Annotated in this window: 82 protein-coding genes and 1 other RNA gene; 48 read left to right on the top strand and 35 right to left on the bottom strand. The window is 66.2% G+C overall.

The genetic code is table 11. The features are described 5' to 3' along the window. Nucleotides 1-477: 477 nt before the first annotated feature. Entirely contained in the window at nt 478-1,665 is a 1,188-nt protein-coding gene (locus H7U20_RS26540; protein ID WP_233411109.1) for a M29 family metallopeptidase, read from the bottom strand. A 299-nt stretch (nt 1,666-1,964) separates the two neighbouring features. Between H7U20_RS26540 and H7U20_RS26535 the strand changes: the two genes are divergently transcribed. The 7 genes from H7U20_RS26535 (at nt 1,965) to H7U20_RS26505 (ending at nt 12,044) form a co-directional block, all read left to right on the top strand. Next, on the top strand, nt 1,965-2,414 hold the full coding sequence (locus H7U20_RS26535; protein WP_199762145.1) for a hypothetical protein: 450 nt from the start codon (nt 1,965-1,967) through the stop codon (nt 2,412-2,414). Nucleotides 2,415-2,661: 247 nt separating this feature from the next. Next, the gene (locus tag H7U20_RS26530; protein ID WP_199762144.1) at nt 2,662-3,132 is read left to right on the top strand and encodes a cache domain-containing protein; all 471 of its coding nucleotides are present in this window, start codon (nt 2,662-2,664) and stop codon (nt 3,130-3,132) included. Nucleotides 3,133-3,314: 182 nt separating this feature from the next. Next, nucleotides 3,315-4,838 (top strand): hypothetical protein, encoded by a 1,524-nt coding sequence (locus H7U20_RS26525; RefSeq protein WP_199762143.1) that lies wholly within the window; start codon nt 3,315-3,317, stop codon nt 4,836-4,838. Then, complete coding sequence (locus tag H7U20_RS26520; protein ID WP_370593262.1) at nt 4,778-6,451, top strand: hypothetical protein; 1,674 nt, start codon at nt 4,778-4,780, stop codon at nt 6,449-6,451. Before H7U20_RS26525 ends, H7U20_RS26520 begins: the two co-directional genes overlap by 61 nt. Nucleotides 6,452-6,468: 17 nt before the next feature. Continuing rightward, entirely contained in the window at nt 6,469-7,002 is a 534-nt protein-coding gene (locus tag H7U20_RS26515; protein WP_199762142.1) for a hypothetical protein, read from the top strand. Between the two features lie 18 nt (nt 7,003-7,020). Further along, nucleotides 7,021-10,707 carry a tubulin-like doman-containing protein gene (locus tag H7U20_RS26510; RefSeq protein WP_199762141.1) on the top strand — a complete coding sequence of 1,229 codons (3,687 nt, stop codon included), beginning with the start codon at nt 7,021-7,023 and terminating at the stop codon, nt 10,705-10,707. Between the two features lie 341 nt (nt 10,708-11,048). Next, nucleotides 11,049-12,044, top strand: coding sequence for a hypothetical protein (locus tag H7U20_RS26505; protein WP_199762140.1), 996 nt, complete (start codon nt 11,049-11,051; stop codon nt 12,042-12,044). Between the two features lie 108 nt (nt 12,045-12,152). On the opposite strand, the gene H7U20_RS26500 is transcribed toward H7U20_RS26505, so the two are convergent. Next, nucleotides 12,153-12,797, bottom strand: coding sequence for a hypothetical protein (locus H7U20_RS26500; protein WP_199762139.1), 645 nt, complete (start codon nt 12,795-12,797; stop codon nt 12,153-12,155). Nucleotides 12,798-13,037: 240 nt separating this feature from the next. Here H7U20_RS26500 and H7U20_RS26495 point away from each other — a divergent pair, with 240 nt between their 5' ends. From H7U20_RS26495 to H7U20_RS26480, 4 genes are all read left to right on the top strand, one after another. After that, on the top strand, nt 13,038-13,985 hold the full coding sequence (locus H7U20_RS26495) for an ABC transporter ATP-binding protein (protein WP_199762138.1): 948 nt from the start codon (nt 13,038-13,040) through the stop codon (nt 13,983-13,985). Nucleotides 13,986-13,995: 10 nt separating this feature from the next. Next, the gene (locus tag H7U20_RS26490; RefSeq protein WP_199762137.1) at nt 13,996-17,583 is read left to right on the top strand and encodes a M1 family aminopeptidase; all 3,588 of its coding nucleotides are present in this window, start codon (nt 13,996-13,998) and stop codon (nt 17,581-17,583) included. A gap of 388 nt (nt 17,584-17,971) precedes the next feature. After that, on the top strand, nt 17,972-20,149 hold the full coding sequence (locus tag H7U20_RS26485) for a phosphocholine-specific phospholipase C (protein ID WP_199762136.1): 2,178 nt from the start codon (nt 17,972-17,974) through the stop codon (nt 20,147-20,149). Continuing rightward, nucleotides 20,127-20,849, top strand: coding sequence for a PEP-CTERM sorting domain-containing protein (locus tag H7U20_RS26480; protein WP_233411108.1), 723 nt, complete (start codon nt 20,127-20,129; stop codon nt 20,847-20,849). The genes H7U20_RS26485 and H7U20_RS26480 overlap by 23 nt, the downstream gene beginning before the upstream one ends. A 147-nt stretch (nt 20,850-20,996) precedes the next feature. On the opposite strand, the gene H7U20_RS26475 is transcribed toward H7U20_RS26480, so the two are convergent. From H7U20_RS26475 to H7U20_RS26460, 4 genes are all read right to left on the bottom strand, one after another. After that, on the bottom strand, nt 20,997-21,608 hold the full coding sequence (locus tag H7U20_RS26475; protein ID WP_199762135.1) for an RES family NAD+ phosphorylase: 612 nt from the start codon (nt 21,606-21,608) through the stop codon (nt 20,997-20,999). Between the two features lies 1 nt (nt 21,609). After that, nucleotides 21,610-22,335 (bottom strand): hypothetical protein, encoded by a 726-nt coding sequence (locus tag H7U20_RS26470; protein ID WP_199762134.1) that lies wholly within the window; start codon nt 22,333-22,335, stop codon nt 21,610-21,612. A 167-nt stretch (nt 22,336-22,502) separates the two neighbouring features. Further along, nucleotides 22,503-23,852, bottom strand: coding sequence for an aminopeptidase P N-terminal domain-containing protein (locus tag H7U20_RS26465; RefSeq protein WP_199762133.1), 1,350 nt, complete (start codon nt 23,850-23,852; stop codon nt 22,503-22,505). Further along, the gene (locus tag H7U20_RS26460) at nt 23,849-24,787 is read right to left on the bottom strand and encodes a DMT family transporter (protein WP_199762132.1); all 939 of its coding nucleotides are present in this window, start codon (nt 24,785-24,787) and stop codon (nt 23,849-23,851) included. Before H7U20_RS26460 ends, H7U20_RS26465 begins: the two co-directional genes overlap by 4 nt. A 96-nt stretch (nt 24,788-24,883) precedes the next feature. On the opposite strand from H7U20_RS26460, the gene H7U20_RS26455 reads away from it, so the two are divergent. Continuing rightward, complete coding sequence (locus tag H7U20_RS26455; RefSeq protein WP_199762131.1) at nt 24,884-25,768, top strand: LysR family transcriptional regulator; 885 nt, start codon at nt 24,884-24,886, stop codon at nt 25,766-25,768. A 39-nt stretch (nt 25,769-25,807) separates the two neighbouring features. Here H7U20_RS26455 and H7U20_RS26450 read toward each other — a convergent pair whose 3' ends face one another. Next, nucleotides 25,808-28,045 carry a molybdopterin-dependent oxidoreductase gene (locus tag H7U20_RS26450; RefSeq protein WP_199762130.1) on the bottom strand — a complete coding sequence of 746 codons (2,238 nt, stop codon included), beginning with the start codon at nt 28,043-28,045 and terminating at the stop codon, nt 25,808-25,810. 159 nt (nt 28,046-28,204) lie between these two features. Between H7U20_RS26450 and H7U20_RS26445 the strand changes: the two genes are divergently transcribed. Further along, a complete protein-coding gene (locus H7U20_RS26445) occupies nt 28,205-28,576 on the top strand; it encodes an apolipophorin (RefSeq protein ID WP_199762129.1) in 372 nt (123 codons plus the stop codon). Nucleotides 28,577-28,601: 25 nt separating this feature from the next. On the opposite strand, the gene H7U20_RS26440 is transcribed toward H7U20_RS26445, so the two are convergent. The 4 genes from H7U20_RS26440 to H7U20_RS26425 all read right to left on the bottom strand — a co-directional run bounded on the left by H7U20_RS26440 (nt 28,602) and on the right by H7U20_RS26425 (nt 35,458). Next, entirely contained in the window at nt 28,602-30,674 is a 2,073-nt protein-coding gene (locus H7U20_RS26440) for a GGDEF domain-containing protein (protein WP_370593261.1), read from the bottom strand. Nucleotides 30,675-30,928: 254 nt separating this feature from the next. After that, nucleotides 30,929-32,731 (bottom strand): ABC transporter ATP-binding protein, encoded by a 1,803-nt coding sequence (locus H7U20_RS26435; protein WP_199762128.1) that lies wholly within the window; start codon nt 32,729-32,731, stop codon nt 30,929-30,931. Then, complete coding sequence (locus tag H7U20_RS26430; RefSeq protein ID WP_199762127.1) at nt 32,721-34,472, bottom strand: ABC transporter transmembrane domain-containing protein; 1,752 nt, start codon at nt 34,470-34,472, stop codon at nt 32,721-32,723. Before H7U20_RS26430 ends, H7U20_RS26435 begins: the two co-directional genes overlap by 11 nt. A 260-nt stretch (nt 34,473-34,732) precedes the next feature. Continuing rightward, a complete protein-coding gene (locus H7U20_RS26425) occupies nt 34,733-35,458 on the bottom strand; it encodes a phasin family protein (RefSeq protein WP_199762126.1) in 726 nt (241 codons plus the stop codon). 134 nt (nt 35,459-35,592) lie between these two features. Here H7U20_RS26425 and H7U20_RS30565 point away from each other — a divergent pair, with 134 nt between their 5' ends. From H7U20_RS30565 to H7U20_RS26400, 5 genes are all read left to right on the top strand, one after another. Further along, on the top strand, nt 35,593-36,048 hold the full coding sequence (locus H7U20_RS30565; RefSeq protein WP_233411107.1) for a DUF2164 domain-containing protein: 456 nt from the start codon (nt 35,593-35,595) through the stop codon (nt 36,046-36,048). Between the two features lie 25 nt (nt 36,049-36,073). Further along, complete coding sequence (locus H7U20_RS26415; RefSeq protein ID WP_199762125.1) at nt 36,074-37,354, top strand: amidohydrolase family protein; 1,281 nt, start codon at nt 36,074-36,076, stop codon at nt 37,352-37,354. A gap of 43 nt (nt 37,355-37,397) precedes the next feature. Then, nucleotides 37,398-37,922, top strand: coding sequence for a GNAT family N-acetyltransferase (locus H7U20_RS26410; protein ID WP_199762124.1), 525 nt, complete (start codon nt 37,398-37,400; stop codon nt 37,920-37,922). Between the two features lie 233 nt (nt 37,923-38,155). Further along, a complete protein-coding gene (locus H7U20_RS26405) occupies nt 38,156-39,799 on the top strand; it encodes a methyl-accepting chemotaxis protein (RefSeq protein WP_199762123.1) in 1,644 nt (547 codons plus the stop codon). A 252-nt stretch (nt 39,800-40,051) separates the two neighbouring features. Next, nucleotides 40,052-41,194, top strand: a complete 1,143-nt coding sequence (locus H7U20_RS26400; protein WP_199762122.1) for an EAL domain-containing protein — start codon at nt 40,052-40,054, stop codon at nt 41,192-41,194. Here the strand turns inward: H7U20_RS26400 and H7U20_RS26395 are convergent. After that, a complete protein-coding gene (locus H7U20_RS26395; RefSeq protein WP_233411106.1) occupies nt 41,115-41,291 on the bottom strand; it encodes a cyclomaltodextrinase C-terminal domain-containing protein in 177 nt (58 codons plus the stop codon). The genes H7U20_RS26400 and H7U20_RS26395 overlap by 80 nt on opposite strands. An 809-nt stretch (nt 41,292-42,100) precedes the next feature. On the opposite strand from H7U20_RS26395, the gene H7U20_RS26390 reads away from it, so the two are divergent. Together H7U20_RS26390 and H7U20_RS26385 are read left to right on the top strand one after the other, a co-directional pair. Continuing rightward, nucleotides 42,101-44,824, top strand: a complete 2,724-nt coding sequence (locus H7U20_RS26390) for a TonB-dependent receptor (protein ID WP_199762120.1) — start codon at nt 42,101-42,103, stop codon at nt 44,822-44,824. A gap of 359 nt (nt 44,825-45,183) precedes the next feature. Continuing rightward, nucleotides 45,184-47,145 carry a M3 family metallopeptidase gene (locus tag H7U20_RS26385; RefSeq protein WP_199762119.1) on the top strand — a complete coding sequence of 654 codons (1,962 nt, stop codon included), beginning with the start codon at nt 45,184-45,186 and terminating at the stop codon, nt 47,143-47,145. Between the two features lie 100 nt (nt 47,146-47,245). Here H7U20_RS26385 and H7U20_RS26380 read toward each other — a convergent pair whose 3' ends face one another. After that, the gene (locus tag H7U20_RS26380; protein ID WP_199762118.1) at nt 47,246-49,090 is read right to left on the bottom strand and encodes a M2 family metallopeptidase; all 1,845 of its coding nucleotides are present in this window, start codon (nt 49,088-49,090) and stop codon (nt 47,246-47,248) included. 222 nt (nt 49,091-49,312) lie between these two features. After that, entirely contained in the window at nt 49,313-51,721 is a 2,409-nt protein-coding gene (locus H7U20_RS26375; protein WP_199762117.1) for a glycoside hydrolase family 31 protein, read from the bottom strand. A 197-nt stretch (nt 51,722-51,918) separates the two neighbouring features. Here H7U20_RS26375 and H7U20_RS26370 point away from each other — a divergent pair, with 197 nt between their 5' ends. The 3 genes from H7U20_RS26370 to H7U20_RS26360 all read left to right on the top strand — a co-directional run bounded on the left by H7U20_RS26370 (nt 51,919) and on the right by H7U20_RS26360 (nt 56,835). Continuing rightward, nucleotides 51,919-53,277, top strand: coding sequence for an MFS transporter (locus H7U20_RS26370; RefSeq protein WP_199762116.1), 1,359 nt, complete (start codon nt 51,919-51,921; stop codon nt 53,275-53,277). A 186-nt stretch (nt 53,278-53,463) separates the two neighbouring features. Next, entirely contained in the window at nt 53,464-55,095 is a 1,632-nt protein-coding gene (locus H7U20_RS26365) for an alpha-D-glucose phosphate-specific phosphoglucomutase (RefSeq protein ID WP_199762115.1), read from the top strand. 24 nt (nt 55,096-55,119) lie between these two features. Then, nucleotides 55,120-56,835 (top strand): alpha-amylase family glycosyl hydrolase, encoded by a 1,716-nt coding sequence (locus H7U20_RS26360; RefSeq protein WP_233411105.1) that lies wholly within the window; start codon nt 55,120-55,122, stop codon nt 56,833-56,835. A gap of 102 nt (nt 56,836-56,937) precedes the next feature. Here H7U20_RS26360 and H7U20_RS26355 read toward each other — a convergent pair whose 3' ends face one another. Beyond that, nucleotides 56,938-57,612: a PKD domain-containing protein gene (locus tag H7U20_RS26355; RefSeq protein ID WP_199762114.1), complete on the bottom strand. Its 675-nt coding sequence runs from the start codon at nt 57,610-57,612 to the stop codon at nt 56,938-56,940. A 72-nt stretch (nt 57,613-57,684) separates the two neighbouring features. Beyond that, nucleotides 57,685-60,447, bottom strand: a complete 2,763-nt coding sequence (locus tag H7U20_RS26350) for an alpha-1,6-glucosidase domain-containing protein (RefSeq protein WP_199762113.1) — start codon at nt 60,445-60,447, stop codon at nt 57,685-57,687. 312 nt (nt 60,448-60,759) lie between these two features. On the opposite strand from H7U20_RS26350, the gene H7U20_RS26345 reads away from it, so the two are divergent. From H7U20_RS26345 to rbsD, 7 genes are all read left to right on the top strand, one after another. Beyond that, a complete protein-coding gene (locus H7U20_RS26345) occupies nt 60,760-61,338 on the top strand; it encodes a DUF1003 domain-containing protein (protein ID WP_199762112.1) in 579 nt (192 codons plus the stop codon). Nucleotides 61,339-61,585: 247 nt separating this feature from the next. After that, entirely contained in the window at nt 61,586-62,533 is a 948-nt protein-coding gene (locus H7U20_RS26340) for a sugar ABC transporter substrate-binding protein (RefSeq protein WP_199762111.1), read from the top strand. A 149-nt stretch (nt 62,534-62,682) separates the two neighbouring features. Beyond that, nucleotides 62,683-64,251, top strand: coding sequence for a sugar ABC transporter ATP-binding protein (locus tag H7U20_RS26335; protein WP_199762110.1), 1,569 nt, complete (start codon nt 62,683-62,685; stop codon nt 64,249-64,251). A 14-nt stretch (nt 64,252-64,265) separates the two neighbouring features. Then, a complete protein-coding gene (locus H7U20_RS26330) occupies nt 64,266-65,228 on the top strand; it encodes an ABC transporter permease (RefSeq protein WP_199762109.1) in 963 nt (320 codons plus the stop codon). Between the two features lie 13 nt (nt 65,229-65,241). Then, entirely contained in the window at nt 65,242-66,261 is a 1,020-nt protein-coding gene (locus H7U20_RS26325) for a LacI family DNA-binding transcriptional regulator (RefSeq protein WP_199762108.1), read from the top strand. After that, entirely contained in the window at nt 66,258-67,166 is a 909-nt protein-coding gene (rbsK, locus tag H7U20_RS26320; RefSeq protein WP_199762107.1) for a ribokinase, read from the top strand. The genes H7U20_RS26325 and rbsK overlap by 4 nt, the downstream gene beginning before the upstream one ends. Further along, nucleotides 67,163-67,555, top strand: a complete 393-nt coding sequence (gene rbsD, locus H7U20_RS26315) for a D-ribose pyranase (protein WP_199762106.1) — start codon at nt 67,163-67,165, stop codon at nt 67,553-67,555. Before rbsK ends, rbsD begins: the two co-directional genes overlap by 4 nt. A gap of 100 nt (nt 67,556-67,655) precedes the next feature. On the opposite strand, the gene H7U20_RS26310 is transcribed toward rbsD, so the two are convergent. Next, nucleotides 67,656-69,191, bottom strand: coding sequence for a POT-type proton-dependent oligopeptide transporter (locus H7U20_RS26310; protein ID WP_199762105.1), 1,536 nt, complete (start codon nt 69,189-69,191; stop codon nt 67,656-67,658). Between the two features lie 337 nt (nt 69,192-69,528). Here H7U20_RS26310 and H7U20_RS26305 point away from each other — a divergent pair, with 337 nt between their 5' ends. Both H7U20_RS26305 and H7U20_RS26300 read left to right on the top strand, forming a co-directional pair. Further along, nucleotides 69,529-71,166 carry an alpha-amylase family glycosyl hydrolase gene (locus tag H7U20_RS26305; protein WP_370593260.1) on the top strand — a complete coding sequence of 546 codons (1,638 nt, stop codon included), beginning with the start codon at nt 69,529-69,531 and terminating at the stop codon, nt 71,164-71,166. Nucleotides 71,167-71,477: 311 nt separating this feature from the next. Further along, complete coding sequence (locus H7U20_RS26300) at nt 71,478-73,355, top strand: glucokinase (protein ID WP_199762104.1); 1,878 nt, start codon at nt 71,478-71,480, stop codon at nt 73,353-73,355. A gap of 141 nt (nt 73,356-73,496) precedes the next feature. Here the strand turns inward: H7U20_RS26300 and H7U20_RS26295 are convergent, their stop codons facing one another. Then, entirely contained in the window at nt 73,497-74,009 is a 513-nt protein-coding gene (locus H7U20_RS26295; RefSeq protein ID WP_199762103.1) for a GNAT family N-acetyltransferase, read from the bottom strand. Nucleotides 74,010-74,152: 143 nt separating this feature from the next. Here H7U20_RS26295 and H7U20_RS26290 point away from each other — a divergent pair, with 143 nt between their 5' ends. Together H7U20_RS26290 and H7U20_RS26285 are read left to right on the top strand one after the other, a co-directional pair. Next, a complete protein-coding gene (locus H7U20_RS26290; protein WP_199762102.1) occupies nt 74,153-74,668 on the top strand; it encodes a PadR family transcriptional regulator in 516 nt (171 codons plus the stop codon). Nucleotides 74,669-74,700: 32 nt separating this feature from the next. Further along, a complete protein-coding gene (locus H7U20_RS26285; RefSeq protein WP_199762101.1) occupies nt 74,701-75,942 on the top strand; it encodes an MFS transporter in 1,242 nt (413 codons plus the stop codon). A 306-nt stretch (nt 75,943-76,248) separates the two neighbouring features. Here the strand turns inward: H7U20_RS26285 and H7U20_RS26280 are convergent, their stop codons facing one another. Together H7U20_RS26280 and H7U20_RS26275 are read right to left on the bottom strand one after the other, a co-directional pair. Then, entirely contained in the window at nt 76,249-76,779 is a 531-nt protein-coding gene (locus H7U20_RS26280) for a hypothetical protein (RefSeq protein ID WP_233411104.1), read from the bottom strand. Between the two features lie 122 nt (nt 76,780-76,901). Beyond that, nucleotides 76,902-77,714 carry a class I SAM-dependent methyltransferase gene (locus H7U20_RS26275; protein ID WP_199762100.1) on the bottom strand — a complete coding sequence of 271 codons (813 nt, stop codon included), beginning with the start codon at nt 77,712-77,714 and terminating at the stop codon, nt 76,902-76,904. A 238-nt stretch (nt 77,715-77,952) separates the two neighbouring features. Here H7U20_RS26275 and H7U20_RS26270 point away from each other — a divergent pair, with 238 nt between their 5' ends. From H7U20_RS26270 to H7U20_RS26245, 6 genes are all read left to right on the top strand, one after another. Continuing rightward, nucleotides 77,953-79,014, top strand: a complete 1,062-nt coding sequence (locus H7U20_RS26270) for a 2-dehydro-3-deoxygalactonokinase (RefSeq protein WP_233411103.1) — start codon at nt 77,953-77,955, stop codon at nt 79,012-79,014. Between the two features lie 3 nt (nt 79,015-79,017). Beyond that, on the top strand, nt 79,018-79,656 hold the full coding sequence (locus H7U20_RS26265; protein WP_199762099.1) for a 2-dehydro-3-deoxy-6-phosphogalactonate aldolase: 639 nt from the start codon (nt 79,018-79,020) through the stop codon (nt 79,654-79,656). Between the two features lie 84 nt (nt 79,657-79,740). Further along, nucleotides 79,741-81,450: an L-arabinonate dehydratase gene (araD, locus tag H7U20_RS26260; protein ID WP_233411115.1), complete on the top strand. Its 1,710-nt coding sequence runs from the start codon at nt 79,741-79,743 to the stop codon at nt 81,448-81,450. A gap of 155 nt (nt 81,451-81,605) precedes the next feature. Continuing rightward, on the top strand, nt 81,606-82,514 hold the full coding sequence (locus H7U20_RS26255; protein ID WP_199762097.1) for an SMP-30/gluconolactonase/LRE family protein: 909 nt from the start codon (nt 81,606-81,608) through the stop codon (nt 82,512-82,514). Further along, a complete protein-coding gene (locus H7U20_RS26250; protein WP_199762096.1) occupies nt 82,511-83,458 on the top strand; it encodes a LysR substrate-binding domain-containing protein in 948 nt (315 codons plus the stop codon). Before H7U20_RS26255 ends, H7U20_RS26250 begins: the two co-directional genes overlap by 4 nt. 161 nt (nt 83,459-83,619) lie before the next feature. Next, the gene (locus H7U20_RS26245) at nt 83,620-84,129 is read left to right on the top strand and encodes an FxDxF family PEP-CTERM protein (protein ID WP_199762095.1); all 510 of its coding nucleotides are present in this window, start codon (nt 83,620-83,622) and stop codon (nt 84,127-84,129) included. On the opposite strand, the gene H7U20_RS31130 is transcribed toward H7U20_RS26245, so the two are convergent. Next, nucleotides 84,121-84,438 (bottom strand): transposase DNA-binding-containing protein, encoded by a 318-nt coding sequence (locus H7U20_RS31130; protein ID WP_199762094.1) that lies wholly within the window; start codon nt 84,436-84,438, stop codon nt 84,121-84,123. The genes H7U20_RS26245 and H7U20_RS31130 overlap by 9 nt on opposite strands. A gap of 144 nt (nt 84,439-84,582) precedes the next feature. Here H7U20_RS31130 and H7U20_RS26235 point away from each other — a divergent pair, with 144 nt between their 5' ends. Continuing rightward, nucleotides 84,583-84,810, top strand: a complete 228-nt coding sequence (locus H7U20_RS26235; protein WP_199762093.1) for a hypothetical protein — start codon at nt 84,583-84,585, stop codon at nt 84,808-84,810. Between the two features lie 130 nt (nt 84,811-84,940). Here H7U20_RS26235 and groL read toward each other — a convergent pair whose 3' ends face one another. After that, nucleotides 84,941-86,587: a chaperonin GroEL gene (groL, locus tag H7U20_RS26230; protein WP_199762092.1), complete on the bottom strand. Its 1,647-nt coding sequence runs from the start codon at nt 86,585-86,587 to the stop codon at nt 84,941-84,943. A gap of 56 nt (nt 86,588-86,643) precedes the next feature. Continuing rightward, entirely contained in the window at nt 86,644-86,934 is a 291-nt protein-coding gene (gene groES / locus H7U20_RS26225) for a co-chaperone GroES (RefSeq protein WP_008451606.1), read from the bottom strand. A gap of 378 nt (nt 86,935-87,312) precedes the next feature. On the opposite strand from groES, the gene H7U20_RS26220 reads away from it, so the two are divergent. From H7U20_RS26220 to H7U20_RS26205, 4 genes are all read left to right on the top strand, one after another. Beyond that, the gene (locus H7U20_RS26220) at nt 87,313-87,549 is read left to right on the top strand and encodes a hypothetical protein (RefSeq protein WP_199762091.1); all 237 of its coding nucleotides are present in this window, start codon (nt 87,313-87,315) and stop codon (nt 87,547-87,549) included. Beyond that, nucleotides 87,546-87,857 carry a cell division protein ZapA gene (locus tag H7U20_RS26215; protein WP_199762090.1) on the top strand — a complete coding sequence of 104 codons (312 nt, stop codon included), beginning with the start codon at nt 87,546-87,548 and terminating at the stop codon, nt 87,855-87,857. Before H7U20_RS26220 ends, H7U20_RS26215 begins: the two co-directional genes overlap by 4 nt. 45 nt (nt 87,858-87,902) lie before the next feature. Continuing rightward, nucleotides 87,903-88,082, top strand: a non-coding RNA gene (ssrS, locus tag H7U20_RS26210) — 6S RNA. Between the two features lie 91 nt (nt 88,083-88,173). Then, nucleotides 88,174-88,638 carry an EVE domain-containing protein gene (locus H7U20_RS26205; protein ID WP_199762089.1) on the top strand — a complete coding sequence of 155 codons (465 nt, stop codon included), beginning with the start codon at nt 88,174-88,176 and terminating at the stop codon, nt 88,636-88,638. Here H7U20_RS26205 and H7U20_RS26200 read toward each other — a convergent pair. Then, the gene (locus H7U20_RS26200) at nt 88,625-89,551 is read right to left on the bottom strand and encodes an antitoxin Xre/MbcA/ParS toxin-binding domain-containing protein (protein ID WP_199762088.1); all 927 of its coding nucleotides are present in this window, start codon (nt 89,549-89,551) and stop codon (nt 88,625-88,627) included. The genes H7U20_RS26205 and H7U20_RS26200 overlap by 14 nt on opposite strands. A 174-nt stretch (nt 89,552-89,725) precedes the next feature. Then, nucleotides 89,726-91,309, bottom strand: coding sequence for a methyl-accepting chemotaxis protein (locus H7U20_RS26195; RefSeq protein ID WP_199762087.1), 1,584 nt, complete (start codon nt 91,307-91,309; stop codon nt 89,726-89,728). A gap of 334 nt (nt 91,310-91,643) precedes the next feature. On the opposite strand from H7U20_RS26195, the gene H7U20_RS26190 reads away from it, so the two are divergent. After that, the gene (locus H7U20_RS26190; protein ID WP_199762086.1) at nt 91,644-92,447 is read left to right on the top strand and encodes a sulfite exporter TauE/SafE family protein; all 804 of its coding nucleotides are present in this window, start codon (nt 91,644-91,646) and stop codon (nt 92,445-92,447) included. Between the two features lie 131 nt (nt 92,448-92,578). Here the strand turns inward: H7U20_RS26190 and H7U20_RS26185 are convergent, their stop codons facing one another. From H7U20_RS26185 to H7U20_RS26175, 3 genes are read right to left on the bottom strand one after another with little or no spacing between them, the layout of a single operon-like run. Next, the gene (locus tag H7U20_RS26185; protein ID WP_370593259.1) at nt 92,579-93,493 is read right to left on the bottom strand and encodes a cupin-like domain-containing protein; all 915 of its coding nucleotides are present in this window, start codon (nt 93,491-93,493) and stop codon (nt 92,579-92,581) included. Continuing rightward, nucleotides 93,490-94,308, bottom strand: a complete 819-nt coding sequence (gene lgt, locus H7U20_RS26180; protein WP_199762085.1) for a prolipoprotein diacylglyceryl transferase — start codon at nt 94,306-94,308, stop codon at nt 93,490-93,492. Before lgt ends, H7U20_RS26185 begins: the two co-directional genes overlap by 4 nt. After that, nucleotides 94,302-95,204 (bottom strand): LysR family transcriptional regulator, encoded by a 903-nt coding sequence (locus H7U20_RS26175; protein WP_199762084.1) that lies wholly within the window; start codon nt 95,202-95,204, stop codon nt 94,302-94,304. The genes lgt and H7U20_RS26175 overlap by 7 nt, the downstream gene beginning before the upstream one ends. A 191-nt stretch (nt 95,205-95,395) precedes the next feature. Here H7U20_RS26175 and ilvD point away from each other — a divergent pair, with 191 nt between their 5' ends. Continuing rightward, nucleotides 95,396-97,258: a dihydroxy-acid dehydratase gene (gene ilvD / locus H7U20_RS26170; RefSeq protein WP_199762083.1), complete on the top strand. Its 1,863-nt coding sequence runs from the start codon at nt 95,396-95,398 to the stop codon at nt 97,256-97,258. Nucleotides 97,259-97,406: 148 nt separating this feature from the next. Here ilvD and H7U20_RS26165 read toward each other — a convergent pair whose 3' ends face one another. Then, nucleotides 97,407-97,631, bottom strand: a complete 225-nt coding sequence (locus H7U20_RS26165) for a TIGR04438 family Trp-rich protein (protein WP_199762082.1) — start codon at nt 97,629-97,631, stop codon at nt 97,407-97,409. A 170-nt stretch (nt 97,632-97,801) separates the two neighbouring features. On the opposite strand from H7U20_RS26165, the gene H7U20_RS26160 reads away from it, so the two are divergent. Continuing rightward, nucleotides 97,802-98,116: a c-type cytochrome gene (locus tag H7U20_RS26160; protein ID WP_199762081.1), complete on the top strand. Its 315-nt coding sequence runs from the start codon at nt 97,802-97,804 to the stop codon at nt 98,114-98,116. Between the two features lie 229 nt (nt 98,117-98,345). Here H7U20_RS26160 and H7U20_RS26155 read toward each other — a convergent pair whose 3' ends face one another. The 6 genes from H7U20_RS26155 to folD form a co-directional block, all read right to left on the bottom strand. Continuing rightward, a complete protein-coding gene (locus tag H7U20_RS26155; protein ID WP_199762080.1) occupies nt 98,346-99,488 on the bottom strand; it encodes a branched-chain amino acid ABC transporter substrate-binding protein in 1,143 nt (380 codons plus the stop codon). Nucleotides 99,489-99,694: 206 nt separating this feature from the next. Beyond that, the gene (locus H7U20_RS26150) at nt 99,695-100,141 is read right to left on the bottom strand and encodes a hypothetical protein (protein WP_199762079.1); all 447 of its coding nucleotides are present in this window, start codon (nt 100,139-100,141) and stop codon (nt 99,695-99,697) included. Further along, nucleotides 100,138-100,563 (bottom strand): DNA polymerase III subunit chi, encoded by a 426-nt coding sequence (locus H7U20_RS26145; protein ID WP_199762078.1) that lies wholly within the window; start codon nt 100,561-100,563, stop codon nt 100,138-100,140. Before H7U20_RS26145 ends, H7U20_RS26150 begins: the two co-directional genes overlap by 4 nt. A gap of 66 nt (nt 100,564-100,629) precedes the next feature. Continuing rightward, nucleotides 100,630-101,280 (bottom strand): glutaredoxin family protein, encoded by a 651-nt coding sequence (locus H7U20_RS26140; protein WP_199762077.1) that lies wholly within the window; start codon nt 101,278-101,280, stop codon nt 100,630-100,632. Nucleotides 101,281-101,321: 41 nt separating this feature from the next. Next, nucleotides 101,322-103,415 (bottom strand): M3 family metallopeptidase, encoded by a 2,094-nt coding sequence (locus H7U20_RS26135; RefSeq protein WP_199762076.1) that lies wholly within the window; start codon nt 103,413-103,415, stop codon nt 101,322-101,324. A 45-nt stretch (nt 103,416-103,460) separates the two neighbouring features. Beyond that, entirely contained in the window at nt 103,461-104,306 is an 846-nt protein-coding gene (gene folD / locus H7U20_RS26130) for a bifunctional methylenetetrahydrofolate dehydrogenase/methenyltetrahydrofolate cyclohydrolase FolD (protein WP_199762075.1), read from the bottom strand. Between the last annotated feature and the right edge of the window lie 95 nt (nt 104,307-104,401).

Here is a 104,401-nt window from a genome sequence, read left to right as displayed (position 1 = left end):
TCAGCATTGGGCAATCTGTCGCCCACCGTCTACGAACGGAAAATGGCAGCACGCCAACCTATCGTCGTGTCCGAAATTACTTGACCACAGCAGGTAATAGAGCGGATGGGGCGCCCTGACGAACCAGGGTTGCGAGAGGCATTGGTAGGGAGGCGATTCTTCCGGGTACGACAACTCTTGCACATACAAAGTGACATTTTTGTTCATGGTGGCCATGGCGCTATCCCTGTCGGTTGAGTGCGAAGGTCGTCATTGATGATTGCAAGCATCAAGCACTATAGGCAGCGCTGGCAAAGAGCAGATTGAGCGGACTCAATGGAATGAATGAGCCGGCTGCGCCTGATAGCGTCACGCCGGAGGAACCGCGCTGGTCAGGCGGGTTCTGAATGCACTGCGGTGGGGGAAGGGATTTACGCGAGATGCGCGCGAAATACGCGCCCGCCCCGCCCGTGCGGGGCGGGGGCAATTCGAAGCGGCTCAGGCGATCTGCCAGGCGCCGTCCTGGTAGATCCGCTCGTCGTCCAGATACACCGCCTCGGTGACGGCGAACACGTCGACGTGGTAGCGCGCGTCCTTGCGCTTGAACTGCGGCTTGGCGTAGACGCCGTGCTTGGCGCCCAGCGACAGGTGGATGCCGCACATGCGCTCGTAGGTGCCGATGTCGTCGACCAGCCGGCTGCGCGAGAACGCGCGGTTCATGCCGAAGCCCAGCTCGCGCAGCCAGACCTCGCCCTCGTGGGCGCGGATGATGGCCAGCATGTTGTCGAATTCCGGCGTGCTGTTCTCGGCGCCGGCGACGCGGCCTTGTTCGACGATCAGGGTGATCGGCGTGTCCGGCCGGTTGACGTGGAAGGAGGTGTCGCCGAAGACGAAGATGCGGACCCGGCCGTTGACCGCCTCCAGTTCGCGCGCCTCGGTGAACACCTCGCCCAGCGGGAACTGGCCGCCGATGTTGTTCATGCCGCTGTAGTCGCCGATGTTCAGCTTGGCCGACTCGAACGGCGAACCGAACACCAACTGCTCGCCGCCGCTGTCGACCCGGCCCGATTGGGCGCGGTCGATGCGCGCCTTCAGCGCGTGGCCGACGCCGCGGTAGTAGGCCGGGTCGTAGGCCAGCGAGTCGATGTAGTACTCGCCCTGCGCGCCCGGCATGCGCGCCAGGTGGACGTGCTCGATCACCTTCAGGCCGCGCTTGAACAGTTCGATGCGGATGCGGAAGGCCTCCAGCCGGAAGCTGGTCGACTGGATCAGCACCACCAGGTCGGCCGCCGCCATGGCGGCGAAGGCGGCCAGCACCGCCTCCGGCGTGACGCTGTCGAAGTCGATGAAGGTGGCGTTCGGCGCGGCGCGGCGGTAGGCCTCGGTCAGCGCCAGGTTCAGGTCGCAGCGGGTGTCGTAGACGATCAGCGCGGCCTGGCCGGGGCCGTGTTCGACGGCCATCGCCAGCAGGTCGGCGAGGTGGCGCGCGGCGCGCTCGACCTCGCTCTCGGCGATGGCGCCGTAGCGGCTGGCGGCGGGATGGTCGGAAGATTCGTCGGCAGATTCGTCGGCAGGGGCGGCGGTAGATTCGTCGGCTGATTCGGCGGCGGGGGCGGCGCTAGATTCGGCGGACGGCGCGGCGGCAAGGACGGTGGCGGCGGCGGCGGAGGGGGCGATGAGGCTCATGGGCGAATTCAAATTAGGGGCGAAAAAGGGCGGCGCGGCCGGCGGCGGGGCGGCGCCGGACCAGGCCGCCATTATACGGCCAGCAACAGCGGGTTCCCCTGACTGTGCTTTCTCCTTGTACAGGGCAGGGGTGCGATGTAGAATTCAGTGAAATATAGCCTAAGGGCAACTCGTGCCGCGCCGGAGGCTCGGCCGGCGCCTTGGACCAAGCAATTCCGCCGCGCGCCCACGCGGTCCCGTCGCCGGGGCTCGCTGTGCTGCGTTGACGTCAAAAAAACCGATAAGAATGGGATGCTTCGATGAGTTTAATGCTCGGACAGGATTTGCCACTGGGCCGGCCCGACGCTGACAGCAGCCGTTCGGCGCTGTTTGTGCCCAGCCAGAGCATCAAGGAAGACCTGCTGCAGACCATCAGGAAGGGCGCCGCCGTGGTCGGCTTCGGCAACCACGACCGCACGTTGACGATCTACTTCGAGAGCAACCGCTTCAACGATCCGGCCCTGGCCAGCTGGGCGCAAAAGGCGCGCAAGGCCTACGACCGCCTGGCCGAGAACCTGCCGACGGTGTCGAAGATGATCTGCGACCCGGAGAATTTCGAGCAGGTTGGCTACATCAACGGCAAGTCGATCAACATCCGCCGCATGCCGTCGCTGCTGCGCTGGCTGGAATACTCCGAGGCGCTGGAGACGGCACCGACCGAGGAGGTGGTGCTGTGGACACCGCCGCCGCCGCCGAAGAAGATCGGCTGAAGATCGGCTGAAATCCGGCTGAAATCCGGCTGAAATCCGGCCGTCCTGCGGCCGCCCGCGCGGCCGCCGGTCCCCGCCGCCGGCCGTTCGCGCCGGTGTTGTGTCCCAGAGTAATATTTTTCCAGGGAAATGAAATTCTCCCGTCCGCCATGCTAAGGTGGAACGCAGCGGCGCCCCGGGTGCCGCCTCGCGGCGACCACACGGTCAGCAGACCGGAACGCCCCATTTCACTTTGGAGACACGCATCATGAAAAACCTGTTTCGATTCCTCAGCCTGACCCTGTTCGCCCTGAGCCTGGGTGGCGGCGGCGCCATGGCGCAGGACGCGCCCAAGCGCGGCACCGCCGACGAGGCCGTGGCGATGGTCAAGAAGGCCGGCGCCTTCCTGCAAAAGAACGGCAAGGACAAGGCGATCGCCGCCTTCAACGATCCGAAGGGCGAGTTCATCGCCGGCGACCTGTACGTCTTCATGTTCGACAAGGACGGCGTGGCGCTGGCGCACGGCCAGAACGCCAAGATGGTCAACAAGAACCTGATGGAGCTGAGCGCCGGCGGCGTGTTCCCGATCAAGGAGTTCCTCAAGCTGGGCAACAGCCCGGCCGGCAAGGGCTGGGTCACCTACGTTTGGCCCAACTCGATCAGCAAGAAGCTGGAAGAGAAGAACACCTACGTCGAGAAGGTCAGCGACTACGTGATCGGCGTCGGCATCTACAAATAGTCCGCCCGCCACCGCGCCAGACGCCCCGCGAGCCGGGGCGTTTTTTTTGTCCCGTCCCCTTGGCCACTTGCGCTATTATTCGATGAGCAACTGCCGCCCGCCCCCGTGCGCAGCGACAGTGCCGGCACGAAAACTTTGTAATCATCCGACAACGACGGAGTGGCTCTGGATTGAGTAGCGACATGGCATATCGATGGGAAACGGCGGACAGCGTCTGGCTGGAACAGCAGGACGGCCAGTTTGAACTGAGCGACAGCAGGGATCTGGGACCGCTCGACTGGAGCGCGCAGGCGCCCGGCCGCCTGGCCGATCTGGCGCAGCTGCTCGGCGCCGCGCTCCCGGCCAGCTGCGCCCACGCCGCCATCTACCCCGAGGGCTTCGCCTTTTGTCCGCAGTGCGGCCAGGCCCTGCGCCAGGCCGCCCCGGCCGCTGCCGGCGCGCGCCGGCCGGCTTGGTGGGGCGCCAGCAGCAAGGCGCTGGCGGCCGCCGACGCGCCGCTGCCGCGCCATGTGCCGCATGGCTTGCCGATCACCGCGCTGCCGCTGGCCGCCAGCCTGGAGACGCGGCCGGCCGAGCCGGCCGTCGGCCAGGCCGAGCGCAAGCTGCCGACGCCGCCCAACGCGCTGTGCGTCTTCGCCGCCGCCCATTTCGGCTTCGCCGCGCCGCGCCTGCTGGCGCTGGCCTACAGCCGCAACGCGCTGCAGTACTGGGACCCGTTGGCGGCGCGCTGGTTGCTGCTGGCGCCGCAGCCGGACGCCGCCGATTTGTCGTTCACCCGTTCCGACTACGCCTGGCTGCCGCTTTCGTCGAGCGCCGCCGCGCCGGCGCGGCGCGGCGATGTCGCCGTGGTGCCGTCGGCGCAGGGCTTGCTGCGCCTGCGCATCAATCCGCTCAACGAAAGCTATGCCACCGAGCTGCTGCTGGCCGCCACCTTGGTCGCGGCGCCCGGCGCGCTGGGGCGGCAGATCGCCTGCCTGATCGAGGGGCCGGCCGGCGTGCGGCTGTGGAGCGCGCTGCCCGACGGCGGCGAGCCGGAGCTGCAGGACTGCGTCGGCGCCGCCGTGCCGTTGGAAGGTTGGTCACGTCCCTTCAGCTACGACGGCAAACTGATCTGGCTGCACGCCGAGGGCCACCTGGTCTGGTTGCCCGGCACCGATCCGCAGTGGCTGCCCTGGCCGCAGGGCTGGCAGCCGCGCCTGCAGTTCGGCGGCCCGGTGAAAAGCCGCCACGGCCTGCTGTGGCTGATCGGCCACGACGGCCATAGTTACTGCTTCCTCGAACTGGGCCGTCTCGGCGGACAAATCGAACGTATCGGCGGCGCCCGCCTCGGCTTCGGCACGCTGCTGTTCCGCCGTGGCCACCAAGTTAAGGACGAACCGTGGGAGCAGGAACACGTCGAGGACCAGACCAAGGGCGAGGCGCTGGTGCTGCCGCTGCTGGAGAACGTCAGCAGCACGCGCAGCCAGCCCTGCGGCCTGGTGCTGCGCATCGAGCACTATCCCGGCACGGCCGAGGCGGCGCTCGACGGCGACGTGCTGCCGCGCACCTTCATCGAATGGGTCGGCCAGCGCAACGTGATCCTCGACGAGGTGGCGCGGCTGACCAGGCCGGGCGACTGCGTGCCCTTCGTCTACGATGGCTGCCTGTGGCTGCACCATCCGAAGTGGAACGAGATACGCGGCTGGCATTTGAAGGCGGCGGCGTGACGCGCTCGCCGTTGGTCAACACACTGCCGCGCGCCGTCATCGGCACGCCGCCGCTTGCCGGCGTCGGCGTTGGCGTTGCTGTCGCTGTCGCGCCGGTGCGCCGGCACGGCTGGTCCGCGCTGGCCTTGCTGGCGGCGCTGGCGCCCGCCGCGCATGCCGCGTCGCCGGCGTCACCGGTGTCGCCAGTGTCAAGCTCCCACGTCTTCCTGGTGCAGAACTCCGGCTGGATGGACCCCTTCTACAGCGACCCCGCCTCGCAGTACAAGGCGCTGGTGGCCGAGGTGGTGCTGGCCGTCACCCAACCGGGCGACGCGCTGGTGCTGGCCGCCTTCAACCAGAGCTTGCCCGGCGCGCCGTCGCCGCGCGCGCTGCTGGCCACCAAGGTCGAGACGGAGGCGCCACGACGCCAAGTGACGCAGGCGCTGGCCGCGCTGCAGACGGCGCACAAGCCGGGCAGCGCCACGCTGGCCGACACCGACCTGGGCGAGGCCGTCGGCGCCGCCATCGACACGGCACTGGCGCGCCAGGCCGGCCTGGTCTGGCTGTTCACCAACAACAAGAACAGTCCGAACAACGACCAGGCCACGGCGCAGCGCAACCGCGAGTTCTACCAGCTGATCCACCACGGCGCGGCGATCCGCACCGCGCTGGCCTTTCCGTTGAAGATGCCGGTGCGGGCCGGCCGCTACAGCGCCAACGGTTTGATGGTCTACGTCTTCGCCATCCACGAGCAGGGCGCGCGCCAGCTCGACGCGCTGCTGCGCTCGGGCCGGCTGCAGCGCGTCATCACCGAGCCGCCGGCGCGCCTCAAACCGCTCGACCAGGACACCGTGCGGCTGGCCCCGGTCAAGGTCGACAACGCGCCCGGCGTGGCCTTCTCGATGACGCCGGACGGCTCGCTGCGCGCCGACATCGACGCCGGCGCCACCGCGCCACGCGCCAAGATCGCTTGGCGGCTGGAGAACGCGATTTATCCCTACACGATCAGCAGCGCCACGCTGGCGGCGCGCTCGCGCCTGGCCGGCGAGGACAAGCCGATTAGCCTGGGCCGCGACAGCGTGCGCGTGCTGGCGCCCGGCCAGGGCCAGCCGCTGTCGTCGGAGATGCAGCTGCCGGTGGCCCGCCTGCCGGGCAGCTGGTCGCTGGCGGCCTTCAAGTCGGCCGGCTCGGCCTATGTGCTGCCGGGCGAGATCGAGGTGAGCCTGGGCGAACAGAAGTTGGAGTTGTCGCAGGCCTTCCGCCAGCGCATGGCCACGTTGTTCCCCGGCGACCCGCTGCCCGACATTTTCACCCCGCCGAGCCAGGTGCAGGGCTCGCGCGCCGTGCTGCCGCTCGACGTGCGGGTCCACTTCGGCCTCGGTCCGCTGCTGGCGCTGGGCGGCGCCATGCTGGCGCTGCTGGCCGCCGTGGCGGCCACGGTGCTGGGCCTGACGCGCATGCGCAAGGTGGCGCTGACGGTCGAGGGCGAGCCGCGCACCATGCACAGCAAGGCGGGCATGCAGACACCGATTTTCGACCAGGCCGGCAACAAGGTGGCCGAGTTGCGCAGCACCCTATTCGGCCACACATTGACGCAGTTGCGCGACGGCGCGCAGGTGCGTTTGGGCCATTGAACACATCAGGAACAAACATGCAAAACACTCAGCAAGGCAGCACAGTGCAACCGATCCTTCTGGCGCAGGCCAACACCGACCCTGGCTTCAAGGTGCCCGGCGCCGGCGCGCCGGCCTCGGCTTCGGCCGCCGCGTCGGCCAGCAAGCCGCTCGACATCACCACGCCGGCGCCGGTTAATAACACCAGCAACACCAGCAACACCAGCAACACCAGCGGCGGCGGCATCGAGGTGGCGCCGGTGCAGGGCGCGCCCGCCACCGACACCTCGGCGCGCGACCAGTTGATCGCCGGCGCCGTTTTTCTGGTGCTGCTGCTGGTGTTCTTCCTCGCCCGCAACGCCTTCAGCAACCATCTGGTGCGCCGCCGCGTGGCGCCGTCCTCGGCCGACACCGCCGCTTGGCTGCTGTTCTGCGGCCTCGGTTTCGTCAGCGGCGCCGTCGTGCTGGCGGTGATGAACGCGAGTAAATTCCTCAGCGGCGCCATTACCGGCACCCTGCTGCTGCTCGGCGCGGCCGCCCTGGTCGGCGCCTGGCTGACCGGCCGCCGCTAACCTTTTCGAGAGACCGCCATGGCAGAATTCCCCAGCACCAGCAGCATCGTCGGCGGCGCCGACAAGAAGGCCGAATTGAAGGTCGATCTGCGGCCGACCCTGTTCATCGGCGCCGGCGGCACCGGCATGGAAGTGATGATGCGCATCCGCCGGCGCATCCTGTCGGCGGTGTGGAACCGCCACAATCCGACCCGCGTCGAATCGATCGGCCAGTTCCCGGTGGCGCGCTTCCTCCACTTCGACCTGGACAGCGGCGCCATCATCGACGAAGGCAAGTCGCAGCGCAGCGATCCCTGGTACGAGCTGGTCAAGTTGAGCGACGAGGAGCGCCTGGTCGAGCACATCGATCTGCAGCAGTACCACGAGTCCGACGACAGCCTGGCGCGCTTCCCGCTGATCGAGCAGTGGATGCCGTTGCGGCCGAAGAAGCTGCGCTCGCTGGGCATCGACCCGTCCAAGGGCGCCGGCCAGATCCGCGCGGTGGCGCGGCTCTACCTGTTCGACAAATATCCCAAACTGCGCGGCCGCATCAAGGGCGCGCTGAACTTCTTGAGCAGCAACGCCGGCAACGAGCGCAAGGAGAATTACCAGCGCCTCGGCCTGACGGTGGACACCTCCAAGTTCCGCATCGTCGTCATCGGTTCGAACGCCGGCGGCACCGGCGCCGGCAGCCTGATGGACCTGGGCTGGATCGCCAAGGCCATCGCCCGCCAGGAGGTGGCCGACAGCCAGGTCGACCTGGTGATGCTGATGCCGTCCGGTTACGCCAAGGCCAACAAGGAACGCACCGAGGCCAACGCCTACGCCACCATGATGGAGCTGGAGACGGCGATGCGCGACATGAACGCGCAGGTGCGCTGGGCCGAGCCGGACAGCCTGGTCGGCAAGGGCGCGCCGTTCGACGACGTCTACTTCGTCGACACCGCCAACCTGGCCAACAAGGCGACGCAGGACGTCAAGGATGTCTACCAGATGGTGGCCGACTCGCTGTTCGAGGATTTCGCCTCGGCCGACTTCGCCAACCGCAAGCGCTCGGTGGCGGTCAACCAGCAGCAGCACAAGCTGGGGCCGTTCAATCCGCGCGTGCCGGAGCAGCGCTTCGGCGACATGCGCCTGTCCTACTCGAAGGTCTACTCGGCCTTCGGCCAGGCCGTGCTGGACACCCAGCAAAGCCTGCGCGAGGACATCCGCGCCTACGAGCTGGCCGCCATGATGGTCAAGGCATTTTTCGGCATCGTCGGCACGGACGGCGCGCCGGCCCGCCGCGCCGGCGACCAGGAACGCGACATCTTCATGCGCGAGCAGATGGCGATGGCCGAGCATCCCTTCGACACCTTCCCCGATTTCAAGAAGGGCACGGTGGACGTCACGCCGTTCCAGGAATACGCGCTGACCGACCGCCTGTTGATGGACAAGGACGAGCGTTCGCTGCTGGAGCGGATCGAGAGCAAGGTGCAGCTGGAGATCGACCGCATCATGGGCGCGTATGAGATCAACGTCTGGCGCGAGAAGGTCGCCGAGCTGCTGCCGCAACTGGAGCGCGACGCCATCCGCGAGGCCGGCGCCACCGCCGAGACCAGCGAGGACCGCATCAAGCGCCACACCGCCGAACTGCTGCTGCGGTTGAAGGGACGCTGCCGCGAGCAGCTGTACGCGCTGCTGGACGACCGCAAGCAGGGCGGCCTGGAGTTCGTGCTGTCGCTGCTGGAGCAGATCAAGTCGCGCATCGCCCAGCGCGACCTGGCCTGCGCCGAGCGCAACGGCAAACGCTACCGCGACATGCGCGACGCGCTGCGCACCCGCCAAGTCGAGGAGTCGCTCAACAACCTGTCGCAGGCGGCCGGCAAAATGTTCGGCCGCGACGCCCAGGCGCGCGAGGTGATGAGCCACCTCAAGCGCGACATCGCCGATTACCTGCGCTTCCACTTGCTGGCGGTCGCCGCCGGCCAGGCGATGGAGGTGTTGCGCGCCATGTCCACCTGGCTGGGCGACGCCACCTCGGTCGACGAGCAGGGCCAGCCCGTGTGGAGCGGCATCGCCGGCGAGTTCCAGGAGGGCCGCCGCTGCGTCGAGGCGATGCTGGGCGCGGTCGACCAGCGCATCGACCAGCTGCGCGCCGACGCCCAGCACGAACACGCCACCTACATGAAGCTGGCCAGCGACACGCTGCCCGAACCGGTCAAGCTGACCGGCGACATCAGCAGCTGGAGCGAAGAGGTGCTGCTCGAATTCGGCGGCTCGGCGCGGCTGTTCCCGCAGCTGGGCGACGAGCGCCTGCGCGCCTCGCTGCTGCTCAAGTTGTTCCGCCGCGCGCAGACGCAGCTCAGCCGCGAGCAGGCGGTCGACGGCGTGCCGGTCGATCCGCTGCTCGAACGTCTGGCCGCCATGTCGGCGCCGGAGCGCCAACGCACCTTCAACGAATGGATCAAGAGCGCCATGCCGTGGGTGAACGCGCGCTTCTCGGCCGAGTTCACGCCCAAGGCCGACCAGTTCAAATGTTTCATCGGCGTCGGCGACGCCAACGCCTGGCGCAAGATGGAGGCCGAGATCAAGGCCGCCGTGCCGACCGGCTTCTTCCACGGCGACCTGGTCAGCATCGTCAACACCGGCATCGTCGGCAAGGCGGTTTGCTACATCGAGCTGTCCGGCTTCCCCATGACGGTGCTGCGCGGCCTGCCGACCTGGCGCACTTCCTACCAGATCGAGAACCCGAAGATCCCGACCCATTTGCACTTCGACTCGACCCGCTTCCGCCATCCGATCGCGCCGTCGATGGACGAGTTGAACCGCCTGGCCGACGACTACGAGTGGTTCCTGCAGGCGATCGCGCTGGGCGTGGTCAAGCGCAAGCCCGACCTGTCCGACCGCGAGGCCAGCTTCCAGCCGCGCGGCCAGTACTTGTTCGAAGTGGAGGCCGGCTCCGGCGAGTGGCTACAGATCGGCAACGAGTTCGCCATCCGCTCCAATGGCCTGCCGGCCTATTACCGCGAGCAGGTGGTGGCGGCGGTGCAGCACCGCCTGGCCCGCGCCGGCGCCAGCCAGCTGCTGCTGCTGGCGGCGTTGATGCGCCACTATCAGTTGAAGGTCTACCAGCCCAAGCTGGACGTCGACGAGACCGGCGCCGAGTTGCCCTCGCCGTCGCTGCCCAACATCACCGCCAAGCGCCTGTACGACGCCTGGCTGCGGCGCGCCCAGGGTTTGAATCCGGCGGTGTCGGCGCAGGCCGTCGAAACGGCGACGGCGCTGCTGTCGCAGTGGAGCGAGCAGGTGGTCGATTCGGCCAGCGACGCCTACAGCTGGGAGGTGCAGCAGACGGTGGACAAGCGCGTGCTCAAGCCCGAGTATCTGGTGAGCGAGACGCAGGCGGCCGGCGTGTTCGGCGGCGGCCGGGAGCCGGGGCCGTCGGCGTATGCGGCGGCGGCGGTGGAAACGGCGGCCCAGGCGATGCAGTACCATCAGCCGGTGGCCAAGCGGCCGGCCAGCTACAAGGTATTCCTCAACAAGGTGCAGCACGGGCCGTACTCGCTGGAGGAGATCGCCCAGCGCATCGTCCACGGCGAGATCGACGCCGGCACCAAGGTGTGGAACATGTTGTGGGTGCCGCGCGTGGACCAGTGGCGGGCCGCCGGTGACATGGCCGAGCTGAGCGCCCTGTTCGACGCGGTCATTCCCGACCCGGAAGACGACATTCCCGATCCGGAATAGAGCAAGGTGAAGAAGTGACTGAAGTGATTTATCGTTGTATCAACCAAGGCTGCGGCAAGGGCTTTCCGCGCGCGGTGGCGTTCTGCCCTTATTGCGGCACACGCCAGGCCGTCGAGGCGGTGCGCGCGCAGCCGGCCGTGCCGACACCTGCGCCGGCGCCGGCTCCGGCGCCTATTCCCGCGCCGGTGCCGGTTCCGCTCGCCGCGCCGATGGCTGCGCCCGCACCTACACCCGCACCCACACCCGCGCCCGCGCCGGTGCCATCCCCGGCGCCCGCGCCAACCCCGGCTCCGGCTCCGGCCCCGGCGGCCAGGCCAAAGGTCGACCTGGGAGCCAAGCCGATGCGCATTCCGCCCGCCGCCCCCGGTTCGGGCGAGCGCCGCGTCGGGCCGCCGCAGCGCAAGCCGATCGGCAAGGGCACCTGGCTGGCGGTGATGCTGGCGCTGGTGGGGATTTGGATCGTCGCCAAGCCGGCCGACCCGCACAAGAAGCTGGCGGCGCGCATCGAGGCGGCCACCACGCTGGCGGCGGCGTGCAAGCTGGACGACGCCCGCGCCGAGCTGGCCGCGCTCAAAGGCGCCAAGGCCAGCGCCAGCGAACTCAAACCGCTGCAGGACGCCATCTTCGGCGCGGCGTCCTCGTGCGAGAAGAAGCGCCTGCGCGGCAAGGCTTGGAGCGATGCCAGGCCGCAGATCGACGACGCCGTGCGCGCCGGCCAGCTGGACAAGGCCGCCGCCCGCCTGGCGGCCTTCCGCAAGAAGTGGGGCGACGACAGCGAGACGCACGAGCGCGAGGAGCGCATCGACGGCCAGCGCGTCACCCAGCTGCTCGACGAGGCGCAGGCCTGCCTGAATCGCGGCGACCGCGTCTGCCTGGAGGGCAAGCTGCTGGCGGCTGAAAAGCTGAAGCGGCCGGAAGCCGATGCCCGCATCAAGACGCTGCGCGACGCCTTGTCGCGACTGCTGGAGGCGACCTTGCTGGGTCAACCGTCGGCGCAGGAATCGACTCAGGCTGCCAACGCCGGCGTCAACGCGGCGGCGCTGAAGGCCGCCGCGCCGGTGCGCGCCGAGGCGCCCCATACGACCTTGCTGACGACATCGCCGGCGGTGGCGCAGAACGCGCAGACGGCGCGCCGCTTCCTCGCCGAGGCCGAGCGCGACATGGGCCAGAATAACTACAAGGCCGCGCTGGAGAAGGCCGACAAATGCCTGGCGCTGGCCGAAACCGGCAACCGCGACTGCCAGGCGCTGCGGCAAAAGGCCGAGCGTCTGCAACGCGAGCTGCAGCGCTGCATGGCCAGCGGCGCCGACTGGGTCGACGACCACTGCCAGCAATAGAGCCGAGCCGTCGGCCCGCCCCCCAGCCGGTGCGCGGGCAGGGCGCCGGCCGTTGCCGTCTCCGGCGCCGCTTGGCCGGCGCCAGCGCCAGCAAGGCCAGGCTGCTTGTCAGCCGCGCTGCGGCGGCGCCCGGCCCCAGCGGCGCGTCATCCACAGCGACAGCGCCGGCCAGGATAGCAGCATCGCCAGCAGCAGCGGCGCCGGCAGGGTGCCGAGGGTGTCGAGCGTGACGGTCAGGCCTTGGCGCACGCCGAACGTGGCCAGCGCCAGCAACAGCGCGCCTGTGGCGGCGTAGCAGATCCCGGCGAGCGGCCGCGCCAACCAGCCGGCGTGCGCCAGCGACAACAGCACACTCAACGATAGCGACAAGGACAACAGGGCGGCGCCGCTGGCCACGTGCATCGTCGTGCCCGGCATCGCAAGTTGTATGGTCAATGCGGTGAGCAGCAGGCCCCAGCTGCGCATGCTGCCGCGCATCGCCTCGGCGAACCAGGGGCGCCATAACAGGTCCGGCGTGCGCAGGCCGGCCAACATGGCGACGCCGCGCACCAGCGCCGCCACATGGGCGCGGCCGAACAGCGCCATCAAGACGCAGGCGCACAGCAGCAACAGCCTGATGCCGACGGCGCCGGTCTGCGGCGCCGCCGCGCTGACGGGCAGCAGGCAGGCCCAGTACACGCCGAGTATCGCCAGCAGCAGATTCAGCGTGCGGATTGTATGGACTGGATGGATTTCCATTTTTTTATCGTTCATGTGAATTACCGTAGCACTACTGTAGTACACGTGGCAAGGATCCGCCGCGCGCCAATCCGCCAGAAATCCGCCGCTCATTCCGAAAAAACCACCGCTTGTCGCAAAAATAATGCCAAATTCGCATGCCGGGCTAGAGTGTCGCCAGCGCGCGGTGTATCCGGTGTATTTCGCCGCGCCGACAAGGAACCGTCAACCAGGCGGTCGATCAGAGTGACCAGGAACCATTAGGGGAGTGCGCGCATGCTAACGATTCAACAGCTGAACAAGACCTACGCCAACGGCGTCAAGGCGATCAACAATGTAAGTCTGGAGATCCCGAACGGCATGTTCGGCCTGCTCGGCCCCAACGGCGCCGGCAAGTCTTCGCTGATGCGCACCATCGCCACCCTGCAGGAGCCGGACAGCGGCAGCATCCACTTCAACGGCGTCGACGTGTTGGCCGACAAGGAAGGCCTGCGCCGTCAGCTGGGCTATCTGCCGCAGGACTTCGGCGTCTATCCGAAGGTCAGCGCCGAGAAGCTGCTGCACCACTTCGCCGTGCTCAAGGGCCTGGCCGGTCGGGGCGAGCGCAAGGAGGCGGTCGAGGCGCTGCTGCAGCAGACCAACCTGTGGGAGGCGCGCAAGCGCGGCCTGGGCACCTATTCGGGCGGCATGCGCCAGCGCTTCGGCATCGCCCAGGCGCTGCTCGGCGCGCCGCGCCTGGTGATCGTCGACGAGCCGACCGCCGGCCTCGATCCGGACGAGCGCAACCGCTTCCTCAACCTGCTGGCCAAGATCGGCGAGCAGGTGGTGGTGATCCTGTCGACCCACATCGTCGACGACGTCACCGACCTGTGCCCGCGCATGGCGCTGATCGTCAAGGGCGAGGTGCTGATCCAGGGCGAGCCGCAGGCCGCCATCGACACGCTGAAGGGCCGCGTCTGGCGCCGCAGCGTGGCGGCCGAGCAGTTGGCCAGCTACCAGAGCCGTTTCAACGTGCTGTCGAGCCGTCTGGTCGGCGGCAAGCCGCAGATCAACGTCTACGCCGAGAGCCAGCCGGACGACGGCTTTGTCATGGTCGAGCCGGACCTGGAGGACGTCTACTTCCTGCAAGTGCGCCACGCCGCCACCGCAGCCGGCACCGGCCGCGCCGCCGCGCCGGCCGCCACACCGGCCGCCGCCACCGCCGCCGATCCAGTGTCGGTCTAAGGAGCGCGCCATGTGGAGGGAATTTTTCAAGTTTGATTTAGACTACCAGCTGCGCCAACCGCTGCTGTGGGTCTGCGCCCTGCTACTCGCCGCGATGGCCTTCGGCGCCAGCACCACCGACGCGATCCAGGTCGGCGGCGCCATCGGCAACGTCAACCGCAACGCGCCCACCGTGGTGGCGCAGATGTTGGGCAGCTTCAGCGTGCTCTCGCTGTTCATCGTCACCATCTTCATCGCCGGCGCCGTGCTGCGCGACAGTGAGGTCGGCATCTCCGACATGCTGTTCGCCACGCCGATGCGCAAGATCGACTACCTGTTCGGCCGCTTCGTCGCCGGCCTGGTGGCCTGCCTGCTGATCTTCGCGCTGATCGCCGTCGGCATGATGCTCGGCCCGCTGATGCCCTGGGTCGACCAGGCCCGCGTCGGCCCCTTCCCCGGTGCCGCCTACCTGTGGACCTTCGTCGTGCTGGTGCTGCCCAATCTGCTGTTCATCGGCGCGCTGCTGATGCTGCTGGCCGCCACCACCCGCTCGATGATGCTGGTCTACGTCGGCGTGCTGGCGCTGTTCGTGCTGTGGGCCGTGGCCGGTTCCTTCACGCGCGACATCAACAACGAATGGGTCGCCGTGCTGGTCGACCCCTTCGGCGTGCGCGCTTTCGGCCGCACGATCCGCTACTATTCCGCCGCCGAGTCCAACAGCGGCCTGCCCGCCCTGGGCGGCTACCTGCTGGCCAACCGCGCGCTGTGGAGCGGCGTCGCCTTGCTGATGTTCGGCGCCACGGTGGCGCTGTTCAAGCCGCAGCGCAGCGGCACCGGCCGCCGCCTGTTCGGCAAGGCCGCCGCCGTCGCGCCGTCCGCCGCACCGGCCATCGCCGCGCCGGGCCTGCTGCCACGGATCGAGCCGCGCTTCGGCGCGGCCACCGGCTGGGCGCAGTGCTGGCGCATCTTCTGCTTCGACGCCGGCGGCGTCTTCAAGAGCGTGCCCTTCATCGTGCTGCTGCTGCTCAGCGTGGCCAACCTGCTCGGCACCGCCGCCAATTCCGATGTGCAGTTCGGCACGGCGCTGTATCCGCTGACCTACCGCATGCTGCAGGTGATGCATAGCAGTTTCAGCTTCATGCTGATCATCGTCGTCACCTTCTACGCCGGCGAATTGATCTTCAAGGAACGCCAGGTCAAGATCGCCGACGTCAACGACGCCATGCCGGTGCCGAACTGGGCGCCGCTGCTGGCCAAGAGCCTGGCCATGGTCGGCGTGGTGCTGGGCTTCCTGCTGGCCGGCGTGCTGGCGGCGATGGCCTTCCAGCTGTTCAAGGGCGGCGCGCCGATCGAACCGCTGTTGTACCTGCAAGGCAGCCTGCTGAGCGCGACGCCCTTCATTTTGATGGGACTGATCGCCATCTGCCTGCAGGTGCTGACCAATAACAAGTTTATCGGCTACCTGCTGATGATCGTGCTGATGGTGGCGCAGATCGTCATGGGCGTGCTGCACTTCGACCACAACCTGTACTCCATCGGTTCGCTGCCGGCCAGCCCGTATTCGGACATGAACGGCTACGGCCACTTCCTCAAGGGCTGGTCCTGGTTCGCCCTGTACTGGAGCCTGTTCACACTGGCGCTGCTGATCGTCGCCCAGGTGTTCTGGGTGCGCGGCCTGTCGGTCGATTGGCGCGCCCGCATCCGCCTGGCCGCTGGCCGGCTGCGCGGCGGCTCCGGTGTGGCGCTGGCGTTCAGCCTGGCCGCCTTCGCCGCCACCGGCGGCTGGATCTTCTACAACACCAATGTGCTCAACCACTACCGCGCCTCCGACGCCTTGATGGATCTGCAGGCGCGCTACGAGAAGCGGTACCGTCAATACATCGACCTGCCGCAGCCGAAGATCACCGACGTGCGCGCCGAGGTCGACATCTACCCGGCCGAGCGGCGCGTCGCCGTGCGCGGCCACTACGTGTTGGAGAACAAGACCGCCGCGCCGCTCGACACCCTGCGCATCCAGGAGAATCCCGACGAGCAGACCCGTTGGGAGAATCTGCCGGCGCACCAGTTGACGCTGGACGACAAGGAGCTGGGCTTCAAGATCGTCAAGCTGGCGCAGCCGCTGGCGCCCGGCCAGCGGCTGGCGCTCGACTTCAGCGTCGACGTGCGCCGCACCGGCTTCACCAACAGCGGCGCGCCCGACACGCTGAACCTGAACGGCACCTTCTTCAACAACCAGGAGTTCTTCCCGCACTTCGGCTATGACCGGGGCCGCGAGCTGGTCGACCGCAACGAACGGCGCCAGCGCGGTCTGGGCGAACCGGAACGCATGCGCAAGCTGGAGGACACCGCCGCCTACGTCAACGCGGTCTTCGGCGGCGAGGCCGACTGGATCAACTTCGACACCACCATCTCGACCAGCGCCGAGCAGATCGCCATGGCGCCCGGCTATCTGCAAAAGAGCTGGGAGCGGGACGGCCGCCGCTATTTCCACTACAAGATGGACCAGCCGATGATGCCATTCTTCGCCTACCTGTCGGCCAAGTGGGAAGTGCGGAAGGGCGACTGGAAGGGCCTGCCGATCGAGATCTACTACGACAAGAAGCACGGCTACAACACCGGCCGCATGATCGAGTCGGTGCAGAAGTCGCTCGACTATTTCTCCGCCCAGTTCACGCCCTACCAGCACAAGCAAGTGCGCATCCTGGAGTTCCCGACCTACTCGCAGTTCGCCCAGTCGTTCGCCAACACCATCCCGTACTCGGAGGGCATAGGCTTCAGCGCCGACCTGCGCAACAAGGACGACATCGACTACGTGTTCTACGTCACCGCGCACGAGATGGCGCACCAGTGGTGGGGCCACCAGGTGGTGGGCGCCGAGGTGCAGGGTTCGACCATGCTGATGGAGTCGCTGGCGCAGTATTCGGCCATGATGGTGATGGAGAAGGAGTACGGCCGCGAGAAGCTGCGCCGCTTCCTGCGCTTCGAGCTGGACCGTTATCTGCGCGACCGGGGCGCCGAGAAGATCGAGGAGCTGCCGCTGTACAAGGTGGAGAACCAGCAGTACCTGCACTACCGCAAGGGCAGCCTGGTGTTCTACCGTTTGCGCGACGAGATCGGCGAGGCGCCGCTCAACCGCGCCTTGAAGCACTACCTGCAGGACAAGGGCTTCCAGCAGGCGCCGTTCACCACCACCAAGGAACTGCTGGCCTACATCCGCGCCGAGGCGCCGGCCGACAAGCAGGCGCTGATCACCGACCTGTTCGAGAAGATCGTCTTCTACGACAACCGGGTGGTCGAGGCCAAGGCGGTCAAGCGCGCCGACGGCCAGTGGGACGTGACGATGAAGCTGCATCTGGCCAAGATGGAGGCCGACGGCAAGGGCAAGGAGACGCCGCGCGCCTACGACGAGCCGGTCGAGATCGCCGTGTTCGCCCGCCCGGCCGGCGGCAAGGAGAAGGACGAGCGCGTGCTGTTCAGCGACAAGCGCCTGCTGGTGGGCGCCGAGCCGAGCGTCACCGTGACGGTCAAGGAGAAGCCCTTCGACGTCGGCGTCGACCCCTACAACAAGATGATCGACCGCGTCTCGCGCGACAACCGCAAGGAGGTCAGCTACGATTGACGGCCCGGGTTGGCGGGTCGGGCGTTTGCGCCCATTCCCCCGGCCCATGGCGAGAGCTTGGCGAGTGGGATATGAAACGCGGCCAGCCGGTCCGAAAGCGGCTGCAAGGCCACGGCCAGCTTGCCGACCCGCTCGGCCAAGGTGTGTTGGCGGCCGTCCGAATTCAGGCCGGCTGAAATCCGTCTGTTCCCATCCGGAGGCGCTTGGCCAGGATTGTTATCGAAATAAGTGAAGTGCTATCAATTGCATGCTATGTCATCAACATTTCATCGTTGTTACGTAAGCTGTTGCCTAGCATGACTTCAGTTTTCATGTTTCCCTGACAATCGACCTGGATCAATCAAATGCATATTTTCAAATTCGCGCACGCACGCACGCAGGTGCATGCATGAGCCGACGCGACTTCCTCCGCAAAATGGGCAAGTCGGCCGGCGCAAGTGCCGTGCTTGCGACCTTTCCACCGTCCATCCAAAAGGCGCTGGCGCTCCCCGCCAACCAGCGCACTCGTAGCCTGCAGGATGTTGAGCATATCGTCGTGCTGACGCAGGAGAACCGCAGTTTCGACCATTACTTTGGCACCCTGGAAGGGGTAAGGGGATTCGGTGATCCCTTTCCGATTCCGGTGATGGACCGGCAAAATCTCTTCAATCGCAAATCGGTCTTCGTGCAGCGCTCCGTCGGCGGCGCGCCGGTGCCTGGCCGGCCCAACTGGCCCCAGGGCAGCGCCATCGCGCCGTTCCGCCTCAACACGGTGCAGGACTTTCCGGTCATGCGCGTGGCCGGGACGCCACATGCCTGGCTCGACGCCCAGCTGGCGTGGGACCACGGACGGATGAATGACTGGTGCACGGTCAAGCAGAACCACGCGATGGGCTATTACGCCGACGCCGACATTCCCTTCCAGTTCGCGCTCGCGCGTGCCTTTACCATCTGCGACCACTATCACTGCGCCACCCAGACCGGTACCAACACAAACCGGCTGTTTCTGTTCAGCGGTCACAACGATCCCCTAGCTGCCGCGGGCGGCCCATCGACTGACAACAGCCACGACGACTTCAATCCGGACATGTCCACCGACTACTTGTGGACCACCTATCCGGAGCGACTCGAAGCGGCGGGTATCAGCTGGCAGGTTTACCAGAACATGGCGGACAACTTCACCGATAACTCGCTGGCGGGATTCCGTTCTTTCCGCAACGCGTGGTATCGCCGGCCGGGCTATTCGCAATCCCTGCGCAATCGCGGCACCACGACGCGTGACATCGACCTGCTCAAGGCCGACGTGCTTGCCAACCGCCTGCCGCAGGTCAGCTGGGTCGTCGCGACCGCCGAAGGCTCCGAGCACCCGGGTCCCTCAAGTCCCGCGTCGGGCGCCGACTACATCGCGCGCGTGCTGGACGCCCTGACCGCCAATCCTGAGAGCTGGAGCAAGACGGTCCTGATCATCAACTTCGACGAGAATGACGGCTTCTTCGACCACATGCCACCGCCGGCGGTCCCTGCGTACACGAGTTACGGCAGCAATCCGGCGCAGTCGCAGCTCGCCGGTGGTTCGACCGTCGACACGACCGGCGAGTACCATCACGTGCTCAACGGCGCCGATGCGCGTACGCACCATCGCCCCTACGGTCTCGGGCCGCGCGTTCCGATGTATGTCATCTCGCCGTGGACCAAGGGCGGCTGGGTGAATTCGCAGGTCTTCGACCACACATCGGTGGTGCGTTTCATCGAGGCGCGTTTCGGTGTGCGCGAGCCGCTTATCAGCCCATGGCGCCGTGCGGTGAGCGGCAACCTGTTGTCCTGCTTCGACTTCGCAACCCCGAACGACAACGGGTTCACGCAACTGCTGCCGGAAACGGCTGCGCGGCGTTCGATGGCGCTGAGCCTGCCAAACACCAAGGTGCCCGCAACGCCGACCAGCCTGACGGCACCCGTCCAGGCTGCCGGCGTGCGTCCGGCACGCGCTCTGCCCTACGAACTCCAGGTGCAGGCCCAGGTGCCGGTCGGAGGCGGCCAGGTGGAGCTCAGGTTCGACAACCTGGGCGAAGCCGGGGCGGTGTTTCATGTGTACGACCGCCTGGCGTTGGAGCAGGTGCCGCGCCGCTATACGGTCGAACCGGGCAAACAGCTCAAAGGCCGCTGGAACACCGCATCTGCCTACGATCTCTGGGTACTAGGACCGAACGGCTTTCATCGCCACGTCGTTGGCGACGTGCGCGGCGACGGCAACGCCGCATGGCCGGAAATCAGCCTGCGCGCCGAACGCAGCGCCGGCGAGCTGCTCATTGACCTGGTCAACAATGGCGCGCAGCCATGCACCTTCCTACTCACCGCCAACAAGTATTACGCGAGCAAGCCGTTGGAAGTGCGCGTCGTCGCACGCTCGAGGAGCGCCGTCCGGCTGCCCCTGGCATCGAGTTCCAACTGGTACGACTACAGCCTGCGTGTGGCTGGCTTGCCGGGCTGGTTGCGCCGCTTCGCCGGCCATCTGGAAAACGGCTTGCCGTCTATCAGTGACCCTGCGATGCGCGGGGCAGCGCAGCTTGACCAGTACCGCGTCATTTGATTTTTATAAGGAGCTTTTCATGAAGTGCAGATTTTTCCTTGCCGCGGCCTTGTTCGCCGTGGCGTGTAGTGGCAAGGCTGACGTCATCTACGGTCAGAACCTCATTGTCAACGGCGATGCCGAAGCAGGCGTGAGCGGCTGGACCGGCTACCCGGGTTACGGCATGGTCCAGTCGGTGGACTATGGCAACAACTGGGTGCTTCCCACCCAACCTGGCCCGCTCAATCGCGGATCGAAGATGTTCGCCGGCCTCGGGCAGTATGCTGTGGGCTCTCAGACCCTGGAGTTCGGCGTGCCGACGGCCCAGAACAGTTCCTATTACCTGAGCGGATGGCTCGGCGGCTGGGCCGCCCAGGGCGATAACGCACTGTTCTTTGTGCAGTTTCTCGATGCGGCGAACAATGCGATAGGAAACGCCGCGATCGGTCCCGTCACCCCGCAAGATCGCGGCAACCAGACCGGCCTGTATTACCGGGAGTCCATGGGAATCATGCCTGCCGGCACCAGCAAGCTGTCGTTCTGGCTGTCGATGGAGCGTCTCGCTTCGAACGACAACGATGGCTACGCGGATAACCTGTCCTTCATCGCGCGGGAGATTAGCAGCCCGATACCGGAACCGGGCATGGCGTCGATGTTCTTGCTGGGCTTGGGCATGTTGGTCGGGGCGCGCCGCCGCAATACGCGCCCGCATATGTCGTAATTGGGGTCGTACGACGTCGACCAGCAGCGCGAACGCCGTTGCTGCTGAGGTGTACTGTCAATAGCGGACACGCTTGTTTCAAGCCACCCGTGCTTGTTTGCTGAAATTTCGAGCAAACAACGCGGGTGCTACGTTGCCGAGGCGCGCCTAGATACCGACGATCCTAAATCCAGTCGCGGCGCTACTGTAGCCTTTCGTTTGGATCAGTATCGTATGCGAGCCACTTTGCAGTTTTGCCCTAACGCGGTCAAACAGGAGCACGGCCTTGCCGCTATTGTTGTGCCGGGACATATAGACGAATCCATCGAATTTCGCGGGGTTGTTGTACACGGCGAGCGACCATTTTTGCGCGATGTCGTAGTCGCATGTTCCGGCCAAGTCCGCATGTCCGTCGAGGCGTTTAAGAGTAGCGCCGGTGAGGTTCAGAAGCCGGAGGCTATCCCCTTCGAAACGATGCACATACATGCTGCTGAGGGTCGTGTTCGCGATTTCAAATACTCCGTTGAGCGGATCTCGGTCGTGCAGAATCGATTCGGCGATGGCCACGGCAAGTGTATAACCAAGATAGCAGGTGTCGAATTCGGGCGAGCCAACGAGGCAGCCGGGCGCATCGAAGCGGTTGGAGCCTGAATGGCCAAAGTGGGGCTCACCACTGGTGTAGGCGCTAATCCTATAGAGCTTGTCTGGCGAGAGGTAGGTGACGGGCTGCTTGTCTGTGGAAAGAACCGCTGGCGGCAAGCCGAGTGGTTTCGCCGTCAAGTTAGCGCCCCTTGAAACCGGAAGCGGCAGCCAGGACGCGCTGCAAGTCACCTTCTGCGATTGCTACAACCGGGCTGCGACCACCCAAAGAAGTCTTAGGGGTGATGAAAAACTCCCACTTGCTCGGGCCGGGCATATCACCCAAGGCCTGGGATACTCTCTCCAATTCGCGGCGTTCCGGCTTTTCGCTAGCAAAGAATGCCGGATACAGCTGTGCGTTCGATGGTCCTACGACGGAGAAAATGCGGAATTCCTTAACGGCCTTGCTCAACGCTTGGCGGCTAAATGCCAGACGCTGGCAAATATCTGATGACGTCAACAATAGACCATCATTCAGGTGCTTTAGCCTGGATAGTAGGCTCTGGCTATTGAGTACGGCGGTGAATTCGTCGTTGTCGCGATTGTCAGTGAGGCGTGATGCCTTCGTTGGGGAGGCGTAGCGCTCCAGCAAGCCTTTGACCTTGGTGCGCGGGATTTTTGGAAAATTCGTATCAAGACGCGCTACCGGGTTCACCGACATGTCTTTGTTGTCAATCGTGGCAGGTGGCGAGTCACGGAACTTGACAAGCACGTAACCGCCGCCGAGGTCGGCAGATCGTTCGACGTCGGCGGCTGAAAAAACGGCAGCCGTATTCGATGCAAATGATCTTCCAGCGCTAGCAGGCTGCCGGGGAGCGAGTTCTCTCCTCAATGTGGTGGGAACTTTTTTCATGTTTGGCGTAGACATGACGGACTCCAATCTAATTGAGAGAGTCTACACCGCCTATACTTCATGTCAACCGCGTCAACTACAAGGCCGCATCCGCACCGCCACGCCGGCCGGCCCGGCGTGGCCCGACAGCGGCTTGCGCGCGTCTCGTCGAGCATGGCGTTGAGGTTGGCGCCGAACGCGGTTTAGCGCGCCATGATGGCTTCGATCTCCGCCATCGTTTTCGGTACGTCACGGCTGAGCACCTCGCAGGCGCCGGCCGTTACCGCGACGTCGTCCTCCACCCGGATGCCGATGTTCCAGTACTGCTCCGGCACGTCCGCCGCCGGCCGGATGTAGATGCCGGGTTCCACTGTCAAGGTCATGCCCGGGCGCAGAATGCGCGCCGGCCGCCCGGCCGAGGCGATGCCGGCGGCGGTCTCGCGGTAGTCGCCGACATCGTGCACGTCCAGGCCCAGCCAGTGGCTGGTGCGGCACATGAAGAAGCGCCGGTAGTCGCCGTTGCCGACCACGTCGTCGATCGAGCCGGACTTGTGCTTGTCGAGCAGGCCGCTGTCCAGCATCCCCTGCGCCAGCACGCGCACCGCCGCGTCGTGCGGATCGGTGAAGCGCTTGCCGGCGCGGACCTGGGCGATGGCGGCCAGTTGCGCCGCCAGCACGATCTCGTACATGGTCCGCTGGGCGCTGGAATAGCGGCCGCCGACCGGGAAAGTGCGCGTGATGTCCGACGCGTAGCTGGCGTATTCGCAGCCGGCGTCGATCAGTAGCAGGTCGCCCTGGCGCAGCACCGTCGCGCCGGGATTGTGGTGCAGCACGCAGGTGTTCGCACCGGCGGCGACGATGGATGGATAGGCGGGCGCGTCGGCGCCGTGGCGGCGGAACTCGTGCAGCAGTTCCGCCTCGATCTGGTATTCGCTCACGCCGGGCCGCGCGAAGCGCATGGCGCGCAACTGCGCGCCGGCGGAGATCTGCGCCGCCCGCCGCATGCTGGCCAGTTCCTCCTCATCCTTCAGCAAACGCATTTCGTCCAACGGCGCGCGCACATCGTGCATGACCAGCGGCGGCGCGACACCGGAGCGGGCCTGTCCGCGCAGGCGGTTCAGCCACGACGCCACTTGCGCGTCCCAGCCGGCGTCGCGGCCGAAGCCGAAGTAGAGGGCCGGCGCGGCGGCCAGCAGCGCCGGCACGTGCTGCTCCAGCGCGGCGATGGGAAATGCCGCGTCGAAGCCGAAGCTGGCGCGCGCGCCTTCCGGGCCGTGGCGGAAGCCGTGCCATATCTCGCGCTCGGCATCCTTCTCGCGACAGAACAGGATGCTTTGCGCGGCCAGGCCCGGATCGGCGTCGGCCACCAGCACGATGACCGCGTCGAGTTCGGCGAAGCCGGACAGGTAGTAGAAGTAGCTGTCGTGGCGATAGGCGTATTCGACGTCGCCGTTGCGTATCAGCTCGCGCGCGGTCGGGATGATGGCGACGCCGCCGCCGTTGCCGCGCATGTGGGCGAGGAGTCTGGCGCGTCGTTTGGCAAATTGGTTCATGCGGTGTTCCTTTCATCGGGGGAAGAGGTGGGAGGGGCCGGCGCCAATCGCCAACGCCAGCCGAGATTGATGCCCAGGCCGGCCAGCGCGATCAGGCCCATGCCGGCGATCTGGAACCGGCCGGGCCGGTGGCCGTAGACCAGGAAATCGACGCCGACCGCCGCCGCCGGATAGACGAAGGTCAGCACGGCGATCGAGGCGAGGCCCATGGCGGGCAGGGCGCCGTAGATCAGCACGTAGGCGAGCGCCGTGGGGATCAAGCCGAGGCCGGCCATCCAGCCCCAACGCGCCGGGCCGATGCCGTCGGCCGGCAGGGTGACGAAGGCCGCCAGCGCGACCACGCCGACCAGGCAATGTGTCAGCGCGATCAAATGGGGCGGCATGCCGCGCATCGAGCGGGTGGTGACGGTCACGCCGGCGTAGGCCAGCGCCCCGCCCAGCGTGCAGGCGATGCCGATCGCATAGCCGTGCTGCGCCAACGGTGCACCGGGCGCCGCGCCGCAGGCCAGCACCAGGCCGCCGAAGCCGACGCCGATCCAGGCGAATTGCTGCGCCGTTATCCGCTCGCGCCACAGCAGCGCGCCGATGGCGATGACGAAGAAGGGCTGGACGTGGAACACCACGGTGGCGACGGTAATGCCGACGCGGCCGATGGCCTCGAAGAAGCTGACCCAGTTGAACACCATCAGGGCGCCGCTGAAGATCGCCAGCCGCATATTCCTGGCGCTGACATTGGCGCGCACGAACAGTCCGCGCCAGCAGCAAAACAAGGCCAGCGCCAGCGCGCCGAAGAGGCAGCGGAAGAAAGCGCAGCTGATGGAATCGAGTCCCAACTCGTGCACGAAAATGCCCAGCGTGGCCAGCATCAGCATGGCGGCGACATAGGCCAGGGTGGCGCTGCCGCTGCGCATGGCGGCGCCATTTGAGTTTGTCATGGGAGTGCTCCGATCAAGGATTTGAGCTATGATCGGTGTTTAGTTAATCTTATACAAACTGATTAAAATTAACTGATTCATTCGAATAAGCGAATCATGGAAAATCCCGAACTCAACCTTGGCCAGTTGCGTACCTTTGTCGCGGCGGCCGAACGTCTCAGCTTCATCGGCGCGGCCGAAGCCGTGCACCGCTCGCAGGCGGCGGTCAGCATGCAGATCATGAAGCTGGAGGCGGCGGTGGGGCAGCCGCTGTTCGAGCGGCACACCCGGCGCATCGCACTGACCCGCGCCGGCGACACCTTGCTCGCCCATGCGCGCCAGTTGCTGCGGCTGGAGCACGAGGCGCTGGCCGCGCTGCGCAAGCAGGCGGTGGTCGGCCGCGTGGTGCTGGGCGCGCCGGACGACTACGTGTCGTCGTTGCTGCCGCCGATACTGGAGCGCTTCGCCAGGATGTTCGGCCAGGTGGAGATCGAGCTGGTCTGCCTGCAAAGCGTGTTGCTGCAACCGATGCTGCGCAAGGGCGCGATCGATTTGGCCTTCGTCACGCGCGGCGCCGGTTTGGACGGCCAGTTTATCCGGCCCGAGCCGATGGTGTGGGTCGGCTCGCCGCGCCACGCCGTGTGGCACAAGACGCCGCTGCCCGTCGCGCTGTACGAGCAGGGCTGCGTCGCGCGTGAGCATGCCTTGGCGGCGTTGGAGAAAATGGGCCGGCCGTACTGCGCCACCTACAGCAGCCCCAGCCTGCTCGGCATCCTGGCCATGGTCGACGCCGGCCTGGCGGTGGCCGCGCTGGCCGAGTGCAGCGCGCCGCCGCACCTGGTCCGGCTGGGCAAGGCGGAGGGTTTTGCGCCCATCACGCCGCTGGAGATCGTGCTGATCAAGGGCCGGAAAAACAGCTCGCCGGCGGCCGAATGCCTGGCCAATGAAATCATGTTGACGCTGAGCGGGAATGGCGGCGCGTCGGTGGTGGCGCAGGACTGAACCGCAGCGCCGCCCGGATCGCATCCCCAGCGCGTCAACTCAGGCGCAAGGCCGCATCTGCACCGCCACGCCGGACAGCACGGCGTTGCCCGACAGCGGGTCGCGCAGCGTCTCGTCGAGCAGGGCATTGAGGTTGGCGCCGGGCCGCTCGGCGGCCACGCCCAGCTTCGCGCCGGGCAGGTCGTGGCCCCAGCCGTGCGGCAGGCTGACCACGCCGGGCATCATCTCCTCGCTCAGTTCGACCTGCGCTTCGATGCGCCGCGCGCCGTTGCTGATCTCGGCGCGCGCGCCGTCGGCCAGGCCGAGGCGCCGCGCGTCGTCCGGATGCAGTAGTGCGGTGCAGCGGAAGGCGCCCTTGGCCAGCACCGGGAGGTTGTGCATCCAGCTGTTGTTCGAGCGCAGCTGGCGGCGCCCGATGATGACCAGCGGCGGCACCGGCGCAGGCGCGGCCAGGTCGGCGGCGACGCGGGCCAGGTCGGCCAGCAGCACGGCCGGCGCCAGTTCGATCTTGCCCGACGGTGTGCGCAGCAGTTCGGGGATGCGCGGCGTCAGCGCGCCCAGGTCGATGCCGGACGGCGCCGCCTTGATTTTGGCCAGCGTCAGGCCGCCCGGCTTGGCGCCGAACTGGTCGCCGTAGGGGCCGCCGCGCAGGCCCAGGTCGAGCACCCGCTCGATGCCGCGCAGTGGCGCCAGCGCGGCCAGCACTTGCGGCGCGGCGGCGCCGGCCGTCTTGTCGAGCTCCTGTTCCAGCGCGGCCTGGTCGAGCGCCTCGATGTCGGCCTGCCAGCCGTGGCCCTGGACGATGGCGGTCAGGCGCAGCATGCTGTCCCACTCGTCGGGCTGGCCGGCCGGGCGCGCCAGCACGGGCGCGCTGTAGCGGGCGTGGTTGCGGTGCGAGAACTGGGTGAAGCTGACGTCGTAGTGGCCGTCCTCCAGCGGCGACACGCCGGGCAGGATGACGTCGGCGTGGCGCGAGGTTTCGTTCAGGTAGATGTCGAGGCTGAGCATGAAGTCGAGGCCGTCGAGCGCGGCGGCCAGGCGGGCGCCGTTGGGCGCCGACAGCACCGGGTTGGCGGCGATGGCGATCAGCGCCTTGACCTGGCCGGGGCCGGGCGTGTCGATCTCCTCGGACAGGCAGGTCAGCGGCAGTTCGCCGGCCACCTCGGGCGCGCCCGAAACGCGGCTGCGATAGCGCCCGCTGACCACGCCACGGCCGACGCCGGGCTTGCCGCGCGTGTTGGCGGCGAAGGCGGCGGCGCGCGGGAACATGGCGCCGCCCTCGGTGTCGAGATGGCCGCTGAGGATGTTGACGACGTCGATCAGCCACGAGCACAAGGTGCCGTACTGCTGGGTGCAGGTGCCGATGCGGCCGTACACGGCGGCCCGCTCGGTGCCGGCCAGCGTGCGCGCCAGCTCACGCATGGTGGTGGCGGCGATGCCGCAGCGCGCCGCCATTTTCTCCGGCGCGTAGGGCAGCAGGGCGGCGCGCAGCTCGTCGAGCCCGGCCAGATGCCCGGCCAGGCGGCCGGGCCGCAGCAGGCCCTCGTCGCACAGCGTGTGGGCCAGGCCGAGCAGGAAGAACACGTCGGCGCCGGGGCGGATGAAGTGGTGGGCGTCGGCCGCCTGCGCCGTCTCGGTGCGGCGCGGGTCGACCACGACGATCCGGCCGCCGCGCGCGCGCAGGGCCTTGGCCTTGCCGCGATAGTCGGGCACCGTCCACAGGCTGCCGTTCGAGACCATCGGATTGGCGCCGAGGATCAGCAGGAAGTCGCAGCGTTCGATGTCCGGCACCGGCACCGACAACCAAGTGCCGAACATCAGGCCGACCGACAGCATCTTCGGCACCTGGTCGACGCTGGAGGCCGAGTACATATTGCGCGTGCCGAGCGCGCGCGCCAGGCGGGGAAAGGCCAGCGACAGGCCCATCTTGTGCGACACCGGGTTGCCCAGCACGGTGGCGACGGCGTCGGCGCCGTCGCGCGCGATGATGGGCAGCAGGCGCCGTTCGATCTCGGCGTAGGCCTGCTCCCAGCTGGCCTCGACGAACACGCCGTCGCGCTTGATCAGCGGGGTACGCAGGCGGTCGCCGTCCTCGTGCAGCTCCTTCAACGCGACCGCCTTGGGGCAGAGGAAGCCGGCGCTGAAGACGTCGGCCTCGTCGCCGCGCACCCGCAGCACCCGCGCGCCGTCATGTTCGATGGTCAGGCCGCAGGCGGCCTCGCAGAAGGGGCAGATGCGCTGCGCGGTGCTGCTGGCGGCGACGGTGTGCTGGGTCATGGCCTGGCCTTATCAGAAAGTGAACGCTCGTTCTATTGTCGGGACTCGCCCGGCCGCTGTCAATCGACATTTTCCGTCTTGCCGTGCGGTTGTTGCGGGCGGCGGCGGTGTATGCTGTGGATGGAAAGTTATCGTCGTGCCAACCCATAGGAGAACACCATGCGCATCGTTCAACAAGCGTTTTTACCGGCGGCCCTGGCCGTCACCCTGGCCCTCGGCCTGGCCACCCTGGCCGGTTGCCAGAAGAAGGAGGACACGGTGGGCGCCGGTCCGGCCGAGCAGGCCGGCCGCAAGCTCGACCAGGCCACCGACAAGGCCGGCCATGAGTTGACCGAGGCGGCCAAGCAGGCCAACCAGCAGATCCAGGACGCCGCCAAGGAGACCAGCGACAAGATCAACAAGGCCACCGGCGCCGCCGGCGAGGAGATCAACAAGGCCACCGAGGCGGCCGGCAAGAAGCTCGAACAGGCCGGCGAGAAGCTGCAGACCAAGGCCCAGGACGCGCGCGGCAAGGACGCCGCGGACAAGTAGGCCAAGTCGGCCAACTCGGCCGGGCTCAGACGGTGGCGGTGTGCAGCGCCGCCGTCGGCGCCGCCGCCTCGTCCGGCGCCGGCTTGTCGGCCGGCGCGCTGTCCGGCGCGGCGCCGAGCACCACGTTCATGTCGACATAACCGGCGCGCCAGGCGCTCTCCAGGTCCTGCTCGACGGCCTCCATCGAGGTTTTCTCGAAGTTGTGGAAGCCGCGCACGCCGTAGGCGCGGTTGCGGCCGTGCGCCTTGGCCAGGTACAGCGCCATGTCGACCAGATTGACGGCGCGCTCCCACGACAGCGGGGCGCCGTCGGCGCCCGGCACCAGCGGGAAGGGGGCGAAGCCGATCGAGACGTTGACCGAGATGGCGCGCTCCTGGTAGACGATGGCCTGGGCCGAGATGTTGCTCAGGATGCGGCGCGCCACCTCGTCGATGCCGTGCCGCGGGATGGCCGGCAGGAAGGCGAGGAACTCCTCGCCGCCCCAGCGCACGATCATGTCGGTCTCGCGCAGGGCGATGCGCAGGTGCTCGGCGATCATCTTCAGCACGGCGTCGCCGGCGGCGTGGCCGTAGGTGTCGTTGACGTGCTTGAAGTGGTCGACGTCGAGCAGGAACAGGGCGCCGACGATGTCGTCGCCGTGGGCGTTGCGCAGCTCCGGCTGGTGCGCCGCCGGCAGGTGCTGGCTGCGCATGAAGTCCTGGAAGTGGCGCCGGTTGTACAGCGAGGTCAGTGGGTCGAGCGCGCTCTGCGCCTTCAGCTCCAGGTTCTTCACCTCCAGCTGGGCGTTGGCGTTGCGCACCTTGCGGTACAACAGGCCGACGATCACGGCGGCCAGCGCGAACACCACCGCCAGCAGCCACCAGACGCGCTGCTGCAGGCGGCGGTTGTCCAGCTCGGCGCCCTTGACCTGGTTCTCGCGGCTCAGCAGTTCGATCTGGCGCTGCTTCTTCTCCGTCTCGTACTTCTCCTGCAGTTCGAGCACGGCCTGCTGGCGCTCGCGCTCGAACAACTGGTTGGAGATGCCGCGTTCGCGGTGGTAGGCCTCGACGGCGCCGCGCAGGTCGCCGACGTTTTCGAGCGCCATGCCGTATTCGATCAGCACCATCTGCAGCTCGGGCTGGTTGTTGGCCCGCTCGTAGAAGGCCAGGCCGGCCTCGAAGCTGCGCTTGCCGTCGGCCACCCGGCCCATGCCCAGGTGGGACTGGCCGATGTTGATCAGGGCGGTGGCTTCGGTGGCCGAGTCCTTGCTCTGGCGCGAGACCTGCAGCGACTCGTTGGCGAATTGCAGGGCGCGCGGGTAGTCGCGCTCCTTCAGGTAGTTGTCCGACAGGTTGACCAGGGTGACGGCGATCATGCGCTGGGCGCCCAGCTTGCGTTCCAGCGCCAGGCCGTCCTGCAGCGCGCGCAGGGCGCGCTTGGTCTGGTGCGAGTCGATCGCCAGGCCGTACTCGGTGCTCTTGGCGGTGGCCAGGCGGCTGGGCGATTGCAGCTTGGCGGCCACCACGACCAGCTCGTCGAGCACGGCGAAGCCCTTGTCGTACTCCTTCATCTGGTTGTACAGCCGCGCCAGGGCGTTGAGCGCGGCGGCCAGCGGCACCAGGTCGTCGAGCGGGCGCGCCAGGTCGACCGCCTTCTGCATCTTGGCCAGCGCGGCCGGGAAGTTGCCCTGCTCGGCGAAGGCCTGGCCGGCGGCGAGCCGGGTCAGCACGCGCAGCGGCACGTCGTCGCCGGCCTGCGCCAGCCGGTCGGACTCGAAGGCCAGCAACCGGGCCGCCTTGACGTCGTTCATGGCGAACAGCACATAGGCCTTCGACAGCAGGCCCTTGGCCAGGATGGCGTCGTTGCGTTGCTGCCGGCCGAAGGCGATGACCTCGTCGGCCAGCGGCATGGCGGCCTCGTTCTGGCCCAGGCGCATGCGGGCGATGCTTAGCTGGCTGAGCAGCTCGGCGCGGGTGGCGGCCGTCTCGTTCGGCGCCTCGCCCTGCAGCTTGAGCAGGCGGGCCAGCGCCTGGTCCGGCGCGTAGCGGCTCTGCTCGCGGATCTCAAGCAGTTGCGTCTCGACCGCCGACTGCGCGCACACCAGCGCCGGCAGCAGCACGCATGCCGCCGCCAGCCGACGCAGTCCTAGTGATACCGAAGAATCCCGTATGCCTGCCAATGCGCCGCCCCTTGTCCCGCACTGCACAAATTTTGCGCAAAGTGTCTAGACAATTATATTCTTGTTGCAGGCGAGAAATCCCTCCGGGGCGGTTTTTTTTCCACAAAAAAGTCGATATAAATTATATTTTTTAACAACTATGTGGACGGCGCGATAATCTTGTGCGCCGGCCGCGCGGCCGGCGCCACAAGCTTTCAAGCCGCCAGTTGCTGCAGCAGGTAAAGCCGCTGGTACAGGCCGCCGTCGATGCGCATCAGCTGCTCGTGGCCGCCCGACTCGGCGATGCGGCCGTGGTTGAGCACGATGATGCGGTCGGCCGCGCGTATCGTCGACAGGCGGTGGGCGATGGCGATGATGGTGACGCGGCCGCGCAGCTCGTCGAGGGCGGTCTGGACGATCTGCTCGGTCTGGCTGTCGATGTGCGAGGTGGCCTCGTCGAGCAGCAGGATGCGCGGCCGGCCGGCCAGCGCGCGGGCGATGGCGATCAGCTGCTTCTGGCCGACCGACAGGCGCGAGCCGCCCTCGCCGAGCGGCGTGTCGTAACCCTGTTCGAGGGCGGCGATGAAGTCGTGGGCGTGGGCGGCGCGGGCCGCCGTCTCGATCTCGGCCTGGCCCAGGCCGCGGCCCATGTCGATGTTCTCGCGCGCCGAGGCGGCCAGCAGGAAGGGGTCTTGCGGCACCAGGCCGACGTCGGCGCGGAAGCGTTCGTTGGCGATGTCGGCCAGCGCCATGCCGTGCAGGGTGATGGCGCCGGCCGGCACCGGATAGAAGCGCAGCAGCAGCGACAGCAGGGTCGACTTGCCGCTGCCGGTGTGGCCGACGATGCCGCAGAAGTCGCCCTGGGCGATCTCCAGCGACAGGTCGTGCAGCACCGGATGGCCCTCCTGGTAGGCGAAGTCGAGGTGGCGGATGGCCACCGCCGGCAGGCCGGCGTCGGCGCCCGGCCGGGCGGCGCCGGGGTTGAGCGGCGCGGCGCGGCCGGCCAGGTGCTCGGCGGCGCCGGGCTCGTCGAGCAGGGCGGCGACGCGGGCGCTGGCCACCACCGACTGCTGCAGCTGGCTGAATTGCATGGTGATCTGGATCAGCGGCTCGATCACGCGGGCGATGTAGCTGATGAAGGCGTACAGCACGCCGACCTCGGTGGCGGTCATGTCGCGCTGGCCGAAGGCGAAGATCACCGCCGCCAGCAAGACGATGTTGAGCATGTCCAGCGCCGGCCGCAGCAGCCAGGCGTTGGCGCGCAGCTCGGCCATGCGGGCCTGGTAGTGCTGGCCGTTGGTGGCGGCGAAGCGGGCGGCGAAGCGGGCCTCGGCGTTGCTGGCCTGGAGCACGCTCATGCCGCCGATCGACTCGGCCATCTGGCCGTTGATGTCGCTGCGCAGGGCGCGGGCGCGGGTCACCGCCGGCGCGCTGAGGCGCTGGTACAGCCAGACGATGGCCAGCACCGCCGGCAGCAGGGCCAGCACGATGACCATCAAATGCCAGTCCAGCCAGGCCATCGCGCAGACCGTGCCGACCAGCACGATGGAGCTGTCGAGCATGGCGAACAGCACCTGCACGTACAGCGTCTTGACGGCCTCGGTGTCGTTGGTCACGCGCGACACCAGCTGGCCGGTGATGGCGCGGTCGAAGAAGGCCATCGGCAGGCGCAGCACGTGGTTGTAGACCTGCTCGCGCAGGCGCTGCACCGAGCGCATGGCCAGGCCGGACAGGCGCACCAGTTGCAGGTAGCGCAGGCCGCTGGCGATCCAGCCGCTGAGCAGCAGGCCGCCCAACAGCAGCGCCATGCGCGGCCAGTCGAGCTGGCGCGGCAGCAGGTGCTGGTCGATCAGCGCCTTGCCCATGATCGGGCCGGTGACTTCCAGCGCGGCCGCCAGCACCAGCCACAGCAAGGCCCAGTAGAGGTGGCGCAGGTCGGGCCGGGCGGCTTGGCGCAGCAGGTCGAAGGCCTGCCGGGTTTGCCGGCGCGGCGAGGTTTCGTCGGGTTTAGTCAGCATTCAGGCTGGCCTCCAGTTGTTGGTAGCGCCACTGGCTGGCGTACCAGCCGTCCCGCGCCAGCAGCGCTTCGTGGCTGCCGCTTTCGCTGACGCGGCCCTCGCGCAGCACGACGATCAGGTCGGCGCCGACCACCGCGCTGAGGCGATGGCTGGCGATGATGGCGCTGCGCCCCGGGCGGGCCTGGCGCAGTTGTTCGAGGTGGCGCAGGATCTGCGTCTCGGTGCCGGTGTCGACCGCCGACAGGGCGTCGTCGAGCAGCAGCAGGTCGTTGTCGGCCAGCAGGGCGCGGGCGATCGCCACGCGCTGGCGCTGGCCGCCGGACAGGGTGATGCCGCGCTCGCCGACGGCGGTCCGGTAGCCCTGCGGGAAGAGCAGGATGTCGTCGTGGATCGCCGCCAGGTCGGCGGCGCGCTCGATCTCGGCCTGGCTGGCGGCGGGCCGCGCCAGGGCGATGTTTTCGGCGATGCTGGCGGAGAACAGGAAGGATTCCTGCGGCACCCAGCTGATCGCCGCGCGCAGCGTCGCTAGGCGGTAGTCGGCCAGCGCGGCGCCGCTCCACAGCAGTTGGCCGGACTGCGGCGTCAACTGGCGCAGCAGCAGGCGCAGCAGGGTCGACTTGCCGCTGCCGGTGGGGCCGACCAGGCCCAGGGTCTGGCCCGGCCGCAGCGTCAGCGTGATGTCGCTCAGCGCCGCCACGCCCTGGCCGGGGTAGCGGTAGTCCAGCGCGCGCAGTTCGATGGCGCCGGGCGCCAGTTGTTCCAGCGTGCCGTGGTCGTCGATGGCCAGCGGCATCTCCAGCATCGGTTGCAGACGCGCCCAGGCGGCGCGGCCGCGTTCGATCAGCGACAGCACCCAGCCGGCGGCGAACATCGGCCAGATCAGCTGGCCCAGGTACATGGTGAAGCTGGTCAGCGCGCCGATGGTCAGCTGTTCCTGCCAGACCAGATAGCCGCCCAGGCCCAGCGTCAGCGCGCTGGCGGCGGTCAGGGTCAGGCCGACGGCCGGCTCGTAGGCCGCTTCCCACACCTGCGCGGTCAGGCTGGCCTTGGAGGCGTGGCCGGCCAGCTCGGCGAACTGGGCGCCGCTGCGCTGCTCCAGGCCGAGCGCGCGCAGGGTGCGCACGCCGGCCAGGGTTTCCTGCACGTGGTCGTTGAGGGCGCTGAAGCGCTTCAGCGAATCGGTCGAGGCGGTGTGGATGTGGCTGGAGATGCGCCAGAAGGCCAGGCCCATCAGCGGGAAGGGCAGCAGGGCGATCAGCGCCAGGCGCCAGTCGACGCCGAGCAGCATGACGCCGAGCACCATCAGCAGGGTCAGGGTGCCGTCGAAGCCGGCCAGCATCGCCTCGCCGGCGGCCATTTCGATGGCGTCGATGTCGTTGGTGGCCAGCGCCATCAGGTCGCCGGTGCGCTGGCGCTGGTAGAAGCCGGGACCTTGCCGCGCCAGCCGTTCGTACAGCCGGGTGCGCAGCGACACGCCGAGCTGGTAGGCGGCGGCGAACAGGGTCTGGCGCCAGCCGACGCGCAGCAGGTAGATGGCGACGCCGATCAGCAGCAATGTGCCGAGGTCGAGCAGCAGGGCGTCGGCGCCGAGGCGGTGCGCGGCCAGGCCGTCGATCATGGCGCCGACCTTGCGCGGCACCCAGACGCTGAGCGCGGCGACGCCGGCCAGCATGGCGCCGGCCAGCAGGTAGGCTCGGCTGTGTTGGCGCACGAAGCCGATAACCAGCCGGGAAAGACTCATGGCATATCCTCGCAAACGATGCCTGCCGGCGCGGTTGCGGCGGGCGTGAAGTTCGCTAGGATACAACAAGCGCACACATCGCGTAAAAACGCAAAACGGGCCGAGGCCCGTTTGCTTTTTTGTCATTGGCGGCGGCTTGGCGGCGCTCGGCCAAGGCGTGGGACCGGCGAACCCCAAGGACGAGAGCCGGGGTCGGACCCGCCGGGTCCGACCCCAGATTCATGCCCTTGGGGTTGGTCGAGCCGCGGGCGCGGACGCGCCTACTTCTTGCCGGCGGCCGGCTTGGCGGCGCTCTTGGCCAAGGCGGCCGGCTTGGCGTCGCTGACCGCCGGGGCGGCCGGTTTGGCGTCGCTCAGCACCGGGGCGGCTGGCTTGGCGGCGGCGAGTTTCGGCTGCGCTTCCTCGTAGTCGTCCTCTTCGTTGTCCTCTTCGTTGTCCTGGTCCAAGTTGTCTTCCAGCTTGGGTTCGGCTTTGGCTGCCGCCTCGACCCTCACTTCCGGCTTGGCCTCGACCTGGGCTTCGGCTTTCACCTCGGTCTTCACCTCGGCCTTGGCTTCCGGCGCCGGCGCGGCCTGTGCGTCGAACTTCGCTTCGGCCGTGGCAGTCGGCGCGGCGGCGGGCGCGGTCAGCGCGCCGCTCGGCAGCACCGGCGGGGTTTGTCTGATTTGCTGGCCGGCGCTTTGCAGCAGGATCGCCTGGGCGTCCGAGGCGATGCTGAACAACTGGCGGCTGTAGGCCAGCAGATTGTCCAGGCTGGGGGTTTGGCTGGCGCTCAGGCGAAAGAACTCCTGGCCATCCTTGGCGGTCAGCAGCTGTTGCGCGGCGCTGGAGGATTTTTCCACCGTCGCCTTGGTGGTGCTGAGATTCAGGGCGATGACCTTCTCGGCGCTTTCGACGGCCTTGCTGGCGAAGTTGTTGAGGAGGTTGAGCTGGGCTTCCAACTGCGATTTCGTGGCTGCGGAAAACTGTTCGGTGATCGAAAACATGGTTTCTCCTAAGACGATTAAAATGCTGGCTGGCGCCACATTCAGCGCCTTGAGGCGATGACGGCCATGGCGGCCAAATGCGGGCGAAGTATCTTTATGATGCGCTGCAATAAACTCATTCTAGCGGCGATTGAATGCCTTGGAAAGTTATTTTTTGTGCCATGCCAGGCACTCGATTCTCGCTTGCAAGCCTTGCTCGGCCGTGGCACAGTCCCTTGCGCGGCGGGATGGACGGCGGCAAATGTTGTCGCCATGCGACGATAGTTGCCGCCGGAATCATCGTTGAATTAATGCGCCGCAACATGAAGCCCAACAACATTACCCTGACAAATAGAGTAACCATGTCCATCAAACTCAAAAAAGAAGTCGAACAACGCCTGCTCGGCTCGATCCAACGCTATTGCGCCGCCAATCTCGACGAGGAGGTCGGCGAACTGAAGGCCAAGCTGCTGCTCGATTATTGTTTGCGCGAAATTGGTCCTTCTGTCTACAATCAAGCCATTCTCGATGCGCAAGCCGCGATGCAGGACAAGATCGCCGAAGTCGAAACAGTCTGTTACGAAACCGAATTCGCCTACTGGAAAAAGTAGCCGAGCGATCACTGGAGAGCCTGGGATGGATGTAGTCATTCGCAACGCCAACCTGGCGGACGGCCGCTGCGGCCTCGACATCGCCATCGCCGACGGCCGCATCGCCGCCATCGGCGTCGCGCTGCCGGTGCGCGGCGGGCGCGAGATCGACGCCGCCGGCGACCTGGTCACGGCGCCGTTCGTCGACGCCCACTTCCACATGGATGCCACGCTGAGCTACGGCCTGCCGCGCGTCAACCAGTCCGGCACCCTGCTCGAAGGCATCGCGCTGTGGGGCGAGTTGAAGCCCCAGTTGAGCCAGGACGCGCTGATCGGCCGCGCCTTGCAGTACTGCGACTGGGCGGTGGCGCGCGGCCTGCTGGCGATCCGCTCGCATGTCGACATCTGCGACGACCGCCTGCTGGCCGTCGAGGCCCTGCTTGAAGTCAAGCGCCGGGTCGCCCCCTATCTGGACCTGCAACTGGTGGCCTTCCCGCAGGACGGCCTGCTGCGCAGCCCGGGCGCGCTGGCCAATCTGCGGCGCGCCATCGACATGGGCGTCGAGGTGGTCGGCGGCATTCCGCACTTCGAACGGACCATGGCCGAGGGCGCCGAGTCGGTGCGCATCCTGTGCGAGTTCGCCGCCGAGCGGGGACTGCGCGTCGACATGCACTGCGACGAGTCGGACGACCCGCTGTCGCGCCACATCGAGACCCTGGCCTACCACAGCAACCGGCTGGGCCTGCACGGCCGCGTCACCGGCTCGCACCTGACGTCGATGCATTCGATGGACAACTACTACGTCAGCAAGCTGCTGCCGCTGATCCGCGAGGCCGGCGTGGCGGCGGTGGCCAATCCGCTCATCAACATCACCCTGCAGGGCCGCCACGACACCTATCCGAAGCGGCGCGGCATGACCCGCGTGCCCGAGCTGCTGGCCGCCGGCATCGACGTCGCCTTCGGCCACGACTGCGTGATGGACCCCTGGTACAGCCTGGGTTCGGGCGACATGCTGGAGGTGGCGCAGATGGGTCTGCACGTGGCGCAGATGACCGGCCAGCAGGCCATGCTCGACTGCTTCGCGGCCGTGACGACGACGCCGGCCCGCATCCTCGGCCTGGACGGCTACGGCGTCGCCGTCGGCTGCCACGCCGACCTGGTGCTGCTCGACGCCGCCGATCCGGTCGAGGCGATCCGCCTGCGCGCCGCGCGCCGCCTGGTGCTGCGCCGTGGCCGGGTGGTCAGCGAGGCGCCGCGCGCGGCCGCCACGCTGAGCCTGCCGGGCCGGCCGCCACAGGTCGACTTCCGCCTGCGGCGCGCCGATTGAGCCGCCTTCCCCCTTATTTCCCCTTACTCGCCGCCCTGTATCCATGCACATACTCGACACCGAACGACTGACCTTGCGCACCATCGAAGTGGACGACGCCGCCTTCTACCTGGAACTGGTCAACGACCCCAGCTGGCTGCGCTACATCGGCGACCGCAACCTGCACACCTTGGAGCAGTCGCGCGCCTACATCGAGCAGGTGCCCTGCGCCATGCAGCGCGAGCTGGGCCACTCGATGTATGTGATCGAACTGAGGGAGGGCGGCGCGGCGATCGGCATGTGCGGCCTGATCAAGCGCGACACCCTGCCCGACGTCGACATCGGCTACGCCATCCGGCCGGCCTGGTGGGGCCATGGCTACGCCTACGAGGCGGCCGCCGCCGTGCTGGCCTACGGCCGCGACCGGGTCGGCCTGAAGCGCCTGCTCGGCATCACCGATCCGGACAATGTCGTCTCCAACCGGCTGCTGCAAAAGCTCGGCCTGGCGCTGGTCGAAACGCCCATCTTGGGCGCGGAACAACGGCCGACCAATCTGTATCGCGTGGAATTCGGCGGCCTGTCGGCCTGAATGTTGCTTAGGTGGGAATTGGATAGATTTCCGTGCGGAAATTGCTGACTTTTTTTGTCCGCAAGCGCATGATGTTTCTCAAGTCGTTGTTTTTCATCGCTTTGTCCTGTCGCGCCCCTACGGTGCCCAAAAGACGCATGCACAAAGCCCGGTTCGACCGCCGCCCCAGAACGCGCAGCGGACAGTTCTGACCGCATTTTTTTCTCGAATGAATGCTGGAACAAGGGGATGTCATGCAACTCGCCAATCTTAAAATCGGCGTGCGTCTGGGGCTGCTGGGCGGCTTCTTTTTCGCCGCCCTGATGGTCGTCGCCGCCGGCGGCTGGAACGCGCTGAGCAACAGCAACGCGCGCAGCGCCGCCGCCATGGAGCGCACCGACCTGCTCGGCGACGCCGTCGACACGGCGCGCGGCGCCCAGGTCGAATTCAAGATCCAGGTGCAGGAGTGGAAGAACACCCTGTTGCGCGGCAACGACCCGGCCAACTTCGACAAATACTCGAAGGCCTTCGTCAAGACCGGCGAGAACACCCGCGGCGAGTTGCAGAAGCTGGCCGCCATCCTGGCCAAGCTGCAGTTGAGCACGCCGCTGGTGGACGAGGCGTTGCAGACCCAGGGCGCGCTGATGAGCAAGTACATGGAGGCGCTCAAACGCTACGACAGCGCCAACCCCGAGAGCGCCCACGTGGTCGATAACCTGGTCAAGGGCATGGACCGCGAGCCGACCAAGAAAATCGACGACATCGTCACCTTCATCAACAAGGAATCGCGCCGCGTCACCGTGGAGATGGGCGCGGCCAACGCCGCCGAGTACCGCAAGGCGACCGGCACCATGCTGATCACCGTGCTGCTGACCCTGGTGGTCGGCGCGGTGACGGTGGTCTGGTTGATCCGCAGCATCACCGTGCCGTTGAGCGCGGCGGTGGGCATGGCGCAGACGGTGGCCGCCGGCGACCTGCGCAGCGAGGTCAAGGCGAGCGGCCGCGACGAGATCGGCGACCTGCTGCGCGCCCTCAAACTCATGCAGGGCAACCTGGCCGATATCGTCGGCCGGGTCCGCCACGGCACCGACACCATCGCCACCGCCACCATCGAGATCGCCAGCGGCAACCTGGACCTGTCCTCGCGCACCGAGCAGCAGGCCAGCTCGCTGGAGGAGACCGCCGCCTCGATGATCGAGCTGACCACCACCGTCAAGCAGAACAACGAGAACGCCGAGCAGGCCTGCAAGCTGGCCGACACCGCCTCCAGCGTCGCGCTGCGCGGCGGCGAGGCGGTCGGCCAGATGGTGCAGACGATGGGCTCGATCAACGAGTCCTCGCGCAAGATCGTCGACATCATCAGCGTCATCGACGGCATCGCCTTCCAGACCAACATTCTGGCGCTCAACGCGGCGGTGGAGGCGGCCCGTGCCGGCGAGCAGGGCAGGGGCTTCGCGGTGGTCGCCTCCGAGGTGCGCAACCTGGCGCAGCGTTCGGCCGCCGCCGCCAAGGAGATCAAGGAACTGATCGGCGATTCGGTGCAGCGGGTCGAGGCCGGCAGCCGGCTGGTCGGCCAGGCCGGGCAGACGATGGACGAGGTGGTCAGCAGCGTGCAGCGGGTCACCGCCATCATCGGCGAGATTTCCATCGCCAGCGGCGAGCAGCGCGACGGCATCGAACAGATCAGCATCGCCATCAGCCAGATGGACAGCGTGACCCAGCAGAACGCCGCGCTGGTCGAGCAGGCGGCGGCGGCCGCCGACGCCTTGCAGCAGCAGGCCGCCAGCCTGGCCGAGGCGGTCAGCATCTTCAAGCTGCACGACCGCGACGGCGGCGCTGCGATAGCGCTGCACGGCCATGCGGCGGCGCGGCCCTTGAAGGCGCTGGCACGGGCCTGAGCGGCGGGGCTGCCGGCGTCGGCGCCGGCGGCCCCGCCGTGGAGATTTGCGTGTTCGACCGCTTGTCTGCGCCGAAGTTCAACGCCGCTGTGGTCGATTCGCGCGCCGATGCGGCATCGTTGAGCGCTCACAAACTGCTGAGTGAACACAGCGGCGACGGCCGAGCTATCGGCTACCATGCTTGCTCCTGCCCGGGTCCCTTGATCCCCGTCGACGTCACCGCGTGGCGGCTTGTCAGGATGAAAGGGAAGCATGCGACTCGCCGCCTTGATCAATCCCGCCATCGCCATCGCCGCGCTGATGCTCGTCGCGGCGGCCCGCTGGTCTGTGCTGTGCTGGTTGCTGAGACGGCGTGCCTACGTCGGGCGGCCGGCCGATCCGGCGCCGTTGCCGTTGCCGGATCAGGTGCCGGATCAGGTGCCGGATCAGGTGCCGCAATGCGGCGACCTGGCGCGCCACACCGCCACCGCCGCCGCCGCTGCCATGCCGGCGCCGCGCCCGTCCGCCGCCGAGCGTGCGCAGTCGCGCTGCGGCGTGAGGCGCGCCTTGGCGCGGCAGGAGTTCGCGCTGTGCTACCAGCCTGTGCTGGACTTGCGGCTGGGCCGCGTGGTCGGCGCCAGGGCGTTGCTGCGCTGGCACCATCCCGAGCGCGGCCTGTTGATGCCGGCCGAGTTCATCGACGAGCTGGAGCAAAGCGGGCAGACCTTGCCGGTCGGCGCTTGGGCACTGGCGAGCGCCGCCGCCCAGGCCGCGCGCTGGATCGAGCAGGGTTGCTCGCTGACGCTGTCGCTGCGCTTGTCGGCGCGCCAGTTCCACCAGCACGAGCTGGCGGCCGACTGCGCCGCGCTGCTGCGCCAGGCGGGGCTGCCGGCCTGCCACATCGAGCTGGAGGTCGGCGCCGCCATGCTGATCGACAAGCGGCAGGACTGCGAGGCGATCCTGCACCGGCTGCGCCGGCGCGGCATCGGTGTGGCCATCCGCGACGCCAGCGGCGGCCTGGGTCCGTTCAATTATCTGCGTCGCTTCGCCGCCGACGCGCTGTGGCTCGACGCCGCCGCTGTCGGCGGCATTTTCTGCGCCGGCGCGGCGCGGCCGGGCGCAGGCGCCGAGCAGGCCGAGGCGCCCTTGCGCGCCGCCATCGCCCTGGCCCATGCGCGGCAATGGCGGGTCGGCGCCGGCCCGGTGGCGACGCCGGCGCAATTGGCCCGGCTGGTGGCGCTGGGCTGCGACCTGGCCTATGGCGAGGCGGTCGCTGCCGCCATGCCGGCCGAGGCGCTGGACGCGCTGCTCCGCGCCGGCGACCCGGCCCGGCAGCTCAGGGTTGCAACTCCGGCACCGGCACCGAGCGCGGCGGCAGACGCGGCATGTCGCTCAGCGGATAGCGCTTGCCGCTGAGGACGCCGACGCCGGCGCCCATGCCGGCCAGCATCTCGGCGAAGCGCGCGGTCGGCAGCGCCGTCTCGTCTTGGTTCTGCTTGAAGGCCACCATCATCGGCATGTGCTAGAGGTGGCCGTCGGCGTTGTGCGTGCCGGCCTGCCAGTGCGCCACCACCGCCGTGTGCGGACTCCACTCCTCGTCCACCAGGTTCAGCCCGGGGTATTCCTGCATCCGGCATCGCCGTTGGCGAACGGCCGGGCATCAAACAGGTGGTTCTTGTTGGCCACCCGCGCCACGTCGACGATGCGCGGCCTGAGCGTGGCAGGCCAACAGCAGGGCGGCGGCGGGGAAGTTACTCATGGGGTCTCCCTTGTCATTATCTGGTAGCCGTACTACAAAACATATGACGCTTCCGGCTGTGGTGTGAAAGCGTCATTTTTTGTTGTTGTCGGAAAGAGTACTGTGAAAACAGTGGTTTATGAAAAATATGCCGGATTCCGCTGCAACGAAAATCTAGTGAAATTACATAATTATGTTGTTTTCGCTGGCAAATTCCCTTTGAAAAGCCCCTTGCCACCGCCTGAACTGGCATGGCGGGTCGTCGCCGGCCCGAATTGCATTGCGTGCTAGGCAATGTTTTACTGATTTATGTAGTTCTACTACAATCCCCGTATCGCTCTTCTGTAGCTGGAATACAACGAGCATGCTGCTCTTGCTCAGGGAGGGCGTTCGCCAGACACTAGCAAATCCGTAGGTAAACTGAACTTTGATTGACACACAATCTAGTTTTAGTACAAAATTCTTGCATAACGTCATGTAGAGCGTTGCATTTCCTTGGATCCCGTGTAGTTGAAGCGAGCTGCGCAAGCAGAGCGGCCGATGGTGGCGGGAATTATTTTGGTGTCGTTGTGAGGGGACATTTCATGAGTATTTTCGCAAACAAGCGCAATAGCGCAGCTTTTCAACTGAGTCCGGTCGCCGCAGGCTGCGCCGTGTTCGTCGCCGCCCTGGCCAATCCCGCGTACGCGCAAACCGCGCCGGCGGCCGAGGCCGCACCGATGGCCCGCGTCACCGTGGCCGGCATCCGTCGCGGCATCGAGGACGCCATCTCGGTGAAGAAGGACGCCACCTCCATCGTCGAGGCGATCTCCGCCGAGGACATCGGCAAACTGCCGGATGTCAGCATCGCCGAATCCATCGCCCGCCTGCCCGGCCTGGCCGCCCAGCGCGTCGCCGGCCGCGCCCAGGTCATCAGCGTGCGCGGCCTGTCGCCCGATTTCTCGACCACCTTGTTGAACGGCCGCGAGCAGGTCAGCACCGGCGACAACCGCAGCGTCGAGTTCGACCAGTACCCGTCCGAGCTGATGAGCGGCGTCACCGTCTACAAAACCCCGGACGCCGGCCTGATCGGCCAGGGCCTGTCCGGCACCATCGACATGCAGACCGTGCGTCCGCTGTCCTTCGCCGGCCGCACCATGTCGTTCAACGTGCGCGGCGAGAAGAACACGCTGGGCAGCATCGCCAACGCCAAGTCGACCGGCAACCGCTTCAGCGCCAGCTACATCGACCAGTTCGCCAACCGCACGATCGGTATCGCGCTCGGCTTCGCCCACCTGGAATCGCCGGTGCTGGACCAGGAGACCGGCATGTACGAACCGTGGAAGACCGACGCGCGTTCCGGCCTTCCGGCCGGCACCTACGCCGCCGACGGCATCAAGGCCGTGGCCAAGAGCGGCGTCACCAAGCGCGACGGCTTCATGGGCGTGCTGCAATACCGTCCGACCAAGCAGTGGACCAGCATCGTCGACGTCTACGCCTCCCAGTTCAAGAGCGAGGACACGGCCAACCAGCTGGAAATCAACCTGAGCGGCTGGAACGGCGGTTTCAAGCCCGTCCCGAACTACGTCAACCCGGTCGTCGTCGACGGCTCGCTGAACGGCGGCACGGCCACCAGCATCTACCCGCTGGTGCGCGGCATGTACAACAAGCGCAAGGACGAGATCCACGCCGCCGGCTGGAGCAACACCTTCAAGTTCGACAACTGGTCGCTGTTCGCCGACCTCAATTACTCGCACGCCAAGCGCGACGAGTTGAGCCTGGAGAACAACACCCAGCTCAACCCGCTGGGCGGCTCCGCCTTCCTCGACTCGGCCAAGCTGCAGTACGCCACCGGCGGCTATCCGAGCATCACCACCGGCCTGAACTACAGCGATCCGAAGAGCCTGCTCGTGCGCAACACCATCTACGGCTCCGGCTACGGCAAGGTGCCCCACGTCGAGGACGAGTTGACCGGCTTCAAGCTGGTGGCCAGCCTGCCCGTGCCCGAGATGTTCGACAAGGTCTTCTCCGGCGTCGACATCGGCTTCAACTACACCGACCGTTCGAAGAAGAAGCGCCAGCCGGAAGGCAACACCATACTCAATGGCGACCCGACCAGCATCTCCAGCGACCTGCAATACGCTCCGGTCGACCTGGGCTTCGCCGGCGTCGGCATGATCCCGGCGTGGAACGTGCCCGGCGTGGTGAACAAGTACATGAGCTTCAAACCGGTCGACGATCTGGACTACCTGATCACCAAGGCTTGGGACGTCAAGGAAAAGATCAGCACCAGCTTCGTCAAAGCCAACATCGAGGCCGAACTGGGCAACGTCAGCCTGCGCGGCAACGTCGGCGTGCAGGTGCAGCGCACCGAGCAGTCGTCGCAAGCGCGTTACCTGGACAAGTCGGCCCCGGTCGGCAGCCAGTTCAAGCCCATCGACGAAGGCAAGAGCTACACCGACGTGCTGCCTAGCATGAACCTGGCCTTCGGCTTCGACCACCAGCAGACCCTGCGCTTCGCCGTCGCCAAGCAACTGGCCCGTCCGCGTGTCGACCAGCTGCGTTCGGCTTTCGAGTTCGACATCGACAAGACCACCTTCAAGCCGAGCGCGACCGGCGGCAACGCCAAGCTGGACCCGTGGCGCGCCAACGCCTTCGACGTCTCGTATGAAAAATACTTCGACAAGAAGGCTTACTTCGCCGCCGCCGGTTTCTACAAGAAGCTGACCAGCTACATCTTCACCCAGGCCAAGGACTTCGACTTCTCGGCCTTCACCTCGGGCAGCATCGCCAAGCAGGTGATCGGCAACTACACCGCCCCGTACAACGGCCAGGGCGGCACCTTGAAGGGGATCGAGCTGTCCGGTTCGATGCCGCTGGACCTGCTGTCGAAATCGCTGAGCGGCTTCGGCGTGCAAGCCAGCGCCACCTTCAGCAGCAGCGACATCAAGATCAACGATCCGACCAGCAGCCTGGGCACCAACATCACGCTGCCGGGCTTGTCGAAGCGCGTCACCAACCTGACCGCCTACTATGAAAAAGATGGCTTCGAGACCCGCGTCAGCCAGCGCAAGCGTTCCGACTTCGTCGGCGAAATCGGCAACTTCACCAACGACCGCGCGCTGCGCTACGTGGTCGGCGAGAACGTCGTCGACTTCCAGGTCGGCTACACCTTCAACGAAGGCAGCATGAAGGGCCTCGGTCTGCTGCTGCAGGTCAACAACCTGAGCAACAGCGCCTACGAAACCTACACCGGCGTGCGCAGCCAGCAGCTGGAATACCAGAAGTATGGCCGCACCATCCTGATGGGCGCGAGCTACAAGTTCTAAGCCATTGCGGTAGTTGAAACGAAAAAACCCCGTCACGCGAGTGGCGGGGTTTTTTCGTTGGGGCGGCGCGCCGGCCTGCTTGCTGACGTAGCCGACGCCGAGCAGCACGTGGTCGACCCGCTGGATCAGCGAGTGCTTTTGTTCGACCGCGTAGCCGACGTACAGATAGGGTGTTTTCGTCACAATTTCCGTGCTTCCACACTCCCTTGCATGTAAGCTCCCGGTTTCGCCTATCGATCTGTCTCTAAAAACTTGTTTTAGGGCAGGGTGGCGAGCGGCGCCGCGGACTGCCGATTGCGCCGGCTTTTCATGTCGGCATATGGTTCCGGCTGCCCCTTTCACGAAACGAGAATCACCCCATGCCAAATCTGAATCACTTCATGTTGCAAGGACAGACTGCCCCGGCGCATCGTCGGCCAAGGAAAAGCGGTGTGCAGTTGGCCCTGGCCGCCGTGCTGTGGGCTTGCGGCGTTTCGGCGCCGGCCGGCGGGCTTGGCGCGTCGACCATGCCGGCGGCGCCCGCCTTGCGCTCATATGCGCTCGATTTGAGCCGCTATTTTTCTACGCCGGAGGCGCAGGCCGCCGACCTCGCGCAATGCGTGGCCGAGTCCGACGCTTTTCCCGCCGCGGTGTCCGCCGACCCTGCGGTGCTGGTCGAGCGCTTGCGTTCGGCGGAAGACTTGATGGCGCGCTTGCGGCGCCACATCGCCTATTTCAAGATCGAAGGCGCGCGCGATATTGAAGACCATGCCGCAAAAGTGAACGGCGGCAAGGCCATCCGGGCAAAAGACAAGGTGGACGACGCGGTGCGCGCGATGCTGTTGAGGCTGGGAAATGACGGCTTCGAGCGTGCCGTCGCGGCCCGCCCCGAGTTGCGGAAGTATGCGTATCTCGCCGAAAAGGCGGCGCGTGACAAGGCGCACGAACTGCCCAAAGCCGAACAATCCATCCTCGACGAGATGGAGGAACCGGCGGCGTCGGCCTTCTGGTCCATCTATCAACAAGCGCAGCGCAGCACCCCCTACGCCAAGATCGAGACCAAGCTCGGTGTCCAGGATGTCGGCATGGATGCGGCCAAGCTGTCGCTCAACCCCGACCGGGAGATTCGTCGTGCCGCTTGGCAGCAGCGTTGGCAAGGCCTGGCATCCCGTGCGGACGTGTATGCCGGCATTCTGCTTGGTGTGGTCAGGTTAAAAGATACCTCGGCCCGTCTCGCCAAGTTTCCCGACGCGCCCACGGCGGTCTATTTCAATCGCCATCTGAAGCGCGCCGACGTGGACCAAGCGTTGGAACAAGTGGCTCGGCATGCCGAGTTGCAGAAGCGCTTCCAGCGCCTGCGCGCGGCGCGTATTTCGCGTTTCTCAGGCATTTCCGACGTCCATTCCTGGGATCTGGAACTGGCCCCGCCCGGCTTGACGCCACCGCGTCTGACGCTGGACGAGACCCGTGCCATGGTGCCGGCCGCCCTGGCCCCGCTGGGCCGCGACTACGTGGCGCATTTTCAGGCCTTGCTCGATCCTGTCAACGCCCGCATGGATATCGCCAGCGAGGGCGGCAAGCGCGTCAACGACGGTTTTTCGATCTCCGCGGTCGGCGTTCCTTCGGGCTTGTTCATCCAAAAATACAATAGCGGCGCCACGGGAGACAGCCGGGTGGTGATCCACGAAGGCGGCCATGCCGTCCACGGTCAGCTGATGAACGAGGCCGGCGTATCGCAATTCTATTTGTCAGGGCCGAATTGGATGAGCGAAGCCTATCCGGCGATCAACGAAATCCTCATGTACGAGTATCTGGCGAAACAAAGCAAGGACCCGGCCGTGCGGGCCTTCTACCTGGAGGCGGGATTGCGCAATTTGATGTTCCAGATCTTTGGCTCGGCCCAAGAGGCAACTCTGGAACAAACGTTCTACGATGGTGTCATTGCGGGCAGCATCAAAAACGCGGCCGATTTCGATGCCGTCACGGCAAAAGTGTGGGAGCGCTACGAAATCTGGCCGACGATCGACCCGGAGTTGCGGCATGTTTGGATCACCCGTCGCCTGATGTTTCAAGATCCGCTGTACCTGGTCAACTATCTCTATTCCGGATTGATTGCCGCCAAGATGTTCGACATGCTGCAAGCCGATCCGCTTGACTTTCAACAGCGCCACGGCAAACTGCTGCGCACCGGCTTCAACGACGATCCGGCCAAGTTGCTCAAGGAATTTTTTGGCCGCGAGTTGAGCCAGCGCGAGTTGGTGGACGGTGCCGTCAATGTCTTGAGCAAGAAGCTGGACGAGCTGGAAATGCTGTATCGGCAACTTGAGGCCGCGGGCAAGTAAATGTTCTGCGGCATGCGCGCTCGCGCGCCGCCTTCGCCACGGATGGGGGGGGGGGGCGTGCCGGGCGCCCCCCCATCCCTTACTGCTTACTGCTTACTGCTTACTTCTTCTCAGCGGCGGCGAACTGGCGGTTCTGTTCGTCGAGCCAGGTTTTCAGCGGGGCGAAGTAGTCGAGCAGCGCGCCGCCGTCGATCTTCTCCTCGCCCGAGATCGCCTTGAGCGCCTCCGGCCACGGCTTGCTGGCACCCATCGCCAGCATCGCCTGCAGCTTCGCGCCGGCCTTGGCGTTGCCGTACACCGAGCAGCGGTGCAGCGGGCCGGTGTAGCCGGCTTCGCGGCACAGGGCGCGGTGGAACTGGAATTGCAACATGTCGGCCAGGAAGTAGCGCGCATACGGCACATCGGCGGCGACGTGGTACTTGGCGCCGGCGTCGAAGCCACCGGCCACCTGCGGCGCCGGCCGCTGCATGCCCATCATCTGCTCGCGCAGCTTCCACCAGCTGGCGTCGTAGTCGGCCGGCTTGGTCTTGCCGGAGTAGACGTCCCAGCGCCATTTGTCGACCGAGTAGGCGAACGGCAGGATCGCCACCTTGCTCAGCGCGCGGCGCAGCAACTGGCCCACTTCGGCGTCGGCGCCGCCGTTGTCGGCCTGGTTGGCGTCCATCAGGCCGACTTTTTGCAGGTAGTCCGGCGTGATCGACAGGGCGACGGTGTCGCCGATGGCCTCGTGGAAGCCGTCGTTGGCGCCGGTGCGGAACAGCAGCGGCTGCTTGTTGTAGCCGAGAAAGTAGTAGATGTGGCCCAGCTCGTGGTGGATGGTGGTGAAGTTCTCGGCGGTTGGCGTGATGCACATCTTGATGCGCACATCGTCCTTCTCGTCGATCGGCCAGGCCGAGGCGTGGCAAACCACGTCGCGGTCCTTCGGCTTGGTCAGCAGCGAACGCTCCCAGAAGGTTTCCGGCAGCTTCTGCATGCCCAGCGAGGTGTAGAAACGCTCGGCGTAGGCAGTCATCTCCTTGGCGCTGGTGCCGCGCGTTTCAAGCACCTTGCTCAGGTCGTAGTTGCTGGCGCCGCTGGCCGGTTTGAGGATGGGGTAGAGGTTGTCCCAGGTCTGGCTCCACATATTGCCGAACAGGTGGGCCGGGATCGGGCCGGTCGCCGGCACCACGTCCGCGCCGTAGGTCTGGCGCAGCTTGTGGCGCGTGTAGGTGTGCAGCGAGTCGTACAGCGGCTTGACTTGCTGCCACAGGCGTTCCATCTCGGCCTCGAAGGCTTCCGGCGGCATGTCGTACTGGGCGCGCCACATCAGGCCGGTGTCGGCGAAGCCCATTTGCTTGGCGCCCTTGTTGGACAAGGCGACGTACTCGGCGTAGCGGTCCTTGTAGGCGGGCGACTGGGCGTGCCAGCCGACCCACATCTCCTTCAGCTTGACCGGGTCGCGGCTCTCGGCCAGCACTTTTTCCATTTCGCCCAGCGCCAGGCAGGTGCCGAGCGTGCCGTCGGCGTTTTTCGGGCAGTACTTGCCCTTGCCGTAGGCGCCGGTCATGGCGGCCTGGATGGTGGTGTAGGCCTCGCGTTCCTTGGCGTCGGAGAACACCAGCGTTTGTTGCAGCAGCTTGAGCTTGCGCGCCGATTCGGGTTTCAGTTGCAGGCCGTTGTAGCGGCGCGCGGCGATCGCCACTTCGCCCGAGGCGGTCAGGAAGCGTTCGGCGAAGAAGGAGCTGATCGCCTCCGTGTCGTCGGTGATGAAGTTGGCGCCGACCCAGGCGCCACGGGCTTGTTCGTTGTTGAGTTTGTTGAGGCGCTGCTCGGCGTCGGCGAGGAAGCGCTCGGCTTCGGCGACGCTCGGCTTGCCTTTGACGGCGGCCGCGCTGGCCTGGACGGGACTGATGGCAACGCTTATGGCGGATGCCGCCAGCAATGCACTAAGAATTTTTGATGACACTGTTGTCTCCTGATGTGATCTGGCCACCGAATCGGGTGATTCGATGGCCAGTAATATACACCGTCAGAGCTTGCGTGTTGCTAAAATGCCTAGCTTGTTTGTGGCTGCGGGGATTTGGGCAAAACCCAGCGGCACAAGCTGGGGTCAGACCCCGCGGGTCTGACCCCGGTTCTTCGCAGCGGGGTTTGGCCGGCATCGCTGGCGTCTTGATGCCGCAGAAACTTAGCCGGCGTCGGCGCCGGCCAGGGTGATGACGACGGCGCTGGCGGCGCCGGCCTTGGCGGCCACGGTCACCGTCAGCAGGTGCCGCGCGGCATTCCAGCGGAAGGCGGCCGGCTTGCCGTCGAGCCGCACGGCGGCCGGCCTGGTGTCGATGTTGTGCACCAGCAGGGCGATGCTGCGCGGTTTGCCGGCGTACTGCTTGCCCAGCTCGCTGTCGACCTGGATCGCCAGCTGCTTGCCCTTGAATGCGCTGGCGAACTTCAGCAGCTCGTACTTGCCCTGCTCGTAGGCCTGCGGCGTGGCGCCGTCGTCGTCGTACAGCTTGCCGCTGCCGGCGGCGACGCTGCGGTCGTGGTAGTAGTGCAGCTGCAATTTGGCGGTGCTGTAGTCGCGCGTGGTTTGCACCGGTTCGACCATCGGCAGGAAGGCGCCGGCGCGGACGAAGACGGGGATGTGGTCGAGCGCCACCGGCACCACGGCGCTGATGCCGCCGTTGTAGCGGCGCCCGTTGTTAAAGTCGAACCAGGCGCTGCGCTTGGGCAGGTAGACTTCCTTGCGGCGCGCGCCGGGTTCGGTGATCGGCGCCACCAGCAGCTCGTTGCCCCACAGGTAGGCCGAGGCCAGCGTGCGCATCGCCTCGTTGTCCGGCTCCTCGTACAGCATGGGCCGCATCAGCGGCAGGCCCAGTTGGTTGTTGTCGAAGGCCAGGGTGTAGTTGTAGGGCAGCAGGCTGTAGCGCAGGCGCACGGCATCGCGCGCCAGGCGCTTGGTGGCGTCCTCGCGGAACACCGGCTCGGAGGCGACGTCGTCCTGCGCGTGCGGGCGGAAGATCGGCTGGAACACGCCGTATTGCAGCCAGCGCGTGTAGAGCTCGTCGTCGAGCATGGCGCCGGCGAAGCCGCCCAGGTCGGAGTGCATATAGCCGGCGCCCTGCATGCCCATCTGCAGCGCGATCTCCGGTTGCGACTGTAGGCCGCCCCAGCTGCGTTCGACGTCGCCCGACCAGGGGATCATGCCGAAGCGCTGCGAGCCGGAGTAGCCGGCACGCATCAAAATGAAGGGGCGCTGGCTTGGCAGGTCCTTGCGGTAGCCGTCGAAGATCAGCTTGGCCCACTCGTGGCCGTACAGATTGTGCACCTGGTCGGCCGTGCCCGTGGCGTGGCGCATGCCGGCCGGATGCACTTCCGGCTCGCCCAGGTCGCCCCACCAGCCGGCCACGCCCTGTTGTTGCAGGCCCTTGTAGATGTTCCAGAACCAGTCGCGGCCGGCCGGACTGAACACATCGATCAAGCCGGTGTTGCCGAAGTAGAAGTCGTAGGTCAAGGGCTTGCCGGCCGCGTCGGTGCCCAGCACTTTTTTATCGACCGCGTCCTGCCACTTCGCCGAGGTGGTCAGCACGAAGGGCTCGGTGATCAGGATGGTCTGCACGCCATCCGTCTGGAAGTCGGCGATCATCTTTTTGGCGGTGGGGAAGGTGTCCTGGTCGAAGGCCAGGTTGCCCATCGTGCCTTTGACTTCCTTGCCGAACCAGTACAGGTCGAAAATGATGGCGTCCACCGGCACCTGCTCGGCGCGGAACTTGGCGATGGTGGCGCGCGCCTCTTGCTCGCTGTGGTAGCCGAAGCGGCTGGCGAAGTTGCCGAAGGCCCAGCGCGGCGGCATCGGCTGCTTGCCGGTCAGGCTGGTGTAGTTGCCCACCACGTCCTGCCAGGTGTCGCCGGCGATCACCTGGTAGGTCTTGCGGCCGCCGATGGTCTCGTAGGCCAGGCTGTTGTTTTTCTTGCTGTCGAAGTCCAGCGTGCCGATCTGGCCGTTGTCGAAGTGCAGCGCGTACAACTTGGACGACATGGCCAGCGGCATGGTGTAGTTGAGCAGCTCGGAGCGGGTCGAGTAGCCGTAGTGGGCCTTGTTGTACAGCGTGAAGCGGTTGCCGCGCCGGTTCATGCCGACCGCCCGCGCGCCGGCGCCGTACAGCGCCTCGCTCTGGTCGAGGGCGAACTCGATGCTCTCGGTGGCGCCCAGTTTCCGGTAGCCGGCCTTCTCCGCCACCAGCGCCTTGCCCTTGTAGCTGTAGGCGATCTGGAAGGGTGACTTGGTGATCGTCACCACCAGGCCGGCGGTGGCGTACTCGATGCTGTCGGCATCCTGCTTGAAGCTGACGGCCGGCGCGGCCGGCGCCAGCACCACCGCGTGCGAGGCCGGCTCGAAGCGCTCGCCGCGCGGCACGAAGGAGGTCTCGACAATGCTGCTGGAATAGGGTTTGATCAGGTACAGGCCGTCGTTGGTGGTGATTTCCAGGCGGTCGGCGCGCTGCACCACGTCCTGCACGCTGCGGCCGGCGTTCTGGGCCGAGGCGAGGGGGCTGAAGGCGAGTGTGCAGGCGAGCGCGAGCAGGTGATTTCTTGTCATATTCAAAGGTCTCTATTTTTTGTTCTTTGACTACATTTGACTACACGGCGACAGGCCGCAAAGCCGCTAATTCGCTTTATTTTACTATGAAGTTGTTTCCATTGACACTCATGTTTGCGCGTGTTATTTTGCTACAAATTCTGTAGTTTTTGCTCAATCCGGCACCAAGTTCGGACACCTAATCGGGGACACGCGGCATGCAACCTTCATCCATCAAGCCCAGGCTGTCGTTCTGGCAGCTCTGGAACATGAGCTTTGGCTTTTTCGGCATCCAATTCGGCTTCGCGCTGCAAAACGCCAACACCAGCCGCATCTTCTCGACCCTGGGCGCCAACCAGGACGACCTGGCGCTGTGCTGGCTGGCCGCGCCCGTCACCGGCCTGCTGGTGCAACCGATCATCGGCTACCTGAGCGACAACACCTGGCACCCGTTCTGGGGCCGCCGCCGTCCCTTCTTCTTCATCGGCGCCATCCTCGCCTCGATCGCGCTGTTCCTGATGCCCAACTCCAGCATGCTGTGGATGGCCGTCGCCGTGCTGTGGCTGATGGACGCCGCGATCAACGTTTCGATGGAACCGTTCCGCGCCTTCGTCGGCGACAAGCTCGCCCCCGCGCAGCAGACCGCCGGCTTCGCCATGCAAACCTTCTTCATCGGCTGCGGCGGGGTGATCGCCTCGCTGCTGCCGACCTTCTTCGCCGACATCATGGGCGTGAGCAATGTGCCGCTCAACGGCGCCATCCCCGACACGGTGCGCTACTCCTTCTACTTCGGCGGCGCGGTGTTCCTGCTGTCGGTGATGTGGACGGTCTTCTCCTCGAAGGAAGCGCCGCCGGAAAACCTGGCCGCCTTCGAAGCCGAGCGGGCCAAGGCCAAAGCCAAGGGCCTGGGCCACGCGCTGCGCGAGATCCTCGGCGGCTTCGGCAAAATGCCCAAGACCATGGTGCAGCTGGCGGTGGTGCAGTTCTTCACCTGGATCGCCCTGTTCGCCATGTGGATCTACACCACCTCGGCCGTCGCCGACAATGTGTTCGGCACCGTCGACGCGCAGTCGGCCGCTTTCCAGGAGGCCGGCAACCGGGTCGGCGTGATGTTCGCGGTCTACGGCGGCGTGTCGGCGTTGGCCGCCTTCGTGCTGCCGGTCCTGGCCCGCATGAGCAGCCGCAAGTTGGTCCACATGAGCTGCCTGGTGATCGGCGGCCTGAGCCTGATCAGCGTCTTTATGATCCACAACATCAACTATCTGTACCTGCCGATGGTCGGCGTCGGCATCGCCTGGGCCAGCATTTTGACCATGCCGTACGCCATCCTGGCGGGCGCGCTGCCGGCCAAGCGCATGGGTTACTACATGGGCGTGTTCAACTTTTTCATCGTCATCCCGCAGATCGCCAGCGGCTTCCTGCTCGGCTACATCACCAAGAACTTCCTCGCCGGCCACGCCGTCATGACCCTGGTGCTGGGCGGCGTCTGCATGGTGCTGGCCGGCCTGCTGACCTTGTGGGTCAAGGACGATGCGGTGCCGGCGGAGAAGGCCGTGGCGGTCCAGGCCGCCGCCTGATTTCCGCGCCGCTCAGGCGCGCCGTGCGCGCCGCGCCGCCGATTTTGCGCGGCGTGGGTTAATATTGCTCCTGTGACAATGCATTCGTGCGCCATCTTCCCGCCCGGCAGGGTATAAGCATGGCGCGAATTGGCGGCCGCTGTCGGCCGCCGCTTTGTCGCGCCTGTTTATCCACGCGGAGCACATATGACGATATTGACGGTAGTAAGCACCCCCTTCCCAGGCCAGCGGCCCGGCACCTCCGGCCTGCGGAAAAAAGTAAGCGTGTTCCAGCAGCCCGGTTACCTTGAGAATTTCGTGCAAAGCGTGTTCGACACGCTCGGCGACTGCAGCGGCAAGACGCTGGTGCTGGGCGGCGATGGCCGCTTCCACAACCGCGCGGCGGCACTCATCATCCTGCGCATGGCGGCCGCGCACGGCTTCGCCAGGACGTTGGTGGGGCAGGGCGGCATTTTGTCGACGCCTGCGCTCAGCTGCGTGATCCGCAAGCACGGCGCGCTGGGCGGCATCGTGCTGTCGGCCAGCCACAACCCGGGCGGTCCGGACGGCGACTTCGGCATCAAGTACAACATCGGCAACGGCGGCCCGGCGCCGGAGCAGGTCACCGAGGCGATCTACCGCCACACCGAGAGCATCGCGCGCTACCGCATCAGCGACGGCGCCGACGTCAACCTGGACCGGCTCGGCGCCGACCGCATTGAGCAGATGCGGGTCGAGGTGATCGATCCGGTGGCCGATTACGCCAGCCTGATGCAGGACCTGTTCGACTTCGACGCCATCCGCGCCCTGTTCGCCGGCGGCTTCCGCATGTGCTTCGACGGCATGGGCGCCGTCTCCGGCCCCTACGCCCGCGCCATCCTGCAAGGCATGCTGGGGGCGCCGGCCGGCAGCATCATCAACGGCGTGCCGCTGGAGGACTTCGGCGGCCACCACCCCGACCCCAACCCGGTCAACGCGGCCGAGCTGATCGCCCTGATGGCCGGCGCCGACGCGCCCGACTTCGGCGCCGCCTCCGACGGCGACGGCGACCGCAACATGATCGTCGGCCGCCGCTTCGAGGTCACGCCGTCCGACAGCCTGGCGATCCTGGCCGCCAACGCTACGGTGGCGCCGGGCTACCGCGCCGGCTTGAAGGGCATCGCCCGCTCGATGCCGACCTCGCGCGCCGCCGACCGCGTCGCCGCCGCGCTGGGCGTGCCCTGCTACGAGACGCCGACCGGCTGGAAGTTCTTCGGCACCCTGCTCGACGCCGGCAAGGCCACGCTGTGCGGCGAAGAGAGCTACGGCACCGGCTCCGACCACATACGCGAAAAGGACGGCTTGTGGGCCGTGCTGTTCTGGCTCAATCTGCTGGCCGTCAGCGGCAAGCCGGTGCGCCAGCTGGTCGAGGAACACTGGAGCCGCTTCGGCCGCAACTACTACTCGCGCCACGACTACGAGGCGATCGACAGCGCCGCCGCCAACGAACTGATGACGCTGCTGCGCGCGCGCCTGGCCGGCCTGGCCGGGCAGACCTTGGGCGACTATATCGTCGACTTCGCCGACGACTTCGCCTACACCGACCCGGTCGACGGCGCCGTCTCGACCCAGCAAGGCGTGCGCGTGGTCATGCGCGACGGCTCGCGCGTGGTGTTCCGCCTGTCCGGCACCGGCACCGACGGCGCCACCCTGCGCGTCTACCTGGAGCGCTACGAGGCCGACCCGGCGCGGCACCACTTACCCACCCAGCAGGCGCTGGCCGGCCTGGTGGCCGTCGCCGAGCAGCTCGCCGGCATCGCCGCGCGCACCGGGCGCTCCAGCCCGAGCGTGATCACCTAACCCCCATCAACAGGAAGCAGACGCATGAAGCAGACTCCCCCCGCATTGACGATGACGAAGACGCTGGCACTGGCGCTGGCCTTGGCCGGCGCGACGCTGGCGCCGGCCCAAGCCGGCGGCGCTGTCAAAGCGCCGCCGGCGCGCGCCGCCGCCAAGCCATTCCTGTGGGAGAACGCGACCGTCTACTTCCTGCTGACCGACCGCTTCAACAACGCCAACCCGGCCAACGACCTGGCCTACGGCCGCAAGGCCGACGCCGCGCCGCAACGCGGCTACATGGGCGGCGACCTGGCCGGCATCACGGCGAAAATCCGCGACGGCTACTTCGACCGGCTCGGCGTCAACGTCATCTGGCTGACGCCGCCGGTCGAGCAGATCCACGCCGGCACCGACGAGGGCACCGGCCTGTCCTACGGCTTCCATGGCTACTGGGCGCGCGACTGGAGCAGCGTCGACGCCAACCTCGGCACCGAACAGGACATGCGCGACTTCGTCGCCAGCGCGCACGCCCACGGCATCCGCGTGCTGCTCGACGTGGTGATGAACCAGACCGGCCCGGTCACCGGGCAGGACCCGGTGTGGCCGGCCGACTGGGTGCGCACGGAGCCGCAATGCAGCTACAAGGACGTGGCGACGACGGTCGAATGCACGCTGGTGAAGAACCTGCCCGACGTGCGCACCGAGAGCGAGACGCCGGTGGCGCTGCCGCCGGCGCTGGTGGAGAAGTGGCGGGCCGAGGGACGCTACCAACGCGAAGTGGCCGAGCTGGACGCCTTCTTCGCCCGCACCGGTTATCCGCGCACGCCACGCTACCACCTGATCAAATGGCACACCGACTGGATCCGCAAGTACGGTGTCGACGGCTTCCGCGCCGACACCGTCAAGCACGTCGAGCCGGCCAGCTGGAAGGCGCTGAAGACGGTCGCCAGCGCCACCTACGAGGAATGGAAGCGGGCCAATCCGGGCAAGGTGCCGGCCGCGCAAGCCTTCTTCATGACGGCCGAGGCTTACGGCTACAACATCGCCGGCGGCCCGCTGTTCACCTACGACGGCGGCGAGCAGGTGAACTACTTCGACAACGGCTTCGACAGCATGATCAACTTCGGCCTGAAGTACGACGCACGGCAGGACTATGAAACGCTGTTCAGCAAATACTCGGGCTTGTTGCAGGGCGCCTTCAAGGGCCGCTCGGTGCTCAACTACCTGTCCTCGCACGACGACGAGCAGCCCTTCGACGCCGCGCGCAGCAAGCCTTTCGAGAGCGCCAACAAGCTGCTGCTGGCGCCCGGCGCGGCGCAGATCTACTACGGCGACGAGACGGCGCGCCGGCTCGACGTGGCCGACGCGTTGGGCGACGCCCGTCTGCGCTCCTACATGAATTGGGACGAGCTGGCGCGCAACGCCGCGCGCGACGGCTACCGCATCGCCGACGTGCAGCGCCACTGGGCCAAACTGGGCTTGTTCCGCCAGGCCCACGTGGCGGTCGGCGCCGGCGTGCACCAGCAGTTGCAGGCGCAGCCCTACGTGTTCAAACGGACCTATGAGCAGAACGGCATCAGCGACAAGGTGGTGGTGGCGCTCGACCTGCCGGCCGGCGAGGCCCACGTCATCGATCTGGGCGGCGTGTTCGCCGACGGCCAGCGGGTGCGCGACGGCTACTCCGGCGCGCGCGCCGTGGTCAGGCACGGCAAGGCGCGCTTCCCGGCCGGCTATTCGATCGTGCTGGTCGGCCGCGACTGAGCCGCAGGCGCGCGCCCAACCCAAGAGCGTGAACCTAGGGTCAGACCCCCCGGGGTCTGACCCTGGCAGTCCGCCTCTGGGTTCCGCGCAGACCCGGCGCGATCAGAATCCGACCGCGTAGGTCTGCTGCACGGTATGGCCGCCGCCCAGGCCCAGGTCTTCCTTGGCCGGATTGGCGAGGATGGTCTTCATCAGCTCCAGCGCCGTGTTGTTGGTGCAGGACGGCGCGCCGCCGAAGCCGCTGACCGTGCACAGGCGCACGGCCAGCGTGCTGTCGTACAGGCCGTAGCTGTCGGACTCGGAGCAACTGTTCGAATGGCTTTCGGTGTAGACCAGGCGGCGGTCGATGACGACCACGCGGCGACGGCTGCTGCATTGGTCGTTATCCCACAGCTTGACGAAGCTGGCCGCCGGCACGACGACGGTGAGGGCGACGGTCTGCGGCGCGCTGTACAGTTTATCGTCGTCGACCACCAGCGTGGCCGTGTAGCTGCCGGCGACGTCGACGATGAAGACCGGATTGCTCACCTTGGGATTGAGTAGCGTGGCATTGCTGCCGGCCGGTTTGATCAGCGTCCAGACGTAGTTGATCAGGTCGGAGTTGGCGTCGCTGCCGCTGCCGTCCAGCGTCACCTTGCTGCCGGCCTCCAGGGTTTGCGCCGGACCCACCTTGGCCACCGGCGCGACGTTGACCGGCGGCTGATACTCGCCGCCGCCACAGGCGGCCAGCGCCAGCGAAAGTGCCGGCAGGGCCAGCCAAGCTGCGGGAGATTTCATTGCTGTCCTTTGCGGAAATGAGCTGCCCAGTGTAGCGGACAGCTTGCCGAGGATAGACTCTAATATTGCCAATTAATCCACAAAAACAACAGCGCTGCGGGCCGGCACGGTGAAGCTGCCGCTGGCCGCGTCATAGCGCGCCGACTGCGCCGGACGCGGATCGGCGGCGCCGGCGCGGCTGTGCACCGGATGCAGGCGCCAGCCCTTGTGCGCCTGCGCCGGCACGCTGATGCGCTGCTCGTCCAGGCCGACGTTGATCAGGTAGGTGATGCCTTTGTAGCGCGCGCCGGGATAGCCGGCGCCGTCCAGGTGGGCGACGATCACCGTCGGCACCTGTTGCGGGCCGGTGTTGGAGAAGCTCAGGCGCCGCTGCACGTCGGCCGCGCTGCGCAGGCGGAACAGCGTGCTGCTGGCGCGGATCGCCAGCAGGTCGCGGAAGGCGTCGCGGGCGAAGGCGATGTCGGCCGGCGCCGGCTTGACGGCGGCATTGGCCAGCAGTGGGCGCAGCAGGGCGTAGTCCTTGCCGTTGTCGGCGGCCGGCGGCAGGCCGACGCCGTAGTAGTTGTCGCGGTAGCTCCAGTCCAGCCGGTTGAACCAGTCGCCCGATTCGAAGCTGTTGCGGTCGAGCGATTTGGAACGCAGGATATCGAAGCCGGCGTGGAAGTAGGCCACGCCCTGGCTGAAGGCGTTGATGGCGGCGGCGAGCATCTGCACGCGGGCGCGCTCGGCGCCGTTGGTGGCCAGCGGCAGCTTGAAGACGTTGATGTCGAACAGCGTCTGGTTGTCGTGGTTCTCGACGTAGTTGACCACCTCGCCCGGCGCGCTGGCGTAGCCGGCCGGCTGGCCGCCGTAGTCGATGTCCTGCAGCGCCTTGCTGGCGCCGTCGTGGGTGGTCAGGCGGTAGCCGCGCAGCGAGCCGGCCAGGCCGGCGCGCACCATGTCGGCGGCGTGCAGCAGTTCGCTGGCCGGCCGCTGGCCGGCGTGGGCATTGGGCGCGTAGACCAGGCCGTTGATGTAACCCTGTTTGCTGAACAGCTCCGCGCCGGAGTCGCCGGCGCCGCCGCCGCGCACGAAGTCGCGCGCGCGGTCGCTGAAGGTGCCGATGCCGCTGCCGTTGAGCGACAGCTGCGAGGCCTGCACGAAGCGGGCGCCGTCGGCCACCTCGCCGAAGTTCCAACCCTCGCCGATCAGGTTGACGTGGCGGCCGGTGTCGCGGTCCACGCGCGCCTGCAACTGCTCCATCGCCGCGCGCGGCTGGTGGCCCATCAGGTCGAAGCGGAAGGAGTCGATCTTGTACTGCCTGGCCCACAGCGCGGCCGAGTCGATCATCAGCTTGGCCATCATGCGGTGCTCGGTGGCGGTGTTGTCGCAGCAGGTCGAACGCTCGATGTCGCCCTTGGCGTCGAGGCGGTGGTAGTAGCCGGGCACGACGCGGTCGAGCACCGACTTCTCGTTCTGGCCGGCGATGTAGGTGTGGTTGTAGACCACGTCCATGCCGACCCGCAGGCCGGTGCGGTGCAACGCCTGCACCATCTGGCGGAACTCGACGATGCGGCGGGCACCGTCGGCCGGATCGCTGGCGTAACTGCCCTCGGGCGCGCTGTAGTGGTAGGGATCGTAGCCCCAGTTGTAGCAGTCGCGCGCCTGGCTGGCCGCCACCAGCGCCTGCTGGGCGTCGCTGTCGGCGGCGCCGCTTGGCGCCGGCGTCACGCAACCCTGTTCAGGCACGCTGCCGATGTCGTAGACCGGCAGCAGGTGGATGTCGGTCATGCCGGCGCGGCTCAGCGCGGCCAGGTGTTGCATGCCGTTCGAGCCGGCCTCGGTGAAGGCGGCGTACTTGCCGCGATGGGCCGCGCTGACCGTGCTGTCGTTGATCGAGAAGTCGCGCACGTGCAGCTCGTAGACCGTCATGTCGGGCTGGGCGGCGACCTTGCGCGGCAGCGGCGTGTTGTCCCAGCCGGGCGGCTTGAGTTTGGCCGAGTCGAGGTTGGCGATGTAACTGCGTTTGGAGTCGGTGGTCAGGCTGACCGAGTAGGGATCGGTCACCAGATTGCGCACCAAGCCGGTGTTGCGGGCGAAGACGTCGACGACGAACTGGTAGTAGTGGCCGGACAGGTCGGCGGGCGTGGCGGCCGACCAGATGCCGCTGGCCGAGTCGAAGCGCAGCGGCGTGATGGCGCTGGCCTTGCCTGAGCCGCTGGCGTAGGTGCAGACGGCGACCCGCTGCGCGGTCGGCGCCCACAGCTTGAAGGCGGTGCCGGCCTTGCCGACGCTGACGCCGAGATCGCCGGCCTTGGCGGCGGCCGCGTACAGGTCGTCGAGCGCGCCGGCGCTTTGCAGCGCGGTGGCGTCGCGCACGCTGCCGTCGGCCGCCTCCAGCACCAGCAGCAGCTGTTGGGTATGCAGCGCGCCCAGGCCGGCCAGCGCCTCGGCGGGCAGGGTCAGCGTGGCACCGCTGCCGATGAATTTGAAGCGCTGCGCGACATCGGCGGGCAGGGCGCCGTTGAAGGCAGTCAGTGCCAGCACGCCGTCGGCGCCGCTGACCGGCGCGCCGGCCGTGGCCTTGAGCTGGCCGCTGGCCGAGTAGTAGAGTTTGAAGCTGCCGGCGACGGCGGCGTCGGCGCCGGGCCAGCGCAGCAATTGGCGGTTGAGCCAGTAGCCGCGCGCGTCGCTGGCGCCGCTGGCCTGCAGCACGGTGGCGAAGGGGGCAGTGCAGCTGTCGAGGCCGGGCGCGCCGATGGCGGCGGCATGGGCGGCCGCGCCGCCGATTGCCAAGGTGCCGCCCAGCGACAGCGCGAGCGCGCTCCTCCATACTGCGTTTTCGTTCCCGGCCATAAGTCTCGTCTCCAATACGGTATTTTAGTAGTCAAGTTACATTTTTACGCAACAAGCCCTTTACAATGCGATATATAGTAATTCAAAACATGTAGTCTTCATACGAAATTCAACACCTCAATGGCTGGCGAGCGGCCGATCAGATCCGTAACGGCGGGATGCCGGGAGCAAGCCAAGTCCGAAAAAATCGTCAAGGAAGGCGATGCGCTTTGGAACTGTTCTATGCTGTAGACTGAGCCGCGCGCGACCTGTCGCAATGTCGTCCGCGTCCATTTTCCTTCCGCTGCGCCGCCCCCATTTTGGAACACTGCCATGAAATCCACGCCCCATCCTGCCGCGCCCGTCCCTGGCGCACCGGTCGATCATTTGCGTTTTCACCGCGCCCATGAACATCTGACACCCACCTTCGGCAGTGATCGCTTTGCCATGCGGGCGGAAGCGTTCGCGCGCTTTTTCGGCACCCCCATGTTCCTTGGTGCGCAAACGGTGATTGTGCTGCTGTGGATCGTCATCAATGTCAGCGGATTGGTGCACTTCGATTTATACCCTTTTATTTTGCTCAATCTCGCCTTCAGCCTGCAGGCGGCGTATGCGGCGCCGCTGATACTGTTGGCCCAAACACGTCAGGCTGAGCGCGATAAGGCGCGGACCGAGGCCGATGCCAAGCATCGCGAAGCGTTGGCCGTCATTGCCGCGCAAGATGCCAAGGATATGCTCACACTGCTGCATCAAAACACCGAGTTGACGGCGGTGACCAACGCGCTGGCGGCACGGATTGAAACGCTCACCGTGGAATTGCATCGCCATGTTTTGCAATTGGATAGCGTGGCTGGCGTGTCGCAACCGGCTCTTTTGGCAAACCACACGGCGGCGCGGGCGTCGGAAGGCTGAACAGGCTTCCCTGCATTTCAGTCGCAAAGTTAAGCGCCGCGCAGGCGCAATGGACGCTACCAACGTCCAGCTCATGTCGGCGCGGCCCGACCTCTTAAATAGCTTCCTCCTCCATTTCGAGACATAGTATTTTTTTCCCGCCGCCATGCTGCGGGCGAAAAACTGCGTTATGATTTCGATCGCGCAAACGTTTGCGCGCACCAAATTGCGTCTAAAAGATGCTTAATATCAATATATGGAGACACAGATGACTCGTCGCACCCAATTGAAACTGCTTGCATCCGCCGCCCTGATCTCTTTGTTGCCGTTCGCCGCCAACGCCGCCGATGCGGCCAAGCCGAAGGTGGCGCTGGTGATGAAATCGCTGGCCAACGAATTTTTCCTGACGATGGAAAACGGCGCCAAGGACCATCAGAAGGCCCACGCCGCGCAGTACGACCTGGTCGCCAACGGCATCAAGGACGAGCAGGACACCGCCGCCCAGATCAAGCTGGTCGAGCAGATGATCGTCTCCAAGGTCAACGCGCTGGTGATCGCGCCGGCCGACTCCAAGGCCTTGGTGCCTGTGCTGAAGAAGGCCGTCGACGCCGGCATTTTGGTGGTCAACATCGACAACAAGCTGGACGACGCGGCGCTCAAGGAGAAGGGCTTCCTGGTGCCCTTCGTCGGCCCGGACAACCGCAAGGGCGCCAAGCTGGTCGGCGACTTCCTCGGCAAGCAGCTGAAGAAGGGCGAACAGGTCGGCATCATCGAAGGCGTCTCGACCACCTTCAACGCGCAGCAACGCACGCTGGGCTATCAGGACGCCATGACGGCGGCCGGCGTCAAGGTGGTCGGCGTGCAGTCGGGCCAGTGGGAAATCGCCAGCGCCAACACGGTCGCCTCGGCCATGCTGAACGCGAATCCGAACATTACGGCTCTGCTGTGCGGTAACGACAACATGGCCATCGGCGCCATCTCGGCCATCCGCACCGCCGGCAAGGCGGGCAAGGTCAAGGTCATCGGCTACGACAACATCCAGGCCATCAAGCCGATGTTGAAGGACGGCCGCGTGTTGGCCACGGTCGACCAGTTCGGCTCGCAGCAGGCGGTGTTCGGCATCGAGACCCTGCTCAAGGCGCTGGCCGAGAAGAAGACCCAGGCCACCATGGGCGGCGTGATCGAGACCAAGGTCGCGCTGGTCACCAAGCCGTAAGAGCAATCTAAAAACCGTCGTTCCCGCGTAGGCGGGAACCTATACACCGCATCCTTTCCAGCGTGGCATGGGTTCCCGCATGCGCGGGAATGACAGATGCGCCCTTAAGTTCACGTTTCAAGTCCACCTGAGTCCAGCCGGAGCACGCCATGACCCACGCCCCCAGTCCCTTGTTGAGTCTCACCGACATCGGCAAGACCTATGTCGAACCGGTGCTCGGCGGCGTCGCTCTGCAACTGCACGCCGGCCAGGTGCTGGCGCTGACGGGCGAGAACGGCGCCGGCAAGAGCACGCTGTCGAAGATCATCTGCGGACTGGAGCCGGCCACCACCGGCGCCATGCTGCTCGACGGCCAGCCTTACCAGCCGGCCTCGCGCGGCGACGCCGAAAAACTCGGCATCCGCATGGTGATGCAGGAGCTGAATCTGCTGCCGACGCTGTCGGTGGCGGAGAACCTGTATTTGAACCAGCTGCCGCACCGCTTCGGCTGGATCGACCGCGCCCGCCTGGAGCGCGACGCGCGCGCGCTGATGGCGCAGGTCGGCCTTGATGCGATCGACCCGTGGACGCCGGTCGGCCAGCTCGGCATCGGCCATCAGCAGATGATCGAGATCGCCCGCAACCTGATCGGCGATTGCCGCCTGCTGGTGCTCGACGAGCCGACCGCCATGCTGACCCACCGCGAGGTGGAACTGCTGTTCGCCCAGATCGCCCGCTTGACGGCGCAGGGCGTGGCCATCATCTACATCTCGCATCGCCTGGAGGAACTCAAGCGCGTGGCCGACCGCATCGCCGTGCTGCGCGACGGTGAGCTGGTCTGCGACGACGACATCACCGACTACAGCAGCGCCGACCTGGTGCGGCTGATGGTCGGCCGCGCCGCCGACGCCGAGATCGACCTGAGCGGCCGCCGCATCGGCGCGCCGCTGCTGCGCCTGCGCGGCCTTGGGCGCACGGGCGTGGTGCAGCCGACCGATCTGGATGTGAAGGCCGGCGAAATCGTCGGCATCGCCGGCTTGATCGGCTCCGGCCGCACCGAGCTGCTGCGCCTGATCTTCGGCGCCGACCGCGCCGACAGCGGCCAGGTTTTCGCCGGCGACCTGGCCACGCCGGCCAACATCGATTCGCCGCAGGCGGCCGTGGCCGCCGGCATCGCCATGATCACAGAGGACCGCAAGGGCCAGGGCCTGCTGCTGACGCAATCGATCGCCGTCAACGCCAGCCTGGCGCGGCTGGACGGCGTCAGCCGCGCCGGCTGGCTCGACGGCGCCGCCGAGGCCGAGGTGGCCGAGCGCTACATCGAACAACTGGGCATCCGCAGCCGCAACGGCGGGCAGAAGGTGGCCGAGCTCTCCGGCGGCAACCAGCAGAAAGTCGTCATCGGCCGCTGGTTGTACCGCGACTGCGCGGTGATGTTGTTCGACGAGCCGACCCGTGGCATCGACATCGGCGCCAAGTTCGACATCTACAACGTGCTGGCCGACCTGGCGCGCCAGGGCAAGGGCCTGCTGATCGTCTCCAGCGACCTGCGCGAGCTGATGCTGATCTGCGACCGCATCGCGGTGATGAGCGCCGGCCGCATCGTCGACACCTTCGAGCGCGGCGCCTGGAGCCAGGACGCGCTGCTGGCCGCCGCCTTCAGCGGCTACCTGTCGCCCAATGGCGGCACCGACAACGACAACCATACCCACAAGGCCGCGCCCCTGGCCGCCGCCTGAATTTCGGACCTTACATGACCACTTCCTCCTTCCAACGCGGCGTCGTCGGCGGCGTCAAGACCTATGCCGGCCTGACCGGCGCGCTGCTCGCCATGTGCGTGCTGTTCGGCTTTGCCAGCGACCACTTCTTCACCCTCAGCACCCTGAGCACCCTGTCGAACGACATCCCCACCTTGGTGGTGATGGCGGTCGGCATGACCTTCGTGCTGATCATCGGCGGCATCGACTTGTCGGTCGGCTCGGTGATGGCGCTGGCCGCCTCCATCCTGTCGATGGCGGTGGTGCGCTGGGGTTGGCCGGTGTGGACCGCCAGCCTGCTCGGCGTGGCCTGCGCGGCGCTGTGCGGCGCCGCCACCGGCGCCATCTCGGTCGGTTGGCGCATCCCCTCGTTCATCGTCTCGCTCGGCGTGCTGGAGATCGCCCGCGGCATGGCCTACCAGGTCACCAACTCGCGCACCGAGTACATCGGTAGCGCCGTCGAGGCGATCAGCGCGCCGCTCGTCTTCGGCCTGTCGCCGGCCATTCTGGCCGCGCTGGCCATCGTCATCGCCGGCCAACTGGTGCTGACCCGCACCGTCATCGGCCGCCAGTGGATCGCCATCGGCACCAACGAGGAGGCGGTGCGCCTGTCCGGCATTGCGCCGCGTCCGCGCAAGGTGCTGGTGTACGCCATGATGGGCCTGTTGGCCGGCGTCGGCGCGCTGTTCCAGGTGTCGCGCCTGGAAGCGGCCGATCCCAACGGCGGCGTCGGCATGGAGCTGCAGGTGATCGCCGCCGTTGTCATCGGTGGCACCAGCCTGATGGGCGGGCGCGGCTCGGTCGTCAGCACTTTCATCGGCGTGTTGATCATCTCGGTGCTGGAGGCCGGCCTGGCCCAGGTCGGCGTCAGCGAGCCGATGAAGCGTATCATCACCGGCCTGGTGATCGTCGCCGCCGTGGTGCTCGACACCTACCGCCGGCGCGGCGAACGCGCTTAGGGAGGCGCTGGCGATGGCCACCATCAAGCAGGTCGCGCTGGAGGCCGGGGTGTCCTTCACCACGGTGTCGCATGTGCTCAACAACACCCGGCCGGTCAGCGCCGAGGCGCGCCAGCGCGTGCTGGCGGCCGCCGAGCGGCTGCATTACGTGCCCAGCGCGCTGGCGCGTTCGATGAAGAGCCGCACCACCGGCACTATCGGCCTGATCATCCCCAACAACACCAACCCCTACTTCTCCGAGGTGGCGCGCGGCATCGAGGACAGCTGCTACGCCGCCGGCTACAGCGTCATCCTGTGCAATTCGGATGACGACCCGGCCAAGCAGCGCGACTACGTCAACGTGCTGCTGTCGAAGCGCTGCGACGGTTTGATCCTGGCGGCGCTGTCGCAGACCGACGGCGAGCTGCTGCGCAAGATGAAGGTGCCGGCCGTTCTGCTCGACCGCGCGCCGAAGGAGATGGTGATCGACGTGGTCGGCGTCGACAACGAGGGCGGCGGTGCGCTCGCCGCCGCGCACCTGCTGGCGCAGGGCCGCCGCCGCATCGCCTGCATCGCCGGTCCGGCCGATATCGCCATTTCGACCCAGCGCATCGACGGCGTGCAGCGGGTGCTGGCCGCCGCCGGCGCCGCGCCGGCGCACTGTCGTCACGCCGACTTCACCAGCGCCGGCGGCTACCAGGCGGCGCAAGCCCTGTTGCGCCAGCCGGCCGCCGAGCGTCCCGACGCGCTGTTCTGCTGTAACGATTTGATGGCCATCGGCGCGCTGCGCGCGGCCGCCGAGGGTGGCCTGCGCGTGCCGCAGGAGCTGGCGGTGGTCGGCTTCGACGATATCGACCTGGCCAGCTTCGTCCATCCGCCGCTCACCAGCGTGGCGCAGAACAGCCGCGAGATGGGCCGCATCACCGCGCTATGCCTGCTGGCGCGCATCGCCGATCCGCTGCTGCCACCGCAGCGGCGCATCATCGCGCCACAATTACACGTGCGCGGCTCCAGCGCCGCGCCAACCACCGAAACAAGAGGAACCGCAACATGATCGTCGTCATCGGCAGTATCAATATGGACCTGGTGCTGGGCGTGCCGCGCATGCCCATGCCGGGCGAGACCATCAGCGGCGGCCCGTTCGCCACCATCGCCGGCGGCAAGGGCGCCAACCAGGCCGTGGCCTGCGCCCGTCTGGCGGCCGGCCGCGTGCCGGTGGCCATGATCGGCTGCGTCGGCGACGACGGCTTTGGCGACACCCTGCGCGCCGCCCTGCAGGACGAGGGCATCGACGACAGCCACGTCAGCACCATCGCCGCCACCGCCACCGGCGTCGCCTCCATCCTGGTCGACGCGGCGGGACAGAACAGCATCGTGCTGGCGGCCGGCGCCAACGCGCTGCTGTCGCCGGCCCACATCGACGCCGCCCGCGAGCTGATCGCGGCGGCCAGCATCGTCGTGCTGCAGCTGGAGGTGCCGTTGGCGACGGTCAGCCACGCCATCGCCCTGGCGCGCAGCCTGGGCAAGACGGTGCTGCTGAATCCGGCGCCGGCGCGCAGCCTGCCGGCCGAGCTGCTGGCGCAGGTCGACTATCTGGTGCCCAACGAGATCGAGGCGGCCATGCTGCTGGGCGCCAGCGCGCAGGGCGGCGCGGTCGCCGCCGCGCAGGCCGGACAGTTGCTGGCGCTGGGCTGCCGCCAAGTGCTGGTGACGCTGGGCGCCGAGGGCGTCTACGCGGCCGACGCGGCCGGCGGCCGGTACTACCCGGCGCGTCAGGTGAAGGCGATCGACAGCACCGCCGCCGGCGACACCTTCATCGGTGGTTTGGTGGCCGCCCTGGCCACCGGCGCCGCGCTGGAAGAAGCCATCGCGCTGGGCCAGCGCGCCGCCGCCATCAGCGTCACGCGCCGTGGCGCGCAGACCTCCATCCCCTATTTGCACGAACTGGACGCGGCATGAAGAAGACGCCCTTACTCAACATCGCCCTGTCGCAGTTGATCGCCTCGCTCGGCCATGGCGACATGGTGGTGATCGGCGACGCCGGCCTGCCGGTGCCGCCGGGCGTGCCGCTGATCGACCTGGCCTTGACGGCCGGCGTGCCGGGCTTTGTGCAGACGGTGGCGACGGTGTTCAGCGAGATGCAGGTAGAGCGCCATATCGTGGCGCAGGAGATGGCGCTGCGCAGCCCGGCGATCGCCGCCGCGCTGGACGCGTTGGCCCTGCCGCAGCGCGTCGGCGTGAGTCATGAGGAGTTCAAACAGATCAGCCGTGGCGCCCGCGCCATCGTGCGCACGGGCGAGCACACGCCGTACGCCAACGTGATCCTGGTGGCGGGCGTAGTTTTCTAGACGGCTCTTGCGGGACCGCGCCAAAAAAAATGCCGAACCCCAGGGTTCGGCATTTTTTATTTGCGGCCACGCGCCGCTGGCGGCCGGCGCGGGCGGGTGTTCAGCTGCAGCGCGGTACGACGGCGCGGTAGTTGTCGACCAGGCGATAGCTCTTGGCGTACCAGCCGAAGAAGGCGGCGGCGACCATCGCGAAGGCGGCGAAGAAGAACATCTGGAAGGAGATCACGCTCATGCCGGTCGAGGCGATGTAGGTGTTGACGGCATTGTTCTTGACGCTGGCGTTGGCGATCAGCACCCACAGGCTGCCGATGGTGGTGCCCAGATACCACAGGCTCATGATGGTGCCCTTCATCGAGGCGGGCGCCTGGCTGTAGGCGAACTCCAGGCCGGAGGCCGACACCAGCACCTCGCCGAAGGTCAGCAGCGCATACGGCAGGATCTGCCAGGCGATCGACATGCTGGTGCCGCCGTCCATGTAGACCTGGATGCCGCCGATGGCGATCCAGGCCAGCGAGCTGAAGGCGATGCCGACCGTCATGCGGCGCAGCGAGCTCGGCTCCCAGCCCAGGCGGCGCAGCAGCGGGAACAGCACCAGGTTGTTGAACGGGATCAGCAGCATCACCAGCGCCGGGTTGAGCGCCTGCATCTGCGCCGGCAGGAACCAGTCCGGCTTGTTCATGTCGTTGGCCTGGATGATCCAGGTCGAGGCCTTCTGGTCGAACAGCGACCAGAACGGCGTGGCCAGGGCGAACACGATCAGGATGCGCAGCACGGCGCGCACGCCTTCGACCGCCTCGTCCGGATGGGCGCCACGGGCGCGTTCCAGTTGCAGCGCGGTGCCCATGCCGCCGAAGGCCAGCAGCAGCACCACGGCGGTGCAGGCGGCGATGACGAAGCCCCATTGCGGCGACATGGCCAGCGAGCCGATGGCGCCGAGCAGGCCGACGCCGGCCATCACCAGGCCGGGGTTGCCTTGGCCGTCGCGCTTGGCCAGCAGGGCGGTGCGCGCCACGTTCAGCACGGAGTCGGGATTCGGCGGCGAAGGCGGCACGTGGACGTATTTCTTGTTGCCGAGCCAGAACACCATCGTCGCGATGAACATCAGGATGCCGGGGATGCCGAAGGCGACGGCGGGACCGTAGTCGCGCAGGAAGATCGGCATCAGCAGCGAGGCGAAGAAGGAGCCGAAGTTGATCATCCAATAGAAGGTGTCGAACACCACCTTGGCCTTGTTCTTGTTGGTCTGGTCGAACTGGTCGCCGACGAAGGAGACCACCAGCGGCTTGATGCCGCCGGAACCGAAGGCGATCAGGAACAGGCCGAAGTAGAAGCCCTTCAAATTGTCCTCGAAGATGGCCAGGCAGGCGTGGCCGGCCACGTAGACCAGACTCATCCAGAAGACGGTGTTGTACTTGCCGAAGAAACGGTCGGCCAGCCAGCCGCCCAGCAGCGGGAAGAAATACACGCCGATGACGAAGGTGTGGAAGACGTGCTTGGCCTCGCTCGGGCGGTCGCCCAGCGGGATGAACAGCAGCAAGGTGCTGATCAGGAAAGGCGTCAGGATGTTGCGCATGCCGTAGAAGCTGAAGCGTTCGCAGCCCTCGTTGGCGATGATGTACGGAATCTGTTTGGGCATCGGCCCGTTGCCCGTTTGTAACGTGTCCAGTGACATTTTGTGTCCCCTTATTTTTAACTGTTCGGGATGCTAAGTGGAACGGCAGGGCTTGGCAAGCGGGGAACGTTGATGAAAGGCGGCTCGGTGGGCCGGGATTGCGCGATATTTGTGTAGTTTGACTACTATTTTATCGTCGTTTCTTCCTTGTTCTATCTTGCAAGTATTTGATTGTAAAACATATTTTGCATTATTTCGGGAGCGTCGCGCGGATTGAAAAATTCATATCCATCATGTATATTCTCTACAAACACAATATCAGGCGAAATGCCTGCCCGCGCCGCCTCCACAGGACAACGATATGACGATGCCAACAACCCAGCCCTCCGACCAGTCCACCTGGTATCGCGACGCGATCATCTACCAGGTGTATCCGCGCAGCTTCCTCGACACCAACGGCGACGGCATCGGCGACCTGCCCGGCATCACCGCCAAGCTGGACTACATCGCCTCGCTGGGCGTCGACATCGTCTGGATCTCGCCCTACTTCAAGTCGCCGATGAAGGACTTCGGCTACGACGTGTCGGACTACTGCGACGTCGACCCGATGTTCGGCACGCTGGCCGACTTCGACCAGCTGATCGCCCGCGCCCACAGCCTGGGCCTGAAGATCATGATCGACCAGGTGATGTCGCACACCGCCGACGAGCACGCCTGGTTCAAGGAGAGCCGCGCCAGCCGCGACAATCCCAAGGCCGACTGGTACGTCTGGGCCGATCCCCTGCCGGACGGCAATCCGCCGAACAACTGGATGTCGGTCTTCGGCGGCTCGTCGTGGCAGTGGGACAGCCGGCGTCGGCAATACTATATGCACAATTTCCTGGTCAGCCAGCCGGACATGAATTTCCACAACCCCGAGGTGCAGCAAGCCCATCTGGACTGCCTGCGCTTCTGGCTGGAACGCGGCGTCGACGGCGTGCGCCTGGACGCCTGCAACTTCCACTTCCACGACCCCGAGCTGCGCAGCAATCCGCCGGCCGTCAACCGCGACACGGCCACCGTGTCCGACGTCAATCCCTACGGCATGCAGGCCCACGTCTACGACAAGAGCCGGCCGGAAAACCTGCCCTTCCTGAAAAAGCTGCGCAGCCTGCTCAACGAGTACGGCGCCGTGGCGATCGGTGAGGTCGGCGCCGACGATTCCTTGGCCGTGATGGCCGAGTACACCGCCGACGGCGACAAGCTGCACCTGGCCTACAGCTTCAACCTGCTGGTGCCGCAATGCTCGGCGCCGTACATCCGCACCCAGGTCGAGCAGTTCGAGGCGCGCGTCAAGGGCGGCTGGGCTTCCTGGTCGGTCGGCAACCACGACGTGCAGCGCGTCGCCAGCCGTTGGGGCGGCGCCGAGGCGCCGGTCGCCTTCGCCAAGATGATCCTGGCGATGCAGTTGTCGCTCAAAGGCACGCCCTGCTTGTACCAGGGCGACGAGCTGGCTTTCGGCGAGGCCGATGTGCCTTTCGAGTTGCTGCAAGATCCCTACGGCATCACCTTCTGGCCGGAGTTCAAGGGCCGCGACGGTTGCCGCACGCCGATCGCCTGGGACCATCAGGCGCCGGCCGGCGGCTTCACCAGCGGCAAGCCCTGGCTGCCGGTGGCCGCGCCGCACCTGGCCAAGGCCGCCTCGCTACAGGAAAAGGACCCGGAGTCGGCGCTGGCCTTCGCCCGCAAGATCATCGCCTGGCGCCGCCAGTTGCCGCAGCTGACGCGCGGCGAGATCGTCTTCTTCGACGCGCCCGAACCGCTGCTGGCCCTGCGCCGCGATTTGGCCGGCGAGCGCAGCATTGTCGCCGTGTTCAACCTAGGCGGCGCGGCGCACAGCATGCCGCTGCCGCAGGCGGCCGGCGCCGAGAAGATGAGCGGCTATGATCTGCCGGGCGAACTGGTCGACGGCGTGCTGCAACTGCCGGCCTTTGGCGCCTGGTTCGGCCTGCTCAAATAAGCTGCGCTTCTTTGGCGGCGGTTTGAATAAGGCGAACTTATCAAGCAAGCGGGTTGGTGACGCGGGCAAACCCCTGCGGCGCAAACCTGGGGTCGGACCCGCCGGGTCCGACCCCGGCTCTCGGACTTTGGGTTTTATATGCGTCACCGGCACCTTGGCGGACCGGCCGGGCGCCGCGATCACTGTTTGCGGCCAGTTCCTTCTTAAGCTCGCGTATTTCGGTTATCCTTGCCGCCTCGCGCGGGCTTACAATATTCCCAACAAGTATTCCCGACAACACCCGTTGCCCATCTGTTTAGACTGAATCGACGATGAAACAAGCTGAAGTGGACCAAAAACTCAATCGCACCGCCTTTGCCGACGGGCCGCGACTGCTGGCCGATATCGGCGCCACCCACGCCCGTTTCGCGCTGCAAACGGCACCGGGCGAGTTCCGCGCCGTGCGCGTGCTCAAGTGCGACGATTTCACCGGCATCGTGCCGCTATTGCGCTCCTATCTGGCCGACCACGCCGACATCACGCTGAACCACGCCGCCCTCGCGGTGGCCAATCCGGTGAGCGGCGACCAGGTGCGCATGACCAACCGCGACTGGGAATTTTCCACCGACGAGGTGCGCCGCGCCCTCGGCCTGCACACCCTGCTGGTGGTCAACGACTTCACCGCGCTGGCGATGTCGCTGCCGGGCCTGAAACCCGCCGACCTGATGCAGGTGGGCGGCGGCGCGCCGGCCAGCAACTCCGTCATCGGCGTGCTGGGGCCGGGCACCGGCCTGGGCGTGTCCGGCGTCATCCCCACCGTCGACGGCTTCGTCACCCTGGGCAGCGAAGGCGGCCACACCAACTTCGCGCCGGCCGACGAGCGCGAATATGCGATTTTGCAATACGCCTGGCAAACCTGGTCGCACGTCTCCACCGAGCGCCTGATCTCCGGCCCCGGCATGGAGATCATCTACCGCGCCATCGCCAAGCGCAACGGCCGCCAGGTGCGCGACCTGAGCTCGCAGGAAATCATGTCCGGCGCGCTGAGCGACAAGGACCCGCTGTGCCTGGAAGTGTTGGAATGCTTCTGCGCCATGTTGGGCGGCGCCAGCGCCAACCTGGCCGTCACCCTGGGCGCCTTCGGCGGCGTGTTCATCGGCGGCGGCATCGTGCCGCGCATGGGCGAATGGTTCGCATCGTCGCCGTTCCGCTCGCGCTTCGAGGCAAAAGGGCGCTTCACCAGTTATCTGTCGGAGATTCCAACCTACGTCATCACCACGCCGAATCCGGCTTTCTATGGCGTGGCGACGATTCTTTCCGAACACTTGCGCGGGCGCAGCGGCGCCAACACGCTGATGGAGCGCGTGCAACATCTGCAGCACGAGTTGACGCCGGCCGAGCAACGCGTCGCCAGCCTGGTGCTGGAGCAGCCGCGCCTGGTGCTCAACGAGCCGATCGCCGACATCGCCCGCATGGCCGAAGTCAGCCAGCCGACCGTGATCCGCTTCTGCCGCTCGCTCGGTTTCCTCGGCCTGGCCGATTTCAAATTGAAGTTCGCCAGCAGCCTGACCGGCGCGATTCCCGTGCGCCACAGCCAGGTGCGCATCAGCGACTCCACCCACGATCTGAGCGCCAAGGTGATCGACAACACCGTTTCGGCGATCCTGAAATTCCGCGACCAGCTGGACGTGCGCTCGCTCGACCGCGCCATCGCCCTGATCAGCAAATCGAAACGGGTCGAGTTCTACGCCATGGGCAATTCGCGCGTGGTGGCGCTGGACGGCCAGCACAAGTTCTTCCGTTTCCGCATCCCCACCTCGGTGTACGGCGACTCGCACCTGTTCACCCTGGCGGCCGAGTTGCTGACGGCGGGCGACGTGGTGATCGCCATCTCCAACTCGGGCAAGCTGCCCGAGCTGCTGCAGGCGGTCGACGCGGCGCGCGCGGCCGGCGCCGACGTCATCGCCATCACCAGCAGCAACTCGCCGCTGGCCAAGAAGGCCACGGTGTGCCTGGCGGTCGACCACAGCGAGGACAGCACCACTTTCCTGTCGATGATCTCGCGCATCCTGCAACTGCTGCTGATCGATATTTTGTCGGTCGGCATCTCGCTCGATGCGCAAAACTCCGAGCTGGTGTTGGAGCGCAAGGCCGGCAACGGTGTCGAGGCGGACAGCCGGCGCCTGTTGATTTCCCACCTCGACAGCTGAGCAATTCTTCGTCCGAGGGGCGGGCCGCTGCGCTGAGCTGCTTCAAAGGGGAGCCGGCCAGCCGCACAAGTCCACCCAAAGGCGCAGAGCCGGGGTCGGACCCCGAGGGGTCTGACCCCAGATTCACGGCCGTGGGTTTTCTCAACTGGGCGGCATTCCCGCCAGCAGCAGGAGCATCTGCTCGTCCCGTTGCGCATCCAGCGTTCCCTCCACCAATGTGAAGCCCAGCTTGGCGTACAAGGCGCGGGCCGCCGCATTGTCCATGTTGACCATCAAGGTCACCCGGCGCAGTTCCGGCAGCGCGCGCGCGTAGTCCAGCGCCGCTTCGATCAGTCCGCGCGCCACGCCGGCGCCGCGCGCCCGCGGCGCCACATACACGCCCCAGAGGTTGGCGCGGTCGTGCCGCACGGCGATCGGCTCACGCTTCAATCCGACCATCCCGACCAAGGTTTCGCCGTCCCAGGCGCCGAACATGCGCTGATGCGGCGTGTGCAGCAACCGTTGTTGCCGGTGGACCGGGGGCAGGGCGGCCTCTTCGGCGTAGCTGGTGCGGAAGGCTTCCGGCTTCTCCCGCATGCCGGCCAGGCGCAGGGCGTGGAAGGCGTCGACGTCGTCGACGAGCAGGGCGTGGAATTGCAGGGCGGACGGTTTCATGTGGGAAATTGTACAACATGCAAGTCGCCCTCTTGTATTGCGGCGTGCTCCGCCGACACATCCTTGTTACAAAAAGCTTCTTGAACTCTTCAAAAAACAGTTTAAGATATATCTTATTGCGATATATCTTAAGGAGTTTCCTCATGTTCCGTTTTCTGCACTCAAGCCATCGTTTCCACCACATGCATGGTCGCCACCACGGCGGCGGCGGGCGTGGTCCGAAAATGTTCGACGCCGGCGCCATGCGCTACATCGTGTTGCAACTGATCAGCGAAAAGCCGCGCCACGGCTATGAAATCATCAAGGAGCTGGAGCAGCGCGCCGGCGGCAGCTACACCCCCAGCCCGGGCGCCATCTACCCCTTGCTGTCGATGCTGCTCGACATGGGCCACGTTTCGGCCACGCCGGACGGCAACAAGAAGCTGCACACCATCACGCCCGAGGGCAGCATCTTCCTGGCCGAGAACCGCCAGTTCGTCGACGCCATCATGGCGCGCATGAACGAGCCGGCCGGCGGCCACGGCGACGTGCGCGGCAGCATGCATGCCTTGAAAGTGGCGGTGATCCAACAGGTGCGCGAGAACCAGCCGGACGAGGCCAAGCTGGCCCAGATCCAGGCGATTCTGCGCCGCGCCACCGTCGAGATCGAGCAGTTGTAAGCGCTCACTCACCAACCTTTTCCAATAATAATATGACCACTCTTCCCTTGTCCCCGGCGCGCGAGCGCATCCTGCTGTGGCTGCTCGCGCTGACCCAGTTCACCGTCGTCATGGACTTCATGGTGATGATGCCGCTGGCGCCGCAGTTGATGCGCGCCTTCAACATCGAAGCCAGCACCGTGTCCGGCGCCGTCTCCGTCTACGCCTGGTGCGCCGGCCTGTCCGGCCTGCTGGCTGCCACCTACATCGACCGTTTCTCGCGCAAGCGCCTGCTGCTGACGATGTTCTTCCTGTTCAACCTGTCCAACCTGGCATGCGCGCTGGCGCCGACCTTCCATCTGCTGGTGTGGTCGCGCGCCTTCGCCGGTTTGACCGGCGGCGTGCTGGCCTCCATCGTCATGGCCATCATCGGCGACCTGATCCCGCCGCAGCGGCGCGGCGCCGCCACCGGCATCGTGATGACCTCGTTCAGCATGGCGGCGGTGGCCGGCGTGCCGGTCGGCGTGGTGCTGGCGGCCAAGTTCGGTTGGCAGTCGCCGTTCTATTTGCTGGTGGTGTTCTCGCTGATCATCTGGGCGCTGGCCGCCCGCGTGCTGCCCAAGCTGGACGGCCACCTGAGCAAGCGCGTGCCGCTGTCCGAGGTGGTGCCCAACTTGATCGGCCTGTTCCGCGTGCCGCGCCACCTGAGCGCCTTCCTGCTGTCGGGCGTCAACATGCTGACCGGCATGCTGGTGATCCCCTTCATCTCGCCGGTGCTGGTCAACAATCTCGGCGTGCAGCCGGCCGAGATCACCTACGTCTACCTGGCCGGCGGTTGCGCCACCTTGTTCAGCTCGCGGCTGATCGGCGGCTGGGCCGACCGTGCCGGCAAGCATCAGGTGTACCGCTATATGGCCATGTTCTCGATTTTGCCGATGCTGTTCATGACGCACATGCCGCAGATGCCCTTGCTGGCGATCATACTGTTCTTCCCCTTCTTCATGACCTCCGTCGCCGGCCGCAACATCCCCCTGCAAGCGTTGATGACGACGATCCCCGAGCCGGCCAAGCGCGGCGCCTTCCTCAGCGCCAACTCCGCGCTGCAACAGCTGGGCAGCGGCGTCGGCGCCCTGATCGGCGGCATGGGCTTGCACAGCGACAGCAGCGGCCACATCATCGGCTACGGCAGCAACGGCTACATGGCCGCCGGCCTGACCTTATTCACGGTCTGGTGGGTGGGGCGGGTCAACGGCGCCGTGGGCGCACCTGCCCCGGCCGGCCGCCCGGCGGCCTGACAACCAACCCCAGTGGGGTCAGCCAGCGGGGGCAGAGCTAGCGGGGCCAGGAGCTAGCGGGGTCAGTGCCGACATTTGGACACGAGCTCAGCAGCCCAGCGGGGTCAGTGCCGACATTTGGACACCAGCTCAGCAGCAAAGTCGCAGGTCGGGCCCGCTTAGCTGTTTGCAATTGTCCGAATGTCGGCACTGACCCCGGGGCGCTGACCCGGGGCGGGCGGTCTGAAGCGTTGCTTGGAGAATGTAAAAGCAGCGCCGCGACGAAGGTCGGGGCGCTGCTTTTTTACGTCCGCTCGGGCGGCTTGCCTAGTGGCTCTGGCGCCAGCGGGCCAGGCTGATCGGCTCGTCGTTGACGATGTCTTCGACCAGGATTTCGTCGTCGCTGTCGGAGACCAGGAAGCTGTCGCGCCGCAGCGCGGCCTCGGCGCTGTTTTCGACGAAGCTGAACTGGTAGTAGCGCTTGCCCTTGATGCTGCGCTGCGCGCTGTCGTACTCGATCACGGCGCCGTGCACCTTGCCGCCGGATTCGCGCTCCAGTTGGGCCGACCAGGCGCGCAATTCAGGCAGCGCCATCAGCGCGGCGGCGGCCTGTTCCTTGTTGCGATGCTTGCTCGGCGCGGTGGCCTGGGGGCTGGCGTCGGCCGCTGCGGCCGGCGTTGGCACGGGCTGCGCCGCTGCCGGCTGCGATGCCACGCCGGCCATCTCGACCGGCGCGGGCAGGGCGGACACGGGTTTCAGGTAGGACAGGGCGCCACCCAAGGTGAGCACCAGCACGGCGGCCAGCGCCATCGCGGCCTTATCGGCGGCGGAATGTTTGTTCGAGCGGCGTTGCGCCATGACAGCTGCCTTGCAGTGGAATAGTAAGAGTCGGCCATACTAAACCAAAGAAATCCCGCCAGCAACAATTCCCCGGCGGGCGGCGCGCGCCGGCGTCGGGCGCGCAGCGCCCGATGCGGCGCTCAGCGGGCGGGTTTTTGCAGCAGGCAGGAAATATTGTGCGCCAGCAGCCCCGGGCCGACGCCGAGCCGGCGCGCCACCCATAGCAGCGGCCTGAGCTTGGCCGCCGGCGCGCCCATGCTCAGCCGCGAGCGGGCAAAGAAATTGTCGGGATGGGCGGTGTCGAGGTTGACATAGCCGGGGCCGAAGCCGTGCACCGCCCGCCAGGGCCACATGCCGCGTTGCAACGGTTTGCCCCACAGTCGGTCCAGCCAGCGTGGCAGGTAGTTGCTCAGCCACAGGGCGGAATGGGCCTCCTGCGGCCACAGGCGGTTGCTGGTGCCGGTCAGCAGGATCATGCCGCCGGGCGCCAGCACCCGGTCCAGCTCGCGCTGCACGGCGGCGATTTGCTCCGGCGCGACGTATTCGAGCACGCTGTTGCAGGCGATCAGCTGGAACTGGCCGTCGGCGAAGGGCAGCTGGCGCGAGTCGGGCACGTGGCGGAAGTCGATGTTGTCGATGCCGTAGCGCTCGGCGTTGAGCCGCGCCAGGCTGACCCACTCGTCGGAGATGTCGGTGGCGCTGACCCGCGCGCCCAGGTGGGAGAACAGGATCGCCGAGGCGCCGACGTTGCAGCCGAACTCCAGCACCGCCACGTCCTCCAGCTGCAGGGGCATGGCGTCGAGCACCAGCCGCAGGTGGTCCCATTCGTAGTCGACATAGCCGCCGACCCAGGGGTCGCGCGGCTTTAGGCCGAGTCGGTGCGCCTGCTCGTCGAAGGCCTGTTGTTTTTTTTGCGAGTTGACGATGGGGCGGGGCGGGCTGACGGTGTCCATGGTGGCTCCCTGACGGTGCTAGAACGGGCGATTGGCCTTTCACTATAGGGGGACGGCCGCGCCGCCGCTTGCGCGAGCGCAAGCTCAGCCGCGCCGCTTCGCATGGCTGATTCTTTTTGGTTATCACTTTTCAGAATTAATTCATTGGATTGTTATCTTTGGTTTTCATACTATCGTTGCCAGATTCCAAGTAGTTCCGTCCGGCGCATCTTCCGGCCACCACACCGCCTCCACCATCATGAACCACACATTACTCGGCATAGACTGGGGCACGAGCAACCGCCGCGCCTACCTGATCGACCGGCAGGGCAACTGCCTGGCGCGCCACGAGGACAACCAGGGCATGCTGGCCGCGCGCGGCCGCTTCGGCGCATCGCTGGCAGAATTGCTCGCCGCGATGGACATCGCCAGCGATGTGCCGCTGCTGTTGTCCGGCATGGTCGGCAGCGCCTCCGGCTGGCAGGAGGTGGCCTACGCCGACTGCGCGCTACCGCTGGAGCGCTTGCCCGCCCACTTGGCGCCGCTGGCCGATCCGGCCTGGGCCGGTCGCGGCCACATCGTGCCCGGCTATTGCTACCGCGCCGGCACTGGCGCCGTCGTCAACGTCGACGTCATGCGCGGCGAGGAGACCCAGTTGCTCGGCGCGGTCGCCCTCGGTCGCCGCGACGGCTGGCTGGTGCTGCCCGGCACCCACAGCAAATGGGTGCTGCTGCGCGACGGCGTGGTCGTCAGCATCGCAACCTACATGACCGGTGAGCTGTACGCGATGCTGGCCGGCGGCGGCACGCTGGCCGCGCTGATGGACGGTGACAGCGCCGAACCGCAAGCCTTCGCCGCCGGCCTGCGCCAGGCTGCGCTGCGCGAGCCGCTGTCCAACTCGCTGTTCCGCGTGCGTGCCCGCGTCGTCGCCGGCGTCATGCCGCAGGCGCAGGCGGCCGGCTTCGTCAGCGGCCTGCTGATCGGCGCCGAGTTCGTCGCCGCTACAACTGCCGCCGCCGCCACCGCCACTTCGACCGCAGCCGCCACCACCACCACCGCCACTTCGACCGCCGCCGCCGCCGCCACCGCCGCCGCCGCCGCTTCGACCGCCGCCGACTTCAACATCGACAAGACCGCCGCCGCCGACTCGCTATTCGCCACCGCCTTCCCCTCGGACCGTGCGCGCATCGACGTCATCGGCTCGCCGGCGCTGGCCCAGCGCTACGCCGCCGCCGCCGCCCATTTCGGCTTGTACTGCGCGGTGCTCGATCCGCACCAGGTCTACTGCGCCGCACTGTCCCGCTTTCTCAACCAGGCATAAACCATGATCCCCAGCGCTCCCGAACTTCCCCTGGTCGCCATCCTGCGCGGGCTGGCGCCGACCGAGGCGTTGGCCGTTGCCGACGTGTTGTACCAGGCCGGCTTCCGCACGCTCGAAGTGCCGCTGAACCGGCCCGGCGCGCTGGAATGCATCGCCCTGCTGGCGGCCAGCGCGCCGGCCGACACCTTGATCGGCGGCGGCACCATGCTCAGCGTGGCCGATGTCGAGGCGGTGTATGAGGCGGGCGGCCGCCTGCTGGTCTCGCCGAACTGCAATCCGGCGGTGATCCGCCGCGCCGTCGGGCTGGGCATGTACTGCGCGCCCGGCGTGGCCACGCCGACCGAGGCCTTCGCCGCGCTCGACGCCGGCGCCCACGCGCTCAAGCTGTTCCCGGCCGATATGCTCGGCCATGCCGGACTGAGAGCCTTCAAGAGCGTGATCCCGGCCAGCGTGCCGCTATGGCCGGTCGGCGGCATCACGCCCGACAACATGGCCGGCTGGGTCGGCGCCGGCGCCAGCGGCTTCGGCATCGGCGGCCAACTCTACACCCCGGGCGCCAGCCTGGATGCCTTGGCGCTCCGCGCCGCAGCCTACGTCGCGGCTTGGCGCCGGACGCAGGCCACCACGCAGCTTACCCAATAAGGATACCCAGACATGAGCAAGCACGAAGATGGCAACGGCAATGGCAACGGCAATGGCAACGACAATAACCCGGACGGCAAAAAAATGCGCCGCTCGCAGCACTGGTTCGGCGGCACCAGCAAGGACGCCTTCATCCACCGTTCGTGGATGAAAAACCAGGGCCTGCCCGACGACAGTTTCGACGGCCGTCCGGTGATCGGCATCTGCAACACCTGGTCCGAGCTGACCCCTTGCAATGCCCACTTCCGCCAGTTGGCCGAGAAGGTCAAGCAGGGCGTGCTGCAGGCCGGCGGCCTGCCGCTGGAGTTCCCGGCGATGTCGCTGGGCGAAACCAATATGCGGCCGACCGCGATGTTGTTCCGTAACCTGGCGGCGATGGAGGTCGAGGAGTCGATCCGCGCCCATCCGCTGGACGGTGTGATCCTGCTGGTCGGCTGCGACAAGACCACGCCGGCGCTGCTGATGGGCGCCGCCAGCGTCGATTTGCCGACGCTGGTGCTGTCGGGCGGGCCGATGCTCAACGGCCGGTATCGCGGCGAGACCATCGGCTCCGGCACCCACGTCTGGAAGTTCTCCGAGGCGGTGCGCGGCGGCCAGATGAGCCAAAACGAATTCATGAAGGCGGAGAGCTGCATGTCGCGCAGCGCCGGCCACTGCATGACCATGGGCACCGCCTCGACCATGGCCAGCATGGTCGAGGCGCTCGGCATCGCGCTGCCGGAGAACGCGGCGATCCCCGCCGTCGACTCGCGCCGCCACGCGCTGGCCGTGATGGCCGGCCGCCGCATCGTCGAGATGGTCGATGCCGACCTGCGCCCATCGGCGATCCTGACCCGCGCCGCCTTCGAGAACGCGATCCGCGCCAACGCCGCCATCGGCGGCTCCACCAACGCCGTGCTGCATTTGCTGGCCATCGCCGGCCGTGTCGGCGTCGATCTCAGTCTGGACGATTGGGACCGCCTGGGCCGCGAGGTGCCGACCATTCTCAACCTGATGCCGTCGGGCGAATTCCTGATGGAAGACTTCTACTACGCCGGCGGCCTGCCGGTGGTCCTGCGCCGCCTGGCCGAAGCCGGCCTGCTGCAGCGCGACGCGCTGACCGTCACCGGCCACACCGTGTGGGAGAACAACCGCGACGCCGAGTGCTTCAACGACGCGGTGATCCGGCCGCTGGACAAGCCGCTGCTGGCCAGCGGCGGCATCGCCGTCCTGCGCGGCAATCTGGCGCCGCTGGGCGCCGTCATCAAACCGTCGGCGGCGACGCCGGCGCTGTTGCAGCATACCGGCCGCGCCGTGGTGTTCGAGGACATCGAGCACTACAAGGCGCGGGTCGACGATCCAGCGCTCGACATCGACGCCGACTGCATCATGGTGCTGAAGAACTGCGGACCGAAGGGCTATCCCGGCATGGCCGAGGTGGGCAACATGGGCCTGCCGGCCAAGCTGCTGGCGGCCGGCGTAACCGACATGGTGCGCCTGTCCGACGCGCGCATGAGCGGCACCGCCTACGGCTCGGTGATCCTGCACGTGGCGCCCGAGGCGATGGCCGGCGGCCTGCTGGCGCTGGTGCGCGACGGCGACATGATCGAGGTCGACGTGGCCGGCCGCCGGCTCGAATTGCTGGTCGCCGAGGACGAGATCGCGCGCCGCCGCGCCGCCTGGGTGGCGCCGGTGGCGCCGAAGTCCGGCTACGCCAAGCTGTATTTCGACCACGTGCTGCAGGCCGACCAGGGCGTCGACCTCGACTTCCTGGTCGGCTGCCGTGGCGACGCCGTGCCGCGCGAGTCGCACTAGGCGCGCAGGCGTACCAGGCGTACCAGGCGCATGGTGGCAGGCTGCGTGGCGCTGGCCTGTGCGCCCGGCGCCGCCAACAGTGCGCTCTTCCTGGCTGCCCGGTATGGCCGTATGATGGGGGCAGGGGATTTCATTGTCGATATGGGGTGGATTGGATGGTTGAACTGGAAGCGGAATGCATTTGGGCGCTGGGCGCCGAACTGGGCGAGGCGCCGCTGTGGCTGGCCGAGAAGAAGCGGCTGTACCTGGTCGACCTCAAGGGCTGCCGCCTGCACGCGCTCGACCTTGGCGACGCCGGCAACGGCGCCCGCCACAGCTGGACGCTGCCCGAGTACATGTGCTGGCTGATCCCGCGCCGCGACGGCGACGGTTTCATGGCCGGCCTGCGCGATGGCATCGCCCACCTGTGGCTGGAGCCGGAGCTGCGCCTCGAATACGTGGCGCGGCCCTTCGACGCCGCCGCCGGCATCCGCCTGAACGACGCCAAGGCCGACGCCTCCGGCCATATCTGGGCCGGCTCGATGCACAACAGCGACTATACCCGCGCCGACGGCCAGTTGATCCGTCTCGACCACGACTTCAGCTGGCAGGTGCAGGCGGCCGGCTACCACATCTGCAACGGCCCGGCCTTCAACCGCGAGGGCACCACGCTGTACCACACCGACAGCCACCTGGGCCGCGTGCAAGCCTATCCGATCGACGTCCGTGGCGAATTGGGCGAGCCGGCGCTGTGGCGCCAGTTCGACCCTGCGGACGGCGAGGGTGGCCCGGACGGCATGACCGTCGACAGCGAGGGCTGCCTGTGGATCGCCCAGTGGGGCGGTGCGCGCGTCTGTCGCTACAGCGAGTCCGGCGAACTGCTGGCGACGGTGCATCTGCCGGTGCGCAATCCGGCCTCCTGCACCTTGGGCGGCACCGATTTGAAGACGCTGTACATCACCACCGCGCGCGAGGGCAACAGCGCCGAGCAGCTGGCCGCCACGCCTTTGGCCGGCGGCCTGTTCGCCGTGCGGGTCGAAGTGGCCGGCGTACCGGCGGCGCGCTTCGGCGCGTCGGCGCCATGAACCAGGCACCGCCACGGCGCGCACCGCAGACCCGCCTGAAGACGCGCCAGTTGCTGCTGCTGGTCGCGCTCGACGAGCAGCGCAACATCCACCGCGCCGCCGAGGACATGGCGATGACCCAGCCGGCCGCCTCCAAGCAGCTCAAGGAGCTGGAGGAGCTGCTCGACGTGCAGCTGTTCGAGCGCACCACGCGCGGCGTCGAGCCGACCATCTTCGGCGAGGCGATGATACGCCACGCCCGCATGGCGCTGGCCAACCTGTACAACGCCCACGACGACATCGCCGCGCTGAAGGCCGGCCTGGTCGGCCAGGTCAACGTCGGCGCCATCATCACGCCCAGCGTCAGCCTGCTGCCGGCCGCCGTGCTGAGTGTCAAGCAGCACTCGCCGCTGCTGCGCATCGGCATCCAGGTCGATATGAGCAACAGCCTGATCGAGCAGTTGCAGGCCGGCGCGCTGGACTTCATGATCGGCCGCCTGCTGGAGCGCCAGGACAAGGCCCAGTTCCACTACGAGGAGCTGGCCAGCGAACCGCTGTGCGTGGTGGCGCGCATCGGCCACCCGCTGCTCGGTGAACCGAATCTGGACCTGGCGCGCATCGCCGGCTACGGCTGGGTGCTGTCGCCGCCGGGCAGCGTGCTGCGCCACAAATTCGACATGATGTTCCGCCGCGTCGGCATCGAGCCGCCGGTCAACGTCATCGACACCAGCGAGCTGGCCGTCATCAGCGAGTTGTTGCGCCGTTCCGACCTGCTGCACGCCTTCCCGCGCGAGCTGGCGCACAGCTACGCGCGGCTCAAAGTGTTCGCCATCGTGCCGGTCGAGCTGCCCTGCCAGATGGATGCCTTCGGCATCATCACGCGGCAGAATCAGCTGCTTTCGCCCGGCGCCCGCATCCTGCTCGACGCCATCCGCAGCGTCGCCGCCGACATCTACCCGCGTTGACGCTGCGAATTTGCGCAACGAAGCCATGGCAGTTTTTTAATTTAAAAAAACAATAAAGCAACAATTGCAAAATTTTCCAAACAATGATAATGTTGGCAATATTGATAGGGAAACTATTGTTTATTTATATTTAGGCAGATTACTAACAGGAGATTGCTGCGATGAAATTGAAAGTTAAACAAATATTGCGCGGTGCCGCAGTGATAGCAGCACTTGCTTGGGCTGGGGTAGCTAGTGCCGCACCATACCAATTTACCCTTACCGGCAGTTATTCCGCGCAGTTTACATTGGATTCGTCACCGATATCCTATAATAAGCAAAATGGCTTAGCTTTTATCCTTGATGATGTGTCAGGAACATTTGACGGTGTGTTTTTGCCGAAAACTAATCTTTACTTCTGGAATTCAATTATATTCGGTGGATTTCTGATCAAGAATAACGGGGTGGATCTTGTAACTACCGATGGTCCACAACTCTTTACTGGTCTCGAGGAGGCACCGACATTTAAACTTGGGACCTTCGCCCTTACCGAGGGTGGCCAGGGCCCAGGACGCTATACCCTGACGATCAAGGATATATCCGCACCGGTGCCTGAGCCCGAAACCTACGCCATGTTGCTGGCTGGCATGGGCATAGTTGGTTTCGCTGCAAGACGCAGAAAATCAACTTAAGGGCGCATCGAATAAGCTTGAATTCGTCGTTCCGCATCGGCGGACCGCCGCGCAGGCGGGAACCCATGCTGCGCTAGACAAGATGCGACGTATAGGTTCCCGCTTACGCGAGAACGACGGATTTTTAGAGCTGTCTTTAAGCCGAAGTCCAGCAAGCGGCCGCCTGAGGGCGGCTTTTTTATTGGGCGAGGCGCGCTTTTCCGCTGTCATACTTTTCAGCAAAGTCCTCGCTCGCCGATTCAGGCGCGCATCGGCCAAGGCAAGCCGTCCGAACTCCCTATCAATCCATGCTGTCGATCTGATTGCCAATTGCGCCTCGCAAAAGGTAAGAGTAACGCGATCTTGCGAAAGTTGACAATGGCTAAAACAAGTTCTTGAATGCAAAGGAAATTATGGCGGAGTCAGGGCAACATTTCAAACTTGTGTATAACGAGCCTGGAGGTGGACTCCGTATTGTCGCAACTTAATTACGGCCCCGTGCCAGAGTATTGGGACGAGTCTATGTTGGATAGATTTTTGGGCTTGGAAATGGTCGAATATGAAGTGCTGACAGAATGGTTGCTGATGCTGGTAGAAAAGGGATTCGGCTATGAGGAGCTAACCATTGATCGTGCATTCGACACGGTGCTGCTCTTGCAGGAAGCAACGAGGAAACTCAGGCAATCCGCCAATGTGACATAGCGCAACGACGCGGGCGGTTGCCTTAGTCGTGACCAAACGGAAAAAGGGCCGGCTCCGCGAGGAACCGGCCCTTCTTGATTGGCTGGCTGGTGCGCGCCGCCTAAGCCGCGCGCGCCCGACCGGCCGGCAATTACATCATGCCGTCCATGCCGCCCATGCCGCCCATACCACCCATGCCGCCCATACCGCCAGCTGCCTTGTCTTCCGCGGCTTCGGCAACCATGCAGTCGGTGGTCAGCATCAGGCCGGCGATCGACGCTGCGTTTTGCAGTGCCGAACGGGTGACCTTGGCTGGATCCAGCACGCCCATTTCGACCATGTCGCCGTAGGTGCCGTTGGCGGCGTTGTAACCGTAGTTACCTTTGCCGGCCAGGACAGCCGCGACCACGACCGACGATTCTTCGCCGGCGTTTTGCACGATCATGCGCAGTGGCTCTTCCATGGCGCGCAGAACGATCTTGATACCTGCGTCCTGGTCCGGGTTGTCGCCTTTGACGGTGATGTTGGCACGTGCGCGCAGCAGGGCAACGCCGCCGCCAGGAACGATACCTTCTTCCACGGCAGCGCGGGTAGCGTGCAGTGCATCTTCAACGCGGGCTTTTTTCTCTTTCATTTCGACTTCGGTGGCTGCGCCAACCTTGATCACGGCAACGCCGCCGGCCAGTTTGGCCACGCGCTCTTGCAGTTTTTCACGGTCGTAGTCCGAGGTCGCTTCTTCGATTTGCACGCGCACTTGCTTGACGCGGGCTTCGATGTTGGCAGCTTGGCCGGCGCCGTCGATGACGATGGTGTTTTCTTTGCCGATTTCGATGCGCTTGGCCTGGCCCAGTTCTTCCAGGGTGATTTTTTCCAGGGTCATGCCGACTTCTTCAGCAACAACCTGGCCGCCGGTCAGAACAGCGATGTCTTCCAGCATGGCTTTGCGGCGGTCGCCGAAGCCCGGGGCCTTGACGGCGCAGGTTTTCAGGATGCCACGGATGTTGTTGACGACCAGGGTCGCCAGCGCTTCGCCTTCGATGTCCTCTGCGATGATCAGCAGTGGACGGCCGGCCTTGGCGACTTGTTCCAGTACCGGCAGCAGGTCACGGATGTTGGAGATTTTCTTGTCGCACAGCAGGACGAATGGATTGTCCAGGATCGCGACTTGCTTCTCTTGGTTGTTGATGAAGTAAGGCGACAGGTAGCCGCGGTCGAACTGCATACCTTCAACGATGTCGAGCTCGTCGTTCAGCGACTTGCCGTCTTCCACGGTGATGACGCCTTCTTTGCCGACTTTTTCCATCGCTTCAGCGATGCGCTCGCCGATCGAGTAGTCCGAGTTGGCCGAGATCGCGCCGACTTGGGCGATTTCTTTGGTGGTGGTGCAAGGACGGGCGATCTTGGCCAGCTCTTCGACGGTGGCGGCGACCGCCTTGTCGATGCCGCGCTTCAGGTCCATTGGGTTCATGCCGGCGGCAACGAACTTCATGCCTTCGCGCACGATGGCTTGGGCCAGCACGGTGGCGGTGGTGGTGCCGTCGCCGGCGTTGTCGCTGGTGCGGGAAGCAACTTCCTTGACCATCTGCGCACCCATGTTTTGCAGCTTGTCTTTCAGTTCGATCTCTTTGGCGACCGACACGCCGTCCTTGGTGACGGTCGGGGCGCCGAAGGAGCGCTCCAGCACCACGTTGCGGCCCTTAGGACCCAGGGTGACCTTGACCGCGTTGGCCAGGATGTTGACGCCTTCAACCATTTTGGCGCGCGCTGCGTCGCCGAAAATCACTTCTTTAGCTGCCATGTTGTTTCTCCAGAATTTTGTGGAATAGGGGATTGCTACGTCTTAGTAAAGAAGACTTACTTGACGACGATCGCCATGATGTCTTCTTCGCGCATGACCATCAGTTCCTGGCCGTCGACTTTGACGGTCTGGCCGGCGTATTTGCCGAACAGGACGCGGTCGCCTACTTTGACATCCAGCGGACGGACTTTGCCGTCTTCCAGAATCTTGCCATTGCCTACGGCGAGCACTTCGCCTTGGTCCGGTTTTTCAGCGGCTGCATCAGGGATGATCAGGCCGGACGCGGTTTTGGTTTCCTGGTCGAGACGTTTGACGATGACGCGATCGTTCAAAGGGCGAAGGTTCATACAAAACTCCTTTAGTTCAATGGTTGTAGTGCGTGTGAGTTCAAAGCCGGCGTGTGCCTGGCCCCGTCTTCAGTGTGGTTGCCACATCAACAATGTTGATACAGCCATAAAGAGTTGTTAGCACTCTCTACTAACGAGTGCCAATTATAGGGACGCTTATGCGGTATTTCAAGGCGCGTCCGCATTTATTTCATATCAACATGGTCGTTTGTCGGTTCGATGTCGCCGACTGTTGATATGCCGCAAACATGCGGCCGGCGCGGCTGCTAGGCCCGCTGCCGCGGCCGCCGGAGAAAATCTTGCCGCCGGCCCGGAAAAATGCGCCGCAAGCATGTGATTCGGTTGACGGGGCTTCGCTTGCCGCCCTATAGTGACGGGATGATTTCCGAATTCCAAGAACTATCCGCCAAAATCGACCAGCTGGCCGAGCTGACCCACTCCTTGCGCCGGGAGAATGGCCAATTGCGCCAGGCCAACGCCGCCCTGGTGAGGGACAACGTCGGCTATCAGGCCCGTCTGGGCGAGGCCGCCGCCCGCGTCGAGGCGCTGCTGGAGAATATCCCCGCGCTGGTGGCCGAATCCATGGCGTCGGCCGACCAGGAGGAGGCGCAATGATCCAGCTCGACATCGCCATCATGGGCCAGCCCTATCGCCTGGTCTGCAAGGCCGACGAGGAGAGGGCGCTGCGCGAGGCCGCCGCCTTCCTCGACAAGAAGATGTGCTCGATCCGCGACGCCGGCAAGGTCAAGGGCAACGACCGCATCGCCGTCATGGCGGCGCTCGGCATGGCGGCCGAATTCCTCTCGGTGAAAGCGCCGCAGGGACCGCTGTCCGAGCTCTCCATCCTTGAGGTGCAGCAGAAGATCAGCGCCATGCACAAGGTGCTCGACACGGCGCTGACGCCGCAAGAGGTCCTGTTTTAATTCGCAAAAGCTCTTCCCCTGATCGGGACAAAAGAGTAAACTTCGTCCACCCTGCAGTGTTCGCGATTGTCATATATTCCTTGAACCATTTATGTGCACCGGTTGCGGAATTTTGTTTGATGGGAGTGAGCGTCGCTAGTCCGACGAACCCGAAATTGAACTAACTGTGACCACCTTGAACCGTTTGGTTCGGGATGCCGGCATAGCGGCACAGGCGGGGTACTTATTCAAAAGAGCGGTTGCAACACCTCGGTGCGCAACCGTTTTTTTACGTCCGTTTGTTTGTCCGCCCTGTGCGCCGTCTGGAGGGAACCCGATGCAATATTGGTTGATGAAATCCGAGCCGGACGAGGTCAGCATCGACGACGTGCTGGCCGCGCCCAAGCACATCGTCTCCTGGTTCGGCGTGCGCAACTACCAGGCGCGCAACTTCATGCGCGACGCCATGCGGCCCGGCGACGGCGTGCTGTTCTACCACTCCAGTTGCGCCCAACCCGGCGTGGCCGGCCTGGCCGAGGTGGCCAGCGCCGCCTATCCCGACGCCACCCAGTTCGAGGCGGGCGGCAAATACCACGACCCCAAGGCAACGGCGGAACAGCCGCGCTGGAGCGCCGTCGACGTGCGCGCCTTGAAGAAGACGCGGCTGTTGCCGCTGGCCGAGATGCGCACCATTCCCGCACTGGAAGACATGGTGCTGCTGCAAAAGGGCAGCCGCCTGTCGATCACGCCGGTCAGCGCCGGCCAGTGGAACACCATCGTCAAGCTGCTCAACAAGGGGTGATGCAATTCAGAGCGATGTAACGCTCTATGTAATCGATGACCCGGGCTGCGCCTTCTTCGCTCTCCACCAGGGCGATCGGCGCCATGCCGCCAAGATGCGGATTTTCCTCCTCCATCCACTTGAATGCCTTGCTGCGGCCACCCCGGATCCGGGTCGCCAGCAGTAACACCTGCGCGAGCAGATCGGGGCGCGCATACCATGACTCCGGTTTGATGGTCGGCTTCTTGCCCAGGTCGATCACCCGCGGCAATTGTGACTCCGCCAGTTCCTTGTCTGTGATGTGCGAACGAAGCCAGTGGGCCAGCTTGGACAGTTCCGTGTTCGGCATCCGCACCTGTTGTTTCGCCGGCACGACCAAGCCGATGGTCGCGTTGGTGTGGGCACGTATCAATGCCAGCGCCGGCGCGATATCCGTGTCGTTGGTGACGATGACGACATGATCGACTTGCCCTGTGATCGCGTCGTGGTAGGCATGTAGCGCCAGGTTGACGTCGGATTGTTTCTCTTCCAGTTTCCACACGAGGATTTCCTGGCAATCGCGCGGCCATTTGTTTGGCACCGCCGCATCGACGATCTTGGCTTTGGACTCGATGAGGGAATAGTAGCCCTCGATCAACTCGATGCGGCCGGCGTACAGTTTGCGCAGGGCGGTATGGTAGCGGGCTTGCGAGGAAACAGAATCATGCGCCTTGGCGGCTTTCTCGAGAATCTTCGCACTGAAGAATTTGATGCCTAGCGGGAGCAAGGCGCTGGTCTTTCCGGGGGTCGTACTGGAGGGAAGGATATGCTGCTCAAACAGGGTGAGCAGATCGAGCCATTTGAAAGGCGTACCTTTCAGGCAGCCATAGTAGAGGTTGTAGCCGTCGATATACACCCGCGTGCGAAGCGGTGGCACTGTCGTCGCCCCTGCCATTGCATCTCCCGGAAATGAAAAAACCGGCTTGCGCCGGCTTTCCCCCCCACACCCCAGATGGTCAAGCCACACCGGCGTTGCGGATTAGTTGTTGGTCCCATTATACCCAAAAAAATCCATAATTGGCAGCCCAGGCCAACACGGGCAATATCGATGCGAGCGCGTCGGGGCGGCCTAGCCTTGCAGGCGTGCCCGCGCCGGCGCGCGTGGCGCGCCGCCCTCGTTGAGTTTGAACACGCTGACCACGTCGGCCAGCGCGGCCGCCTGCTCCTGCAACGAGGCCGCCGCCGCCGCCGCTTCTTCGACCAGCGAAGCGTTCTGCTGGGTCACTTCGTCCATTTGCGAGATGGCCTCGTTGACCTGCTCGATGCCCATGCTCTGCTCGGCGCTGGCGGTGGTGATCTCGCCCATGATGTCGGTGACGCGCTGGATGCTGTCGACCACCTCGCGCATGGTCGCGCCGGCCTTGCTCACCTGGGCGCTGCCGGCGTCGACCTTGCTGGTCGAGTCGTCGATCAGCGTCTTGATCTCGCGCGCGGCGGCGGCGCTGCGCTGGGCCAGGTTGCGCACCTCGCCGGCGACGACGGCGAAGCCGCGACCCTGCTCGCCGGCCCGGGCCGCCTCGACGGCCGCGTTCAAGGCCAGAATATTCGTCTGGAAGGCGATGCCGTCGATCACGCTGATGATGTCGCCGATCTTGCGCGCCGAGGCGTGGATGGCGGCCATGGTGTCGATCACCTCGGCCACGGCGGCGCCGCCGCCCTGCGCCACCGACGAGGCGGTCTGCGCCAGCGTGTTGGCCTGGCGCGCGTTGTCGGCGTTCTGCCGCACCGTCGAGGTCAGCTCCTCCATCGACGAGGCGGTCTGCTCCAGGCTGCTGGCCTGGTGTTCGGTGCGCGCCGACAAGTCCATATTGCCGGCGGCGATCTGGCTGCTGCCGCTGGCGATGTTGCCGGTGCCGTTGCGCACGTCGATGACGATGTGCCGCAGGCTGTCGTTCATCGTCTTCAGCGCCTGCAGCAGGCGGCCGGTCTCGTCGGCCGAGTCGACCGTGATGTCGCTGCGCAGGTCCTTGTTGGCGACGGCGACGGCGATGTCGACGGCGTGGTGCAGCGGCACGATGATGCCGCGCGTCAGCCACCAGGCGCAGGCCACGCCGGCCAGCAGCACCAGCACGCCGAAGCCGATCATGAAGTTGCGGCTGTGCTTGTAGACCGTGTTGATCTGGGCCGCCGTGGCGTCGATGCTGGTGCGCTGCATGTTGAGCAGGGTCTGCAACTGGCCCATGTACTGCTTGCCGGCCGGCACAAACTGCTGTTCCAGCAGCGTGTTGGCTTGCTCGGCCTGGCCCTCGGCCTTGAGCTTGCCGACGGCGTCGCGCACCGCCAGGTAGTTCTTGCGCGCCACCTTCATCTGCTCGAAGTGCTCCTTCTCCTCCGCCGTCTCCAGCAGCGCCTCGACCTTCTGTTGCAGCGCGTTGACATCGCGCGAGGAGTTGGCCACGTCCTCGGCGAAGAAGGCCACCAGCGACGGGTCGCTGCTCTTGGCCATGGCGCCGGTGCGCCGCACGCTGGTGTGGATCAGCGTGTACCAGTCGGCCACCATGCGCTCCTTGGCCAGCGGCTGCTGCATCATGTTCTGCGTGCCCTCGGCGACGGTCTGCAGGTTGCTGATGCCGATCACCGTCATGAGCGTCATCAAGGCCAGCAGCAGGGCGAAGCCGGCGGCGAGGCGGGTACCGATATTTAAATTCTTCATGATTGGGCGGCGCCGGCGAAGGCGCGAATAGGTGGGGAAATGACGGCGCACGCAATGCGTGACATCAACATTATCGCAAAAAATTCCACAAGGAAAGAAATAGTGGTGGCGGATCGACGATATGTTGCCATCTCGCCAATATGCGGCGCGCCGCCACGGCATGGTGTACCATCGAGCCAATATTGCCGCTCGTCACTGCGCGCGGCTGTCCGCCACCATTTCTATTTGTCCCCGCCATGCCCATATCCCCGCCGTCCGCCGCCGCACCGTCCGCCGCCGCCCTCTCACCCGGCCGGCGGGTCGCCGCGCCGGCCCGGCCGCCACGGGGCCGCTGATGGACTGGGGATTGGTGCTGGTGTTGCTGTCGATGGGCGCCTTCGGCGGTTTCTCGGCCGGTTTGCTGGGCATCGGTGGCGGCATGATCCTGGTGCCCTTCATCACCATGATCTTCAGCGCGCGCGGCTTCGCGCCCGAGGTGATCGTGCACATGGCCATCGCCACGTCGCTGGGCACGATCTTGTTCACCTCGATGTCCTCGGTGCGCGCCCACCATTTGCACGGCGCGGTGCGCTGGCGCATCGTCGCGCTGCTGTCGCCGGGAATCTTGCTCGGCTCGTGGATCGGGCCGTGGATAGGCAAGCAAATGTCGTCGACCGTGCTGGCCTTGTTCTTCGGCCTGTTCATTTCCTTTTCGGCGACCCAGATGCTGCTGGGGAAAAAAACCAGCGGCGGCCGCGAGCTGCCCGGCACCGCCGGCATGTTCGCCGCCGGCGGCCTGATCGGCCTGATCGCCGGACTGGTGGGGGCGGGCGGCGGCTTCATCTCCATCCCCTTCATGGGCTGGTGCAACGTGAAGATCCACAACGCCGTCGCCACCAGCGCCGCGCTCGGTTTCCCCATCGCGCTGGCCGGCACCTTGTCGAATATTTTCTACGGCTGGGACGTGGCCGACTTGCCGCCACACTCGCTGGGTTTCATCTACCTGCCGGCGTTGGCGGTGATCGCCAGCGCCAGCGTGGTCTTCGCCCCGCTCGGCGCGCGCACCGCGCACCGGCTGCCGGTGGCGACGCTGAAGAAGGTGTTCGCCGTCGTGCTGTATTGCCTGGCCGCGTATATGTTGTGGAAGGCTTTCCACTAGGCTGAGGCGCCGGCGGCTGCAAAAACCACCCACAGGCGGAAACCGGGGTCGGACCCGGCGGGTCCGACCCCGGCTCTCCGCCCTTGGGTGAATTTTTTCGTGGTTGGCGCCTTGACTCAAGGCCCGGATGGCTAGTCCGCCGGGCGTCGCAGCGAGGTGTCGCCGCCCAAGGCGAACGGCAGCGCCCTGGCCCAGCGATTGGAGGACAGCGAAAACGTCAGCGCGCGCACCTGGTGATACCAGCCGGCGGGCACGTACAGCAGATCGCCGGGATTGACGACGACTTCGAGCATCAACGCTTGGCGGGCGAGGGGGAACTTCTCGAAGTCCGGCGCCTCGGGGTCGAACGGCGAGCCGAACAGGATGGCGTTGGCCTCGCGCGGGTAGAGGAACTCGTGGTGGTGGGGCGGTGACAGGAAGATCCGTTTGCTGCCCCAAATCTGCGCAAAGATGTTGTCGTCGTAGTCGCAATGCAGCGGCGTCACCGTGCCGGCCGGGCCGAGCCAAAAGCGTGGCGGCCCCATCTTGTCGAAATAGTTGGGCCAGTGGCACAGGCGGTTCAATTCGCGCAATTCCAGATTGCCCAGATAGGGCGGCAGCTCGTGCCGGCCGGCGGCGACCAGCTCAAGATATTCCAGCATCGACATGTCCTGCATCGCCCGGTCGGTGGCGAAGGCGGTGTTGATGTAGTCGCCCACCCGCGCGCGCACGGGCAGGTGGCTGAAGTGCTCGCGCAGCGTCTGCGGCGTGAGGGCGGACAAGGGCCAACGCTGGACCAGTCCGCTCGTCAGGAAGGGCAGGCCGGCGGCGGCGCGGGCGCGGAAGGCCTTGGCGTCGAGCATGCCCAGCCGCGGCACGGCGGCGATCGGCGCGATGCCGCGGGCGACACGTTTGATCGCTTCGCGCATGTCGTCGATCGAGCTGACGCCGCGCACCAGCGCGTCCCTTTGCTCGCGCGCCATTTTTCTGGCGGCCACGGCCTCGGGCGAACTGCCCTCCGATTCCTGCCGGGTCGGCGGCAAGCGTGGCGTGTCGCGCGCGATCACGCCAACGCCCGCGCCGTGCGCGTGCCCTTGTCGCGATAGGCCCAGGCCAGCAGCAGCAACGCGCCGAGGATCATCGGCAGCGACAGGACTTGGCCCGACGAGATGGCGAAGCCGGCGAAGTCGACCTGCCAATCCGGCGTGCGGAAGTATTCGGTGAAGAAGCGCGCGCAGCCGTACAGCAAGGTGTACATGGCGCCGACGGCCAGCCGCGGCCGCTCCTTGCGCGCATACAGCCACAGCAGCACGAACACCAGCAGGCCGTCCACCAGCAACTGGTAGATCGGCGAGGGGTGGCGCGGCAGCGCGTCGACGTTGGGCCAGATCATCGCCCACGGCAGGCTGGCGTCGGCGACGCGGCCGGGCAGCTCGGCGTTGATGAAGTTGCCCAGGCGTCCGCAGGCGTAGCCCAGCGGCACCAGCGGGGCGATGAAGTCGTAGACGTCGAGCACGTTGCGGCCCGACTTGCGGGCCCAGAAGGCCATCGCCAGCATCACGCCGATGAAGCCGCCGTGGAAGGACATGCCGCCGTGCCAGACCTGCAGGATCTCCAGCGGATGGGCGAAGAAGTAGCCGGGGCGGTAGAACAGCACCTCGCCCAGCCGGCCGCCCAGCACCACGCCGAGCATGCCGTAGAACAGCATGTCGTCCAGGTCGACATTCTTCCAGCCCAGCGCGGCGATGTGCGGCTGGCGGATGCGCACCCGGCCCAGGGCGATGAACAGGGCGAAGGCCAGCACGTACATCAGGCCGTACCAGTGGATCTGCACCGGGCCCAGTGAAAGGGCGATCGGGTCGGGCATCGGGTGTATCAGCATTGTGTGTTCTTTCGTAATAATTCCAAAAAGCCTTGCAGGACCGGCGAGTCGTTGTCGCGGCGCCAGGCCAGCCCGGTCTCCACCTGTGGGGTGGGATCGGACAGCGAGCGGTATTCTACTCCGGGGCGCATCAGCTTCGACACCGATTGTGGCACAAGGGCGATGCCCATGCCGGCCGACACCAGGCTGACGATGGTCTGCATCTGGATCGCCTCCTGGCCGATGGGCGGCGTGACGCCGGCGGCGCGGAACACCGACAGGATGGCGTCGTGCAGGGCCGGCGAGATGGCGCGCGGGAAGATGATCAGCGGCAGCGGCGGCAGCGCGGCCAGCGCCACCGGCCCCGGCTGTTTCAGCGCTTCCAGCCCGCTCGGCGCCGCCAGCACCAGTGGTTCCTTGAGCACCGGCAGGTAGTCCAGCTCGACCCTGGCGCGGTCGGGCAGCGGCGGAATCAACAGGCCGGCGTCGACGCGGTGGTGCAGCAGGTGCTCCAGTTGCAGGTCGGAGGTGGCCTCCAGCAAGGTGATCTGCACTTGCGGATAGGCGCCCCGGTAGGCGCGCAGGAAGGGCGGCAAGACGCTGTAGTCGGCCGAGGAGACGAAGGCCAGGGTCAGCCGGCCGACCTCGCCGGCGGCGGCCCGCTGCACCAGTTGCGGCAGTGCCTGCGCCTGGGCCAGCAGGCGGCGCGCCTCCGGCAGCAGGGCGGCGCCGGCCGGCGTCAGCGCCACGCCACGGCGGTTGCGCTCGAACAGGGCGGCGCCGAGCAGCTCCTCCAGCGCCAGGATGGTTTGCGACAAGGGCGGCTGGGTCATGTGCAGGCGCAGCGCGGCCTTGCCGAAGTGCAGCTCCTCGGCGACGGTGACAAAGTAGCGCAGCTGGCGCAGTTCCAGGTTCATCGATATGTGTTTCTATTCAGATTGGCGGGTTCGATATCTTTTACGACTCACAGACAGGCAAATCATATATTTGACACCCGCCCCCGCGCAAGGCAATCTGGTGCTAATCGAGCCTAGTCCGCACTTATCCGCCACCATACCCGCCGACCCCGCCAGCCGCGCCGGGGCGCGCCCCTCCTGGAGACCGCATCATGCCGCAATACCGTTCCCGCACCACCACCCACGGCCGCAACATGGCCGGCGCCCGCGCCCTGTGGCGCGCCACCGGCATGAAGGACGGCGATTTCGACAAGCCGATCATCGCCGTGGTCAACTCCTTCACCCAGTTCGTGCCCGGCCACGTCCACCTGAAGGACCTGGGCCAGCTGGTCGCCCGCGAGATCGAGGCGGCCGGCGGCGTCGCCAAGGAATTCAACACCATCGCCGTCGACGACGGCATCGCCATGGGCCACGGCGGCATGCTCTACTCGCTGCCCTCGCGCGACCTGATCGCCGACTCGGTCGAGTACATGGTCAACGCCCACTGCGCCGACGCCATGGTCTGCATCTCCAACTGCGACAAGATCACCCCCGGCATGCTGATGGCCGCGATGCGCCTGAACATCCCGGTGGTGTTCATCTCGGGCGGGCCGATGGAGGCCGGCAAGGTCATCAAGGTGGTCGACGGCGCGCAGAAGATCATCAAGCTCGACCTGGTCGACGCCATGATCAAGGCCGGCGACCAGTCGGTCAGCGACGCCGACGTGGCCGAGATCGAACGCTCGGCCTGTCCGACCTGCGGTTCCTGCTCCGGCATGTTCACCGCCAACTCGATGAACTGTCTGACCGAGGCGCTCGGCCTGGCGCTGCCGGGCAACGGCACCGTACTGGCCACCCATTCCGACCGCAAGGAACTGTTCCTGCGCGCCGGCCGCCTGGTGGTCGAACTGGCCAAGCGCTACTACGAGCAGGACGACGCCTCGGTGCTGCCGCGCGCCATCGCCAGCAAGGCCGCGTTTGAAAACGCGATGGCGCTGGACGTGTCGATGGGCGGTTCCACCAACACCGTGCTGCACCTGCTGGCGGCCGCCCACGAAGCCGAAGTCGACTTCAACATGGCCGACATCGACCGCATCTCGCGCAAGGTGCCCTGTCTGTGCAAGGTCGCGCCGATGACCGACAAATACCATATCGAGGACGTGCACCGCGCCGGCGGCATCTTCTCCATCCTGGGCGAGCTGGCGCGCGCCGGCCTGCTCGACACCAGCCTGCCGACCATCCACGCGCCGACCATGGCCGAGGCGATCGAACGCAACGACATCACCCGCAGCGACGACCCGGCGGTGCGCCTGTTGTTCCGCGCCGCGCCGGGCGGCGTGCCGACCCAGACCGCGTTCTCGCAGTCCGAGCGTTTCGCCAGCAACGACACCGACCGCAGCACCGGCTGCATCCGCGACAAGGCGCACGCCTACTCGCAGGACGGCGGCCTGGCCGTTTTGTACGGCAACCTGGCCGAGAAGGGTTGCATCGTCAAGACCGCCGGCGTCGATGAGAGCATCCTGAAATTCAGCGGCAAGGCCCGCGTGTTCGAGAGCCAGGACGCGGCCGTCGAGGCCATCCTCGGCGACACCGTGCACGAAGGCGACGTCGTCATCATCCGCTACGAGGGACCGAAGGGCGGCCCGGGCATGCAGGAAATGCTGTACCCGACCTCGTACATCAAGTCCAAGGGCCTGGGCAAGGCCTGCGCCCTGTTCACCGACGGCCGCTTCTCCGGCGGCTCGTCCGGCCTGGTGATCGGCCACGCCTCGCCGGAGGCGGCCGAGGGCGGCGCCATCGGCCTGGTGGAAGAGGGCGACATGATCGACATCGACATCCCCGAGCGCAGCATCAACCTGCGCATCGACGCCGCCGCGTTGGCCGCGCGCCGCGCCGCGATGGAAGCCAAGGGCGCCGCCGCCTGGCTGCCGAGCAAGCGCGACCGCGTGGTGTCGCAGGCGCTGCAAGCCTACGCCGCCTTGACCACCTCGGCCGACCGTGGCGCCGTGCGCGACCTGTCGCAACTGAAGCGCTAGTTCGGCGCGGCGCGGGCCAAACCCCGCGGCGTAAATCCAAGGCCAAACCCCGCGACGTAAATCTAGGGTCGGACCCCGAGGGGTCTGACCCTGGCTTCACGCCCTGGGGTTTGCTGGCGCCGCCGGCACGCCGCCAGCACGCCGGCGTCTATTTGCGTTTGTCGAAGTTGTCCTTGACGCGCTGCTGGCGCCGCTTCTCGTCGACGTTGTGGGCCTTGCGCTTGTCCAGGCCGAATAGCGGTTCGAGGAACTCGAACCAGACGAAGGCGAACACCATCAGGCCGACGATCCACCACCACGACACTTCGGCGAAACGCCAGACTTCAAAATAGCGCAGGCCGCACAGGGCCAGGATGAGCAGGATGATCGGCATGGCGGACTCCCAGTTGAGCCTCCATCTTACAAACAATTACAAAAACTGGCAGTTATATCGTGATACGCCCGTCAACCACGGGCAGGCGGGGCACGTTTTGTATGCATTCGGTCGTCGTACTGCTCGGCAAAACGGGGTAGAATTGCGACAGGTTTACTATGGAGAACACAATGAAACGCACTTTGATGATGGTTGGTATGTTGGCAGTGTCCGCATTCGCTTCGCAGGCTGCGATGGCCAATGCCGATTTGGCGAAAGCAAAGAATTGCATGGCTTGCCACGCGGTCGCGAGCAAGCTGGTGGGTCCGGCCTATAAAGACGTGGCGGCGAAGTACGCCGGTCAAAAAGACGCCGAAGCCAAGCTGGTGGCGAAGGTCATGAAGGGCGGCTCCGGCACCTGGGGTGCGATCCCCATGCCAGCCAATCCACAGGTGACCGAGGCCGAAGCCAAGACCCTGGTGAAATGGGTGCTGGCGCAGAAGTAATTCTGCCCGGCCAAAAAACAGCGCGCCGACTTCGGCGCGTTTTTTTTTGCGCTGCCAAGGCGCCGGCGGTGCCGGCAAACCCCAGCGGCGAAGAGCTGGGGTCAGACCCCATTGGGTCTGACCCCGGGTTGCGCCGTTGGCTCTTGCCGGCCTCGCAGTGGCGCCTGAGGAAGCAAAAGAGCGCGCCGTTCGCACGACGCGCTCTTGTTGTCAGACTATCCCGGCGAGCTTACTTGACCACTTCCATCTTGGTCTTTTTGCCGCCCTTGTAGGTGAACAGGGTCAGCGAGCCGTCCTTGATGTCGCCGTTGGCGTCGAAGGCGATCGGGCCGGTCACGCCCTGGTATTTGATCTTGGCCAGGAAGGGCAGGTACTTGGCCGGCTCGGCCGACTTGGCCTCGGCCATCGCGGCGGCCATGGTCATCACCGCGTCATACACGTACGGCGCGTACAGCAGCACCGGCGAGTTGTATTTCTTCTGGTAGCGGGCCTGGAAATCGTCCAGGTTCTTCTGCTGGTCCGGCGTCACGCCGCCGGCTTCGGCGCAGGTGACCAGGTCGTCGCTGATCGAGTCGCTGGCCAGTTTCGGCAGCATCTCGGTGCAGGCGCCGTCGCCGCCCATGAACTTGGCCTTGATGCCCAAGGCCTTCATCTGGCGCAGCATCGGGCCGGCCACGGAGTCCATGCCGCCGAAGAAGATCAGGTCGGGATTCTTGGCCTTGATGGTGGTCAGGATGGCGTTGAAGTCGGTGGCGTTGGCGTTGGTGAATTCCTTGCCGACGACCTGCACTGCCGGCAGCGCTTTCTTGGCGCCCTTGACGAACTCTTCGGCGACGCCCTGGCCATAGGCGGTGCGGTCGTCGATGACGGCGATTTTCTTGGCCGACAGTTTCTGCACCGCGTAGGCGCCCAGCGTGCCACCCAGCTTGTTGTCGTTGGCGACGACGCGGAAGGCGGTGTTGAAGTGTTGCTTGGTGTACTGCGGCGTGGTGGCCGCCGGCGAAATTTGTGGGATGCCGGCGTCGAAGTAGATCTTCGAGGCGGGCACGGTGGTGCCCGAGTTCAGGTGGCCGATCACGCCGTTGACCTTGGCGTCGACCAGCTTCTGCGCCACCGCCGTGCCCTGTTTCGGATCGGCCGCGTCGTCTTCCAGCACCAGCACGAACTTGACTGCTTTGCCGTTGATCTTGAAGCCTTTGGCGTTCAAGTCTTCGACCGCCATCTTGGCGCCGTTTTCATTGTCCTTGCCCAGGTGGGAGGAGGCGCCGGAGACGGGCGCGACGTGGCCGATCTTGATCACTTCCTGCGCATTGGCGCTGCCGGCGAAAGCCAGGGCGATGGCGAATGGAATCAACTTAGTCTTAAACAGCATAAACATTCTCCAAGTAATTGAAAACAGCAGCGTCTCATGAACGCCGTTCATTAGTTTGTACAAGGCCAGAAGGTACAACAAAAAAAATGGTTAGCAAAGCGCGAAGGTGAGGTTTTTGACCTTTTTGTCATAATTGCTTACGGCTGTATGTTTTCGGCAGCGGGCGGGCGGCCCGGCGGCCTGCCACGGCGGCTTGCCGGTCGGCTTTACTTCTTGTGGACCTGCAAGTGCGCCAACTCTTGCGCCACGGCGCGGGCGACGACTTTTTCCAGCGTCAGCTGCAGGCCGGCGCGGATTTCGCCGGTCAGGTCGCGCAGGGCGTGGTCGAGCACCTCGGTGAGATTGTCCTTGATGCGCTGTTCCAGCACGAAGTCGATTCTTCCCTGCAGTTGCTGGAGGATGCGTTCGGCCAGGCGTTGTTCCAGCGCCGCCAGATCGGCCTCGCTCAGGCCGGACGGCGCGCTCGGGGCGGCCGGCGCCAGGCCCTCCACATCCGCCACATCCGCCACATCCGCCAGGTTCGCCGCATTCGCCACATTCGCCACATGCGCAGCGGGCGCGGCGGCGCTGGCGAGGGCGACCGTGCTCGACACCGGCTCGTCCACCAACACTTCGGTCAGGACGGGAATGCTGGCGTCAAAGGATGAACTCATGTTTTGCCTGCGACAAAGTGGGTGAGCGGATACTCCTGCTGCTTGTAGGCGACGTAGCGCTTGCGGCCGGCGGCGGCATCGATTTCGTCGGACGAGATCACCTCGATCATCCGGGCGAACTGCGCCAGATTGGCCGGCGCCCGCTGCGACAGGTTCACCAGCAGCTCGTAGTGGGGCAGGGCGGCCGCGTCGTCGTCGGTCAGGATGATCGGCGTCTGCGCCGCCAGCGGGTCGCCGGCGAGCACGTGGGGCAGGAAGTCGGTGGCGGAAAACGTCCACATCGCCGCGTTAAGTTCCGCCAGTTGCGCCGCATCGTCGGTCATCAACACCAAGCGGGTGTTGGCCGCCCAGGCCTTGCGCACCAGTCGGCAGGCATAGGCGATCTTGTCGGGGACGTTGCTGTGAAAATCGATACGGGTCATGGGCTGTCGGTTCCGGGGATTGCTCAGTTCTGGCGATGCGACCATTTTACCCGCTCGCGGCCCATCCTAGAACTGGAAGGCGGGCGCCGCCTCGGCCGGCGGCAGTTTGCGGCGGCGCGCCGCCTCCTCGGCGGCGGCGCGCGCTTCGGCCCGCGCCGCCGCGCCCGCCTGTTCGGCGGTGTCGGCTGGCGGCAGCGGCGCGGCGGCCACCGGGGCCGGATGCTGGTAGTTGGGTGGAAGGATCTTTTGCGGGGGATAGCCGGCGTCGCTGAGCAGCACGTCCCAGCTGCCCTGCTCGAAGCCGATCTGCTTGCTGCGGCCGACCAGCAGCAGCGGCAACTGGCCGTTGCTGCCGGCCTTCTTCAAGGCGGCCTGGTCGTCCGCCGTGTTGACGGTTTTCTCGCGGAAGGGAATGCCGCGCGCCAAGAGCATGGCGCGGGCGCGGTCGCAGGCCTCGCATTGGACCGTGCTGTACAGGGTGACCGGGCGGTTGCGCACCGCCGCCGCCAGTTCGGCCGGCAATTCGACGGCGGGGGCGCCGGTCGAGAAGGACTTCAGCTCCACCTTGGCCTTGGCGGCCTTGCCGGCGCCGGGCGGTGGCGGCGCGTCGCTGTAATGCGTCACGCCCTTCTCGTCGACCCATTTGTAGACCTGGGCGTGGACGCCGCCGGCGGCGCCGGCGCACAACAACAGGATTGCTGCCAGCTTGAGTCTCATCTCCGCCTCCGGTGCGTCCCTGGTTTGCCCTGGTTTGGCCCTCAGGCCGCCATGCCGCTGTGGCGCAGCAGCGCGTCGATGCTCGGTTCGCGGCCACGGAAGGCGGTGAACGATTCGAGCGCCGGACGGGAGCCGCCGACGGCCAGAATCTCCTGCTGGAAGCGCTTGCCCGTCTCGCTCGACAGCGCGCCGCCGCCCAGCGCCGCCGCCTCTTCGAAGGCGGCGTAGGCGTCGGCCGACAGCACCTCGGCCCACTTGTAGCTGTAGTAGCCGGCCGCGTAACCGCCGGCGAAGATGTGGCCGAAGGAGTTTTGGAAACGGTTGAAGGCGGGCGGCACGATGACGGCGAAGCGGCCGCGCACCTCGTCGATGAGCTGCTGCACCGACTTGTCGCCGGCCGGCGCGTAGTCGTAGTGCAGGTGCATGTCGAGCAGCGAGAACTCGACTTGGCGCAGCGTTTGCAGGCCGGACTGGAAGTTCTTCGCCGCCAGCATCTTGTCGTACAGCGCGCGCGGCAGCGCTTCGCCGGTGCCGACGTGGGCGGTCATGTGTTGCAGCACCTCCCATTCCCAGCAGAAGTTTTCCATGAACTGCGACGGCAGCTCGACCGCGTCCCACTCGACGCCGGAGATGCCGGACACGCCGATCTCGTCGACCAGGGTCAGCATGTGGTGCAGGCCGTGGCCGAACTCGTGGAACAGGGTGATCACTTCGTCGTGGGTGAACAGCGACGGTTGCGCCACGCCGTCCTGCACGGCAGGCTCGGTGAAGTTGCAGGTCAGATAGGCGACCGGCGTTTGCAGCGCGCCATTGCTGTCCAGGCGGCGGCCACGGGCGTCGTCCATCCAGGCGCCGCCGCTCTTGCCGGCGCGCGCGTACAGGTCGAGGTAGAACTGGCCGACCAGGCGGCCGTCGCGCTCGATGCGGTAGAAGCGCACGTCCTTATGCCAGGCGCTGGCCGTGTCCGGCAAAATGGTGACGGAGAACAGGTTCTGCACCAGGCGGAACAGGCCGTCGATGACCTTGTGCTCGGGGAAGTATTGCTTCACTTCCTGGGCCGAGAAGGCGTAGCGGCGTTCCTGCAGCTTTTCCGAGGCGTAGGGGATGTCCCAGGCCTTGAGTTGCTCCAGGCCCAGCTCGGCCTTGGCGAATTGTTGCAGCTCGGCGAAGTCCTGCTCGGCGTAGGGGCGGGCGCGCTTGGCCAGGTCTTCCAGGAACTGGATCACGTGCTCGGGGCTTTGCGCCATCTTCGGCACCAGCGACACCTCGGCGAAGTTCTTGTAGCCGAGCAGCTTGGCCTCCTCGTCGCGCAGTTTGAGCAAGGTGACGATGTTTTGCGTGTTGTCCCACTTGTCGCGCTCGCTGAACACCTCGCCCTGCTCGGAGGCCTTGGTGGCGTTGGCGCGGTACACCGTCTCGCGCAGCGCGCGCCGGTCGGCGAATTGCAGGATCGGGTAGTAGGACGGGAAGTGCAGCGAGAATTCCCAGCCGGCCTTGCCTTCCTTCTCGGCGGCGGCGCGGGCCGCCTGCTTGACGTCGTCGGGCAGGCCGGCCAGCTCGGCCTCGTCGGCCACCAGCAGCTTGTAGTCGTTGGTGGCGTCGAGCACGTTTTCGGAGAAGCGGGTCGAGACGGATGCGTGCTCTTCCTGGATGTCGGCGAAGCGCTCTTTTTTATCGTCCGGCAGCTCGGCGCCGCCCATGCGGAAATCGCGCACGGCGTTGTCGATGATGCGGCGGCGCGCCGGCGCCAGCGCGGCGAAGCCGGCGTCGGCCTGCAGCGCCTTGTATTTGGCGAACAGCGCCTCGTTCTGCGCCAGCGCGGTCCAGAACTCGGTCACTTTCGGTTGGTTGTCGTTGTAGGTGGCGCGCAGCTCGGGCGTGTCGACCACATTGTTGAGGTGGCTGACGATGCCCCAGGCGCGGCCCAGTTGCTCGGTGGCGTCTTCCAGCGGCGTGACGAAATTGTCCCAGGTCACGTGCGCCGACGGCGCCTCCAGCGTGGCGACGACGGCGCGGCTTTGTTCCAGCAGCGCGTCGATGGCCGGCGTGACGTGCTCGGCCTTGATGGCGTCGAAGCGTGGCAGGCCGGAAAAGTCCAACAGGGGATTGCCGGTAATCAAATCGTCAGTAGTCATCTTTTGTCCAATAGGTGGTCGGCGCGGCCGGGCCGCGCCCACTGGTTAAATACGTTCAGCCGCTTCTACCGTGTTCATCAACAGCATGGTGATGGTCATCGGTCCGACGCCGCCCGGCACCGGCGTGATGTGCGCGGCGACTTCCTTGACGTTGGCGAAATCGACATCGCCGCACAGCTTGCCGGCGTCGTCGCGGTTCATGCCGACGTCGATGACGATGGCGCCCGGCTTGACCATGTCGGCCGTCAGCGTGTTGCGGCGGCCGACGGCGGCCACCACCACGTCGGCCTGGCGGGTGTGCAGGCCCAGGTCCGGCGTCGCGCTATGACAGATGGTGACGGTGGCGTTGGCTTGCAAGAGCAGCAGGGCCATCGGCTTGCCGACGGTGTTGCTGCGGCCGATGACGACGGCGTGCTTGCCGCGCAGGTCGACGCCGGTCGATTCGATCAGCTTCATGCAGCCGTACGGCGTGCACGGGCGGAAGCCGGCCAGGCCGGTCATCAGTTCGCCGGCGCTGAGCACCGAGTAGCCGTCGACATCCTTGCTGGTCGAGATCGCCTCGATCACCTTGTGCGGGTTGATGTGCTTGGGCAGCGGCATTTGCACCAGGATGCCGTGGATGGCCGGGTCGTTGTTCAGCGCATCGATGCGCGCCAGCAGGTCCGCCTCCGCCAGGTCGGCCTCGTACTTCTCCAGCACCGAGTGGAAGCCGACATCGCCGCAAGCCTTGACCTTGTTGCGCACGTAGACCTGGCTGGCCGGGTCTTCGCCGACCAGGATCACGGCCAGGCCGGGTTGCTTGCCCTTGGCGCTCAAGGCGGCGGCGCGTGCGGCTATTTCACCACGCAGTTTTTGGGAGAGGGCGATTCCGTCGATCAGTTGTGCAGGCATGATTTTGGCAGGTGGGAGGGAAAAGCAAGATTATAAAGCCTGGGGCGGCGGGCGCAGACCCTCATGCCGCCCGGTTGAGGCGCCGGCGGCCACAA

This window comes from Rugamonas violacea, from assembly GCF_016461825.1.
Lineage (GTDB): Bacteria > Pseudomonadota > Gammaproteobacteria > Burkholderiales > Burkholderiaceae_D > Rugamonas.
The sequence above is the reverse complement of the archived record's forward strand: the minus strand, read 5'-3'. Positions and strand labels throughout refer to the sequence as shown.

Excerpts from the sequence above, each read along its gene's own strand:
- H7U20_RS26175 (WP_199762084.1), bottom strand. The coding sequence starts at position 95,204 with ATGAACCTGGAACTGCGCCAGCTGCGCTACTTTGTCACCGTCGCCGAG.
- H7U20_RS26150 (WP_199762079.1), bottom strand. The coding sequence starts at position 100,141 with ATGAGTTCATCCTTTGACGCCAGCATTCCCGTCCTGACCGAAGTGTTG.
- H7U20_RS26375 (WP_199762117.1), bottom strand. The coding sequence starts at position 51,721 with ATGACAAGAAATCACCTGCTCGCGCTCGCCTGCACACTCGCCTTCAGC.
- H7U20_RS26405 (WP_199762123.1), top strand. The coding sequence starts at position 38,156 with ATGCAACTCGCCAATCTTAAAATCGGCGTGCGTCTGGGGCTGCTGGGC.
- H7U20_RS26255 (WP_199762097.1), top strand. The coding sequence starts at position 81,606 with ATGGTTGAACTGGAAGCGGAATGCATTTGGGCGCTGGGCGCCGAACTG.
- lgt (WP_199762085.1), bottom strand. The coding sequence starts at position 94,308 with ATGCTGATACACCCGATGCCCGACCCGATCGCCCTTTCACTGGGCCCG.
- H7U20_RS26275 (WP_199762100.1), bottom strand. The coding sequence starts at position 77,714 with ATGGACACCGTCAGCCCGCCCCGCCCCATCGTCAACTCGCAAAAAAAA.
- H7U20_RS26490 (WP_199762137.1), top strand. The coding sequence starts at position 13,996 with ATGTGGAGGGAATTTTTCAAGTTTGATTTAGACTACCAGCTGCGCCAA.
- ilvD (WP_199762083.1), top strand. The coding sequence starts at position 95,396 with ATGCCGCAATACCGTTCCCGCACCACCACCCACGGCCGCAACATGGCC.
- H7U20_RS26355 (WP_199762114.1), bottom strand. The coding sequence starts at position 57,612 with ATGAAATCTCCCGCAGCTTGGCTGGCCCTGCCGGCACTTTCGCTGGCG.
- H7U20_RS26340 (WP_199762111.1), top strand. The coding sequence starts at position 61,586 with ATGACTCGTCGCACCCAATTGAAACTGCTTGCATCCGCCGCCCTGATC.
- rbsD (WP_199762106.1), top strand. The coding sequence starts at position 67,163 with ATGAAGAAGACGCCCTTACTCAACATCGCCCTGTCGCAGTTGATCGCC.
- H7U20_RS26500 (WP_199762139.1), bottom strand. The coding sequence starts at position 12,797 with ATGAACGATAAAAAAATGGAAATCCATCCAGTCCATACAATCCGCACG.
- H7U20_RS26215 (WP_199762090.1), top strand. The coding sequence starts at position 87,546 with ATGATCCAGCTCGACATCGCCATCATGGGCCAGCCCTATCGCCTGGTC.
- H7U20_RS26395 (WP_233411106.1), bottom strand. The coding sequence starts at position 41,291 with ATGATGGTGGCCTTCAAGCAGAACCAAGACGAGACGGCGCTGCCGACC.
- H7U20_RS26350 (WP_199762113.1), bottom strand. The coding sequence starts at position 60,447 with ATGGCCGGGAACGAAAACGCAGTATGGAGGAGCGCGCTCGCGCTGTCG.
- H7U20_RS26540 (WP_233411109.1), bottom strand. The coding sequence starts at position 1,665 with ATGAGCCTCATCGCCCCCTCCGCCGCCGCCGCCACCGTCCTTGCCGCC.
- H7U20_RS26525 (WP_199762143.1), top strand. The coding sequence starts at position 3,315 with ATGGCATATCGATGGGAAACGGCGGACAGCGTCTGGCTGGAACAGCAG.
- H7U20_RS26425 (WP_199762126.1), bottom strand. The coding sequence starts at position 35,458 with ATGTTTTCGATCACCGAACAGTTTTCCGCAGCCACGAAATCGCAGTTG.
- H7U20_RS26445 (WP_199762129.1), top strand. The coding sequence starts at position 28,205 with ATGCGCATCGTTCAACAAGCGTTTTTACCGGCGGCCCTGGCCGTCACC.
- H7U20_RS26535 (WP_199762145.1), top strand. The coding sequence starts at position 1,965 with ATGAGTTTAATGCTCGGACAGGATTTGCCACTGGGCCGGCCCGACGCT.
- rbsK (WP_199762107.1), top strand. The coding sequence starts at position 66,258 with ATGATCGTCGTCATCGGCAGTATCAATATGGACCTGGTGCTGGGCGTG.
- H7U20_RS26330 (WP_199762109.1), top strand. The coding sequence starts at position 64,266 with ATGACCACTTCCTCCTTCCAACGCGGCGTCGTCGGCGGCGTCAAGACC.
- H7U20_RS26265 (WP_199762099.1), top strand. The coding sequence starts at position 79,018 with ATGATCCCCAGCGCTCCCGAACTTCCCCTGGTCGCCATCCTGCGCGGG.
- araD (WP_233411115.1), top strand. The coding sequence starts at position 79,741 with ATGCGCCGCTCGCAGCACTGGTTCGGCGGCACCAGCAAGGACGCCTTC.
- H7U20_RS26410 (WP_199762124.1), top strand. The coding sequence starts at position 37,398 with ATGCACATACTCGACACCGAACGACTGACCTTGCGCACCATCGAAGTG.
- H7U20_RS26515 (WP_199762142.1), top strand. The coding sequence starts at position 6,469 with ATGCAAAACACTCAGCAAGGCAGCACAGTGCAACCGATCCTTCTGGCG.
- H7U20_RS26295 (WP_199762103.1), bottom strand. The coding sequence starts at position 74,009 with ATGAAACCGTCCGCCCTGCAATTCCACGCCCTGCTCGTCGACGACGTC.
- H7U20_RS26365 (WP_199762115.1), top strand. The coding sequence starts at position 53,464 with ATGACGATATTGACGGTAGTAAGCACCCCCTTCCCAGGCCAGCGGCCC.
- H7U20_RS26250 (WP_199762096.1), top strand. The coding sequence starts at position 82,511 with ATGAACCAGGCACCGCCACGGCGCGCACCGCAGACCCGCCTGAAGACG.
- H7U20_RS26285 (WP_199762101.1), top strand. The coding sequence starts at position 74,701 with ATGACCACTCTTCCCTTGTCCCCGGCGCGCGAGCGCATCCTGCTGTGG.
- H7U20_RS26495 (WP_199762138.1), top strand. The coding sequence starts at position 13,038 with ATGCTAACGATTCAACAGCTGAACAAGACCTACGCCAACGGCGTCAAG.
- folD (WP_199762075.1), bottom strand. The coding sequence starts at position 104,306 with ATGCCTGCACAACTGATCGACGGAATCGCCCTCTCCCAAAAACTGCGT.
- H7U20_RS26270 (WP_233411103.1), top strand. The coding sequence starts at position 77,953 with ATGAACCACACATTACTCGGCATAGACTGGGGCACGAGCAACCGCCGC.
- groES (WP_008451606.1), bottom strand. The coding sequence starts at position 86,934 with ATGAACCTTCGCCCTTTGAACGATCGCGTCATCGTCAAACGTCTCGAC.
- H7U20_RS26470 (WP_199762134.1), bottom strand. The coding sequence starts at position 22,335 with ATGTCTACGCCAAACATGAAAAAAGTTCCCACCACATTGAGGAGAGAA.
- H7U20_RS26510 (WP_199762141.1), top strand. The coding sequence starts at position 7,021 with ATGGCAGAATTCCCCAGCACCAGCAGCATCGTCGGCGGCGCCGACAAG.
- H7U20_RS26145 (WP_199762078.1), bottom strand. The coding sequence starts at position 100,563 with ATGACCCGTATCGATTTTCACAGCAACGTCCCCGACAAGATCGCCTAT.
- H7U20_RS26200 (WP_199762088.1), bottom strand. The coding sequence starts at position 89,551 with ATGGCAGGGGCGACGACAGTGCCACCGCTTCGCACGCGGGTGTATATC.
- H7U20_RS26430 (WP_199762127.1), bottom strand. The coding sequence starts at position 34,472 with ATGAGTCTTTCCCGGCTGGTTATCGGCTTCGTGCGCCAACACAGCCGA.
- H7U20_RS26140 (WP_199762077.1), bottom strand. The coding sequence starts at position 101,280 with ATGAGACTCAAGCTGGCAGCAATCCTGTTGTTGTGCGCCGGCGCCGCC.
- H7U20_RS26155 (WP_199762080.1), bottom strand. The coding sequence starts at position 99,488 with ATGCTGTTTAAGACTAAGTTGATTCCATTCGCCATCGCCCTGGCTTTC.
- H7U20_RS26205 (WP_199762089.1), top strand. The coding sequence starts at position 88,174 with ATGCAATATTGGTTGATGAAATCCGAGCCGGACGAGGTCAGCATCGAC.
- H7U20_RS26325 (WP_199762108.1), top strand. The coding sequence starts at position 65,242 with ATGGCCACCATCAAGCAGGTCGCGCTGGAGGCCGGGGTGTCCTTCACC.
- H7U20_RS26530 (WP_199762144.1), top strand. The coding sequence starts at position 2,662 with ATGAAAAACCTGTTTCGATTCCTCAGCCTGACCCTGTTCGCCCTGAGC.
- H7U20_RS26485 (WP_199762136.1), top strand. The coding sequence starts at position 17,972 with ATGAGCCGACGCGACTTCCTCCGCAAAATGGGCAAGTCGGCCGGCGCA.
- H7U20_RS26135 (WP_199762076.1), bottom strand. The coding sequence starts at position 103,415 with ATGACTACTGACGATTTGATTACCGGCAATCCCCTGTTGGACTTTTCC.
- groL (WP_199762092.1), bottom strand. The coding sequence starts at position 86,587 with ATGGCAGCTAAAGAAGTGATTTTCGGCGACGCAGCGCGCGCCAAAATG.
- H7U20_RS26360 (WP_233411105.1), top strand. The coding sequence starts at position 55,120 with ATGAAGCAGACTCCCCCCGCATTGACGATGACGAAGACGCTGGCACTG.
- H7U20_RS26160 (WP_199762081.1), top strand. The coding sequence starts at position 97,802 with ATGAAACGCACTTTGATGATGGTTGGTATGTTGGCAGTGTCCGCATTC.
- H7U20_RS26220 (WP_199762091.1), top strand. The coding sequence starts at position 87,313 with ATGATTTCCGAATTCCAAGAACTATCCGCCAAAATCGACCAGCTGGCC.
- H7U20_RS26280 (WP_233411104.1), bottom strand. The coding sequence starts at position 76,779 with ATGGCGCAACGCCGCTCGAACAAACATTCCGCCGCCGATAAGGCCGCG.
- H7U20_RS26390 (WP_199762120.1), top strand. The coding sequence starts at position 42,101 with ATGAGTATTTTCGCAAACAAGCGCAATAGCGCAGCTTTTCAACTGAGT.
- H7U20_RS26300 (WP_199762104.1), top strand. The coding sequence starts at position 71,478 with ATGAAACAAGCTGAAGTGGACCAAAAACTCAATCGCACCGCCTTTGCC.
- H7U20_RS26345 (WP_199762112.1), top strand. The coding sequence starts at position 60,760 with ATGAAATCCACGCCCCATCCTGCCGCGCCCGTCCCTGGCGCACCGGTC.
- H7U20_RS26450 (WP_199762130.1), bottom strand. The coding sequence starts at position 28,045 with ATGACCCAGCACACCGTCGCCGCCAGCAGCACCGCGCAGCGCATCTGC.
- H7U20_RS26385 (WP_199762119.1), top strand. The coding sequence starts at position 45,184 with ATGCCAAATCTGAATCACTTCATGTTGCAAGGACAGACTGCCCCGGCG.
- H7U20_RS26165 (WP_199762082.1), bottom strand. The coding sequence starts at position 97,631 with ATGCCGATCATCCTGCTCATCCTGGCCCTGTGCGGCCTGCGCTATTTT.
- H7U20_RS26290 (WP_199762102.1), top strand. The coding sequence starts at position 74,153 with ATGTTCCGTTTTCTGCACTCAAGCCATCGTTTCCACCACATGCATGGT.
- H7U20_RS26505 (WP_199762140.1), top strand. The coding sequence starts at position 11,049 with ATGCGCATTCCGCCCGCCGCCCCCGGTTCGGGCGAGCGCCGCGTCGGG.
- H7U20_RS26245 (WP_199762095.1), top strand. The coding sequence starts at position 83,620 with ATGAAATTGAAAGTTAAACAAATATTGCGCGGTGCCGCAGTGATAGCA.
- H7U20_RS26415 (WP_199762125.1), top strand. The coding sequence starts at position 36,074 with ATGGATGTAGTCATTCGCAACGCCAACCTGGCGGACGGCCGCTGCGGC.
- H7U20_RS26455 (WP_199762131.1), top strand. The coding sequence starts at position 24,884 with ATGGAAAATCCCGAACTCAACCTTGGCCAGTTGCGTACCTTTGTCGCG.
- H7U20_RS30565 (WP_233411107.1), top strand. The coding sequence starts at position 35,593 with ATGCCTTGGAAAGTTATTTTTTGTGCCATGCCAGGCACTCGATTCTCG.
- H7U20_RS26310 (WP_199762105.1), bottom strand. The coding sequence starts at position 69,191 with ATGCCCAAACAGATTCCGTACATCATCGCCAACGAGGGCTGCGAACGC.
- H7U20_RS26465 (WP_199762133.1), bottom strand. The coding sequence starts at position 23,852 with ATGAACCAATTTGCCAAACGACGCGCCAGACTCCTCGCCCACATGCGC.
- H7U20_RS26195 (WP_199762087.1), bottom strand. The coding sequence starts at position 91,309 with ATGAAGAATTTAAATATCGGTACCCGCCTCGCCGCCGGCTTCGCCCTG.
- H7U20_RS26435 (WP_199762128.1), bottom strand. The coding sequence starts at position 32,731 with ATGCTGACTAAACCCGACGAAACCTCGCCGCGCCGGCAAACCCGGCAG.
- H7U20_RS26335 (WP_199762110.1), top strand. The coding sequence starts at position 62,683 with ATGACCCACGCCCCCAGTCCCTTGTTGAGTCTCACCGACATCGGCAAG.
- H7U20_RS26460 (WP_199762132.1), bottom strand. The coding sequence starts at position 24,787 with ATGACAAACTCAAATGGCGCCGCCATGCGCAGCGGCAGCGCCACCCTG.
- H7U20_RS26400 (WP_199762122.1), top strand. The coding sequence starts at position 40,052 with ATGCGACTCGCCGCCTTGATCAATCCCGCCATCGCCATCGCCGCGCTG.
- H7U20_RS26305 (WP_370593260.1), top strand. The coding sequence starts at position 69,529 with ATGACGATGCCAACAACCCAGCCCTCCGACCAGTCCACCTGGTATCGC.
- H7U20_RS26190 (WP_199762086.1), top strand. The coding sequence starts at position 91,644 with ATGGACTGGGGATTGGTGCTGGTGTTGCTGTCGATGGGCGCCTTCGGC.
- H7U20_RS26370 (WP_199762116.1), top strand. The coding sequence starts at position 51,919 with ATGCAACCTTCATCCATCAAGCCCAGGCTGTCGTTCTGGCAGCTCTGG.